The organism is Streptomyces sp. NPDC049837 (assembly GCF_040674455.1).
In the GTDB taxonomy this organism is placed as follows: domain Bacteria; phylum Actinomycetota; class Actinomycetes; order Streptomycetales; family Streptomycetaceae; genus Streptomyces.
In genome coordinates, this window is the sequence record NZ_JBFAMP010000002.1 from 1 (window position 1) to 110,249 (window position 110,249).

General features: G+C 72.2%; 112 protein-coding genes, 2 rRNA genes, 1 pseudogene and 1 riboswitch (1 of these 116 running past the window's edge). Of the genes and pseudogenes, 74 read left to right on the forward strand and 41 right to left on the reverse strand.

The features are described 5' to 3' along the window. The 12 genes from AB0J57_RS04530 to AB0J57_RS04585 form a co-directional block, all read left to right on the forward strand. Window positions 1–94 (forward strand): 23S ribosomal RNA (locus AB0J57_RS04530); the annotation flags it as partial. Window positions 95–179: 85 nt separating this feature from the next. Next, window positions 180–296: ribosomal RNA gene (gene rrf, locus AB0J57_RS04535) — 5S ribosomal RNA — on the forward strand. A gap of 149 nt (window positions 297–445) precedes the next feature. Next, window positions 446–1,054 carry a CDP-alcohol phosphatidyltransferase family protein gene (locus tag AB0J57_RS04540; protein WP_366126480.1) on the forward strand — a complete coding sequence of 203 codons (609 nt, stop codon included), beginning with the start codon at window positions 446–448 and terminating at the stop codon, window positions 1,052–1,054. 123 nt (window positions 1,055–1,177) lie between these two features. Beyond that, a complete protein-coding gene (locus AB0J57_RS04545) occupies window positions 1,178–3,673 on the forward strand; it encodes a mannose-1-phosphate guanyltransferase (RefSeq protein WP_366126481.1) in 2,496 nt (831 codons plus the stop codon). Window positions 3,674–3,788: 115 nt separating this feature from the next. After that, window positions 3,789–4,724: a DUF881 domain-containing protein gene (locus tag AB0J57_RS04550; RefSeq protein ID WP_366126482.1), complete on the forward strand. Its 936-nt coding sequence runs from the start codon at window positions 3,789–3,791 to the stop codon at window positions 4,722–4,724. After that, window positions 4,721–5,053 carry a small basic family protein gene (locus tag AB0J57_RS04555; protein ID WP_064068997.1) on the forward strand — a complete coding sequence of 111 codons (333 nt, stop codon included), beginning with the start codon at window positions 4,721–4,723 and terminating at the stop codon, window positions 5,051–5,053. The genes AB0J57_RS04550 and AB0J57_RS04555 overlap by 4 nt, the downstream gene beginning before the upstream one ends. A 5-nt stretch (window positions 5,054–5,058) precedes the next feature. Continuing rightward, window positions 5,059–5,874 (forward strand): DUF881 domain-containing protein, encoded by an 816-nt coding sequence (locus AB0J57_RS04560; RefSeq protein WP_366126483.1) that lies wholly within the window; start codon window positions 5,059–5,061, stop codon window positions 5,872–5,874. A 61-nt stretch (window positions 5,875–5,935) separates the two neighbouring features. Continuing rightward, entirely contained in the window at window positions 5,936–6,874 is a 939-nt protein-coding gene (locus AB0J57_RS04565; RefSeq protein WP_366127152.1) for an FHA domain-containing protein, read from the forward strand. Window positions 6,875–6,891: 17 nt separating this feature from the next. Further along, window positions 6,892–7,644, forward strand: coding sequence for a MerR family transcriptional regulator (locus AB0J57_RS04570; protein WP_366126484.1), 753 nt, complete (start codon window positions 6,892–6,894; stop codon window positions 7,642–7,644). Window positions 7,645–7,698: 54 nt separating this feature from the next. Then, on the forward strand, window positions 7,699–8,172 hold the full coding sequence (locus AB0J57_RS04575; protein ID WP_004002801.1) for a bifunctional nuclease family protein: 474 nt from the start codon (window positions 7,699–7,701) through the stop codon (window positions 8,170–8,172). Window positions 8,173–8,484: 312 nt separating this feature from the next. Beyond that, complete coding sequence (locus AB0J57_RS04580; RefSeq protein WP_366126485.1) at window positions 8,485–9,138, forward strand: MerR family transcriptional regulator; 654 nt, start codon at window positions 8,485–8,487, stop codon at window positions 9,136–9,138. A 58-nt stretch (window positions 9,139–9,196) separates the two neighbouring features. Further along, the gene (locus AB0J57_RS04585; RefSeq protein WP_366126486.1) at window positions 9,197–11,068 is read left to right on the forward strand and encodes a DNA polymerase IV; all 1,872 of its coding nucleotides are present in this window, start codon (window positions 9,197–9,199) and stop codon (window positions 11,066–11,068) included. On the opposite strand, the gene AB0J57_RS04590 is transcribed toward AB0J57_RS04585, so the two are convergent. After that, a complete protein-coding gene (locus AB0J57_RS04590) occupies window positions 10,987–11,361 on the reverse strand; it encodes a PRC-barrel domain-containing protein (RefSeq protein ID WP_366126487.1) in 375 nt (124 codons plus the stop codon). The genes AB0J57_RS04585 and AB0J57_RS04590 overlap by 82 nt on opposite strands. Window positions 11,362–11,475: 114 nt before the next feature. Beyond that, window positions 11,476–11,575, forward strand: a riboswitch (glycine riboswitch). Between the two features lie 182 nt (window positions 11,576–11,757). On the opposite strand from AB0J57_RS04590, the gene gcvP reads away from it, so the two are divergent. Continuing rightward, window positions 11,758–14,643 (forward strand): aminomethyl-transferring glycine dehydrogenase, encoded by a 2,886-nt coding sequence (gcvP, locus tag AB0J57_RS04595; RefSeq protein ID WP_366126488.1) that lies wholly within the window; start codon window positions 11,758–11,760, stop codon window positions 14,641–14,643. 64 nt (window positions 14,644–14,707) lie between these two features. On the opposite strand, the gene AB0J57_RS04600 is transcribed toward gcvP, so the two are convergent. Beyond that, window positions 14,708–14,914 carry a DUF5999 family protein gene (locus tag AB0J57_RS04600; protein ID WP_189551922.1) on the reverse strand — a complete coding sequence of 69 codons (207 nt, stop codon included), beginning with the start codon at window positions 14,912–14,914 and terminating at the stop codon, window positions 14,708–14,710. A 250-nt stretch (window positions 14,915–15,164) separates the two neighbouring features. Continuing rightward, the gene (locus tag AB0J57_RS04605) at window positions 15,165–15,758 is read right to left on the reverse strand and encodes a hypothetical protein (protein WP_366126489.1); all 594 of its coding nucleotides are present in this window, start codon (window positions 15,756–15,758) and stop codon (window positions 15,165–15,167) included. Window positions 15,759–16,281: 523 nt separating this feature from the next. Here AB0J57_RS04605 and AB0J57_RS04610 point away from each other — a divergent pair. Then, the gene (locus AB0J57_RS04610) at window positions 16,282–17,808 is read left to right on the forward strand and encodes a glutamate-cysteine ligase family protein (protein ID WP_366126490.1); all 1,527 of its coding nucleotides are present in this window, start codon (window positions 16,282–16,284) and stop codon (window positions 17,806–17,808) included. Between the two features lie 102 nt (window positions 17,809–17,910). Then, the gene (locus AB0J57_RS04615) at window positions 17,911–18,690 is read left to right on the forward strand and encodes a CPBP family intramembrane glutamic endopeptidase (RefSeq protein ID WP_366126491.1); all 780 of its coding nucleotides are present in this window, start codon (window positions 17,911–17,913) and stop codon (window positions 18,688–18,690) included. Window positions 18,691–18,774: 84 nt separating this feature from the next. Here the strand turns inward: AB0J57_RS04615 and AB0J57_RS04620 are convergent, their stop codons facing one another. After that, complete coding sequence (locus AB0J57_RS04620; protein ID WP_366126492.1) at window positions 18,775–19,584, reverse strand: PhzF family phenazine biosynthesis protein; 810 nt, start codon at window positions 19,582–19,584, stop codon at window positions 18,775–18,777. Between the two features lie 148 nt (window positions 19,585–19,732). On the opposite strand from AB0J57_RS04620, the gene AB0J57_RS04625 reads away from it, so the two are divergent. Beyond that, window positions 19,733–20,344 (forward strand): PadR family transcriptional regulator, encoded by a 612-nt coding sequence (locus AB0J57_RS04625; RefSeq protein ID WP_366126494.1) that lies wholly within the window; start codon window positions 19,733–19,735, stop codon window positions 20,342–20,344. A 45-nt stretch (window positions 20,345–20,389) separates the two neighbouring features. Here the strand turns inward: AB0J57_RS04625 and AB0J57_RS04630 are convergent, their stop codons facing one another. Continuing rightward, complete coding sequence (locus AB0J57_RS04630) at window positions 20,390–20,818, reverse strand: SRPBCC family protein (protein ID WP_366126495.1); 429 nt, start codon at window positions 20,816–20,818, stop codon at window positions 20,390–20,392. Between the two features lie 276 nt (window positions 20,819–21,094). Here AB0J57_RS04630 and AB0J57_RS04635 point away from each other — a divergent pair, with 276 nt between their 5' ends. The 3 genes from AB0J57_RS04635 to AB0J57_RS04645 all read left to right on the forward strand — a co-directional run bounded on the left by AB0J57_RS04635 (window position 21,095) and on the right by AB0J57_RS04645 (window position 23,719). Next, on the forward strand, window positions 21,095–21,547 hold the full coding sequence (locus AB0J57_RS04635; RefSeq protein ID WP_366127153.1) for a Clp protease N-terminal domain-containing protein: 453 nt from the start codon (window positions 21,095–21,097) through the stop codon (window positions 21,545–21,547). Between the two features lie 41 nt (window positions 21,548–21,588). Further along, window positions 21,589–22,572 carry an EamA family transporter gene (locus tag AB0J57_RS04640; protein ID WP_366126496.1) on the forward strand — a complete coding sequence of 328 codons (984 nt, stop codon included), beginning with the start codon at window positions 21,589–21,591 and terminating at the stop codon, window positions 22,570–22,572. A 211-nt stretch (window positions 22,573–22,783) separates the two neighbouring features. Next, complete coding sequence (locus AB0J57_RS04645) at window positions 22,784–23,719, forward strand: EamA family transporter (RefSeq protein ID WP_366126497.1); 936 nt, start codon at window positions 22,784–22,786, stop codon at window positions 23,717–23,719. 57 nt (window positions 23,720–23,776) lie between these two features. Here AB0J57_RS04645 and AB0J57_RS04650 read toward each other — a convergent pair whose 3' ends face one another. Then, a complete protein-coding gene (locus AB0J57_RS04650; protein ID WP_366127154.1) occupies window positions 23,777–24,460 on the reverse strand; it encodes a pyridoxamine 5'-phosphate oxidase family protein in 684 nt (227 codons plus the stop codon). A 50-nt stretch (window positions 24,461–24,510) separates the two neighbouring features. On the opposite strand from AB0J57_RS04650, the gene AB0J57_RS04655 reads away from it, so the two are divergent. Continuing rightward, window positions 24,511–25,845 carry an aminotransferase class I/II-fold pyridoxal phosphate-dependent enzyme gene (locus AB0J57_RS04655; RefSeq protein ID WP_366126498.1) on the forward strand — a complete coding sequence of 445 codons (1,335 nt, stop codon included), beginning with the start codon at window positions 24,511–24,513 and terminating at the stop codon, window positions 25,843–25,845. Here AB0J57_RS04655 and AB0J57_RS04660 read toward each other — a convergent pair. Beyond that, window positions 25,836–26,840, reverse strand: a complete 1,005-nt coding sequence (locus tag AB0J57_RS04660; protein WP_366126499.1) for a DMT family transporter — start codon at window positions 26,838–26,840, stop codon at window positions 25,836–25,838. The two genes, AB0J57_RS04655 and AB0J57_RS04660, sit on opposite strands and share 10 nt — an antisense overlap. A 38-nt stretch (window positions 26,841–26,878) precedes the next feature. Here AB0J57_RS04660 and AB0J57_RS04665 point away from each other — a divergent pair, with 38 nt between their 5' ends. Beyond that, window positions 26,879–27,790: a LysR family transcriptional regulator gene (locus AB0J57_RS04665; RefSeq protein WP_366126500.1), complete on the forward strand. Its 912-nt coding sequence runs from the start codon at window positions 26,879–26,881 to the stop codon at window positions 27,788–27,790. Between the two features lie 7 nt (window positions 27,791–27,797). Here the strand turns inward: AB0J57_RS04665 and AB0J57_RS04670 are convergent, their stop codons facing one another. Further along, window positions 27,798–28,280 (reverse strand): pyridoxamine 5'-phosphate oxidase family protein, encoded by a 483-nt coding sequence (locus AB0J57_RS04670; RefSeq protein ID WP_366126501.1) that lies wholly within the window; start codon window positions 28,278–28,280, stop codon window positions 27,798–27,800. 156 nt (window positions 28,281–28,436) lie between these two features. On the opposite strand from AB0J57_RS04670, the gene AB0J57_RS04675 reads away from it, so the two are divergent. Next, entirely contained in the window at window positions 28,437–29,099 is a 663-nt protein-coding gene (locus tag AB0J57_RS04675) for a cysteine hydrolase (protein ID WP_366126502.1), read from the forward strand. Here the strand turns inward: AB0J57_RS04675 and AB0J57_RS04680 are convergent. Further along, complete coding sequence (locus AB0J57_RS04680; RefSeq protein ID WP_366126503.1) at window positions 29,086–29,544, reverse strand: Rieske (2Fe-2S) protein; 459 nt, start codon at window positions 29,542–29,544, stop codon at window positions 29,086–29,088. The genes AB0J57_RS04675 and AB0J57_RS04680 overlap by 14 nt on opposite strands. 67 nt (window positions 29,545–29,611) lie before the next feature. Further along, window positions 29,612–31,756, reverse strand: a complete 2,145-nt coding sequence (locus AB0J57_RS04685) for a prolyl oligopeptidase family serine peptidase (RefSeq protein WP_366126504.1) — start codon at window positions 31,754–31,756, stop codon at window positions 29,612–29,614. Between the two features lie 34 nt (window positions 31,757–31,790). Here AB0J57_RS04685 and AB0J57_RS04690 point away from each other — a divergent pair, with 34 nt between their 5' ends. From AB0J57_RS04690 to AB0J57_RS04720, 7 genes are all read left to right on the forward strand, one after another. Then, a complete protein-coding gene (locus tag AB0J57_RS04690) occupies window positions 31,791–32,648 on the forward strand; it encodes a HipA family kinase (RefSeq protein ID WP_366126505.1) in 858 nt (285 codons plus the stop codon). Continuing rightward, on the forward strand, window positions 32,645–33,028 hold the full coding sequence (locus AB0J57_RS04695; RefSeq protein WP_366126506.1) for a DUF3037 domain-containing protein: 384 nt from the start codon (window positions 32,645–32,647) through the stop codon (window positions 33,026–33,028). The genes AB0J57_RS04690 and AB0J57_RS04695 overlap by 4 nt, the downstream gene beginning before the upstream one ends. Before the next feature lie 331 nt (window positions 33,029–33,359). Further along, window positions 33,360–34,121 (forward strand): 3-oxoacyl-ACP reductase FabG, encoded by a 762-nt coding sequence (fabG, locus tag AB0J57_RS04700; protein WP_366126507.1) that lies wholly within the window; start codon window positions 33,360–33,362, stop codon window positions 34,119–34,121. Window positions 34,122–34,147: 26 nt separating this feature from the next. Further along, a complete protein-coding gene (locus AB0J57_RS04705; protein ID WP_366126508.1) occupies window positions 34,148–34,915 on the forward strand; it encodes an SDR family oxidoreductase in 768 nt (255 codons plus the stop codon). Window positions 34,916–35,034: 119 nt separating this feature from the next. Further along, window positions 35,035–36,612, forward strand: a complete 1,578-nt coding sequence (locus AB0J57_RS04710; protein ID WP_366126509.1) for an ABC transporter substrate-binding protein — start codon at window positions 35,035–35,037, stop codon at window positions 36,610–36,612. 181 nt (window positions 36,613–36,793) lie between these two features. Then, window positions 36,794–37,477, forward strand: a complete 684-nt coding sequence (gene ung / locus AB0J57_RS04715) for a uracil-DNA glycosylase (protein ID WP_366126510.1) — start codon at window positions 36,794–36,796, stop codon at window positions 37,475–37,477. A gap of 212 nt (window positions 37,478–37,689) precedes the next feature. Beyond that, complete coding sequence (locus AB0J57_RS04720) at window positions 37,690–38,106, forward strand: hypothetical protein (RefSeq protein WP_366127155.1); 417 nt, start codon at window positions 37,690–37,692, stop codon at window positions 38,104–38,106. Between the two features lie 32 nt (window positions 38,107–38,138). Here the strand turns inward: AB0J57_RS04720 and AB0J57_RS04725 are convergent, their stop codons facing one another. Together AB0J57_RS04725 and AB0J57_RS04730 are read right to left on the reverse strand one after the other, a co-directional pair. Next, window positions 38,139–38,636, reverse strand: a complete 498-nt coding sequence (locus AB0J57_RS04725) for a hypothetical protein (protein ID WP_366126511.1) — start codon at window positions 38,634–38,636, stop codon at window positions 38,139–38,141. A gap of 88 nt (window positions 38,637–38,724) precedes the next feature. Then, entirely contained in the window at window positions 38,725–39,315 is a 591-nt protein-coding gene (locus AB0J57_RS04730) for a TetR/AcrR family transcriptional regulator (protein WP_366126512.1), read from the reverse strand. A gap of 82 nt (window positions 39,316–39,397) precedes the next feature. Between AB0J57_RS04730 and AB0J57_RS04735 the strand changes: the two genes are divergently transcribed. Together AB0J57_RS04735 and AB0J57_RS04740 are read left to right on the forward strand one after the other, a co-directional pair. Next, window positions 39,398–40,627 carry an FAD-dependent monooxygenase gene (locus AB0J57_RS04735; protein WP_366126513.1) on the forward strand — a complete coding sequence of 410 codons (1,230 nt, stop codon included), beginning with the start codon at window positions 39,398–39,400 and terminating at the stop codon, window positions 40,625–40,627. Window positions 40,628–40,637: 10 nt separating this feature from the next. After that, entirely contained in the window at window positions 40,638–41,546 is a 909-nt protein-coding gene (locus AB0J57_RS04740) for a Gfo/Idh/MocA family oxidoreductase (protein WP_366126514.1), read from the forward strand. Here AB0J57_RS04740 and lnt read toward each other — a convergent pair. The 6 genes from lnt to AB0J57_RS04770 form a co-directional block, all read right to left on the reverse strand. Further along, window positions 41,467–43,065 carry an apolipoprotein N-acyltransferase gene (lnt, locus tag AB0J57_RS04745; protein WP_366126515.1) on the reverse strand — a complete coding sequence of 533 codons (1,599 nt, stop codon included), beginning with the start codon at window positions 43,063–43,065 and terminating at the stop codon, window positions 41,467–41,469. The two genes, AB0J57_RS04740 and lnt, sit on opposite strands and share 80 nt — an antisense overlap. Before the next feature lie 54 nt (window positions 43,066–43,119). Continuing rightward, on the reverse strand, window positions 43,120–43,581 hold the full coding sequence (locus AB0J57_RS04750) for a nuclear transport factor 2 family protein (protein ID WP_366126516.1): 462 nt from the start codon (window positions 43,579–43,581) through the stop codon (window positions 43,120–43,122). 58 nt (window positions 43,582–43,639) lie between these two features. Continuing rightward, on the reverse strand, window positions 43,640–43,855 hold the full coding sequence (locus AB0J57_RS04755; protein WP_366126517.1) for a hypothetical protein: 216 nt from the start codon (window positions 43,853–43,855) through the stop codon (window positions 43,640–43,642). Between the two features lie 308 nt (window positions 43,856–44,163). Next, complete coding sequence (locus AB0J57_RS04760) at window positions 44,164–44,343, reverse strand: hypothetical protein (protein ID WP_366126518.1); 180 nt, start codon at window positions 44,341–44,343, stop codon at window positions 44,164–44,166. 132 nt (window positions 44,344–44,475) lie between these two features. Further along, the gene (locus AB0J57_RS04765; protein WP_366126519.1) at window positions 44,476–45,351 is read right to left on the reverse strand and encodes an undecaprenyl-diphosphate phosphatase; all 876 of its coding nucleotides are present in this window, start codon (window positions 45,349–45,351) and stop codon (window positions 44,476–44,478) included. A 104-nt stretch (window positions 45,352–45,455) separates the two neighbouring features. Beyond that, window positions 45,456–45,911: a helix-turn-helix domain-containing protein gene (locus AB0J57_RS04770; protein ID WP_366126520.1), complete on the reverse strand. Its 456-nt coding sequence runs from the start codon at window positions 45,909–45,911 to the stop codon at window positions 45,456–45,458. A 137-nt stretch (window positions 45,912–46,048) separates the two neighbouring features. Between AB0J57_RS04770 and AB0J57_RS04775 the strand changes: the two genes are divergently transcribed. Beyond that, window positions 46,049–47,221: a thiolase family protein gene (locus AB0J57_RS04775; RefSeq protein ID WP_366126521.1), complete on the forward strand. Its 1,173-nt coding sequence runs from the start codon at window positions 46,049–46,051 to the stop codon at window positions 47,219–47,221. A 1-nt stretch (window position 47,222) separates the two neighbouring features. On the opposite strand, the gene AB0J57_RS04780 is transcribed toward AB0J57_RS04775, so the two are convergent. Further along, on the reverse strand, window positions 47,223–47,927 hold the full coding sequence (locus tag AB0J57_RS04780) for a TVP38/TMEM64 family protein (protein ID WP_366126522.1): 705 nt from the start codon (window positions 47,925–47,927) through the stop codon (window positions 47,223–47,225). A 315-nt stretch (window positions 47,928–48,242) separates the two neighbouring features. On the opposite strand from AB0J57_RS04780, the gene tuf reads away from it, so the two are divergent. Together tuf and AB0J57_RS04790 are read left to right on the forward strand one after the other, a co-directional pair. Further along, window positions 48,243–49,412, forward strand: coding sequence for an elongation factor Tu (gene tuf / locus AB0J57_RS04785; RefSeq protein WP_366126523.1), 1,170 nt, complete (start codon window positions 48,243–48,245; stop codon window positions 49,410–49,412). 72 nt (window positions 49,413–49,484) lie between these two features. Beyond that, on the forward strand, window positions 49,485–50,336 hold the full coding sequence (locus tag AB0J57_RS04790; RefSeq protein ID WP_366126524.1) for a fused MFS/spermidine synthase: 852 nt from the start codon (window positions 49,485–49,487) through the stop codon (window positions 50,334–50,336). Here AB0J57_RS04790 and AB0J57_RS04795 read toward each other — a convergent pair. Both AB0J57_RS04795 and AB0J57_RS04800 read right to left on the reverse strand, forming a co-directional pair. Beyond that, window positions 50,298–51,611 carry an MFS transporter gene (locus AB0J57_RS04795; RefSeq protein ID WP_366126525.1) on the reverse strand — a complete coding sequence of 438 codons (1,314 nt, stop codon included), beginning with the start codon at window positions 51,609–51,611 and terminating at the stop codon, window positions 50,298–50,300. The genes AB0J57_RS04790 and AB0J57_RS04795 overlap by 39 nt on opposite strands. A gap of 60 nt (window positions 51,612–51,671) precedes the next feature. Continuing rightward, complete coding sequence (locus AB0J57_RS04800) at window positions 51,672–52,769, reverse strand: hypothetical protein (protein ID WP_366126527.1); 1,098 nt, start codon at window positions 52,767–52,769, stop codon at window positions 51,672–51,674. Window positions 52,770–52,874: 105 nt separating this feature from the next. On the opposite strand from AB0J57_RS04800, the gene AB0J57_RS04805 reads away from it, so the two are divergent. From AB0J57_RS04805 to AB0J57_RS04815, 3 genes are all read left to right on the forward strand, one after another. Further along, complete coding sequence (locus AB0J57_RS04805; protein ID WP_366126528.1) at window positions 52,875–53,327, forward strand: DUF4442 domain-containing protein; 453 nt, start codon at window positions 52,875–52,877, stop codon at window positions 53,325–53,327. Window positions 53,328–53,467: 140 nt separating this feature from the next. Beyond that, complete coding sequence (locus tag AB0J57_RS04810; RefSeq protein ID WP_366126529.1) at window positions 53,468–55,933, forward strand: beta-glucosidase; 2,466 nt, start codon at window positions 53,468–53,470, stop codon at window positions 55,931–55,933. A gap of 49 nt (window positions 55,934–55,982) precedes the next feature. Then, window positions 55,983–56,666: a DedA family protein gene (locus tag AB0J57_RS04815; protein WP_366126530.1), complete on the forward strand. Its 684-nt coding sequence runs from the start codon at window positions 55,983–55,985 to the stop codon at window positions 56,664–56,666. 407 nt (window positions 56,667–57,073) lie between these two features. On the opposite strand, the gene AB0J57_RS04820 is transcribed toward AB0J57_RS04815, so the two are convergent. Further along, on the reverse strand, window positions 57,074–57,604 hold the full coding sequence (locus AB0J57_RS04820; RefSeq protein ID WP_366126531.1) for a gamma carbonic anhydrase family protein: 531 nt from the start codon (window positions 57,602–57,604) through the stop codon (window positions 57,074–57,076). Between the two features lie 130 nt (window positions 57,605–57,734). On the opposite strand from AB0J57_RS04820, the gene AB0J57_RS04825 reads away from it, so the two are divergent. After that, the gene (locus AB0J57_RS04825) at window positions 57,735–58,472 is read left to right on the forward strand and encodes an acyltransferase (RefSeq protein ID WP_366126532.1); all 738 of its coding nucleotides are present in this window, start codon (window positions 57,735–57,737) and stop codon (window positions 58,470–58,472) included. Here AB0J57_RS04825 and AB0J57_RS04830 read toward each other — a convergent pair whose 3' ends face one another. After that, the gene (locus AB0J57_RS04830; RefSeq protein ID WP_366126533.1) at window positions 58,473–59,339 is read right to left on the reverse strand and encodes a DMT family transporter; all 867 of its coding nucleotides are present in this window, start codon (window positions 59,337–59,339) and stop codon (window positions 58,473–58,475) included. A 92-nt stretch (window positions 59,340–59,431) separates the two neighbouring features. On the opposite strand from AB0J57_RS04830, the gene AB0J57_RS04835 reads away from it, so the two are divergent. Further along, window positions 59,432–60,004: an XRE family transcriptional regulator gene (locus AB0J57_RS04835; RefSeq protein WP_366126534.1), complete on the forward strand. Its 573-nt coding sequence runs from the start codon at window positions 59,432–59,434 to the stop codon at window positions 60,002–60,004. A gap of 44 nt (window positions 60,005–60,048) precedes the next feature. Beyond that, on the forward strand, window positions 60,049–60,612 hold the full coding sequence (locus AB0J57_RS04840; RefSeq protein WP_366126535.1) for a YbaK/EbsC family protein: 564 nt from the start codon (window positions 60,049–60,051) through the stop codon (window positions 60,610–60,612). Here AB0J57_RS04840 and AB0J57_RS04845 read toward each other — a convergent pair. After that, window positions 60,599–61,012 (reverse strand): CoA-binding protein, encoded by a 414-nt coding sequence (locus AB0J57_RS04845; protein ID WP_366126536.1) that lies wholly within the window; start codon window positions 61,010–61,012, stop codon window positions 60,599–60,601. The genes AB0J57_RS04840 and AB0J57_RS04845 overlap by 14 nt on opposite strands. A gap of 93 nt (window positions 61,013–61,105) precedes the next feature. On the opposite strand from AB0J57_RS04845, the gene AB0J57_RS04850 reads away from it, so the two are divergent. The 6 genes from AB0J57_RS04850 to AB0J57_RS04875 all read left to right on the forward strand — a co-directional run bounded on the left by AB0J57_RS04850 (window position 61,106) and on the right by AB0J57_RS04875 (window position 69,146). Further along, complete coding sequence (locus AB0J57_RS04850) at window positions 61,106–61,732, forward strand: YigZ family protein (protein WP_366126537.1); 627 nt, start codon at window positions 61,106–61,108, stop codon at window positions 61,730–61,732. Between the two features lie 43 nt (window positions 61,733–61,775). Then, window positions 61,776–62,141, forward strand: a complete 366-nt coding sequence (locus tag AB0J57_RS04855) for a J domain-containing protein (RefSeq protein ID WP_366126538.1) — start codon at window positions 61,776–61,778, stop codon at window positions 62,139–62,141. 10 nt (window positions 62,142–62,151) lie between these two features. Further along, window positions 62,152–64,032: a molecular chaperone DnaK gene (dnaK, locus tag AB0J57_RS04860; protein ID WP_366126539.1), complete on the forward strand. Its 1,881-nt coding sequence runs from the start codon at window positions 62,152–62,154 to the stop codon at window positions 64,030–64,032. Continuing rightward, window positions 64,029–64,823, forward strand: a complete 795-nt coding sequence (gene grpE, locus AB0J57_RS04865) for a nucleotide exchange factor GrpE (protein ID WP_366126540.1) — start codon at window positions 64,029–64,031, stop codon at window positions 64,821–64,823. The genes dnaK and grpE overlap by 4 nt, the downstream gene beginning before the upstream one ends. A gap of 124 nt (window positions 64,824–64,947) precedes the next feature. Beyond that, window positions 64,948–66,114, forward strand: a complete 1,167-nt coding sequence (locus AB0J57_RS04870; RefSeq protein WP_366126541.1) for an exonuclease SbcCD subunit D — start codon at window positions 64,948–64,950, stop codon at window positions 66,112–66,114. Beyond that, window positions 66,111–69,146, forward strand: coding sequence for an SMC family ATPase (locus AB0J57_RS04875; RefSeq protein ID WP_366126542.1), 3,036 nt, complete (start codon window positions 66,111–66,113; stop codon window positions 69,144–69,146). The genes AB0J57_RS04870 and AB0J57_RS04875 overlap by 4 nt, the downstream gene beginning before the upstream one ends. On the opposite strand, the gene AB0J57_RS04880 is transcribed toward AB0J57_RS04875, so the two are convergent. After that, a complete protein-coding gene (locus AB0J57_RS04880; protein WP_366126543.1) occupies window positions 69,136–69,582 on the reverse strand; it encodes an Lrp/AsnC family transcriptional regulator in 447 nt (148 codons plus the stop codon). The genes AB0J57_RS04875 and AB0J57_RS04880 overlap by 11 nt on opposite strands. 95 nt (window positions 69,583–69,677) lie before the next feature. On the opposite strand from AB0J57_RS04880, the gene AB0J57_RS04885 reads away from it, so the two are divergent. After that, a complete protein-coding gene (locus AB0J57_RS04885) occupies window positions 69,678–70,175 on the forward strand; it encodes a rhodanese-like domain-containing protein (RefSeq protein ID WP_366126544.1) in 498 nt (165 codons plus the stop codon). 28 nt (window positions 70,176–70,203) lie between these two features. On the opposite strand, the gene AB0J57_RS04890 is transcribed toward AB0J57_RS04885, so the two are convergent. After that, entirely contained in the window at window positions 70,204–71,895 is a 1,692-nt protein-coding gene (locus AB0J57_RS04890; RefSeq protein WP_366126545.1) for a DUF885 domain-containing protein, read from the reverse strand. Window positions 71,896–71,933: 38 nt separating this feature from the next. After that, entirely contained in the window at window positions 71,934–72,440 is a 507-nt protein-coding gene (locus AB0J57_RS04895) for an Lrp/AsnC family transcriptional regulator (protein ID WP_366126546.1), read from the reverse strand. A gap of 60 nt (window positions 72,441–72,500) precedes the next feature. Between AB0J57_RS04895 and AB0J57_RS04900 the strand changes: the two genes are divergently transcribed. Then, a complete protein-coding gene (locus AB0J57_RS04900; protein WP_366126547.1) occupies window positions 72,501–73,724 on the forward strand; it encodes a PLP-dependent transferase in 1,224 nt (407 codons plus the stop codon). Here AB0J57_RS04900 and AB0J57_RS04905 read toward each other — a convergent pair. From AB0J57_RS04905 to AB0J57_RS04915, 3 genes are all read right to left on the reverse strand, one after another. Further along, entirely contained in the window at window positions 73,657–75,069 is a 1,413-nt protein-coding gene (locus AB0J57_RS04905; RefSeq protein WP_366126548.1) for a GNAT family N-acetyltransferase, read from the reverse strand. The genes AB0J57_RS04900 and AB0J57_RS04905 overlap by 68 nt on opposite strands. A 111-nt stretch (window positions 75,070–75,180) precedes the next feature. After that, window positions 75,181–76,749: an alkaline phosphatase D family protein gene (locus AB0J57_RS04910; protein WP_366126549.1), complete on the reverse strand. Its 1,569-nt coding sequence runs from the start codon at window positions 76,747–76,749 to the stop codon at window positions 75,181–75,183. Between the two features lie 90 nt (window positions 76,750–76,839). Continuing rightward, on the reverse strand, window positions 76,840–78,249 hold the full coding sequence (locus AB0J57_RS04915) for a PLP-dependent aminotransferase family protein (protein WP_366126550.1): 1,410 nt from the start codon (window positions 78,247–78,249) through the stop codon (window positions 76,840–76,842). A gap of 83 nt (window positions 78,250–78,332) precedes the next feature. On the opposite strand from AB0J57_RS04915, the pseudogene AB0J57_RS04920 reads away from it, so the two are divergent. Next, window positions 78,333–79,169: pseudogene (locus AB0J57_RS04920) on the forward strand (DMT family transporter); the annotation flags it as partial. Between the two features lie 36 nt (window positions 79,170–79,205). Here the strand turns inward: AB0J57_RS04920 and AB0J57_RS04925 are convergent. Then, entirely contained in the window at window positions 79,206–80,036 is an 831-nt protein-coding gene (locus tag AB0J57_RS04925; RefSeq protein ID WP_366126551.1) for an alpha/beta fold hydrolase, read from the reverse strand. A gap of 129 nt (window positions 80,037–80,165) precedes the next feature. On the opposite strand from AB0J57_RS04925, the gene AB0J57_RS04930 reads away from it, so the two are divergent. Both AB0J57_RS04930 and AB0J57_RS04935 read left to right on the forward strand, forming a co-directional pair. Further along, window positions 80,166–81,077: an RNA polymerase sigma-70 factor gene (locus AB0J57_RS04930; RefSeq protein WP_366126552.1), complete on the forward strand. Its 912-nt coding sequence runs from the start codon at window positions 80,166–80,168 to the stop codon at window positions 81,075–81,077. Window positions 81,078–81,326: 249 nt separating this feature from the next. Further along, window positions 81,327–82,073 carry a GntR family transcriptional regulator gene (locus AB0J57_RS04935; RefSeq protein WP_366126553.1) on the forward strand — a complete coding sequence of 249 codons (747 nt, stop codon included), beginning with the start codon at window positions 81,327–81,329 and terminating at the stop codon, window positions 82,071–82,073. A gap of 24 nt (window positions 82,074–82,097) precedes the next feature. Here the strand turns inward: AB0J57_RS04935 and AB0J57_RS04940 are convergent, their stop codons facing one another. From AB0J57_RS04940 to AB0J57_RS04950, 3 genes are all read right to left on the reverse strand, one after another. After that, a complete protein-coding gene (locus tag AB0J57_RS04940; RefSeq protein ID WP_366126554.1) occupies window positions 82,098–83,255 on the reverse strand; it encodes an ROK family transcriptional regulator in 1,158 nt (385 codons plus the stop codon). A gap of 113 nt (window positions 83,256–83,368) precedes the next feature. Further along, window positions 83,369–84,019, reverse strand: coding sequence for a response regulator transcription factor (locus AB0J57_RS04945; RefSeq protein WP_366126555.1), 651 nt, complete (start codon window positions 84,017–84,019; stop codon window positions 83,369–83,371). 9 nt (window positions 84,020–84,028) lie between these two features. Further along, window positions 84,029–85,162: a histidine kinase gene (locus AB0J57_RS04950; protein WP_366126556.1), complete on the reverse strand. Its 1,134-nt coding sequence runs from the start codon at window positions 85,160–85,162 to the stop codon at window positions 84,029–84,031. Between the two features lie 110 nt (window positions 85,163–85,272). On the opposite strand from AB0J57_RS04950, the gene AB0J57_RS04955 reads away from it, so the two are divergent. The 3 genes from AB0J57_RS04955 (at window position 85,273) to AB0J57_RS04965 (ending at window position 87,434) form a co-directional block, all read left to right on the forward strand. Then, entirely contained in the window at window positions 85,273–86,196 is a 924-nt protein-coding gene (locus AB0J57_RS04955) for an ATP-binding cassette domain-containing protein (protein WP_366126557.1), read from the forward strand. Between the two features lie 2 nt (window positions 86,197–86,198). Next, window positions 86,199–86,933, forward strand: coding sequence for an ABC transporter permease (locus tag AB0J57_RS04960; RefSeq protein WP_366126558.1), 735 nt, complete (start codon window positions 86,199–86,201; stop codon window positions 86,931–86,933). A gap of 63 nt (window positions 86,934–86,996) precedes the next feature. Further along, window positions 86,997–87,434 carry a hypothetical protein gene (locus AB0J57_RS04965; RefSeq protein ID WP_366126559.1) on the forward strand — a complete coding sequence of 146 codons (438 nt, stop codon included), beginning with the start codon at window positions 86,997–86,999 and terminating at the stop codon, window positions 87,432–87,434. Window positions 87,435–87,443: 9 nt separating this feature from the next. On the opposite strand, the gene mug is transcribed toward AB0J57_RS04965, so the two are convergent. The 3 genes from mug to AB0J57_RS04980 form a co-directional block, all read right to left on the reverse strand. Then, entirely contained in the window at window positions 87,444–87,983 is a 540-nt protein-coding gene (mug, locus tag AB0J57_RS04970) for a G/U mismatch-specific DNA glycosylase (RefSeq protein WP_366126560.1), read from the reverse strand. A gap of 19 nt (window positions 87,984–88,002) precedes the next feature. Next, complete coding sequence (gene purB / locus AB0J57_RS04975) at window positions 88,003–89,436, reverse strand: adenylosuccinate lyase (RefSeq protein WP_366126561.1); 1,434 nt, start codon at window positions 89,434–89,436, stop codon at window positions 88,003–88,005. Between the two features lie 187 nt (window positions 89,437–89,623). After that, entirely contained in the window at window positions 89,624–90,361 is a 738-nt protein-coding gene (locus AB0J57_RS04980) for a GntR family transcriptional regulator (protein ID WP_366126562.1), read from the reverse strand. A 187-nt stretch (window positions 90,362–90,548) separates the two neighbouring features. Between AB0J57_RS04980 and AB0J57_RS04985 the strand changes: the two genes are divergently transcribed. From AB0J57_RS04985 to AB0J57_RS05075, 19 genes are all read left to right on the forward strand, one after another. Then, complete coding sequence (locus AB0J57_RS04985) at window positions 90,549–90,794, forward strand: helix-turn-helix domain-containing protein (RefSeq protein WP_366126563.1); 246 nt, start codon at window positions 90,549–90,551, stop codon at window positions 90,792–90,794. After that, complete coding sequence (locus AB0J57_RS04990) at window positions 90,791–91,312, forward strand: hypothetical protein (protein ID WP_366126564.1); 522 nt, start codon at window positions 90,791–90,793, stop codon at window positions 91,310–91,312. Before AB0J57_RS04985 ends, AB0J57_RS04990 begins: the two co-directional genes overlap by 4 nt. Then, window positions 91,309–91,680 (forward strand): hypothetical protein, encoded by a 372-nt coding sequence (locus AB0J57_RS04995; protein WP_366126565.1) that lies wholly within the window; start codon window positions 91,309–91,311, stop codon window positions 91,678–91,680. The genes AB0J57_RS04990 and AB0J57_RS04995 overlap by 4 nt, the downstream gene beginning before the upstream one ends. A gap of 190 nt (window positions 91,681–91,870) precedes the next feature. After that, window positions 91,871–92,809 carry a DUF2637 domain-containing protein gene (locus AB0J57_RS05000; RefSeq protein ID WP_366126566.1) on the forward strand — a complete coding sequence of 313 codons (939 nt, stop codon included), beginning with the start codon at window positions 91,871–91,873 and terminating at the stop codon, window positions 92,807–92,809. Continuing rightward, entirely contained in the window at window positions 92,802–93,107 is a 306-nt protein-coding gene (locus tag AB0J57_RS05005) for a hypothetical protein (protein WP_366126567.1), read from the forward strand. The genes AB0J57_RS05000 and AB0J57_RS05005 overlap by 8 nt, the downstream gene beginning before the upstream one ends. A 75-nt stretch (window positions 93,108–93,182) precedes the next feature. Then, window positions 93,183–93,317: a hypothetical protein gene (locus AB0J57_RS05010; RefSeq protein ID WP_366126568.1), complete on the forward strand. Its 135-nt coding sequence runs from the start codon at window positions 93,183–93,185 to the stop codon at window positions 93,315–93,317. Further along, window positions 93,314–93,484 (forward strand): DUF6257 family protein, encoded by a 171-nt coding sequence (locus tag AB0J57_RS05015; RefSeq protein ID WP_366126569.1) that lies wholly within the window; start codon window positions 93,314–93,316, stop codon window positions 93,482–93,484. The genes AB0J57_RS05010 and AB0J57_RS05015 overlap by 4 nt, the downstream gene beginning before the upstream one ends. A 97-nt stretch (window positions 93,485–93,581) precedes the next feature. Next, on the forward strand, window positions 93,582–95,702 hold the full coding sequence (locus tag AB0J57_RS05020) for a cell division protein FtsK (protein WP_366126570.1): 2,121 nt from the start codon (window positions 93,582–93,584) through the stop codon (window positions 95,700–95,702). Window positions 95,703–96,207: 505 nt separating this feature from the next. Continuing rightward, window positions 96,208–96,429, forward strand: coding sequence for a helix-turn-helix transcriptional regulator (locus AB0J57_RS05025; RefSeq protein ID WP_366126571.1), 222 nt, complete (start codon window positions 96,208–96,210; stop codon window positions 96,427–96,429). Next, the gene (locus AB0J57_RS05030) at window positions 96,419–96,679 is read left to right on the forward strand and encodes a DNA-binding protein (protein WP_366126572.1); all 261 of its coding nucleotides are present in this window, start codon (window positions 96,419–96,421) and stop codon (window positions 96,677–96,679) included. Before AB0J57_RS05025 ends, AB0J57_RS05030 begins: the two co-directional genes overlap by 11 nt. A gap of 83 nt (window positions 96,680–96,762) precedes the next feature. After that, window positions 96,763–97,200 (forward strand): hypothetical protein, encoded by a 438-nt coding sequence (locus AB0J57_RS05035; protein ID WP_366126573.1) that lies wholly within the window; start codon window positions 96,763–96,765, stop codon window positions 97,198–97,200. A gap of 11 nt (window positions 97,201–97,211) precedes the next feature. Continuing rightward, on the forward strand, window positions 97,212–98,261 hold the full coding sequence (locus AB0J57_RS05040) for an AAA family ATPase (RefSeq protein ID WP_366126574.1): 1,050 nt from the start codon (window positions 97,212–97,214) through the stop codon (window positions 98,259–98,261). Window positions 98,262–98,534: 273 nt separating this feature from the next. Further along, window positions 98,535–98,864: a hypothetical protein gene (locus tag AB0J57_RS05045; RefSeq protein WP_366126575.1), complete on the forward strand. Its 330-nt coding sequence runs from the start codon at window positions 98,535–98,537 to the stop codon at window positions 98,862–98,864. After that, on the forward strand, window positions 98,861–99,085 hold the full coding sequence (locus AB0J57_RS05050) for a hypothetical protein (RefSeq protein WP_366126576.1): 225 nt from the start codon (window positions 98,861–98,863) through the stop codon (window positions 99,083–99,085). The genes AB0J57_RS05045 and AB0J57_RS05050 overlap by 4 nt, the downstream gene beginning before the upstream one ends. Before the next feature lie 2 nt (window positions 99,086–99,087). Further along, complete coding sequence (locus tag AB0J57_RS05055; protein WP_366126577.1) at window positions 99,088–102,849, forward strand: phage tail tape measure protein; 3,762 nt, start codon at window positions 99,088–99,090, stop codon at window positions 102,847–102,849. 15 nt (window positions 102,850–102,864) lie between these two features. Then, a complete protein-coding gene (locus AB0J57_RS05060) occupies window positions 102,865–103,005 on the forward strand; it encodes a hypothetical protein (RefSeq protein ID WP_366126578.1) in 141 nt (46 codons plus the stop codon). Continuing rightward, on the forward strand, window positions 103,002–103,784 hold the full coding sequence (locus AB0J57_RS05065) for a hypothetical protein (RefSeq protein ID WP_366126579.1): 783 nt from the start codon (window positions 103,002–103,004) through the stop codon (window positions 103,782–103,784). Before AB0J57_RS05060 ends, AB0J57_RS05065 begins: the two co-directional genes overlap by 4 nt. A gap of 300 nt (window positions 103,785–104,084) precedes the next feature. Further along, window positions 104,085–104,462: a hypothetical protein gene (locus AB0J57_RS05070; protein ID WP_366126580.1), complete on the forward strand. Its 378-nt coding sequence runs from the start codon at window positions 104,085–104,087 to the stop codon at window positions 104,460–104,462. Window positions 104,463–104,776: 314 nt separating this feature from the next. Beyond that, window positions 104,777–105,964 carry a site-specific integrase gene (locus AB0J57_RS05075; protein WP_366126581.1) on the forward strand — a complete coding sequence of 396 codons (1,188 nt, stop codon included), beginning with the start codon at window positions 104,777–104,779 and terminating at the stop codon, window positions 105,962–105,964. 136 nt (window positions 105,965–106,100) lie between these two features. Here AB0J57_RS05075 and AB0J57_RS05080 read toward each other — a convergent pair whose 3' ends face one another. The 4 genes from AB0J57_RS05080 to AB0J57_RS05095 form a co-directional block, all read right to left on the reverse strand. Continuing rightward, a complete protein-coding gene (locus AB0J57_RS05080) occupies window positions 106,101–106,904 on the reverse strand; it encodes an SGNH/GDSL hydrolase family protein (RefSeq protein WP_366126582.1) in 804 nt (267 codons plus the stop codon). Window positions 106,905–106,975: 71 nt separating this feature from the next. After that, a complete protein-coding gene (locus tag AB0J57_RS05085; protein ID WP_366126583.1) occupies window positions 106,976–107,992 on the reverse strand; it encodes a hemolysin family protein in 1,017 nt (338 codons plus the stop codon). Further along, window positions 107,989–109,353 carry a hemolysin family protein gene (locus AB0J57_RS05090; protein ID WP_366126584.1) on the reverse strand — a complete coding sequence of 455 codons (1,365 nt, stop codon included), beginning with the start codon at window positions 109,351–109,353 and terminating at the stop codon, window positions 107,989–107,991. The genes AB0J57_RS05085 and AB0J57_RS05090 overlap by 4 nt, the downstream gene beginning before the upstream one ends. A 150-nt stretch (window positions 109,354–109,503) precedes the next feature. Continuing rightward, a complete protein-coding gene (locus tag AB0J57_RS05095; RefSeq protein WP_366126585.1) occupies window positions 109,504–109,959 on the reverse strand; it encodes a GNAT family N-acetyltransferase in 456 nt (151 codons plus the stop codon). A 66-nt stretch (window positions 109,960–110,025) separates the two neighbouring features. On the opposite strand from AB0J57_RS05095, the gene AB0J57_RS05100 reads away from it, so the two are divergent. After that, on the forward strand, window positions 110,026–110,249 hold the 5' portion of the coding sequence (locus AB0J57_RS05100) for a toxin-antitoxin system HicB family antitoxin (RefSeq protein ID WP_366126586.1). 16 nt of this gene lie beyond the right edge of the window; 224 of the gene's 240 nt are visible here — the first part of the coding sequence; the start codon lies at window positions 110,026–110,028; the stop codon falls past the right edge of the window.

Below are 110,249 nucleotides of genomic sequence, written 5' to 3' on the forward strand. Positions count from 1 at the left end.
AGGCTCCCAGTAGACGACTGGGTTGATAGGCCGGATATGGAAGCCCAGTAATGGGTGGAGTTGACCGGTACTAATAGGCCGAGGGCTTGTCCTCAGTTGCTCGCGTCCACTGTGTTAGTTCTGAAGTAACGAACTCCCGCCCTTTGCCGGTTGGTTGTAGTTCGACATCTTCATAGTGTTTCGGTGGTCATAGCGTTAGGGAAACGCCCGGTTACATTCCGAACCCGGAAGCTAAGCCTTTCAGCGCCGATGGTACTGCAGGGGGGACCCTGTGGGAGAGTAGGACGCCGCCGAACAATTATTGGCCTCAGGCCCTGGACTTCGTGTCCGGGGTCTGAGGCTTTTTTGCGTTCCAAGGGCCGGGTCACCCCCTGTGCGCCGGCCCGAGTCGGCTGACGGTAAAGTCAGGGGGCATCGTTGGCACGTTTCCACAGGAGGCCCCCGGGTGGAGGTTCAGGAGACTCGCGTTCAGACGGACCGGGTCCTCACCATCCCCAACATCCTCAGCATGGCCCGCCTCGCAGGCGTGCCGCTGTTCCTGTGGCTGATCCTTCGCCCCGAGTTCGGCGGGCCGAAGAGTGACGGCTGGGCGTTGCTCGTACTCATGCTCAGTGGTGTCAGCGACTACCTCGACGGCAAGCTGGCCCGGCGCTGGAACCAGATCAGCAGGTTGGGGCGCCTCCTGGACCCGGCCGCCGACCGCCTGTACATCCTTTCCACCCTTGTCGGTCTGACATGGCGTGAGATCCTGCCGCTCTGGCTGACCGTGGCCCTTTTGGCTCGCGAGCTGATGCTGCTGGTGATGGTGGGAATCCTCCGCCGGCACGGGTATCCGCCTCCGCAGGTGAACTTCCTGGGCAAGGCGGCGACGTTCAACTTGATGTACGCCTTCCCGCTCCTGCTGCTCAGTGACGGGAGTGGTTGGCTTTCGTCACTCGCTGAAGTTTTCGGGTGGGCCTTCGCCGGATGGGGTACAACTCTGTATTGGTGGGCAGGGATCCTCTACGTGGTCCAGGTCCGCCGACTTGTCAAGGCGGATACCGCGGCCGATTGAGCCCGTCTGTCCGGTGCCGTGCAGTGATTGCCGGCGCCTGTGCCTGTTTGTCCTAAGACGGACGCTGTCCCGGACGGGTGAAGTCGGCTTGACCGTCGTCTCTGCAAGGAGGACGCTTCCGACATGAAGGCCGTCGTTATGGCCGGTGGCGAAGGAACTCGACTTCGCCCCATGACCTCGAGCATGCCCAAGCCGCTCCTGCCGGTTGCCAACCGGCCGATCATGGAGCATGTGCTGCGGCTGCTCAAGCGGCACGGGCTCAATGAGACCGTCGTGACCGTGCAGTTCCTCGCCTCACTCGTTAAGAACTACTTTGGTGACGGCGAAGAACTCGGCATGGAACTGACCTATGCCAACGAGGAGAAGCCACTCGGTACCGCGGGAAGTGTCAAGAACGCCGAGGAAGCACTGAAGGACGACGCCTTCCTCGTCATCTCCGGTGATGCGCTCACGGATTTTGATCTGACCGACCTCATCGCGTTCCACAAGGAAAAGGGCGCGATGGTCACGGTGTGTCTGACCCGGGTACCGAATCCGCTGGAATTCGGCATCACCATCGTGGACGAGGAAGGGAAGGTGGAGCGCTTCCTGGAGAAGCCCACCTGGGGGCAGGTCTTCTCCGACACGGTGAACACCGGCATCTACGTCATGGAGCCCGAGGTCTTCGACTACGTCGAAGCGGATGTTCCGGTGGACTGGTCCGGGGACGTCTTTCCGCAGCTCATGAAGGAAGGCAAGCCGATCTACGGCTATGTCGCCGAGGGCTACTGGGAGGACGTCGGCACCCACGAAAGCTACGTCAAGGCGCAGGCCGACGTGCTCGAGGGGAAGGTTGATGTCGAACTCGACGGGTTCGAGATCTCGCCGGGTGTGTGGGTCGCCGAGGGTGCCGAGGTGCATCCGGACGCGGTGCTGCGTGGGCCCCTCTACATCGGGGACTACGCCAAGGTCGAGGCGGGTGTGGAGATCCGCGAGCACACGGTCGTCGGCTCGAACGTGGTCGTGAAGAGCGGCGCTTTCCTGCACAAGGCGGTTGTTCACGACAACGTCTACATCGGGCAGCACAGCAATCTTCGCGGCTGTGTGATCGGCAAGAACACCGACATCATGCGGGCGGCCCGCATCGAGGACGGGGCCGTCATCGGCGACGAGTGCCTCGTCGGTGAAGAATCGATCGTCCAGGGCAACGTGCGGGTCTACCCCTTCAAGACCATCGAGGCCGGTGCCTTCGTCAACACCTCGGTGATCTGGGAGTCCCGTGGGCAGGCGCATCTCTTCGGGGCGCGTGGTGTCTCCGGGATCCTGAACGTCGAGATCACCCCGGAGCTGGCGGTACGGCTGGCGGGCGCGTACGCGACGACGCTCAAGAAGGGGGCGACGGTCACCACCGCCCGTGACCACTCCCGCGGCGCGCGGGCGCTCAAGCGGGCGGTGATCTCCGCGCTCCAGGCCAGCGCCATCGACGTACGCGACCTGGAGAACGTGCCCCTGCCCGTCGCGCGCCAGCAGACGGCTCGGGGAAGCGCCGGCGGCATCATGATCCGGACGACGCCCGGCGTGCCCGACTCGGTGGACATCATGTTCTTCGACGAGCGGGGCGCCGACCTGTCACAGGCGGGGCAGCGGAAGCTCGACCGGGTGTACGCGCGCCAGGAGTACCGGCGTGCGTTCCCGGGCGAGATCGGCGACCTGAGCTTCCCGTCCAGCGTCTTCGACTCGTACACCGGATCCCTGCTGCGGAACGTCGACACGACCGGCGTCTCGGAAGCGGGGCTGAAGGTCGTCGTGGACGCGTCCAACGGAAGTGCCGGGCTCGTTCTGCCCAGCCTCCTGGGGCGCCTCGGGGTGGACTCGCTGACGATCAACCCCGGTCTGGACGAGTCGCGGCCCACCGAGTCCGCCGAGTCGCGGCGGGCCGGGCTGGTGCGGCTCGGCGAGATAGTGGCGTCGGCGCGTGCGGCGTTCGGGGTGCGGTTCGACACGGTCGGTGAGCGGCTGTCGCTCGTCGACGAGCGGGGCCGGATCATCGAGGACGACCGGGCGCTTCTGGTGATGCTGGACCTGGTGGCCGCCGAGCGGCGCAGCGGGCGTGTGGCGCTGCCGGTGACGACGACGAGGATCGCCGAGCAGGTCGCGGCGTACCACGGTACGCAGGTGGACTGGACGACGACGTCTCCGGACGACCTGACCCGGGTCGGGCGTGAGGAGTCGACGATCTTCGGCGGGGACGGCCGCGGTGGTTTCATCGTTCCCGAGTTCAGCAGCGTCTTCGACGGTACGGCGGCGTTCGTGCGGCTGATCGGGCTCGTGGCGCGTACCCAGCTCACGCTCAGCCAGATCGACGCGCGCATTCCGCGTGCGCATGTGCTGAAGCGGGACCTGGCGACGCCGTGGGCGGTCAAGGGCCTGGTGATGCGCCGGGTCGTGGAAGCGGCCGGGGACCGGCACGTGGACACCACCGACGGTGTGCGGGTCGTCGAGGCCGACGGCCGGTGGGTGATGGTGCTGCCCGACCCGGCCGAGGCCGTCACGCACCTGTGGGCGGAGGGCCCGGACGACGCGTCCGCGCAGGCACTGCTGGACGAGTGGGCCGCCGTGGTGGACAGCGCGGGCCGCTGAGCCGCTGAGCACGGCGGCCGCAGAACGGTGTGCCGGGAGGCGTCCCTGGGCGCCTTCCGGCAACACCGGTGGGGCCATTCGGCGGTAGCCGCTCCGACGTGCGACGATGTGCGGCATGTCGCAGCAGCCCCCCGTTCGGAGCACCGGCTCCCCGCCTCCGCGTCCCGATGCGTCCATGTCGCTGCTGACCAATGTGATGGACCACGCGCTCGACGACGGGTACGCGGAGGCGTCCGCCCGCCGCGCCGCCGAGGGTGGCGGCCTGCCCCGCACACTGCGCGCCAAGCTGGGACTGGCGGCCGGACTGGTGCTGGCCGCCCTGGTGGTCACGCTCGGTGCCGCGCAGGCGCAGATATCGGCACCGGTGGTGGCGAAGGAGCGCGAGGAGCTCATCGACCGCATCGAGTCGGAGACCTCGGCGGCGGACGCTCTGGAGAAGCGGATCGAGGTGCTGCGTACCGAGGTGGGGGAGCGGCAGCGCAAGGCGCTGGAGCAGCACGGCGGGGATCAGGGGCAGCTCGTGGCGCTGCTGTCGGGGGCGACGCCGGTGCGGGGGCCGGGGGTCAAGCTCGTCGTCGATGACGCCAAGGACACCGACGAGGGCGGCGGCGGGCCACGGGAGAGCAGCGGGTTCGCCGATACGGGCCGGGTCCGGGACCGTGACATGCAGCGGGTGGTGAACGGGCTGTGGCAGGCCGGTGCGGAAGCCATCGCCATCAATGGACAGCGTCTGACCGCCCTGTCGGCGATCCGTGCGGCGGGCGACGCCATACTGGTCGACAACAAGCCGCTGGTGCCGCCGTACACGGTGCTGGCGGTAGGGGACGGAAAGAAGCTGAGCACGACGTTCCAGGACAGCGCCGACGGGCAGTACCTGCACGTGTTGCAGGAGAACTTCGGTATCCGCACCAGCATTTCGGATCAGGCCGAGGTGCGCCTGCCGGCCGCGCCGAGCCTGATCGTACGTACAGCACAGCCGAGCAACGCCGGCACCGGAACCGGAACGGGTGACGGGCAGGGCGCGGCCGACACAGGGAAGGGCACATCTTGATCGCCGTACTGGGCCTCGTCGTGGGAGTCGTGGTCGGACTGTTCATCCGGCCCGAGGTGCCGGCGGTGGTCGAGCCCTATCTGCCCATCGCCGTCGTGGCGGCCCTGGACGCGGTCTTCGGCGGCTTGCGGGCGATGCTCGACGGGATCTTCGTGGACAAGGTCTTCGTCGTCTCCTTCCTGTCGAACGTCGTCGTGGCCGCGTTGATCGTGTTCCTCGGCGACAAGCTGGGCGTCGGCGCGCAGCTCTCCACGGGTGTGGTGGTCGTGCTCGGCATCCGGATCTTCTCCAACGCCGCCGCGATCCGGCGGCATGTGTTCCGGGCGTGAGGCCGATGAGCAACGAAGAGACACCGAACCCGACCCCCGAGCCGGAGCAGGGGCGACAGCCCGAGCAGCGGCCTGAGCCGGAGCAGCGCGGGCCCGAGCAGCAGACCGGGCGGCAGCGGCTGATGGCCGGCCTGTGGCCGCCACGGGTCACGCGGGCGCAACTCATCGTGGCCGTGCTGTTGTTCGGGCTGGGCCTGGGCCTGGCGATCCAGGTCCGTTCGACCAGCGACACCGGTGCCCTGCGCGGCGCGCGCCAGGAGGACCTGGTGCGCATTCTCGACGAGCTGGACGACCGTACGCAGCGGCTGGAGGACGAGAAGGCCCGCCTGGAGGACCAGCGCACGGAGCTGGAGAACAGCTCCGACCAGGCGGAAGAGGCGCGGAAGCAGACGCTGGAAAAGGAGCGCCAGCTCGGCATCCTGGCCGGTACGGTGGCGGCGCAGGGGCCCGGCATCACGCTGACCATCGACGACGGCGCCGGCGCGGTCGAGTCCGACATGCTGCTCGACGCGATCCAGGAGCTGCGGGCGGCCGGTGCCGAGGCGATCCAGGTCAATGGCGTCCGGGTCGTCGCCGACTCGTACTTCTCCGGTGACGCCGGGGACATAGAGGTGGACGGCCGGAAGATCAAGGCCCCGTACCGCTTCAAGGTCATCGGCAAGCCGCAGGACCTCGAACCGGCGCTCAACATCCCGGGAGGCGTCGTACAGACGCTGGAGAAGGAGCAGGCCACCGCCACGGTGACCCGGTCGCAGAAGATCGTCGTGGACGCCTTGCGACCGGCGGAGCGGCCTGACTACGCTCGGTCGTCATCGCAGTGAGGCGGGGGTACATGGGGGTTGCGGGGGGTCGACGCATCAGACAGGTGGTGCGTGATGGAAACTGTCCGGAGGATACGGACGTTGTGATGATGTCCGGGTCGGCAGGTGTGGTCATTCAGGGTTCGTCCTGCCCCACGGGCGGGTCTGTTTCGTTCAAGGGGAATCGCCCGTGAAGTTGTTTGCGAAGTTGTTCGGCAAGAGCGCACGCGAGGACGGCGGCAACGCCAGGCACCGCGCGCCGCGCCATGGCCAGAGTGAGGAGCAGGGCGGCGAGCGCCCGCTCTTCCGTGATGAGGTCGCGGGTCCGGGCGGTGACATTCCGGGGGGCCAGGGCGCGTCTGTTGACCCTGCCGGTCCCGGCCGCATAGGTTTCGGGGAACCATCAACCTCGAGTACGGGTGGAGGGTTTACGCCCGACCCGTACGCGACGAGCGCCCACGCGGGCCAGCCGCGGCAGGAGGATTCGTCCATGCCGGTGTGTACGAGGTGCGGGCACCGCAACGCCGAGGCGAGCCGGTTCTGCTCCAACTGCGGTGCGCCGCTGCGGGCGGGCGTCCCCGCCGAGCGCGCGTCCGAGACGACGTCGACGATCTCCATCTCCGGCCTGGAGGCGTACGACTCCGAGGTCACCGGCCAGACGCAGTTGCCGTCGCTGTCTCCCGAGGCGCAGGCGGCCGTCGAGGCGCTGCCGCTCGGTTCGGCGCTCCTGGTGGTGCGGCGCGGTCCGAACTCGGGCAGCCGTTTCCTGCTGGACAGTGATCTGACCACGGCGGGCCGGCACCCGCAGAGCGACATCTTCCTCGACGACGTGACCGTGTCGCGCCGTCACGTGGAGTTCCGCAGGTCGCCCGACGGGTCGTTCACCGTCTCGGACGTCGGCAGCCTCAACGGCACCTACGTCAACCGTGAGCGGATCGACTCGGTTCCGCTGGCGAACGGCGACGAGGTGCAGATCGGCAAGTACCGGCTGGTCTTCTACGCGAGCCAGCGGGGCGTGTGACCCGGCAGGGGAGGCCCATGCTGCGAACCACGACGGGCGGTGCCGGCGACGGCACCGCCGGCGCGGGCGGTCGGCTGGTGAGCATCGGGACGGTGCTCAACCAACTGCGTGAAGAGTTTCCCGAAGTCACGATCTCCAAGATCAGGTTCCTGGAGGCGGAGGGGCTCGTCGAGCCGCAGCGGACGGCTTCCGGATACCGGAAGTTCAGCCCCGGGGATGTGGAGCGGCTGGCGCGCATCCTGCGGATGCAGCGGGATCACTATCTGCCGCTGAAGGTGATCCGCGAGCACCTGGACGCGGTCGAGCGCGGCGAGCAGGCGGAGCTGCCGCCCGCCCCGGGGCCGCAGCGCGACCCCCTGGACGGCGAGCCATGGGAGCCGGCCGGGCAGGACCGTCCTACGGCTGCCCGGGTCGGCAGGGCGGAGCTGCTCGCGGCCGCGGGGGCCGGCGAGGAGGAGCTCGCCGAGTGGGAGTCGTACGGGCTCGTCGTGCAGGGCGTGGACGGCGGGTACGACGCCGAGGCGGTGACGGTCGCGAAACTTGTCGCGGATCTGGGGAGATTCGGTCTGGAACCGCGACATCTGCGGGCGGTGAAGGCCGCCGCCGAGCGGGAGGCCGGACTGGTCGAGCAGGTGGTCGCGCCGCTGCGCAGGCACCGTAATCCGCAGACCAGGGCGCATGCCGAGGCGACCGCGAAGGAGCTGGCGGCACTGTCCGTACGGCTGCACGCCGCGCTGGTGCAGACGGCCCTCGGCGTCCGCTTGCACTGATCTTGACAAGGGCCCGACTATCCAAACCGGTCCGGCACGTCCTAGGGTTGCAATGTGAACGAGCTCGATGTTGTCGGTGTCCGGGTGGAAATGCCGTCCAACCAGCCGATCGTGCTCCTGCGTGAAGTGGGAGGCGACCGGTACCTCCCGATCTGGATCGGTCCGGGGGAGGCGACGGCGATCGCCTTCGCGCAGCAGGGCATGGCTCCCGCCCGGCCGCTCACTCATGACCTTTTCAAGGATGTGCTCGAGGCCGTGGGCCAGGAGCTGACCGAGGTCCGCATCACGGACCTGCGGGAAGGGGTCTTCTACGCGGAGCTGGTCTTCGCCAGCGGAGTCGAGGTGAGCGCCAGGCCCTCCGACGCCATAGCGCTGGCCTTGCGCACCGGGACCCCGATCTACGGGAGTGACGGGGTGCTCGACGACGCGGGAATCGCCATCCCCGACGAGCAGGAGGACGAGGTGGAGAAGTTCCGCGAGTTCCTCGACCAGATTTCGCCCGAGGACTTCGGCACCAGCAGCCAGTGAGGCCGGTGAGCCATCGCAACCGGCTGGGTGTGAGCCGGTTGGTGATGCTCGGCGGCCTTTCGCTGATGCGTGCCGGTGGGCCGCCGGGGCTTCGGGCCGGCGCGGCCGGCCGCCGGGGCGGCGGCGAGGGGCGTTGCCGAGAGGCGCGGCCGGGGGCTTTCGGCCCATTCGAGCACCCTTTCCCGGATTTGGGATACGGGAAACCACTCTCAGGGTGATTATCACTCGGCGTGCCGAGTGTGGCGATCGTTGACGCACCCCGGGTGACTGCCTACCGTCGAGATGGCAGGTCAAGGACGGAGGGTCGGCGTGATGAGCAGCGGCGACGGTGCGACTGGGGGCCTCCCCGGACGAAGTCTGGGGAAGAGCGGGCCGTATCCGCTTCACGGAAGTGCGGCCGACCCGGCTCACGCGGGTGCGACCGGCGCGGGTGTCGGCGCGGCGCAGGGGCAGCCGGTCGATCCGGTCGCCGAAACGATCGGCTATCGCGGGCCGACGGCGTGCGCGGCCGCCGGGATCACGTACCGGCAGCTCGACTACTGGGCCCGTACCGGGCTGGTCGAGCCGAGTGTGCGGCCCGCGTACGGGTCGGGAACGCAGCGGCTCTACAGCTTTCGCGATGTGGTCGTCCTCAAGATCGTCAAGCGCTTCCTGGACACGGGCGTCGCCCTCCAGAACATCCGCACGGCCGTCCAGCACCTGCGTGCGCGGGGCTTTCGCGACCTGGAGCGCATGACGCTCATGAGCGACGGTGCGACGGTGTACGAGTGCTCGTCGCCGGACGAGGTCGTCGATCTGCTCCAGGGCGGCCAGGGGGTCTTCGGGATCGCCGTGGGCGTGGTGTGGCGGGACGTCGAGGCGGCGTTGTCGCAACTGCACGGGGAGCGCATCGACACCGGGGAGACGCTGGTCGGGCAGAACCCGTCGGACGAGCTGGCGCGGCGGAGACGTGACAGGGCCGTCTGAATCGCGTTCCGTACGTGTGTGCGGGCGATTGTCAGTGGCGTAGGGCAGCATCGTTGGTGTGAGAGCCGCGCCGACGATCCTGCATCTGGACATGGATGCCTTCTTCGCCGCCGCCGAGCAGGCGGCGAAGCCGAGTCTGCGCGGAAAGCCGGTGGTTGTCGGCGGCCTGGGGCCGCGTGGGGTCGTCGCCACGGCGTCGTACGAGGCCAGGCGGTTCGGGGTGCATTCGGCGATGCCGATGGCACAGGCGCGGCGGCTGGCGCCGAACGCCGCGTATCTGGTGCCGCGGTTCTCCCTGTACCGCGCGGTCAGTGAGCAGGTCATGGAGTTGCTGCGCGGGCTGTCGCCGCTCGTCGAGCCGCTGAGCCTCGACGAGGCCTTCGTGGACCTGGAGGCCGGGGACGCGGCGCATGACGCGGCCACCGCGCGGGCGGCCGGGGAGCGGCTGCGCAGGGACATCCACGCGGTCACGGGGCTGACCGGGTCGGTGGGTCTGGCCGGCTCCAAGATGCTCGCGAAGATCGCCTCGGAGGAGGCCAAGCCCGACGGGCTGGTGCTGATCGAGCCCGGTACGGAGCGGGAGCTGCTGGGCCCGAAGTCGGTGCGGATCCTGCCGGGGGTGGGGCCGGCCACCGGGGAGCACCTGCGGCGGGCCGGTATGACCACGGTGGCGGACCTGGCGGCGGCGGGCGAGGACGAGCTCGTACGGCTGCTGGGCAAGGCGCACGGGGAGTCCCTGTACCGGATGGCCATGGGGTACGACGACCGGCCCGTGGTGGCGGAGCGGGACGCCAAGTCGGTGTCGGTGGAGGACACCTTCGACGTGGACCTGCACGACCGGGTGCGGGTGCGGATGGAGGTGGAACGGCTGGCCGAGCGGTGCGTGCAGCGGCTGCGGGGTGCGGGTCGGTCGGGGCGGACGGTGGTCCTGAAGGTACGGCGGTACGACTTCTCGACGCTGACCAGGTCCGAGACGCTGCGTGGGCCGACGGACGACCCCGTGGTGGTGCGGGAGGCCGCGGCCCGGCTGCTCGAAGGCGTGGACACCACGGGCGGGGTGCGGCTCCTCGGCGTGGGCGTCTCGGGGCTCGCGGACTACACGCAAGAGGACCTGTTCGCCCAGGCCGCCGCGGAGGGGGTGGCGGGCGTGGACGGTACGTCGGCCGGCTCGGCCGGAAGCGGCGTACCTGTGCGGGCGGAGCCGGGTGCCCTGCCAGACGTCGGCGGCCCCCGCCCGGCGACCGTGCCGTCCGGCCCGGCTCCCGCGTACGGGGAGGGGCACGTGGCCGGGGCAGGCGGACCTGCGGTGGGGCTGGGCGCCCATGCTCGCGTGGGAGACGCGGCCGGTGTGGCCGGGCCCGGGGTGGTGGGGTCCGGTGGTGGGGGCGTAGCCGGGGGCGGTGGCTCAGTGGGTGGTGCGGGCGTCCCTGGTGGCGGTGGCCCTGCCGGTGGTGCGGGCTCGGCCGGTGCTGCGGACGTTCCCCGGGGTGGTGGCCCAGCGTCGGGCGCAGGCGTACCCGGTGGCGTGGGCGCACCCGGCCGTGGTGGCACAGCCTCCGGTGGCGGTGGCCCCGCTGGGCGTGGTGACCCGGCCGGTGGTGCGGGCGTGGCCGGGGGCGCTGGCGGCGCCGCGCCCGGTGGGCCTGGTGGTGGGGGTGAGGGGCGGCGGTGGGTGGCTGGGCAGGATGTGCGGCATGTGGAGCATGGGGCCGGGTGGGTGCAGGGCAGTGGGGTGGGGAGGGTGACCGTGCGGTTCGAGGTGCCGGGGTCGGCGCCGGGGCGGGTGCGGACGTTCTGGGCGGACGACCCGGACCTGGAGCCGTCGGAGCCGTTGCCGCTCGTACCGGGTCAGTCGTCCTGGCCGGCGACCTTGCCGAAGTCGCGGTCAGGGGACTCCGGGGAAGGAGGTGGCGGGAGCGCGAGACCGTAGTGGTGGTAGAGCTGGAGCTCCTGCTCGGGGGAGAGGTGGCGGCCGACGCCGAAGTCGGGGGCGTCCTTGATCAGGGCACGGTCGTACGGGATGTGCAGGCCGTCGTCCGCGAGGTCGCTCGGCTCCAGGGGGACGAAGGCGTCGCGGCTGAACAGGCCCGTGCGGACGGCGGCCCACTCGGGGACGCCCGTCGCGTCGTCCAGGTACACCTCGTCGATGGTGCCGATCTTGTGGCCGTTGCGGTCGAAGGCCTTGCGGCCGATCAGGCTGCGCGGATCGATATCGGTCTGCACGGTCCCTCCAACTGGTCGCAACCGCTCTGTAAACACTACGAAAGTGCACATCGGTGACGTCGGCCACTCGAGGGATCGGGCGAGGACCGCGCTGGTAGGCTGGCAGACGGCCGCTGACCCCGTGCGGGAGAGTCCTCCGGAGAAACCTTTCGGAGGCGCCGAAGGAGCAAATCCTCCCCGGAATCTCTCAGGCACCCGGTACCGCACGGACGAGGTCACTCTGGAAAGCAGGGCGGGCGTTCGACGGCATCCGCTCTCACCGACGGTGAAAGCCGGCCCGCCCCGACCCGGGGAGGTCCGGTGAAGCTCTCAGGTTGAGATGACAGAGGGGGAGGCCGTCCGGGCACCCGCGCCGTGGTGCCCCTCGCAGGTCGTATCGACCAGGAGGCCTCCGCAATGACCGCCAACCGCATTCCGCTCTCCGTACTCGAACAGGGCATCCCGTTCGAGCAGCGGCACATCGGGCCCGACGACGAGGCCCGCGCCAAGATGCTCGCGCAGGTCGGCTACGGTTCGCTCGACGAGCTCACGGCTGCCGCGGTGCCGGATGTGATCAAGAGCGCCGAGGCGCTCGGGCTGCCCGACGCCCGCACCGAGGCCGAGGTCCTGGCCGAGCTGCGCTCGCTCGCCGACCGCAACCAGGTGCTCGCCCCGATGATCGGCCTCGGCTACTACGGCACGTTCACGCCGCCGGTCATCCTGCGGAACGTCATGGAGAACCCCGCCTGGTACACCGCGTACACGCCGTACCAGCCGGAGATCTCGCAGGGCCGCCTGGAGGCGCTGCTCAACTTCCAGACCATGGTCGCCGACCTGACCGGACTGCCCACGTCCGGCGCCTCGCTGCTCGACGAGGGCACCGCCGCCGCCGAGGCCATGTCGCTGGCCCGCCGCGTCGGCAAGGTCAAGGGCGGGGTCTTCCTGGTCGACGCCGACGCCCTGCCGCAGACCATCGCCGTCATCGAGACCCGCGCCGAGCCGACCGGTGTCGAGGTCGTCGTCGCCGACCTGAGCGACGGCATCCCGGCCGAGGTCGCCGAGCGCGGCGTGTTCGGCGTGCTGCTCCAGTACCCCGGCGCCTCCGGTGCCGTCCGGGACATCAAGCCGGTCATCGACCAGGCCCACGAGCTGGGTGCCATCGTCACCGTCGCCGCCGACCTGCTGGCGCTGACCCTGCTGACCTCGCCCGGCGAGCTGGGCGCCGACATCGCGGTCGGCACGACCCAGCGCTTCGGTGTGCCCATGGGCTTCGGCGGTCCGCACGCCGGCTACATGGCCGTGCGCGACAAGTTCGCCCGCTCCCTGCCGGGCCGGCTCGTCGGCGTCTCCGTCGACGCCGACGGCAACAAGGCGTACCGGCTCGCCCTCCAGACCCGCGAGCAGCACATCCGCCGCGAGAAGGCCACCAGCAACATCTGCACCGCGCAGGTGCTGCTCGCCGTGATGGCCGGCATGTACGCCGTCTACCACGGCCCCGAGGGGCTCAAGCAGATCGCCCAGCGCGTCCACCGGTACGCGGTCGTCCTCGCCGAGGGCCTGCGCGCCGGCGGCGCCGACGTCGTCCACGGCACCTTCTTCGACACCGTGACCGTCCGGGTGCCCGGCAAGGCCGCCGAGGCCGTCGCCGCCGCCCGCGAGAACGGCGTCAACCTCCGCCTCGTCGACGCCGACCACGTCTCGGCCGCCTGCGACGAGACCACGGGCCGCGCCCAGATCGTCGCCGTGTGGGACGCCTTCGGCGTGCGGGGCGACATCGAGGAGCTGGACGCCGCCACGGCCGACGTACTGCCCGACGCGATGCTGCGCTCCGACGCCTACCTCACCCACCCCGTCTTCCACGCGCACCGCTCCGAGACGTCGATGCTGCGCTACCTGCGCAAGCTCGCCGACCGCGACTACGCGCTGGACCGGGGCATGATCCCGCTCGGCTCCTGCACCATGAAGCTGAACGCGACGACCGAGATGGAGCCGGTGACCTGGCCCGAGTTCGGGCAGATCCACCCCTTCGCGCCGGTCGACCAGGCGCAGGGCTACCTCACCCTGATCCGTGAGCTGGAGGAGCGCCTCGCCGAGGTCACCGGCTACGACAAGGTCTCCATCCAGCCCAACGCCGGTTCGCAGGGCGAGCTGGCCGGTCTGCTCGCCGTCCGCGCGTACCACCGCGCCAACGGCGACACGCAGCGCACGGTCTGCCTGATCCCGTCTTCCGCGCACGGCACCAACGCCGCGAGCGCCGTGATGGCCGGGATGAAGGTCGTGGTCGTCAAGACCGCCGACGACGGCGAGATCGACGTCGAGGACCTGCGCGCCAAGATCGAGCAGTACCGTGACGAGCTGTCCGTCCTGATGATCACCTACCCGTCCACGCACGGCGTCTTCGAGGAGCACGTCGCGGACATCTGCGCCCAGGTGCACGAGGCGGGCGGCCAGGTGTACGTGGACGGTGCCAACCTCAACGCGCTGGTGGGCCTTGCGAAGCCGGGCGAGTTCGGCGGCGACGTCTCGCACCTGAACCTGCACAAGACCTTCTGCATCCCGCACGGTGGCGGCGGCCCCGGCGTCGGCCCGGTCGGCGTCCGGGCGCACCTCGCCCCGTACCTGCCCAACCACCCGCTCCAGCCGAGCGCCGGCCCCGACACGGGCGTGGGCCCGATCTCGGCCGCGCCGTGGGGTTCGGCCGGCATCCTGCCGATCTCCTGGGCGTACGTCCGCCTCATGGGCGGCGAGGGCCTCAAGCGCGCGACGCAGGTGGCCGTCCTCGCGGCCAACTACATCGCCAAGCGCCTGGAGCCGCACTACCCGGTGCTCTACACCGGCCCGGCCGGACTCGTCGCCCACGAGTGCATCGTGGACCTGCGCCCGATCTCCAAGGCGACCGGCGTCAGCGTCGACGACATCGCCAAGCGGCTGATCGACTACGGCTTCCACGCCCCGACCATGTCGTTCCCGGTGGCCGGCACGCTGATGATCGAGCCGACCGAGAGCGAGGACCTGACCGAACTCGACCGGTTCTGCGACACGATGATCGCGATCCGCGCCGAGATCGAGAAGGTCGCGTCGGGCGAGTGGCCCGCCGACGACAACCCGCTGCGCAACGCCCCGCACACGGCGGCCGCGCTGGGCGGCGAGTGGACGCACGCGTACAGCCGTGAGGAGGCGGTCTTCCCGGCCGGTGTCTCGGCCGCGGACAAGTACTGGCCGCCGGTTCGCCGCATCGACGGAGCGTTCGGCGACCGGAACCTGGTCTGCTCCTGCCCGCCGCTGGACGAGTACGACAACTGACGGTCATGACGAAGGAGGGCCGGTACGGGAAGACTCCCGTACCGGCCCTCCTTCGTGCCGTGCCTCAGGCGGCCGTCACGACCTTCGAGGCGCTCAGCGGCCGGTGCGGCGCGATGATCTGGCCGTCCGGCAGCAGCTCACCGGTGTCCTCGAAGAGCAGGACGCCGTTGCACAGCAGGCTCCAGCCCTGTTCCGGGTGGTGAGCCACCAGGCGGGCCGCCTCCCTGTCGGCGGAGTCGGCGGTCGGACAGGCTGGCTGGTGCTGGCACATGGGTCGGTTCTTTCGCTGCGGTGTGGTGTGTGTCCTGCGGCTCGATGCGGTGTTCATGGCCGCCCCCCGTTTGTCGGTCGGTCCGTTCCCAGTGTTGCCCCACGGGCGTCAATCCGCAGGGATTTCGCGGCAGCGCTTCCTACTGCTTAATGACGTGTCACCCGCGCGGATGGTTCAGCTCAACCGCACTGTCCCTTCGGGTGGTTCGTGGTGGCCGCACCGGGCTAGTCCGATCGGACCGGGGGAGTCATCACGCTGTTGACTCCAGCACCGGTGGCGGCACCAGTCGCAGCGTCAGCACCGGCAACAGCTCCGCGACCCGGTACGGCAGGTGCGAGGCGATTCCCGGCGGCGCGGGGGCCAGTGGGATCAGCAGGTCCGTGGGGGCCGGGGCGCCGGTGGCCGGGTCGGCCTCCGCGTCCCCGTGCAGCCACAGCGTCAGCATGTACAGGTCCGGTACGGACAGCAGGCGTGGCTGGTGGCGGGTGGCCATGGCGTCGGCCTGCCGCAGCGCGCGCTCCGTCGAGGCCAGGTAGGGGCCCTCGAAGAAGTGCGAGAACGCCCAGCCGTCCGGGGTGAGGATGGTGTCCGCGGCGGCGACCGGGCGGTCGCCGCCGCGGATCAGGAACCGCCAGCCGGCCAGTCGGGTACGCGGTGCACCGGCGGGCGGAACGACGTGGTCGCGGACGTCCAGCACGTGGACGGGGAGCGGGAGTTCAGGGCTCAGCGGTCCCTGGACGGACCGGAGAGCGGGCGTGTGTGCCTCGCGGACGGCGGGAGAACCGAGCGCCGCGAGGACACTGCGCAGGGCAGGCGCGGGGGCGGGGGAGACGTGGAGCGGCATGGTGGGTCGCCTCTCAGTCAAGAGACAGGGTGATGCGAGGGAAGGTGCGGACGGCAGTGTCAGCTTTGGGGTCAGAGGGGGCCGGAGGGGGCCGCTGGGCCGTGGCCGGGCGCGACTCTCTGCCTCGTTCGCGGAGTTTATACGACACGTGTTCACGTAATGTTTCCGCTAGCCGTCGGCGATATTACCGGCAAGGCCGAATCAGGTCTTTGGTTTGCGGAGTTTCTGTGGATTTCCCGCGCACGCGAGGCCGCTGCCTGCGGTGTTGTCCGGCGTGCGGTAGGCCGAATGCCGCCGCTGTTTCGACCGGCCCGCGACACGCCTGCCGCCCGGCTGTGCCGGGCACTGGCACCCGGTAACTGCCCGGTGTCCCATGCCTGCGGAATGTGCCGCGCAAACAACGTATCCAGCCTACCGTTCAAGCACTGTCCATGGGGGAGTTACAGATCAGCCCGACTGGGCATTATCGTCCGTGACGCGAGCGACGATGCCGCGCGCCACCCACTCGAGGAGGGACGCTTCGATGGGGGAGAAGATCGCGGCAGGCGGCTTCGACCTGTCCGATCGGCAGAGGTACCGCAGGAAACTCCAGCAGTGCCTGACGGGACTGGAGCGACTCCTTGCCGACAAGAGGTTCGACCGGCCACGCAATCTCGTGGGCCTGGAGATCGAGCTGAATCTCGCGGGTGCGGACGGCATGCCGCGGATGATGAATGCCGAGGTGCTGGAGCGCATCGCGAGCCGGGATTTCCAGACGGAACTCGGAATGTTCAACCTCGAAGTGAACATTGCCCCGCACCGGCTCGGCGGGCGCGTCTTCGACCAGCTCGCCGAGGAGTTGCGCATCGGGCTGGCGTACGCGCACCGCAAGGCCCAGGAGGTCGACGCCGGCATTGTGATGATCGGAATTCTGCCGACACTCTCGCAGGACGATCTGGTGTCCGGGAACCTCTCGGACGTCGATCGTTACATGCTGCTCAACGACCAGATCGTCGCGGCCCGGGGCGAGGACTTCACCCTCGACATCGACGGAGTGGAGCGGCTGAGCTGCACCGCGAGCTCCATAGCGCCCGAGGCGGCCTGCACCTCCGTACAACTGCACCTCCAGGTGACGCCCGAGCGCTTCGCGGACGTGTGGAACGCCGCCCAGGCCATCGCCGCCGTACAGATCGCGGTGGGCGCCAACGCGCCCTTCCTCTTCGGCCGCGAGCTGTGGCGCGAGTCCCGCCCGCCGCTGTTCACCCAGGCCACGGACACCCGCCCGCCCGAGCTCCAGGCGCAGGGCGTCCGGCCGCGCACCTGGTTCGGGGAGCGGTGGGTCTCCTCGGCGTACGAGCTCTTCGAGGAGAACGTCCGCTACTTCCCCGCCCTGCTGCCGATCTGCGACGAGCAGGAGCCGCTGCGGGTCCTCGACGAGGGCGGCGTACCGTCCCTCCAGGAACTCGTCCTGCACAACGGCACGATCTACCGCTGGAACCGGCCGGTGTACGGCGTCGTGGACGGCGTGCCCCACCTGCGGGTGGAGAACCGGGTGCTGCCGGCCGGGCCGACCGTCGACGACGTGCTCGCCAACGCCGCCTTCTACTACGGCCTGGTGCGCGCGCTCGCGGAGGAGGCCCGGCCCGTGTGGCGGCGGCTGCCGTTCGAGGACGCCGCCGCGAACTTCGACGCGGCCTGCCGGTACGGCATCGACGCCGAGCTGCGCTGGCCGCGGCCGGGGCGGGGCGGCGGGGTCACCACCGTGCCGGCGGTGAAGCTGGTACGGGACGAGCTGCTGCCGCTCGCCGCGGCGGGCCTGGACGCGTGGGGCGTGGAGCGCACCGACCGCGAGCGGTACCTGGGGATCATCGAGGAGCGGTGCAGGCGCCGGGTGAACGGCGCGTCCTGGCAGGTGGAAACGTTCCACCGGGCCCGGGAGGCGGGACTGGGGCGCGAGGCCGCGCTGGCCGCCACCACCCGCCAGTACTGCCGGCTGATGCGTCAGGGGCAGCCGGTGCACACCTGGCCGGTGGGCTTCCCGGGGCGACCGTCGGAGCAGCGGCGGGGGTGACGCCCGGGCGGCCGGTGCGGCGCCCCGGCTGGGTTCCTGGTGCGATCGTCGGGCAAGCTGTGACGTCCCAGGGCGGTCGAACCGAGGCAGGTGTGCGCGTACGTGGCTGGAACTCTTCCCGCGGAGGGCGTTGGGCGCGGGACCTTGCGGTCCGAGACGCTGCTCGTCCTGGCGCTGTCCCTGGGCGCGAGCGGCGTCTCCGCGCTGATCAGCTTCGTGGGCTCGCTGACCGAGCCGGGCGGGCTGAAGGACCAGGCGGCGACGCTCAACAGCTCGTACGCGCCGGGGCGGCCATGGCTCGACCTGGCCTGGCAACTGTTCGGGATCGCGACCGCGCTGGTGCCCGTCGCACTGGTGGCGCACCTGCTGATCCGGGAGGGCGCGGGGCTGCGGGCGATCGGCTTCGACCGCCGCCGGCCGTGGCCGGACCTGGGGCGCGGAGTGCTGGTCGCGGCCGGTATCGGCAGCGCGGGCCTCGCCTTCTACCTCGTGGCGCGGGCCGCCGGGGCCAACCTGACGGTGGTGCCCGAGGCGTTGCCCGAGGTGTGGTGGAAGTACCCGGTACTGATCCTGTCGGCGGTGCAGAACTCCGTGGTGGAGGAGGTCATCGTCGTCGGCTATCTGCTGCGCAGGCTGGACCAGTTGGGGTGGAGCCCGCTGGCGGCGCTGGCGACCAGCTCGGTGCTGCGCGGTTCGTACCACCTGTACCAGGGCATCGGCGGGTTCATCGGCAACATGGTCATGGGCGTGGTGTTCGTGCTGCTCTACCGGCGGTGGGGGCGGGTGGGGCCGCTGGTCGCGGCGCACGCGCTGCTCGACATCGTCGCGTTCGTCGGGTACGCGCTGCTCGCGGGCCGGGTGGGGTGGCTGCCCACGCCGTGAGGCGGTCGAGGTGAGGTCGGGGTGAAGTCGGGGTGAGGGGGCGTGCGGAGAGTTCCGTACGCCCCTTCGCCGTGCCTGCCGGCGTCACGCCAGCAGGTCGCCCTCGATGACCGTCACCGCGTGACCGGTCAGCAGCGTCCGCTCGCCGCGCAGGGCGGTACGCACCAGGCCGGTGCGGGCACCGCCTTGCAGGCCGGTCAGCTCGTCGCGGCCGAGGCGGGCCGACCAGAACGGTGCCAGGGCGGTGTGCGCGCTGCCCGTCACGGGGTCCTCGTCGATACCGAGGGCGGGGAAGAAGCAGCGGGAGACGAAGTCGTACCCGCGCCCGGGCTCCCCGGCGGCGGCCGTGGCGATGACGCCCCGGTCCGACATCGTCGCCAGGGCCGCGAAGTCCGGCGCGAGGGACCGTACCGCCTGCTCGTCCTCCAGCTCGACCAGCAGGTCACCGATGTGCGCGGCGGTGTCGTGCACGGAGACGACGTCGGCGCCGAGTGCCTTCGCGAGTCCGTCCGGCGCCGGGACGGGCGTCAGTGAGGAGGTCGGGAAGTCCAGCGTGATGGAGCCGTCCTCGGCAGCGGTGGCGGACAGGATGCCGCACCGCGCGGCGAAGCGGACCGTGCCCGTCGCGCGGCCCGTGGTGTGCAGGACGTGCGCGGTGGCGAGCGTGGCGTGGCCGCACATGTCGACCTCGGCGACCGGCGTGAGCCAGCGCAGCGCCCAGTCGGCCTCGCCGCCCGGGGGCAGCGGGTGGGCGAAGGCCGTCTCGGAGAGGTTGACCTCCGCGGCGACCTTCTGGAGCCAGTGGTCGTCCGGGAAGGCGTCCAGGAGCAGCACCCCCGCCGGGTTGCCGGAGAAGGGGCGGTCGGTGAAGGCGTCGACGATTCGAATCCGCATGGCACCGACCGTAGGCGCGGCGTCACGCCCCGGGCCAAGGCCAATTCGGTGCGTCTGGCCTGGGCCGGCGTCGGACGATTGCTCAGCGAGCGGTTCCGATATATCGTTGAAGCATCGCGACCGATCAACGATGGAAGGAGCGTGCGGAATGCGTGCGCATGGGAACTGCGGACCCGGCCATCGCGGCTGGGGCGGCGAGCGCCAGGGGGACTTCGAGGGGCGGCGAGGCGCCTTCGGCCCGTTCGGGCCGGGATTCGGCGGCGGACCGTTCGGGGGAGGCCCCTTCGGCGGTGGGCGCGGACGGGGCGGCGGCCGGGGACGTGCGCGGCGCGGTGACGTACGCGCCTCGATCCTCGCGCTGCTGAAGGACCGGCCGATGCACGGCTACGAGATGATCCAGGAGATCGCCGAGCGCAGTGGCGGGGCCTGGCGGCCCAGCCCCGGCTCGGTCTACCCGACCCTCCAGTTGCTGGAGGACGAGGGCCTGATCGCCAGCAGGAGCGAGGGCGGCAAGAAGCTGTTCACGCTCACCGACACCGGACGCGCCGAGGCCGACGCGGGACCGGACGCCCCGTGGGAAGAGGCGGGGCGCGGGGTCGACTGGGAGGCCATGAACGAGATCCGGCAGGCCGGCTTCGGGCTGCTGGAGGCCTTCGGGCAGGTGTGGAAGACCGGCGACGCCGACCAGCGGCAGAAGGCGCTGGCCGTCATCAACGACGCCCGCAAGAAGCTCTATCTGATCCTCGCCGACGAGCACTGAGCAGCGGCAGGAGCAGGAGCAGGGGCGGTGGCCGGTCCGGTGGCCTCACGTCACCAGGCCGGCCAGTCTGCGCAGCGACTCGTCCAGCGCCGTGGTCGCCGAGTCCCTGAGCCTGCCCGCCATCAGGGATACGGCCGCGCCGGTGAACTCGCCGTCGATGCGGACGGTCGTGGCGCCCCCGTCCGGCGTGAGCGTGTAGCGCATGCCGAGCGCCACACCCATCGGGCCCTTCCCCCGGGTGGCCAGCAGCCGCTCGGGCGCCAGCTCGTCAACGGTCCAGGTGACCTCGGCCGGGAACCCCATGAGCTTCATGTTCTCCTGGTATGCCGCGCCCACCGCGAGGGGCTCCGGGCCGCCGCCGGGGAAGCTCGTGTGGGTGGCGTTCCAGCGGCCGTACGACGTGAAGTCCGTCAACTGCGCCCAGACCTTTCCGGCCGGTGCCTCGATGCGTGCCTCCGCGCTGACCTCGGCCATGCGACCACCCCTTCTCGGCGGGTTACGGTGTCGCGGAACGTAGCCGCGAGGTCATGAACAAGCAATACTGACGGCCCGTCAGCTTTCGGTGTCCCTCTCATCCGTGAGGAGGAGGCGGCGGCCGCCCGTGCCCACCTTCCGTGGGATGCGCGAATGCTCCTGAGCGGGGATGTTCCGGCCTTTGGCGGCTGATGAGGTGGAAGGGTGCAAAGCCCCACCCCGCGAGCGCCCCGGCAGGCCGGCCGTCCGGACACCGAAGCCGGACTCACCGTCGAACTGGCCTCCGTCGTCGCGGGCGCGCGGCGCAGGGCGCTGCGGGACGGCGACCGGCAGATCGACACGGCCCACCTGCTGCACTCGCTGCTCGAATCCGATCCGGAGGTCCGGGCCGCCTTCGGCGGCGGCGAGCAGGTCGCGCGGGTGCTCGGCTACCTCGTACAGCGAAGCATCGGGTACGGGCTGCGCTGGCAGGGCTCCGTCGAGGACTCCGGCGCCATGCCCCTGCCGGCGCGGGCCGGCGTACCGGGGTGGTCGCCCGCCGCCGTGGCCGCGATGGAGGGCGCCCGCGAACGGGCCGGACGGCGCGGTGCCCCACGGGCGGGCGGGCTCGACCTGCTCGCCGGCCTTGCCGCCGACCGCGAGTGCCGCGCCGTCGAGGTGCTGACCCGCGCCGGGGTCGACGCCCCATCGCTGGCCGCGCGGATCGGCGAGCCGTCTCAACAGGTGTAACGGCTCTTACGCTCCTGACGCGCTGCTGTCATGATGTGCCGATGCACGCGTCTCAGGGGAGAAGCGCCGGCCTGGGACTCGCCCTGGCCTCGGCCTTCGCATTCGGTGGATCAGGCGTCGCGGCCAAGCCGCTGATCGAGGCGGGGCTCGACCCGCTGCACGTGGTGTGGCTACGGGTGACCGGCGCCGCACTCGTCATGCTGCCCGTCGCCTGGCGCCACCGCGACCTGCTGCGCCGCAAGCCCGCCCTGCTCGCCGGCTTCGGCCTGCTCGCCGTCGCGGGCGTCCAGGCCTGCTACTTCGCGGCCATCTCCCGCATCCCCGTCGGGGTCGCGCTGCTCATCGAGTACCTCGCCCCGGCGCTGGTCCTCGGCTGGGTGCGGTTCGTGCAGCGCAGGCCGGTGACGCGGGCCGCCGCGCTCGGGGTGGTGCTCGCGGTCGGCGGACTCGCGTGCGTCGTGGAGGTGTGGTCCGGGCTGAGCTTCGACCTCGTCGGACTGGTGCTCGCCCTGGGCGCCGCCTGCTGCCAGGTCGGCTACTTCGTCCTCTCCGACCAGGGCAGCGACGAGGCGCAGCCGGCCGATCCGCTCGGCGTCATCGCGTACGGCCTGCTCTTCGGCTCCGTGGTCCTCACCGTCGTCGCGCGCCCCTGGGGCATGGACTGGCAGGTGCTGGGCGGCAGCGCCGACCTGGGCGGGACGACGGCCCCGGCGTGGCTGCTGCTCGCGTGGGTGGTCCTGATCGCCACCGTCCTCGCGTACGTCACCGGTGTCATCTCCGTGCGCCGACTGTCCCCGCAGGTGGCCGGTGTGGTGGCCTGCCTGGAGGCGGTCATCGCGACCGTGCTGGCATGGGTGCTGCTGAAGGAGCACCTGTCCGGGCCGCAGATCCTGGGCGGCGCGGTGGTGCTCGTCGGGGCGTTCATCGCCCAGTCGTCGGCGCCCAAGGCGCCGTCGGGACCGGTGGCCGGGGCGGAACCGGTACTGCCGGAGGAGCGGTTGTCGTCCGGACAGGCCGCCACGTAAGGTGACGATCATGCATTCGACCGTACTTCCGCCGCCCGCCGCGTAACGCGGGCGGCACCCCAACTCCTGACGAAGACCGACCCGGGCAGTCCCCGGGCGGTTCGTCGCTGCCCGCGTGCGGAGCCGAGCGGCCAACCATCTGTCTGTCTTCGTGCGGAGAAGTCACGTGTCGAATTCCTCTGTTCCGTCCGCTGTGCCCGGTGTGTCCGGCGTGCCCATCGGGCGGAGCCTCTTCTATCTGATCGTCGCCGGGATCGCCTGGGGCACCGCCGGGGCGGCCGCCTCGCTGGTGTTCCTGGTCAGCGACCTCGGCCCACTGGCCCTGTCGTTCTGGCGCTGCGCCGGCGGCCTCGTGCTGCTGCTCGGCGCGCTGGCGCTGCGGCGCCGTCGCACCCCTCGGGCGGTCGAGCCCCGGCGGCGGCGGTTGCTGCGCATCCTCGGTACGGGCGTCGGGCTCACCGTCTTCCAGAGCGCCTACTTCGCCGCCGTCGAGCTGACCGGCCTCGCGGTCGGCACGGTCGTCACGCTGGGCGCCGGACCCGTGCTGATCGCGCTGGGCGCGCGGCTGACCATGGGGGAGCGGCTCGGGCGCGGCGGAGCCGTCGCGGTCGCGGGCGCGCTGGCCGGGCTCGCCGTGCTGGTGCTGGGCGGCGGGGGCGCGGCGGTGCACCCCGCCGGGGTGGCCCTCGCGGTGCTGTCCGCCGCCGCGTACGCCGCGCTCACCCTGCTGACGCGGTGGCTCGGCCGGGACGGTGGCGGCGCGGCCGCGCTGACCACGACCACGTGGGCCTTCGCGGTCGGCGCGGTGGGCCTGCTGCCGATGGCGGCGGCCGAGGGACTGGTCCCGCACACCGCCGAACTCGCCAAGGTGGCGGGGCTGATGCTGTACGTGGCGGCCGTCCCGACCGCGCTGGCGTACGCGCTGTACTTCGCGGGCGCGGCCGTCGTCCGGGCCGCGACCGTGTCCGTGATCATGCTCCTGGAGCCGGTGAGCGCGGCGGTCATCGCGGTCACGGTGCTCGGTGAGCGGCTGACCGGCGCGACGGTGGCCGGGACGCTGCTGCTGCTCGGCGCCGTCGCGGGGCTGGCCGCCGCGGAGGCGCGGGTCGCGGTGGGGCGGCGTCGGGCGGCGGCACCGGCCGCATGAGGGGTGGGGCGGGGATGCCCTCCCCGCCCCACCGTCCGCCCGGCGTCGGTCCTCGACTCAGAGCGTGGTGACGTAGTCGGGGACCGGGACGGTCGGGGCCAGGTCGGACGCCGGGACGGGAGTGCCGTAGGCGGTACGGACCGGGACGACGCCCGTCCAGTGGGGGAGCGCGAGGTCCTCAGGGTCGTCGTTGGGGCCGCCGGTGCGCATCTTGGCGGACACCTCGGCGAGGTCGAGGCGGAGAACGGCGGTCGCCGCGAGCTCCTTGGCGTTGGCCGGGCGCGAGTCGGCGGAGCGGCCCGGGACGACGTGGTCGACGAGGGCGTCGAGCGCGGTGCGCTTCTCCTCCGGGTCGGTGACCTGGTGGGCGATGCCGTGGACGACGACCGAGCGGTAGTTGATCGAGTGGTGGAAGGCCGAGCGGGCCAGGACCAGGCCGTCGACGTGCGTGACGGTGAGGCAGACGGCGAGGCCCGGGTCGGCCTGGCCCGCCATGCGCAGCGGGCGCGAGCCGGTGGAGCCGTGGACGTAGAGGCGGTCGCCGACCCGGCCGTACAGCGTGGGCAGGACCACGGGCGCTCCGTCGCGGACGAAACCGAGGTGGCATACGTACGCCTCGTCGAGTATCGCGTGCACCAGCTCGCGGTCGTAAGAGGCGCGTTCCCGGGAGCGGGTGGGGACGGTGCGCTCGGTCGGCTGGTACTCCGTGGCGGCCTGTGGCATTGCGTCCTGCGACGGCATTGCGTCCTGCGACACTGCGTACTCCATTGCACTAGTGCATAATCTGGTTTGTGCTAGGAGAGTATCGGATCGTCGGTCGGCGTGCATCGGAGATTGCCGCGAGTGTGGAGTGGGGCGTCGGCTCGGGGGAGCTGGAGCCGGGCCAACTGCTCCCGCCCATGCGCGAGTTGGCGTCCCATCTGGGCGTCAATCCCAATACGGTCGCGGCCGCCTACCGGACCTTGCGCGAGCGCGGGGTGATCGAGACGGCCGGTCGCCGGGGCAGCCGGGTGCGCCCCCGCCCGGCCACCACCGCGCGCGGGTCCCTCCGGATCGACGCGCCCGAAGGCGTACGGGACGTGGGGAACGGCAACCCGGACCCGGCCCTGCTGCCGCCGCTCGGCGAGGCGCTGGCGGCCGCGGCGCGCCGGGACGCCGAGGAGCGGGGGCTCTACGGGCAGGCCCCGGTGGACGAGGACTTCGCACGGCTCGCCCGGGCGGCGCTGGACGCCGACGGGGTGCCGGACGGGCCGGTCGCCGTCACGTCCGGTTCGCTGGACGCCATCGAACGCGTGCTGGCCGCCCACCTGCGCCCCGGCGACGCCGTGGCGGTCGAGGACCCCGGCTGGGGCGCCCTCCTCGATCTCGTACCGGCCCTGGGGCTGAAGCCCGTGCCGGTCGCCCTCGACGACGACGGGCCGCTGCCGGGCGAGGTGGAGCGGGCGCTCGGCGACATCGGGGCGCGGGCGCTGATCGTGACCGACCGGGCGCAGAACCCGACCGGGGCGGTGGTGGGCGCCGCGCGGGCGGCGGAGCTGCGGCGGGTGCTGGCCGCGCACCCGGGCGTGCTGCTGATCGAGGACGACCACGGAAACGGGTTCGTGGACGAGCCGCTGCACCCGCTCGCGGGCGTGACGGACCACTGGGTGCTGATCCGGTCGGTCGCCAAGGCGTACGGGCCCGACTTCCGGGTCGCGGCGCTGACCGGCGACCCGGTCACCGTCGACCGGGTGCTGGGCCGGCAGCGACTCGGGCCCGGCTGGGTGAGCCGCCTGTTGCAGCGTGCCGTCGTGCACCTGTGGCGGACCGGCGCGGTGGATACGCGGGCGGTCGCGGCCGCGTACGCCGAGCGACGCGACGTGCTGGTGGCGGCCCTGGCGCGGCGGGGCGTCGAGGCGCACGGGCGCAGCGGCCTGAACGTGTGGGTGCCGGTGGCCGACGAGACCGGGGCGGTGGCGCGGCTGCTGCACGCGGGGTGGGCGGTGGCGCCCGGAGCCCGGTTCCGGATGGCGACCGGACCGGGCGTGCGGATCACCATCTCCGGCTTGTCCGTGGCGGACCTGGAGCCGCTCGCCGACGCGGTCGCCGCGGCGGCCGGCCCCCTGGAGGCGCGCAGCTACGGCTGACGTGCGGTGCTCCTGGGGCGGCTCTGGGTCAGGGCCGCGCCGGCCAGCACGATCAGCGCTCCGACCGGAGTGTTCCAGGTCAGCGCCTCGCCCAGGAGCGTGACGCCCGCGGCGGTGGCGATGACCGGGATGAAGTAGGTGACCATCTGGCCTGTCGTCGGGCCGACCTCGGCGACGATCCCGTACTGGATCAGGACCGCGAGCCCCGTGCCCAGCGCGCCGAGCGCGACCACCGCGAGCACCGGCACGACCGGGAAGGCGACCGGCCACGTGGTGAACAGCGGGGTGACCACGGCGAGTTGCAGCGTGGCGAGGAAGAGCTGCGCACCGGTGAGGGAGAGGTGCGACTCGCCGCGGCCCGCGAGCGTACGGCGGACGTAGATCCAGCCGATGGGATAGCTGAGCGAGGCCAGCAGCGCCATCGCGGTGCCCGTGACGTCCAGCCCGGAGAACCCCTGCCAGGCCCCGAGCACGGTCAGCACGCCGATGAAGCCGATGCCGAGGCCCGCCACCCGGCGGCGCGTCGGACGGTCCTCCGACAGGGCGACCAGGGACAGGGCCATGCCCCACAGCGGGGACGTGGCGTTGCAGATGCCGGCGAGCGTCGAGGGGATCGTCAGCTCGGCGTACGCGAAGAGCGAGAACGGCAGGGCGTTGAGGAGGAACGCCGCCACCGCCAGGTGGCCCCACGTCCGGAGGCCGCGCGGAGGCTTCGCGCGCTTGACCGCCATGGCGACGGCGAGCACCGCGGTGCCGAACAGCAGGCGGCCGAAGGTGACCTGGAAGGGGGCGAAGGCGTGGGTGCCCACCTTGATGAGCAGGAAGCTGAAGCCCCAGACGAGGGAGAGCAGCGCGAAGCGGACGCGCCAGTCGAGGGCGCGGCGAGGGGCGGGCGGTGCCGTGGACGTGGTGGGCGACGTGGGCAGCGAGCGGCGGGAGGTCGGGGTTGCGGTGCTCATGAAGGACACGATGGCTGACGTGACCTCGTAGGACAAGCGAGAATTCGTGGGCCGATTCGCTTAGCATTGCTTACATGTTGAACCTGGAGCGCCTGCGTACCCTCGACGCCCTCGCCCGCCACGGCTCGGTCAGCGGCGCGGCGGACGGGCTGCACGTGACGACCTCGGCGGTCTCACAGCAACTGGCCAAGCTGGAACGGGAGGTCGGGCAGCAGCTCGTCGCCAAGAACGGGCGCGGCGTGCGGCTGACCGACGCGGGCCTGCTGCTGGCCGATCACGCGGCGCGCATCCTGTCCCAGGTGGAGCTGGCCCAGGCGGACATCGAGGCGCAGCGCGGCCAGGTGGTGGGCGAGGTGCGGCTGGCCGGGTTCCCCACGGCGGCGCGCGGGCTGTTCCCGGCGGCGATCTCCGCGCTGCGGCGGGACCACCCCGACCTGGTCGTACGCACCAGCGAACTGGAGCCCGAGCACGGCATACGCCATGTGATGCGCGGCGACATGGACCTGGCCGTGGTGCTCGACTGGAGCAACAAGCGGCTGCCCGTCCCCGCGGGGCTGGCCAGGGCACAGTTGCTGGACGACGCCGCCGACGTGGCGCTTCCGGCCGGTCATCCGCTCGCCGGGCGGGCCGAGCTGGACCTGGAGGAGCTCGCGGACGAGGACTGGGTGTCCTGGCCGGAGGGCGAATTCTGCTACGAGTGGCTGATGTTCACGCTGCGCGCCAAGGGCGTCGAACCCCGTATCGCCCACCTGGCCGGGGAGCACCACACGCAGCTCGCGCTCATCCAGGCGGGTCTCGGCGTGTGCGTCACGCCCCGCCTGGGGCGCGGGTCCGTGCCGGAGGGCGTCGTCCTCGTGCCCGTACGCCACCGGATGCTGCGGCACATCTACGCGGTGTGGCGCTCGGACGCGGACCGGCGGCCCTCGATCAGGGCGGCGGTGGAGGCGCTGCGCGAGGTGGGGCGCGCGGTGAGCAGCGGTAATTAGCCGACGGTCAGGGGCTGTCGCTCCGCTCGTGGCTCAGCTTGCGGAAGTCCCAGGACGCGACGGCGTCCGGGGTCAGCCGCAGCCAGGCGTGCCGGCCGTCGTGGGGCATCGCGTCCAGGCCGAAGTTCTTGGCGGCGAACAGCCGCTCGGCCGCCTCCAGTTCCGGGCACGGCTCTCCCGTGCGCGGCGCCTCGCCGACGAAGGCCGCCGTGCCGGACAGCTCCACGCCCCGCAGCTCGCCGTACGCCTCGCCGTCGTCGACCACGACGGCGATCCGTGGATCGCGGCGCAGGTCCGCCCAGCGCCGGCTGCGGGTGAGGGAGTACAGCCACAGCGACGTCCCGTCCCAGGCGAACCACAGGGCGCCGACGTGCGGCCGGCCGTCGGGCGAGACGGTCGCCACCCGGCAGGTGCGCTGCTCGGTGAGGTACGCGTCGAGCTCGGACTCCGACATCATGATGCGCCGGCCCCGGCGCTGGGTGACCGCCATGGCGCTCGCCTCGCTTTCTGATGGAGTGTCAGAAAGCATGGGGTGTCTTCCCCGTCCGCGCAATGGGTCTCTTCCGCCCCCGGGCAACGGGTCTCTTCCGTCCCCGCGCAATGGGTCTCTTCCGTCCCCGCCGGATGGGGGCTACCCTCCCGCCGCATGCCGACGTTCGAACAGCTCCGCGAGCAGCTCGACCCCGCCCGTACGGTCCTGCTCACCGTCGAGTGCCAGCGCGGCGTCGTGGGCCCCGGCAGCGCCCTGCCCGAACTCGCCGCCGAAGCCCGCTCTTCGGGCACCCTGCACCGGGTGGCCCGGCTGGTCGCAGCCGCGCACGAGGCCTCCGTACAGGTGCTGCACGCGGTGGCGGAGCGGCGCCCCGACGGGCGGGGAGCGAGCCGCAACGCCCGGCTCTTCCGGGCGGCCGAACGGCTCCCCGTACAGCAGCACACCGGGTCCACCGCCGTCCGGATCGCCGAACCCATCGAGGTGGCCGACGAGGACATCGTCGTACGCCGGCTGCACGGACTGTCCCCGATCGCGGGCACGGACGTCGACGCGCTGCTGCGCAACCTGGACTGCCGGACCCTGGTCGTCACCGGCGTCTCGGCGAACGTCGCGATACCGAACGCCGTCTTCGACGCCGTGAACCTCGGCTACACGGCGGTGGTTCCGGCGGACGCCATCGCGGGGCTCCCCTCCGACTACACCCCCGCGATGGTCCGCCACACGCTCGCGCTGGTGGCCACGGTCACCACCACCGACGAGGTGCTCGCCTGCTGGAAGCGGCCCAGGCGCGGTGCTACCGGGGTCACGCGAGCTTGATCGAGTCGCCCTCGACCGTGATCGACGCGGCCGCCAGCGGAGTGGTCGCCGGGCCCGCCTTGACGCTGCCGTCCGTCGCGTCGAACTTGCTGCCGTGGCACGGGCAGTTGATGATCCCGTCGGCCACGTCCTTGACCGCGCATCCCGCGTGCGTGCACTTCGACGAGAACGCCTTGAACTCGCCCGCCTTCGGCTGGGTCACCACCACGTCGCCGACGACCTTGCCGCCGCCCTCGGGGATGTCCGCCGTCTTGGCGATCACCCGGCCTCCGGCCCCGCCCCCGCTGCCGCCGGTGCTCCCGCCCGCCGGGGCATCGCCGGCGGACCCGGCCGGGCTGTCCGATCCCCCGCACGCGGTGAGCACGGCGGCCAGTCCGGCCCCGCTCGCCGCCGCGACGACGGTACGGCGCGCCACTGCCCTGCTGGTCCCCTGCGATCCGGTCATTCCGGCATCCCTTCCGTGGTGGTCGTCACAGCCTCGTCGGGGAGTACGGGAGGGCGGCGCGGGGTGTTCAGTCGCCCAAGGACCTTTTCAGGAAGTCCACTTCCGCCACCAACTGGCTGCTCGCCACATCCTCCCGGGTCACCCTGTGTGTCGCGCCCGGCAGGGGCAGCACGCTGTGGGGCCGCCCGGCGGCCAGCAGCGCGGCCGAGAACCGCAGGGTGTGGGCCACCACCACATTGTCGTCGGCGAACCCGTGCATCAGCAGCAGCGGCCGGGTCAGCAGGTGCGCGTACGGCAGGTGGGAGGACCGTTCGTAGTTCTCCGGCCGGACGTCCGGGTGGCCGAGGAAGCGTTCCTCCCAGTGCGTGTCGTAGAGCCGCCGGTCGGTCGGCGCGGCGCCCGCGACGGCCGCGTGGAACACGTCGGGGCGGTGCAGTACGGCCCCGATGGCGAGGTAACCGCCGTACGACCAGCCCCGGATGCCGACCCGGTCCGTATCCAGGTCCGGATACCGCTCGGCCGCCGCGTGCAGCGCGTCCACCTGGTCCTGAAGGGGCGCGGTCAGCCGGTCGCCGTGGATCGCCGTCTCCCAGGCCCGGCCGCGCCCCGGAGTGCCGCGCCCGTCGGTGACCAGCACCGCGAAGCCCTGCTCGGCGAACCACTGGGCCACCGCGCCGTACCAGCCGGCCGCCCGCACGGCGAGCTGTATGCCGTGGCCCGCGTACGGGCTGAGCAGCACGGGCAGCCGGCCGGAGCCCGGTTCGTACCAGGACGGCAGGTGGAGGTGGCTGCGCAGTTTCCGGGCGCCCAGCGACAGATGGGCGGGCCGTGGTGTGACGAGGGGCGTCTCGGCGAGTACGGCGATGCTCCCGGCGGGCTTCCCGCCGCGCAGGACGGTCACGGTCCGCCCGTCGGGTGTCCGGCTGTCCAGGACGACCGTGTCGCCGCCGATCGCGGCCGTGTGGACGCCCGGCTCCCGGCTCACGCGACGGAATCCGTCCGCCGGGTCGTACACCCACACGTGGACCTCGGTGGGGTCCTCGCTCGCGGTGAAGTACACCCGCTCGCCGGCCGTGCCGAGGACGGCACGGACCTGGAGGCCGGGCGGGGTCGCCACGTGCCCGACGCGCAGGCCGCGTACGTCGTCGCGTACGAGGGTCACGACCGGCGTCCCGCCGGCGGTACGGGCCGGGACGCCCGGGGTGAGCTCCACCCAGGCCCGGTCGCGCCGGTGGGCCAGCGGGCGGGTGGCGCCGGTGTCCGGGTCGACGGCCAGCAGCTCGGCCGAGCGCTGGTCACGCGTCTGGACCTCGACGAAGGGCCCGGACCCGTCCCAGCCGGCGGCGGTGACGTACTCGAACCGGGTGTCGGTCCACTCGCCCGACGGATGTGCGTCCGGATCGGTCCGCGCCGGTATCCGGACCGGTATCCGCGCCGGCTTCGGCTTTCCGTCCAGGCGCAGGAGGTGAAGCGACACCTCCGCGTTGGCCGTACCGGCCGCCGGGTAGCGCACCGGGCGCGGCGGCTTCGCCGGATCGGCCGGGTCGGCGAGGTACCACCGCCCCACGCGCGCGTGGTCCGTGCGCGCCACCAGCAGGGCGTCCCCGTCAGGCGACCACCAGTGGCCGCGAAGCCGCCCGATCGACTCGGCCGACACGTGGTCCGACAGCCCGTAGGTGACGTCCGGCCCCTCCGGCGCGGCCAGCAGCCGGTCCTCGGTCCCGTCCTCGGTGCGTACGACCCGGAGGGCGCCCTCCGTCACGTACGCGACGAGCGAGCCGTCCGGCGACGGCCTCGGGTCCACGGCCGGTCCCGCCGTCGGGATGCGCCACGGGGCGCCGCCGCCGGTCCGTACCGCCCACACCGCACCGCCCAGCGCGAACACCGCCACGCGTGCGTGCCGGTCGGTGGCGTAACCGACCACCCCGGTCGCCGTCGCCCGGTCGCGCTCCCGGCGCACCCGCTCCGCCTCCGGAACGTCCTCCTCCCCGTCACCGCCCAGCCCGGACGGATCGGCCAGGAGCCGCTCCTTACCGTCCTCGTACAGCCACAGCCGCGCGACCGTGTCGGAGCCCGAACCGGTCCGGACGAACAGCACCCGGTCGCCGTCCGGGGAGACGGTGAACCCGCCCGGAACACCGAGTGAGAAGCGGCGCGTACGGGCGAACTGGCGGGGAAAACCGGGCACATGGAGGCGGACGTGGATATTCATGGGGCAGATCATGACAGGCACGTAATGTGGGGGGATGCTCCCCGAAGTCACAGCGACCCGCTACGTCACGCCCTTGCGTGAGGGCGGCTCCCTCCCCGGCATCGTCGAGGCCGACGATCTCGGTACGTACGTCATGAAGTTCACCGGCGCCGGGCAGGGCCGCAAGACCCTCGTCGCAGAGGTCATCTGCGGACAGCTCGGCCGCCGGCTCGGCCTGCGCGTCCCCGAGCTGGTCACCATCCAGCTCGATCCCGTCATCGGACTGGGCGAGCCCGACCAGGAGGTGCAGGAACTGCTCAAGGCGAGCGGGGGGCTGAACCTCGGCATGGACTACCTCCCCGGTTCGATCGGGTTCGACCCGCTCGCCTACGCGATGGACCCGGAGGAGGCTGGGCGGGTCGTCTGGTTCGACGCGCTCATCAACAACGTCGACCGTTCCTGGCGCAACCCCAACATGCTCGTCTGGCACGGCGAGCCGTGGCTGATCGACCACGGCGCCACCATGATCTGGCACCACAACTGGCCGGGCGCCCAGGCCTCCGCCGCCAAGCCCTACGACGCCTCCGACCACGTCCTCGCCACCTTCGGGCCCGACATCGCGGCCGCGGCGGCCGAACTGGCCCCGCTGGTCACCGAGGAGCTCCTGACCGAGGTGGCCGCCGACGTGCCCGACGAGTGGCTGGTCGACGAGCCGGGCTTCGACACGTCCGACGCGCTGCGCCGCGCCTACGTGGACGCCCTGCTGTCGCGCGCCGCGACCGTCCACGAGCGGATCACGCTGGGGGAGCGTACGGGGGACAAGCCGTCCCGGGCCCCCGGGTGGCTGACCGACCACCTGGCACCCTGGCCGCACCCCACCAAGCACGACCGCACGAAGGACAGCAGCGAGTGACCGACCGGGACGTCTTCGAGTACGCGCTGCTGCGCGTCGTACCGCGTGTCGAGCGCGGCGAGTGCTTCAACGCGGGCGTGGTGGTCTACTGCCGCGCCAAGGCCTTCGTGTGCGCCCGTACGCACCTGGACGAGGCGAAGCTGCTGGCACTGGACCCGGAGGCCGACGTGACCGGCGTACGGGCCGCGCTGCGCGCCGTGGAGGGCGTGTGCGAGGGCGGCGAGCACGCGGGCCAGGCGGCCCGTGACGACGCCGGGCGCCGCTTCCGGTGGCTGATCGCGCCACGCTCCACGGTCGTCCAGCCAGGGCCCGTGCACACCGGGCTGACCGCCGATCCGGAGGGCGAGGCGGAGCGGCTGCTCGACCTGCTGGTGCGCTAGGGAGTGTCCGGCGGATCATGGTGGCATCGGAGCTGGGTGCGCTTTCCCGGTGGTGAGCGGGGTCTGGTGCGTGCAGATGCAAGGCGGAGGAGGGAGCCACTGCGGAGCATTGGCGACTGACGACAACGCCGCAGATGTGCGTGCCAGGGCACGCGGCCCAAGCATGAGCCGCCGGACACGACCTAAGTGACCTGGTGCACCCGGTGGGCCGTTGACACCGGGTGCCAGGGTCTCTAGCGTCTCGTCTGCTGAAGGTACTAAGCGGTCGCTCACCGGCATGGACGTGTCGGCCGAGCCGCTTATCCGGGATCCAAGGGCGAGGAGAACCAGCATGTCCACCACCGAGCAGCGCGTCGCCGTCGTGACCGGGGCCGCGCGGGGCATTGGCGCCGCCACCGCGGTCCGGCTCGCGGCCGAGGGCCGCGCCGTCGCCGTACTCGACCTCGACGAGGCGGCCTGCAAGGACACCGTCGAGAAGATCACCGCGGCGGGAGGCAAGGCCATCGCCGTCGGCTGCGACGTCTCCGACAGCGCCCAGGTGGAGGCCGCCGTCGCGCGCGTCGCCACCGAACTCGGCGCGCCGACGATCCTCGTCAACAACGCGGGCGTGCTGCGCGACAACCTGCTCTTCAAGATGAGCGAGTCCGACTGGGACATGGTCATGAACGTGCACCTCAAGGGCGCGTTCCTGATGGCCAAGGCCTGCCAGAAGCACATGGTCGACGCGGGCTTCGGCCGGATCGTCAGCCTCTCCTCCTCGTCGGCGCTCGGCAACCGCGGCCAGGCCAACTACTCCGCCGTGAAGGCCGGGCTCCAGGGCTTCACCAAGACCCTCGCCAAGGAGCTCGGCAAGTTCGGCATCACGGCCAACGCCGTGGCGCCCGGCTTCATCGTCACCGAGATGACCGCGCAGACCGCCGCGCGCGTGGGCATGGGCTTCGAGGAGTTCCAGGCCGCCGCCGCCACCCAGATCCCCGTCCAGCGCGTGGGCCGGCCGGAGGACGTCGCCAACGCCATCGCCTTCTTCACGGGCGACGACGCCGGGTTCATCTCCGGCCAGGTCATGTACGTGGCCGGCGGCCCGCTCAACTGAGGACCGAGGCGAGAGGAACGACGGACATGACCACAGAGGAACTTCCCCCGCTGTCCGGCAAGGTCGCCCTCGTCACGGGCGGCAGCCGGGGCATCGGCTACGGCGTCGCGGAGGCGCTCGTGGCCCGCGGCGACCGGGTGTGCATCACCGGCCGCGGCGAGGACGCGCTCAAGGAGGCCGTGGAGCAGTTGGGCGCCGACCGCGTGATCGCCGTGGCCGGCAAGGCACACGACGAGGCGCACCAGGCGCTCGCCGTGGAGCGCACCATGGAGGCGTTCGGCCGCGTCGACTTCCTGATCAACAACGCGGGCACGAACCCGGTCTTCGGCCCGATGGCCGACATGGACCTGAACGTCGCGCGCAAGGTCTTCGAGACCAACGTCATCTCGGCGCTCGGCTTCGCCCAGCTCACCTGGAAGGCGTGGCAGAAGGAGAACGGCGGTGCGATCGTGAACATCGCGTCGGTCGCCGCCCTCGCCCCCTCGCCCTTCATCGGCGCCTACGGCATGAGCAAGGCCGCCATGGTCAATCTGACCCTCCAGCTCGCCCATGAATTCGCCCCGGTGGTGCGGGTCAACGCCATCGCGCCGGCCGTCGTGAAGACGAAATTCGCCCAGGCCCTCTACGAGGGCCGGGAAGCGGAGGCCGCGGCCGCGTATCCGCTGGGCAGGCTCGGCGTCCCCGAGGACATCGGCGGAGCCGCCGCATTTCTCACCTCCGACCAGTCGGACTGGATCACGGGGCAGACCTTGGTCGTCGACGGCGGAATTTTCCTCAATGCCGGAGTCGGCTGATCCCGATTTTCCCGATTGACCGCTGAATGCCGCAAGCGCCCCGCCCGGCCACCACATTGACCTGGCGGGGCGCTGCGGTATGGTCGGCCGACCCATGGCTGAACGAGGAGCGTGCGCACGTGTTCAACCGGACCAGTCTGCAGGCGGCTGCAGCCCTTGCGTCCATATCCCTGCTGGCGGGATGCAGCCTCTTTTCGGGGGATGACGCCGATGGGGAGAACAAGATCGTAGTCGGCACGACGAGCGCACCCAGCACGCTCGACCCCGCCGCCGCCTGGGACGGCTCCTGGGAGCTGTACCGGAATGTCTTCCAGACCCTTCTGAGCTTTCCGACCGGGAGCGCGGCGCCTCAGCCGGACGCGGCCGAGTGCAAATTCACGGACACCGTGAGCAAAGTATTCGAATGCCGGCTCAAGGAAGGGCTGGCCTTCTCCGACGGCGGGAAGCTCGACGCGCGGGCCGTGAAGCACTCGGTCGACCGGATCCGGACGATCAACGCCAAGGGTGGCCCCGCCCCGCTGCTCGGGTCCCTCGACAAGATCGTGACCAGCGGCGACAGGGTCGTCACGTTCCACCTGAAGGAACCGGACGCCACCTTCCCGTTCATCCTGGCCACGCCCGCCATGTCCATCGTCCCGCCCGAGAAGTACCCGGCGGACGCGCTGCGCGAGGACGGCAAGCTCACCGGCTCCGGCCCGTACGTGCTCAGCTCGTACGAGGAGGGCGCCAAGGCCGAGCTCACCAGGAACCCCACCTACAAGGGCTTCGCCAACCGCAAGAACGACGGCGTCACCATCCGGTACTTCCAGGACTCCGAGGCGATGGTCGGCGCGCTGCGGGAGAAGGAGATCGACGCCACGTACCGCGGTCTGACCGCGGAGGAAGTCGTCCAGCTCCGCGAGAAGAAGCCGGAGAACGAGGGGCTCCAGCTCGTCGACTCGACCGGCGCGGACATCCGCTACCTGGTGTTCAACGCCCAGGACCCGTCCGTGAGCAAGCTCGCGGTGCGGCAGGCGGTCGCCCAGGTCGTCGACCGCGAGGCGCTGGTCGCCAAGGTGTACCAGGGCACGGCCGAGCCGCTGTACTCGATGGTCCCGAAGGGCATCGCCGGGCACACCACCGCGTTCTTCGACCGGTACGGCGAGCCGGACGTCGACAAGGCCAGGAAGCTGCTGAGCGAGGCGGGCGTCGACAGCCCGGTGGCGCTGACGCTGTGGTTCACCACCGACCGCTACGGCTCCTCCACCGAGGCCGAGTTCAAGGAGCTCAAGCGGCAGCTCGACGCGTCGGGGCTGTTCAAGGTCACGCTGAACGGCAAGCCCTGGAAGGAGTTCCAGGCGGGCTACCAGAAGGGCCAGTACCCGGTCTTCGGGCGAGGCTGGTTCCCCGACTTCCCGGACCCCGACAACTTCATCGCCCCGTTCGTCGGCAAGGAGAACGTGCTCTCCACGCCGTACGTGCGGCCGGAGATCACCGACCAGCTCCTGCCCAAGTCCCGCAAGGTCAGCGACCGCGGGGCGGTCACGGAGGAGTTCGAGCGGGCGCAGGAGATCCTCGTGGACGACGTGCGGCTGCTGCCCCTGTGGCAGGGCAAGCTCTACGTCGCGGCGAGTGAGGAGATCGCCGGCGGTGAGCGTGCGCTGGACCCGCAGACGGTCATGCAGATGTGGGAGTTGCAGCGCAAGACCAGTTGGTGAGGACGGGCCGGTCCTCACCGGACCGGCCGGTGAGGGCCGGCCGTTCTTCACCGGACCGGCCGGTCGTCATCGGACCGGCCGGTGAAGATCGGTGGGAAGATCGGTTGGTAGATCCGGTTGTCAGTGGTCACCGGTAAGTTCTGGGAACAGAAAAGGCGATCACCCACCGGAGGTTGTTCACGTGACCGACACCGACATGCTGCCCGAGTCCTGGCGCGGCGTCCTCGGCGACGAGCTGCAGAAGCCGTACTTCAAGCTGCTCACCGAGTTCGTCGAGGAGGAGCGGGCCAAGGGGCCGGTCTACCCGCCGCGCGAGGAGGTGTTCGCCGCCCTCGACGCCACTCCGTACGACAAGGTCAAGGTCCTCATCCTGGGCCAGGACCCGTACCACGGGGAGGGCCAGGGGCACGGCCTGTGCTTCTCGGTGCGGCCGGGCGTCAAGACCCCGCCCTCGCTGCGCAACATCTACAAGGAGATGCAGGAGGAGCTTGGGCACCCGGTGCCGGACAACGGCTACCTGATGCCGTGGGCGCAGCAGGGTGTCCTGCTCCTCAACGCGGTGCTGACGGTCCGGGCCGGTGAGCCGAACTCGCACAAGGGCAAGGGCTGGGAGAAGTTCACGGACGCGGTGATCAGCGCGGTGGCCTCCCGGCCGGACCCGGCCGTCTTCGTGCTGTGGGGCAACTACGCGCAGAAGAAGCTGCCGCTGATCGACGAGACGCGGCATGTGGTGGTCAAGGGCACTCACCCCTCGCCGCTCTCCGCGAAGAAGTTCTTCGGCTCCCGCCCCTTCACGCAGATCGACAAGGCCGTCGCCGACCAGGGCCACGCCCCCATCGACTGGCGCATCCCGAACCTGGGCTGACGTCGGGCTTGGCGGGGTCGCGGGCCAGGCCTGGGGGCGGGCTCCCGAGCCCGGGCCTGCCGCGCCATCGAGCCTGACCGGGAATGCCGGTGAGTGCGGCTAGCGTCGGAGCACCGGCCCGGGGACCTCGCCGGTCCCGGGGCCGGGACGCCGACGGACGAGTGGAGGCCGCAGTGTGGGAGCACCAGCAGGACGTGTCCGGGGACGCCGTGATGACCAGGATCGGGCAGACGCGGATGCTCCTCCACGGAGGGGACCGGGAGGAGGCCCGCAACCGGTTCGGTGAGCTGTGGGAGCGGCTCGGGGCGGACGGCGACCCGCTCCACCGCTGCACACTGGCGCACTACATGGCCGATGCCCAGGACGACCCCTACGACGAGCTCGCCTGGGACCTGCGGGCCCTGACCGCCGCGGAAGGGGCGGACGGCCGCCACGCGGCGCTGCGCGCCCTGTACCCGTCCCTCCACCTGAACCTCGCCGCCGACTACGTCAAGCTCCGGCGCCCGGACGCCGCGCGGATGCACCTGGACCGCGCCCGCGCCGCCTCGGACGCCCTGGACGACGACGGATACGGAAACGGCGTCCGCGCGGCCATCGCCCACCTGACCGAGCGCCTCGGCGCGGAGTGACGCCGGGGCGCCCGGCCCGGGCCCGCCCACGGTCAGTGGCCGTAGGCCTCCCGGCAGATCCTGGCCTGGCGGCTGTCGGGGGCCCAGTCGCCGTAGCTGCGGCCGAGCGTGCACACGTCGGGGACGGTGTCCGGGACGGACGGCACGGCCGGGCGCTCGATACGGGGGAGCCGCTCGCGGATCCGCTCCGATGACGGCAGCCGCACCGGCTGGTCCGCGAGCGGCGCGGTGCGCGGGGCGGCGGGCGGCGCGGCGGCCGGAGCGCGCCGGGCGTCGTCGCCCGGGACCGGCGACGACGGGGACGCGGACGGGGGCCGTGGCGCGGGCGCCGTGGTGGGCGGCAGCGCGGCCTCCAGGGCCTCCCGCGCGGGGCCCTCGAGGATCTGCGGTACGACGTCCTGGCCGGCCGGGTGGCTCGCCTCCGGGGCGGCCGGTACGGGAGCGGGACCCGGATCCACCGACACGCAGCCGGAGACGGCCGCCACCGCCACGGTGGCCAGGACCTTCGCTGTGATTCTCGTTCGATGCACCCCGTAACTCTGGTCGCTGACCGGCCCCTTGGGGATCGCTACCCGCGGTTATTGGTCCGCACGGGTGATGGGTGTGACCGGCCGATGATCACTCCGCGGCCGAGGGGCGCGTGCCGAGCATCCCGCTCAGCAACTCCCCGAACCCCGCGCGCAGTTCCTCACGGCTCGGTACGGCGGAGTGGAACGCCCCCACCGCACAGGAGAACATCAGCCCCTCGCACCAGGCCACCAGGGACAGGGTGTGCCACTCCGGCCGCGCCGAACCGGCCCCTCTCATCAGCGCCGTCAGCGGCTCCCGGAACCGCCGCCCCGCCTCGTCGTAGAACGTGCGCAGCTCGGGGCGCCGGGTGGCCTCCAGTCCCAGTTCGTACCGCGCGACGAGCAGGTCGCGGTGGCTGGTCAGGTAGCGGTGCAGCGCCAGGGACAGGGCGTCCACCAGCGCGTCGAGGTCATCACCCGGAGCCGGCATCTCCTCCATGGCCAGCACCTGCGCCTCCCGGTCCGCGAGCCGCCGCACCGCCGTCTCCAGCAGGGCCTGCCGGGTGCGGGCGTAGTTGGACGTCGAGCCCTGGGGGAGCCCGGCGGCCTCGTCCACCGCGCGGTGGGTCAGTCCTCGCATCCCCCGCTCGACGAGCAGGGTCAGCGCGGCGTCGGCGATCAGGTCGGCGCGTGCGGTCATGGGGACCAACCTACCGGTCCCACTACATCCGTAGTACGGTGAAGAAGTCACTACAGATGTAGTTCGGCTTCCCGGAGGAGTCATGGACAACCGCACCACCGCGCCCCGAGCCGTCGTCATCGGGAGCGGAATCGGCGGACTGACAGCCGCCGTCGCCCTGCACCGGCGCGGCTGGCACGTCACCGTCCTGGAACGCGCCCCGTCGCTCCGGCCCGTCGGCGCCGGCATCGGCCTCGCCCCCAACTCGCTGCGGGCCCTCGACGTCATCGGCCTGGGCGACGAGATCCGTGCCCTCGCGACCTGGCAGGGCGACGGGGGCATGCGCACGCCGGGCGGCCGCTGGCTGTCCCGTACGGACGCGCAGGCCGTCGCCGACCGGTTCGGCGACCCGCTCGTCCCCGTCCACCGGGCCACCCTCATCGACGCCCTCGCCGCCCGGCTCCCGGACGGAGCCGTCCGCACCGGCTCACCCGCTACGCTCGCCGACCCGGGATCCCCCACAGGAGACCGCCGCGCCGTGGTCACCACCCCGGACGGCGACATCGAGGCCGACCTCGTCATCGGCGCCGACGGCATCAACTCCGCCGTCCGCCGCGCCCTGTTCCCCCGGCACCCGGAGCCCGAGTACGCCGGTTTCACCACCTGGCGCGTACTCATCCCGGCCCCGGAACAGCCCATCCAGCCCCACGAGACCTGGGGCCGGGGCGCCCTGTGGGGCACGCAGCCGCTCAAGGACGGCCGCGTCTACGCCTACGCCGCGGCCGCCGCCCCGCCCGGAGGCCGCGCCGCCGACGACGAACGCGCCGAAATCCTGCGCCGCTTCGGGACCTGGCACGACCCCATCCCCACGATCATCGCCGCCGTCGCCCCCGACCAGGTCCTCCGGCACGACGTCCGCCACCTGACCACCCCGCTGCCCGCGTTCCACCGCGGCCGGACCGTCCTGCTGGGCGACGCCGCCCACCCCATGGCCCCCAACCTCGGGCAGGGCGGCAACCAGGCCATCGAGGACGGCATCGTCCTCGCCCACCACGTGCCGCCGCACAACGACCTGGGCGCCGGCCTCGCCGCGTACTCCGCCGCCCGCCTGCCGCGCACCACCGGCATCGTCCGCAAGTCCGCGCGCGTGGCCCGGCTGCTGACCCTCACCGGCGCACCCGCCGTCGCCGTCCGCGACACCCTGATGGCCCTCTCCCGCTTCGGCCCCGGCCTCGCGCTGCGCACCTTCGACGGAATCGCCGACTGGCGGCCGCCCCAGCACACGTATTCTGACCGGGCGCACCAGCACGACGAGGGTGGCGTACGGCGATAGGGAGAGCGTTGTGAAGATCGGCTGCATCGGACTCGGCGACATCGCGCAGAAGGCGTACCTGCCGGTGCTCGCCACCATCCCGGGCGCCGAACTGCACCTCCAGACCCGGACCCCGGCGACCCTCAGCCGGGTCGCCGCGACCTACCACGTGCCCGCCGGCCGGTGCCACACCGACCTGGACGCGCTGCTCGCCACGGGCCTCGACGCCGCGTTCGTGCACGCCCCGACGTCCGTGCACGCCGAGATCGCCGGCCAACTGCTGGAGGCGGGCGTGCCGACGTACGTCGACAAGCCCCTCGCGTACGAACTCGACGACTCCCGCCGCCTCGTGGAGCTCGCCGAACAGCGCGGCGTCAGCCTCGCCGTCGGCTTCAACCGCCGCCTCGCGCCCGGCTACGCCCAGTGCCTGGACCACCCGCGCGACCTGATCCTGATGCAGAAGAACCGGATCGGCCTGCCCGAGGACCCGCGCACCCTCGTGCTGGACGACTTCATCCACGTCGTCGACACCCTGCGCTTCCTCCTCCCCGGGCAGGTCGAGCACACCGACGTACGCGCCCGGGTCCAAGGCGGCCTCCTGCACCACGTCGTGCTCCAGCTCTCCGGCGACGGCTTCACCGCCATCGGCATGATGAACCGGATGAACGGCTCCACCGAGGAGATCCTCGAAGTGTCCGGGCAGGACACCAAGCGCCAGGTCCTCAACCTCGCCGACGTCATCGACCACAAGGGCCAGCCCAGCATCCGGCGGCGCGGCGACTGGGTGCCGGTCGCCCGCCAGCGCGGCATCGAACAGACCGTGCACGCCTTCCTCGACGCCGTACGGGCCGGGAAGACGCTCAGCGCCCGGGACGCACTCGCGACCCACGAGCTGTGTGAGCGGGTGGTACGGGAGTGCCTGGAGCAGACCGCCGCCTGACCGCCCGTACGCCCTCGAGGGCACCCAGCGCGGCCAGCACCGCCAAGGCCCCGTACACCGGCCAGTCACCGAACCGGACGTACGGGGTCGTCCCGCCGGCCAGCGGAACCTCGTACACGGCGGCCGTACTCGCCTCCGTACCGAGCGGGGAACCGACGCGGCCGCCGTCCGGGCCATAGACCGCGCTCACGCCGGTCAGCGTCGCGTGCACCATGGGCCGCCCCGTCTCGGCCGCCCGCAGCGCCGCCAGCGACGCGTGCTGCCCCGGCGCCCAACTGTCCTGGAACGTCGACGTCGCCGACTGCGCCACCAGCACCTGCGCCCCCTCCCCGGCCAGGTGCCGGCTCATGTCGGGGAACGCCGACTCGAAGCAGACCAGCGGGCCCAGCCGCAGACCCCGCTCCCCGACGGTCATCACCACCGGGCCGTCGCCGCGCCGGCGGTCCTCCGCCGCCGCCTTGCCGACCGAGGTGGCCCAGCCCAGCACCGACCGGAACGGGATGTACTCGCCGAACGGCACCAGCCGCATCTTGTCGTAACGGTCACCCGTCGTGCCCTCGGGGCCGACCAGCACGCTGCTCTTGTGGATGCCCGGCCGGTCCGAGCGGCGCGCGTCCACGTTGACCAGCACCTCGGCGCCGACGTCCCGGGACAGCGCTGCCAGCCGCCGCGTGTACTCGGGCCGCGCCGTCAGGTCCGCCCCGACGCTGCTCTCGCCCCACACCACCAGGTCCACGTCCTCCCGGCCGGCCAGCTCCCGGGTCAGCTCCACGCCCCGCGCGAACCGCCGTTCCGCCCCGCCCACCCCGTTGATGACCCCCGGCTGGACGACGGCCACACGGACGTGCCCGGTCGGCTGTGGGGCCTGCGCCCACCACGCCGCCGCCCCGATGGCGACCGCGCACACCGCGAGGCCGGCCACCGCCGTCGTACGCAGGGAGCGCACCGACACCAGCAGGGTCACCGCCGTGTTGACCGCCACCACGAGCAGCGTCACCAGCCACACGCCGCCGAGCGACGCCACCCGCAGCGCGGGCGACACCTGCCACTGGCTGGCCCCCAACAGGCCCCATGGCCCGCCCAACCCCTCCCAGGACCGGACCAGTTCGACCATCAGCCAGCCCGACGGTACGACGACGAGAGCGCCCGCGGCACGCGCGCGTGACGGTGTCCCCGCCAGCATCCGCCGCACCAGCGGCCCCCACGGCGCCCACAGCAGCCCCAGCAACGCGGCCAGGAGCAGGATGAACACATGGAGGCTCGGCATCAGCCAGTGGTGGACGGCGAGCATGAACCCGAGACCGCCCAGCCAGCCGTCCAGCACCGCCCGGCGGCCCGTCGGGGCCGTACGGATCAGCAGCATCCACGGCACCAGCGCGACGTACGCCCACCACCACAGGGACGGCGCCGGAAAGGCGAGCGCGGGCAGCGCCCCGGCCGCGACCGCGGCGGCGCCCCGCCACCACGGGGACGTCAGCAGGGGCCTCCCGTCGCCCCGCCGGCCGACCGGAATCCGCATACCGCGCCTCCTCGCACTGGGGCCCTCGTGACGCCTCCAGTGTGCTGGAGCAGGTCATTCCGCCGACAGTATGCCGCCCGGAGCGCGCCGCCACTTCTCGTGCACCACCACCGTGCGCAGCCGCCAGCCGCCGTCCATGCGCGACAGCGTGAACGCGTACCGCCCGCCCGAGACGAAGTCGTCCCCCGCCGCCATCCGCATCGGGTTCACGTAGTCGGCCAGCGCCTCCGCGCTGTCGCCCGGATACCCGCCCAGGTCCTCGATCCGGACCCGCCGGTTGACGATCAGGTGCTGACGCACGGGAAACAGCTTCATCGTCTCCGCCAGCCAGTCGGCGACCTCGCCCGCCGCGCCGGCGACACCGCCCGCGCCCCGGTAGTCGGCCTGCCCGTCCGCCGTGAACAGCTCGCGGTACGCGGCCCAGTCCGCGTCGTCCACCGCCACCGCGTACCGGGTGATCAGCTCGTCGATGGCCAGCCGGTCCATCACGGTCGCGAGGTCCACGCGCTGCGTCATCGCATCAGTGTCGGGCAGCGGGAGCCGCGGGCCAAGAGCCCTGCACGCGCGCCGTGGCTCATGCCGCTTCCCACTGGTGCGCCCGGCCGCCCCGCCACTCCACGAGGTGCGGGTCGTCCAGCGAGATGTCGGCCTCGTCCAGCCCGGCGCGCCGCAGGAACTCGACGAGGTCCGCGTCGTTGTGGGCGAGCCCCGCGATCCGCCCGCGTATGGTCACGCGCCGCCCGCCGCCGGGGGAGGGGCGGTGCACGACGATGGGTGCCTGCCAAGCCATGGGACCAGGGTGCGCCGCCGGGCGCGTGATCGCAGCCGGGCGTCTCCGCGGGGAGCCGGTTCACACGGGGTGTGAACGGAATGCGTGCATATATGCGCCGCGCACCCTCGCGCCCGGCCGCCCGGCGCGGGAGGCTCTCAGTGCGTGTTCGGGACGGAGGACCCGGGCATCGGGCCGCCGGTCACCCCCCCTGCCGGCGGCCCCCGCCCATGCCCGGAGGCCCCTACGACGCTCGCCGTCCGGCTCCTGCCGCGCACGGTCGCACTCGACCGGGCGTGGACCGACCAGGAAAGGCCCGCCCCGAGGGCTTACGCGGCCCGCTCGACGTCGCCCTGCTGCGACGTGCGGGCCCACTGGAGAACCAGGGCGCTGTAGATCCGCTGCTCGTCCGCCGAGAGCTGCCCGCCGGAGCGCACCCACAATTCACGGATCGCCGCGTTGAGAGCGTCGGCGTCCGGGGTGGGCAGCTCGGCAGAGGGTCTGGTCATGGCAACCAGCGTAGGCGGACGGGTCGACGATCCGGCTACTCATCGGGCCGTTTTGTGACGAAGCTCCCTGGGTCCGGGCGCCGCGTCCGGGGCCCTTCAGCCCCTGGGGCACCGGGCCGGGAACGCGGGCGGTCAGCCGCCCGATTCGCCGGCGTGGGGGCTGAGGACACCCATCCCGACCAGGGCGAACAGCACCAGGCCGAGCAGGATCCGGTAGATCACGAACGGCATGAAGCTCTTCGTGGTGATGAACTTCATGAACCACGCGATCACCGCGTAGCCCACGCCGAAGGCGATGATCGTCGCGAAGATCGTCGGGCCCCACGACACATGCCCGCCCTCACTCGCGTCCTTCAGTTCGAAGAGGCCGGAGGCCAGCACCGCCGGAATGGCCAGCAGGAAGGAGTACCGGGCCGCAGCCTCGCGGGTGTAGCTCATCAGCAGGCCGCCGCTGATGGTCGCGCCCGACCGGGACACGCCCGGGATCAGCGCCATCGCCTGGCACATGCCGAAGATCAGGCCGTCCCTGACGCCCAGGTCCTTGAGCGTCTTGCGCTCCGGGGCGGCGCGGTGCCGGCCGCCCTCCTCGACGCGGGCCGCCAGCCGGTCGGCGATGCCGAGGACGATGCCCATCACGATCAGGGTCGTCGCGATCAGGCGCAGATCACGGAAGGGTCCCTCGATGTGGTCCTTGAGCGTCACACCCAGCACACCGATGGGGATCGAGCCCACGATGACCAGCCAGCCCATCTGGGCGTCGTGGTCGCTGCGCATCGCCTTGTTCGTCAGCGAGCGGAACCAGGCCGAGACGATCCGTGAGATGTCCTTGCGGAAGTAGATGAGTACGGCCGTCTCCGTACCGATCTGGGTGATCGCGGTGAACGCCGCGCCCGGGTCGTGCCAGCCCGCGAAGGCCGCGGTGAGACGCAGGTGGGCGCTGGAGGAGATGGGGAGGAACTCCGTCAGCCCCTGGACGAGTCCGAGGATGAGCGATTCGAACCAATTCATGGGGCTAGGGCCGTCCCGAATGTGCTCGTGCGGTCAATGGGGGCGGCCGTTGATCGACGGCCGGTCGGTGCGCAGCGTACAGCCCTTAGATGAATGGACCGGCCTCAGCCCTCGACCGGGCCCGCCGTCGTCCAGCCGGGAGCCCGTACGTGCGGGGTCAGGCTGTCGCCCCGGGCCTCCTCGCCGCAGCACCCGCACACCACGACCGGGGTGAGCGGGGCGCCGCAGGAGTGCTCGACCACGGTCGGCGGCTCGTCGTTCAGGTGCCGGTCGCCCCAGGCCATGAGGGTGAGCAGGACGGGGTGGAGCTCGCGCCCGGCGTCGGTGGGGTGGTACTCGAAGCGGCGCGGGCGCTCGCTGTACGGGACCTGCTCCAGGATGCCCGCGTCGACGAGGCGGCGGAGTCGGGCGGTGAGGATGTCGCGGGGGGCGCCGGTGTTGCGGGCGATCCGGTCGAAGCGGCGTACGCCCAGGAACACCTCGCGCAGCACCAGCAGCGAGTACTTCTCGCCGACCAGCGCCAGGGTGTCCGCGATCGAACAGGGCCGGGGGTCCTTCATGCCGGTCACCTTAGGGGAGAGGGTTGGATTTCCCAACTCGCTGAGTTATGTTACCGACGAGTGTTAGTCCACTTTTCCAACTCAGCACGTCGCCCGCTCGCCAGCTCACCCCCTCCCATGAACGAGGAGCCGTACCCATGCGCGACGCCGTCATCGTCGAGGCCGTCCGGACCCCCATCGGCAAGGGCAAGCCGAACGGAGCCCTGGCCGGAACCCACCCCGTCGAGCTGCTCTCCCACACCCTCCGCGCCCTCGTCGAGCGCAGCGGCATCGACCCCGCCCTCGTCGACGACGTCATCGGCGGCTGCGTCGACCAGGTCGGAGAGCAGGCCATGAACACCACGCGGTACGCCTGGCTCGGCGCCGGGCTGCCCGAGCACGTGCCCGCCACCACCGTCGACCGGCAGTGCGGCTCCTCCCAGCAGGCCGTCCACTTCGCCGCGCAGGGCGTGCTGTCCGGCGCGTACGACATCGTCGTCGCGTGCGGCGTCGAGTCGATGAGCCGGGTCCCGATGTGGTCCAACGTGCCGCCCGGCGCCGACCCCTTCGGCCCCGGCGTCGCCGCCCGCTACCCCGAGGGCCTGGTGCCCCAGGGCATCAGCGCCGAGCTGATCGCCGCCAAGTGGTCCATCGGGCGCACGGCGATGGACGAGTACGCGGTGATGTCGCACCAGCGCGCCGCCCGGAGCTGGGCGGACGGGCTGTTCGACGCCGAGGTCGCGCCCCTCGCGGACCTGCGGCGCGACGAGTGCGTCCGGCCCGGCACGACCACCGGGATACTCGCCGGGCTCCGGCCCGCCTACCACGACCCGGCCTTCGCCGAACGGTTCCCGCAGATCGACTGGTCCGTCACCGCCGGGAACGCCAGCCCCATCAACGACGGCGCCTCGGCCGTGCTCATCATGGCCGGCGAAACCGCCCGCGAGCTCGGCCTCCGCCCGCTCGCCCGGCTGCACAGCTTCGCCGTCACCGGCTCCGACCCGCTGCTGATGCTGACCGGCGTGATCCCCGCCACCGAGAAGGTGCTGCGCAAGGCCGGGCTCCGGCTCGACGACATCGACCTCTTCGAGGTCAACGAGGCGTTCGCCGCCGTCGTCCTCGCCTGGCAGCAGGAGACCGGCGCCGACCTCGCCCGGGTCAACGTCCACGGCGGCGCCATCGCGCTCGGCCACCCGCTGGGCGCCAGCGGCACCCGGCTGACGACCACCCTCGTCCACGCCATGCGCGAGCGAGGCGCGCGTTACGGCCTCCAGACGATGTGCGAGGCGGGCGGCCTGGCCAACGCCCTGATCCTGGAAGCGGTCCAGTAACTCACCGGCTGCGCAGGCGGTGCCGCTTGCACCAGGCGACCACCGCCGCGCCCAGCCCGCTGAGCACGATGAACCCCATCGCGAACAGGAAGGCGGGCGAGGTCGGCGACGCCGCCTCGCTCCCCGCCACCACGTACGCCGCCGTGTTGGGAATGGACCCGAGCCCGGTGGCCAGCAGGAACGGCAGATACCCCATCCGCGACACGGCCGCGCAGTAGTTGGCGGCGGCGAACGGCACGCCCGGGAACAGCCGGATGGCCAGCATCGAACGGAACCCGTGCCGGCTCAACTGCCCGTCCGCCGCCTTCAGCCACCGCCCCCGCACCAGCGGCCGCAGCGCGTCCTGCCCCAGCACCCGCCCGAGCGTGAACGCGATCCCCGCACCCAGCACCGTCCCGGCGATCGCCGCGGCGAGCCCCGCCTGTGAGCCGAACAGCGCGCCCGCCGCCAGGTTCAGGATCGGCCTCGGCACGAAGGCCGCGGTGCACAGCCCGTAGGCCAGCGCGAACAGCACCACGGAGGCCGCCCCGTTCACCTGCGGCGGCCAGCCCGCCGACAGCAGCCGCTGGGGCTCGTAGAGCACCACCGTCACCGCCGCGGACGCGAGGACCACGAGGAGCAGCGACAGCCGCGACCAGGGCGACAGGAGGGCCCGGGAGCAGCGGACGGCGAGACCGGCCTGGGGCCTGGTGACGGGGTCGAGCATCCGGGGAGACTAACCGACGGCGCCCGGTGATCGCCGTAACGTCCACCTCACCCGGTCTGCCCGCACCGGAAATTCGGTCGACGCGCCCGCCCGCGCCGCGCCATGATCAAGGCATGTTCCGGTACGCCTTCCACGCAGCGCCGTCCGCAGTCGCGGACGCGCCGAAGGCTGCCGCATTCGCCTTCCCCGCCGTTCTCGACGGCGCCCGAAGCTGACCCTTCCCGGCTCGTCCGGCGGACCCCACAGGGGGAGGGTCGGCAAGGCCCAGGGGTCCCCATTCCACGCTTCGAGTTCCGGGAAGGAACCGCCACAGCCATGCCCAAGACGGCATACGTGCGCACCAAGCCGCACCTCAACATCGGCACCATGGGCCACGTCGACCACGGCAAGACCACCCTGACCGCCGCGATCACCAAGGTCCTCAGCGAGCGCGGGACCGGCACGTTCGTGCCGTTCGACCGGATCGACCGCGCCCCCGAGGAGGCCCAGCGCGGCATCACCATCAACATCGCGCACGTCGAGTACGAGACCGACACCCGCCACTACGCGCACGTCGACATGCCCGGCCACGCCGACTACGTCAAGAACATGGTCACCGGAGCCGCGCAGCTCGACGGGGCGATCCTCGTCGTCTCCGCGCTCGACGGGATCATGCCGCAGACCGCCGAGCACGTCCTGCTCGCCCGCCAGGTCGGCGTCGACCACATCGTCGTCGCTCTCAACAAGGCCGACGCGGGCGACGACGAGCTCACCGACCTCGTCGAGCTGGAGGTGCGGGAGCTCCTCACCGCCCACGGGTACGGCGGCGACGCGGTCCCCGTCGTACGGGTGTCGGGGCTGAAGGCCCTGGAGGGCGACCCGCGCTGGACCGGCGCCATCGAGGCGCTGCTGGACGCCGTGGACACCTACGTGCCCATGCCGGTGCGGTACGTGGACGCGCCGTTCCTCCTGCCGGTCGAGAACGTGCTCACGATCACCGGCCGGGGAACGGTCGTCACCGGCGCCGTCGAGCGGGGCACGGTGCGGGTCGGCGACCGGGTGGAGGTGCTCGGGGCGGAGACGGAGACGGTCGTCACCGGCCTGGAGACCTTCGGCAAGCCGATGGACTCCGCGCAGGCCGGCGACAACGTGGCGCTGCTGCTGCGCGGTGTGCCACGGGACGCGGTGCGCCGCGGCCATGTCGTGGCGGCGCCCGGCAGCGTCGTGCCGCGCCGCCGCTTCACCGCCCAGGTGTACGTCCTGTCGGCGCGCGAGGGCGGCCGCACCACGCCCGTCACGACCGGGTACCGGCCGCAGTTCTACATCCGCACCGCGGACGTCGTCGGCGACGTCGACCTCGGCGAGGCGGCCGTCGCGCGCCCCGGCGACACGGTGACCATGACCGTCGAACTGGGCCGTGACGTCCCGCTGGAGCCGGGCCTCGGCTTCGCGATCCGCGAGGGCGGCCGCACCGTCGGCGCCGGAACGGTGACCGAGGTCCTCTGACGGACGCCGCCCGCCCCCGCCGGGGTCAACACCCGGCGGGGGCCGTCGGCGCCGTACCGGCACAATGAAGCGGTGACCGAGCCCCTGCCCGTACTCCGTGAGGTCGACCACGGCACCGCGAAGCTCATGCCCGACGTCGACCGCGACCGGGCCTGGCTGCTGACGATCGACGGCGCGCCCCAGTCGTACGTCGACCTCGACGACCCGACGCACCTGGAGTTCGAGTACGCGCGCCGGCTCGCCCACGCCGTGGACTGCGCTGCGCCGGCGCCCGAGGGGGAGCCGCTCGACGTCCTGCACCTGGGCGGCGGGGCGCTCACCCTGCCCCGCCGGCTGGCCGTCACCCGGCCCGGCTCCCGGCAGGACGTCGTCGAGGCCGACCGGGGGCTCATCGCGCTCGTGGCGGAGCACCTGCCGCTGCCGCCCGGCTGCGGGATCACCGTGCACGGCGCGGACGCGCGGGCCTGGCTGGAGGCGGCGCCCGAACGGTCGGCGGACGTGCTCATCGCGGACGTCTTCGGCGGGTCGCGCGTCCCCGCGCACCTGACGTCCCTGGCGTACGCGCGGGCGGCGGAGCGGGTGCTGCGGCAGGACGGGGTCTACGTGGCGAACCTGGCGGACGGCGCGCCCTTCGCGTTCCTCCGCTCCCAGCTCGCCACCTTCGCCGCCGTGTTCGAGCACCTCGCCCTGATCGCCGAGCCCGCCGTGCTGCGCGGCCGGCGGTTCGGCAACGCCGTGCTCGTCGCCGCGCACCGGGAGATCCACACCGCGCGGCTGGCCCGGCGGACCGCCGCCGACGCCTTCCCCGCGCGCGTGGAGCACGGTCCGTCGCTGGCCCGGTTCATGGGCGACGCGCGGGTGGTGCGGGACGAGGACGCCGTGGCGTCACCCGAGCCGCCCGACGGGGCCTTCGGCATCGGCTGACCCCCGGGCCGCCGGCTGCGCGGTGACCTCCTTCGTACGCCGCGTCAGATTCCGTACGTCGGGCACCAGCAGCACCAGCGCCGTCATCAGCACCACCAGCGCCGCGCACCCCCACAGGGCCTGGGACCGCCCGAACGCGCTCTCCACCGGGCCCGCCAGCGCCGTCGACAGCGGCAGCATCGCGGTCGAACCGAACCAGTCGTACGCCGAGACCCGCGACAGCTTGTCCTCCGGGATCTCCTGGTGCAGCGCGGTCATCCACGCGACGCCGAACACCTCCAGCGCGACGCCGCAGACGAACATGGCCCCGATCAGCCCGCCCACCGGGAGCGGCACGGCCAGCGCGGCGGACGGCAGCGCCAGCGGGAAGACGCACAGTGTGCCGACGAAGAGCATCCGGCGCGGCTTCCAGCGCATCGACAGCAGCGCGCCGCACACGGTCCCCGCGCCGAACGCCGCGAGCGCCAGCCCCCAGGGCCGCGCGCCGCCCAGCTCCTCCTCGGCGACCAGCGGCCCGTACACGGACTCGGTCGCGCCGACCACCGCCACCACGACGGAGAACTGCGCCACGATCGACCACAGCCAGGGGCGCCCCGTGAACTCCTTCCAGCCGTCCCGCAGATCGGCCAGCAGCCCGCCCCCGGCCTCCCGCTCCGCGATGTGGCTGACGTCCAGGAAGGCCCGCAGCGCGCCCGCCACGGCGAACGCCACCGCGTCGACGGCGAGCACCCAGCCCGGCCCGAAAGCCGCGATCATCGCACCGCCGAGCGCCGCGCCGCCGATGCTCGCGCCGTTCATGGCCATCCGGAACAGCGCGAAGGCGCGGCTGGCCTGTTCGCCGCTCACGCTGGACATCAGCATGCCTTCGGCGGCCGGATTGAAGAACGCCTGCCCGGTACCGCACAGGGCGGTGAGCAGCATCATCTGCCACAACCGCGGTTCGCCCGCCAGGACCAGGACGGCGAAGACCGCCTGCGAGACGCAGTTGAGCGCGTTGGCGGCCACCATGACCCGGTGGCGGGGCAGCCGGTCGGCGATCGCCCCGCCGATGAGCAGGAACAGCACGAGGGGGAGGGTCCGGGCCGCGGCGACCAGGCCCACGTCGCCGCCGTCACCGCCGGCCTCCAGGACGGCGAACGCCGCCGCGATCAGCGCACCGTGGGTGCCCAGGTTGGTCACGACCGCGGCGGCGGTCAGCAGCGTGTAATTGCGCCCGGCCCACTCGGGGCGCCGGGGACGGAGGCGCCGGCGGGGCGCGGCGGCGGGAGTACTCACTCCCGGACTATCCCCGCCGACGCACCCCCGTGCCAAACAAATTACGGTCGGGACGGTCCGTCACGAACCTTCTTCGGCCAGCCGTACCGTGGCCAGGATCTTCTGGATGGTGGCGTCGTCCACCTCGTCCGGGATGCCGGTGTTGGCGTACAGCACCCAGCTCACGAAGTCACCCTTGGCGTTCTTGAAGGAGAAGGCGATGGACTTGCCGTCCGTGTCGCACTTGCCCTCCTTCTTGGTGTTCAGGGCGGTCGCCGTGGCGACGTGGCCGGTCAGCCCGGAGGTGGTCGTGTACGGCTTGGCCTTGGTCACCTTGACCGTGCCCTTGGGCTCCGTCTGGGCGTAGCCCGCCCACACCCAGTTGCCCGCCTCGTTGTAGGCCGCCTCGGCGGTGTCCTTGGCGCCCTGGCCGCCCTTGGTGCCGACCACGGCCAGGCCGTGCTCCTCCTGGCGGCCGTCCTTGTTGGTGTCCTCGGTGCACCACTTGCTCTTGTACTCGGCGGGCGCGGACATCATGACGACGGAGCTGCCGTCGCCCTTCTTCTCGTCCTCGAAGCCGACGCTGGTCCCGGCGCCGACGACCTCCCAGTCGGCGGGCACGTCGAACTGCGCGCTGCGCTTGGGGTTGAAGACGACCTTCCAGCCCGGGATGGTCGGCTTGGCCTCGCCCGCCGCGTCGCGCGGGTTGTCGGCCGGCGACGGGGAGGTCTCGGCGGACTTCGAGGCGCTCTGGGAGGGCTTGGAGTCCCCGCCCGCCGTCGTCTTCTCGTCATCGTCCTTGCCCAGCACCAGGAACCCGGTGACACCGGCGGCGACGACGACGGCGGTCGCCGCGGCGATGGCGACGATGGTCGTCTTGCGCTTGTCGTCGGCGTTCCGCGGCGGCGGCACCGGCGCGCCGGGCTGGCCGGGCACCGCGTACTGCGGCACGGTCGGCTGCTGGTACGGGTTCGGCTGCGCGTAGCCCGGCTGCGGCACCGGCTGGCCCGGCTGCTGGCCGGAATGCGGCGGGTAGCCCGGCTGCTGCGGCGGAGCGCTCGGCGGCGGCGGAGTGCCGGGCTGCTGGTACGGGTTGGGCTGTGCGTACCCCGGCTGCTGGTACGGGTTCTGGTCCTGCGGGTTCTGCTCGCCCCCGGGCGGCTGCTGTCCTGGCCACATGGCGAGTAACCATAGAGGGGCGCCGTGACGGGTGCCACGCCCGCCCCCATGACCAGGGGCCCGCCAAGACTTCCCGCGCTTGCTACTGCCTGGTAACTTCGGGGCATGTCCGAGACCCTGCCGAACATCGGCGACATGCTGCTGGCCACCGTCCCCATGGCCAAGACCCTGAACCTGGAGGTCGTCGAGGCGACCGCCGAGCGTGCCGTGCTCCGTCTCCCCGACCAGGGCGCCTTCCACAACCACGTCGGCGGCCCGCACGCGGGCGCGATGTTCACGCTGGGCGAGTCCGCCAGCGGTGCCATCGTCATCGGCGCGTTCGGCGACCAGATGAACCGCGCCGTGCCCCTCGCCGTCAAGGCCGAGATCGGCTACAAGAAGCTCGCGATGGGCCCCGTCACCGCCACCGCGACGCTCGGCCGCACCAAGGCGGAGGTCGTCGCCGAACTGGACGCCGGACAGCGCCCCGAGTTCCCCGTGAACATCGAGATCACGCGCGAGGACGGCGCGGTGACGGGCGAGATGACCATCATCTGGACCCTGCGTCCCAACGCCTGACGAGTACGTCGGCACAAGCCACGCGCGCGTGGTCGGACGCGCGTGTGACGGCCGCCCCCGCACCCCTCTTCGGGTGTGGGGGCGGCCCCGTCTGACGGCATGTCACGCACAATGGCGCGTTCGGTGCGCATAGTGCGCGTATGTCAGAACTGTCGGAAAACGTCTCACGCCGGACCACGCTCCGCCTGCTCACCGGAGCCGCCGCCGCGGCGGCGGCCGCCACCGGACCGGCCCCCGCCCACGCCCACGCCGCCGCCCCGCCCGGCACCGGCGGCCGCGTCGACGACCTGCTCGCCCGGCTCACCCTCGACGAGAAGCTCACCCTCCTCCACGGCGCCAAGGACCCCCGCGGCCTTGGCCAGGCCGGCTGGATCCCCGGCGTACCCAGGCTCGGCATCCCGCCCCTCCGGCTCGCCGACGGCCCCGCCGGCGTACGCGTCCGCGCCCACGCCACCGCCCTGCCCGCCCCCGTGATGCTGGCGAGCGCCTTCGACCCCGCCCTCGCCCGCGAGTACGGCCGGGTCATCGGCCACGAGGGCCGGGCGCTCGGACAGGACGTCCTGCTGTCACCCATGGTCAACCTCATCCGCACCCCCTACGCCGGACGGAACTTCGAGACCTTCAGCGAAGACCCGCTCCTCACCTCCGACCTCGTCGCCCAGGAGATCCGCGGCATCCAGGACGAGGGCCTCATCGCGACCGTCAAGCACTTCGCCCTCAACAATCAGGAGAAGGACCGCACCACCGTCGACGTACGCATCGGCGAACAGGCCCTGCACGAGACCGAACTGCGCGGCTTCGAGGCCGCCGTCGCCGCCGGCACCGGAGCGGTGATGGGCGCCTACAACAAGGTCGACGGCGTCCACGCGTGCGAGAACCGGGCGCTGCTCACCGGCATCCTGCGCGAGACGTGGGGCTTCGACGGCTGGGTGATGAGCGACTGGGACGCCACCCACAGCACCGTCCCGTCCCTCACCGCCGGCCTCGACATGGAGATGCCCGCCGGCCGCTGGTACGGCGACGCCCTCCGGCGCGCCGTGCGGGACGGCACCGTCCCCGAGGCCGCCGTCGACCGCTCCGTACGCCGGATCCTCCACATCATGGGCCGCTTCGGTCTCCTCGACGGCACCGCCCCCGCCCGCCCCACCACCCGCGACCGGGAGGCCGGGGCACGCGTCGCGTACCGGGTCGCCGTCGCGGGCGCCACCCTGCTGCGCAACGAACACGCCACGCTGCCCCTCACCGGGCCCGCCGCCCGCTCCCTCGCCGTCATCGGCCCCACCGCCACCGTCCCGTTCGTCAGCGGCGGCGGCAGTGCCCACGTCGTCCCCGACCGGGCCGACAGCCCGCTCGACACCATCACCGCCCGCGCCGGTGACGGCGCCCGGGTCGCCCACGCCCTCGGCGAGGACCTCTACGGCAAGCCCCTTCCCGTCCGCGGCGCGTCCCTCGACGGACAGCGCGTACGCCCCGGCAGGACGTACACCTACGAGGGGGCCCTCGACGTCGACGACCCCGACGACTGGACCTTCGTCGTCCACTACAGCGGCGAACGCCCCAAGGTCTCCGTGGACGGCACCGAACTCTTCGCCCGCCAGGACCGCGAGGCCGAACTCTTCGCCGGCTTCGGCCTCGTCTCCACCGCCCCCGACGGCCTCAAGGTCCGCCGCCGCACCCTCGCCCTCACCGCCGGACGCCACACCCTGCGCGTCACCGCCACCGGCGAGCAGATCTTCCGGCTGCGCCACATCACCACCGCCACCCGCGCGGCGGACCTCGCCGAAGCGGTACGCGTCGCCCGCGCCGCGCACAGCGTGGTGCTGTTCGCGTACGAGGACGCCGCCGAGGGCCGCGACCGCACCACGCTCGCGCTGCCGGGCCACCAGGAGGCGCTCATCGACGCCGTGACCGCCGCCAACCCCCGCACCACCGTCGTCCTCAACACCTCGTCCGCCGTCACCATGCCGTGGCTGGACCGCACGGGAGCCGTGCTCCAGATGTACTACCCGGGCCAGGAAGGCGCCGCCGCGACCGCCGCCGTGCTCTTCGGCGACACCGACCCCGGCGGCCGCCTCACCCAGACCTTCCCGGTCTCCGACACCCGCCACCCCATGGCCGGCGACCCGCGCCGCTACCCCGGCACCGGCGGCGTCCAGGAGTACTCCGAGGGCGTCCGCACCGGGTACCGCTGGTACGACGCGGAGGACGTCGAGCCGCTGTTCCCCTTCGGGCACGGCCTGTCGTACACCACCTTCGCGTACGCCGGGCTCGCCGTGACGCCCGCGCCCGGCGGCGGCCTCACGGCGCGGTTCACCGTCCGCAACACCGGACGGCGCACCGGCGTCACCGTCCCCCAGCTCTACGTCGGACCGTCGCCGGACCTGACGCTGGACCAGCCGGCCCGGGTGCTGGCCGGCTACCGGCGCGTCGAGCTGCGGCCCGGCCAGGTCCGCCACGTCACCGTGCCCATCGCCGCCCGGACCCTGTCCTCCTGGGACCCGGCCCGCCACGCCTGGGTCCTCGGGACGGGCACCCGCACCGTCCGGCTGGGCACCTCCGCGCGCGATGTGCGGCTCACCGCTCGGGCGAAGGTCCTCCCACTCTGACCAGGTAGGCTGCCCCGGCGGTACGGAAACGATCGACGGAGGAACCGCTTTGCACGTCCAGGAGTGGCTCGAGACCGTTCCTGCGGTCAGCATCTACATCCTGGTGGGGGTGGTGATCGGGCTGGAGAGCCTCGGCATCCCGCTGCCGGGCGAGATCGTCCTCGTCAGCTCCGCGCTCCTGGCGTCCCAGCACGGTGACATCAACCCATGGGTACTGGGCGCGTGCGCCACGGCGGGCGCGATCGTCGGTGACTCGATGGGCTACGCGATCGGCCGCAAGGGCGGCCGGCCGCTGCTGGCCTGGCTGGGGCAGAAATTCCCCAAGCACTTCAGCGAGGCCAACATCGCGATGGCGGAGCGGTCCTTCGAGAAGTGGGGCATGTGGGCCGTCTTCTTCGGCCGGTTCGTTGCGCTGCTGCGGATCTTCGCCGGGCCGCTGGCGGGTGTGCTGCGCATGCCGTACTGGAAGTTCGCCATCGCCAACGTCTTCGGCGGCATCCTCTGGGCGGGCGGCACCACGGCCGTCATCTACTCGGTGGGCGTCGTGGCCGAGGCGTGGCTGAAGCGCTTCTCCTGGCTGGGCCTCGTGCTGGCGGTCCTGGTGGGCCTGACGTCGATGCTGATCCTCAAGAACCGCGCGAAGAAGGCAGCGGCCAAGGCCGAGACCCGGGCGGCCGCCGAAGCCGCGACCCCCGGCCCGATCGCCGAACCGGTCGGCGCCACCGCGGACTGACCCCCCACGAGCCCGGCCCCGCCGACCGGCACCCGCCCACGGCGGAAGGGGCCGTGCAGGGTCGCCCCCGCAGAGGTTGGCGGCAAGGGGTGGGCTCCCTTGCCCGTACCCAGGGCCGCCGGCCTCGAGGAGGTGAGCCCGGAGGGGCCCCGCCCCACCCACCGGCGTTCCGCACCACCCCGGGGGCATCCGTTAAGGGCACCGCCCCGAGGCGCACCGGTCAAAGGCACCGCCCAGTCCCGTTGTGCCCACCCGTCCCTCCCCCAAGGACTTCGTCCAGGGGGGACCCCCAAGCGGGACGTCTGCCCACAACGGGGGGCGACCCGACGGGACGTCTGCCCACAACGGGGAGGGCCCCAGCGGGGCGAATGCCCACAACGGGGAGGCGCCCACGCCCGCGCTGCCCGTCAGGGCTTGTGCGCCTCGCCGTGGGCACGTGCCAGTTCCAGGTACATCGCGGCGTTCAGCTTGATGCCCTCCCGTTCCTCGTCCGTCAGCTCCCGCTTGACCTTGGCGGGTACGCCCGCGACCAGGGAGCCCGGCGGGACGCGCATGCCCTGCGGGACGAGCGCCTGGGCGGCGATCAGCGAGCCGGCGCCGATGTGGGCGCCGTTGAGGACCGTGGCGCCCATGCCGACCAGGACGTCGTCCTCGACGGTGCACCCGTGCAGGACGGCGTTGTGGCCGACCGAGACGCGTTCGCCGACCGTGACGGGAAAGCCCGGGTCGACGTGCACGGTGCAGTTGTCCTGGACATTGGAGCCGGCGCCCAGGACGATCGGCCCGCAGTCGGCGCGCAGCACCGCGTGGTACCAGACGCTCGCCCCCGCCGCCATCGTCACCTCGCCGACCACCACGGATGTCGGCGCGGCGAACGCCTCCGGGTGTACGTCGGGCTCCTTGCCGCCCACCCCGGTGATCAACGCCCGCTCTGTCATCGCCTGCTCCTCACGTTCACACGTCGCGCCAGGGGAACGTTAAGCGACGGCCGCCCGGGCGGCGACGGTGGGGCGAACATCACAGGGCGCGGCGCCGGTCGGTCATGACCAGGACGATTACCGTGTCCGGGTGCCGAAGAACAGAAACACGTTCTCATCCCTGGCCGCGTGGCGCCGCCGGGTCCTCAGCCGGGCCGTGCACGGCGGCTGGCGCTGGGTGCAGGAGACCGGCGCCGTCACCGCCGAGCGCCCCGGGCGGCTGCGGTTCCGCCGGCTCGGCCCCGGCACGCGGCTGGCGTTCCCGCAGGGCACCGTCTTCGGCGAGGAGTGGATCGAGCTGGGCGACCACTGCATCATCGCCGAGCAGGTGACGCTGACCGCCGGGATGATGCCCGGGCTCGACCTGGGCCCGGAGCCGATCCTGACCCTCGGCAACGGCGTCGTCCTCGGGCGGGGCAGCCATGTCATCGCCGACGCGGCGGTGACCATCGGCGCGGACACCTTCTGCGGCCCGTACGTCTACATCACCTCGACCAACCACAGTTACGACGACCCCCACGAGCCGGTCGGCCGGCAGTGGCCGCGCTCCGAACCGGTGGAGATAGGCCCCGGCTGCTGGCTCGGCACCGGCGCGGTGATCCTGCCCGGCGCCCGCCTGGGGCGGAACGTGGTGGTCGCCGCGGGCGCCGTCGTGCGCGGTGAGGTCCCCGACCACGCGGTGGTGGCCGGGGCGCCGGCCCGGGTCGTACGCCGCTGGGACGCCGAGCGCGGCTGGCAGCCGCCGCTGCGTACGCCCGCCCCCGTACCCGTACCGGAAGGCGTGACGCCTCAGCAGCTCATCGCGCTGGGCGAACTGGACAACGCCTGATCAGCCCGCCGCCAACAGCACCGTCCCGACGAGCGCCAGCCCCGCGCCGGCGGCCTGCACCGCCCGCAGCCGCTCCTTGAGCACGCCCCGCGCGGCGAGCGCCGTCACCACCGGGTAGAGGCTGGCGAGCACGGCGGCCACGGTGACCGGGCCGTTCTGCGCGGCGATCGAGTACGTGCCGTTGGCGGCGACGTCCGCGAGGCCGACGAACGCCAGCGCGGGCAGGGACGCCCATACGGCCCGCGGCCCGCCGTCCGACGGCAGGGCCCGCCCGCCGCGCTTGACCGAGACCCACAGCGCCGCGCCGCCCACCGCGACGTTGGTGACGCGCTGGACGAACAGCGCGAGGAACAGTCCGGTCAGGGTGGAGGACGCCTCGGAGATCAGGGCCATCACCGAGCCGAACCCGAACGCCGCGACCAGCGTGAGCAGCACCGCCTGCCGCTGCACGGGCGCGCCGCGCAGTTCGGGACCGCCCGCCAGCACCACGCCCACGATCGCCACCCCGATCCCCGCGAACTGGACCACCCCTGGCCGGTCGCCGACCAGCAGGCCGACCGACACGGGAACGACCACGCCGAGCGAGCCGAGCGGCGAGACGACGCCCATCGGGCCGAGGGCGAGCGCCTTGTAGAAGGCGAGCATGGCCGCCGGTCCGACGACCCCGGCCGCCACCGCGTACCAGAGCTCCGGTCCTGCCTCGCTCCAGCCGCCGGTCGCGATGACGACGGCGCCGAGCACGAGGACCGCGAGCATCTGGGACACCACGACGACCGTCAGTGCGGGCATGCGCCGGGTGAGCAGCCCGCCGCCGAAGTCGGCCAGCCCCCACAGGAGGCTGGTGGCCAGGGCGAACAGTGCTGTCATGGCATCCTCGCAGTACAGTGTGGTGAACATATGGGTGCACCACACCGTAGTGCAGTCCATTGAACTCTGTCATCCAGAATATTGGACGGAATGTGACGGACCTCGACCAGCTCACGCAGTCCCTCGCCCGCAACCTCAAGCGCTGGCGCGGCGAACGCGGCTTCACGCTCGACGCGCTCGCCGCCCGTGCGGGCGTCAGCCGCGGCATGATCATCCAGATCGAGCAGGCCCGTACGAACCCCAGCGTCGGCACGACCGTCAAGCTCGCCGACGCGCTGGGCATCTCCATCACCACGCTGCTCGACTACGAGCAGGGCCCCCACGTGCGGCTGGTGCCCGAGGAGCAGGCGGTACGGATGTGGTCCACCGACAAGGGCAGCCACACCACCCTGCTGGTCGGCGCCGAGGCGCGCGGCCCTCTGGAGCTGTGGTCCTGGACGCTGATGCCGGGCGACGCCAGCACCTCCGACCCGCACCCCGACGGCACCACCGAGCTGCTCCACGTCACGGCCGGAGAGCTGACCCTGGTCGTCGACGGCGTCAACCACCAGGTGCCGGCCGGAACCTCCGCCGTCTTCGAGTCCAACGTCCCGCACGCCTACCGCAACGACGGCGAGGAGCCGGTCGAGATGACCATGGCGGTCTCCGTCCCGCCCGTACGCTGAGACGGCCAACCGGCCGTGCGGGCAGCGCTGTTAGCGTGACACGCATGCGCGCACCCATCGGAGACTTCGACCACGCCCGCCCCGTCCCCGACTGCCTCGACCAGCTCACCGCACCCGTCGCCGACGCCGTGCGGGCATGGCGGGGGGCCGTGCCGGCCGACCAACTGCTGTACGTCGACACCGACCCCGCCATCGCCGACACCGCCGTCTTCGTCGAGCACCACGGCCGCGACCTGCTGGGCGCCTCCGCCAACTGCGTCGTCGTGGCGGGCAAGCGCGGCGGCGAGACGACGCTCGCGGCGTGCCTGGTCCTGTCCAGCACCCGAGTCGACGTCAACGGCGCCGTGCGCAGGCAACTCGGCGCCCGCAAGGCGTCCTTCGCGCCCATGGACACGGCGACCGGCGAGACCGGCATGGAGTACGGAGGCATCACCCCGATCGGGCTGCCCGCCGACTGGCCGCTGCTCGTCGACTCCGCCGTCGTCGACACCGAATGGGTCCTGATCGGCAGCGGCCGGCGCCGGGGCAAGCTGATCGTGCCCGGCAAGACCTTCGCGGAGCTGCCGGGCGCGGTCGTCCTCGACGGCCTCGGCGTCAGCGCGGGCTGAGCAGCGGGATCTCGATCGCCGGGCAGCGGTCCATCACCATGTCCAGCCCGGCCGCCCGGGTCCGCTCGTACGCCGCCTCGTCGATCACGCCGAGCTGGAACCACACCGCCTTGGCGCCCTTCGCCACCGCCTCGTCGGCGATGGCACCCGCCAAGTGGCTGTTGACGAACACGTCCACGACGTCCACGGGGAAGGGGATGTCCGCGAGGGTGGCGTACCCCTGCTCCCCGTGGACCGTCTCGGCCTTGGGGTGCACGGGTACGACCCGCTTGCCGAAGCGCTGGAGGACGGCGGCCACACCGTAGGCGGCACGGGCCCGGTTGCTGGACAGCCCCACCACCGCCCACGTGTCCCCGGACTCGGTCAGGATCTTGCGGATGGTCTCCGTCTCGCTGGGCACGCCTGCCTCCTGTGCGTAAGGTCGTCGTCTCCCTGCGCCAACGGCCACCCTCCGCCGGAGATTCCCCCGCCACCGTACGCATAGGGTGGCGGGATGCAGGAGCAGTACCGGACGGTCGCCCGCGAGGGCGTGCACGAGACCGAGATCAACCGATCGCGCTTCATCTGCGCCCTCGCGCCCGCCGCGACCGAGCAGGAGGCGCAGGACTTCGTCGCACGCGTCCGCAAGGAGCACCCGACCGCCACCCACAACTGCTTCGCGTACGTGATCGGCGCCGACGCCGCCGTACAGAAGGCCGGCGACGACGGGGAACCGGGCGGCACGGCGGGCGTGCCCATGCTCCAGATGCTGATGCGCCGCGAGGTCCGGCACGTGGCCGCCGTCGTCACCCGCTACTACGGCGGCGTGAAACTCGGCGCGGGCGGGCTCATCCGGGCCTACGGCGGCGCGGTGGGGGAGGCGCTCGACGCGCTCGGCACCCTCACCCGGCAGCGGTTCCGGCTCGCCACCGTCACCGTCGACCACCAGCGGGCCGGAAAGCTGGAGAACGACCTGCGGGCGACCGGCCGGACCGTGCGGGACGTCCGGTACGCCGAGGCCGTCACCATCGAGGTCGGTCTGCCCGGCGCCGACGTCGACGCCTTCCGCGCCTGGCTCGCCGACGCGACGGCCGGGACCGCCCGGCTGGAGCTGGGCGGCGAGGCGTACGGCGACGCATAATTTTCTGAGGACGTTCAGTGAGGACGTCAGTGAGGTGAGAACCGTGGCGGGCCCGCGTGACCACTACGCGGTACTCGGGGTGGAGCCGATGGCTTCGGCCGAACAGATCGCCTCCGCCTACCGGGGGCTCGTTCGTGCCCTGCACCCCGACGCCCACCCCGAGCTGGACGACGCGGAGCGGTCGGCTGCCCGCGAGCGGCTCGACGACGTGGTGGCGGCCTACGGCACCCTGCGTGACCCGGCCCGGCGCGCCGCCTACGACGACGCCCGGCGGGCGAGCCGACGTCCCGCACGGCGCGTCCCGGTCGACGGGCTGCTGCGGGCCGGGCCGACCCGCGTGGAACCCGCGGGGCCATGCGCGGGCGGCCGCACGGTCCTGGACCTCCTGTGGGAGTGGACGGTGAGCTGAGGAGACGGCGATGGCACGCGCGGTGGGTATCGACCTCGGTACGACGAACTCGGTGGTCAGCGTTCTGGAGGGCGGCGAGCCGACGGTGATCACCAACACGGAGGGCGCCCGCACCACCCCCTCCGTGGTCGGCTTCGCGAAGAACGGGGACGTCCTGGTCGGTGAGGTCGCCAAGCGGCAGGCCGTGACCAACGTCGACCGCACGGTGCGGTCCGTGAAGCGGCACATGGGCGAGGCGGACTGGCGCTTCCCCGAGCAGGGCGACATCGACGGCAAGCGGTACACGGCCCAGGAGATCTCCGCCCGGGTGCTCCAGAAGCTCAAGCGGGACGCGGAGGGCTACCTCGGGGAGGACGTGAAGGACGCCGTGATCACCGTGCCGGCGTACTTCAACGACTCCCAGCGGACGGCCACCAAGGAGGCCGGCGAGATCGCGGGCCTCAACGTCCTGCGCATCATCAACGAGCCGACCGCCGCCGCGCTCGCGTACGGCCTCGACAAGGAGAACGACCAGACGATCCTCGTCTTCGACCTCGGCGGCGGCACCTTCGACGTCTCGCTGCTGGAGATCGGCGAGGGCGTCGTCGAAGTCAAGGCGACCAACGGCGACACGCACCTGGGCGGCGACGACTGGGACCAGCGGGTCGTCGACCACCTGGCGCAGCGGTTCAAGAGCGCCTACGGCATCGACCTGTCCAAGGACAAGATGGCCACGCAGCGCCTCCGGGAGGCCGCCGAGAAGGCGAAGATCGAACTGTCGGCGACCACGGAGACCACCATCAGCCTGCCGTACCTGAGCGCCTCGGCCGATGGCCCGCTGCACCTGGACGAGAAGCTCACCCGCGCCCAGTTCCAGCAGATGACCGCCGACCTGCTGGAGCGGTGCAAGAAGCCGTTCCACAACGCGGTCAAGGACGCCGGGATCAAGGTGTCCGACATCAACCACGTCATCCTGGTCGGCGGCTCCACCCGGATGCCGGCGGTCACGGAGCTGGTGCGGGAACTGACCGGCAAGGACCCGCACAAGGGCGTCAACCCGGACGAGGTCGTCGCCATCGGCGCCTCGCTCCAGGCCGGTGTCCTCAAGGGCGAGGTCAAGGACGTCCTGCTCCTCGATGTCACCCCGCTGTCCCTCGGTATCGAGACCAAGGGCGGCATCATGACCAAGCTGATCGAGCGCAACACCACGATCCCGACCAAGCGCTCGGAGATCTTCACGACGGCGGAGGACAACCAGCCGTCGGTGCAGATCCAGGTCTATCAGGGCGAGCGCGAGATCGCGGCGTACAACAAGAAGCTCGGCATGTTCGAACTGACCGGCCTTCCGCCGGCCCCGCGTGGCATTCCGCAGATCGAGGTCTCCTTCGACATCGACGCCAACGGCATCATGCACGTGACCGCCAAGGACCTGGGCACCGGCCGGGAGCAGAAGATGACCGTCACCGGCGGCTCCGCCCTGCCGAAGGACGACATCGACCGCATGGTCCGGGACGCCGAACGCCACGCGGAGGAGGACCGGCGCCGGCGCGAGGCCGCCGAAACCCGCAACCAGGGCGAGCAGCTCGCCTACCAGACGGAGAAGTTCCTCAAGGACAACGAGGACAAGGTCCCGGGCGACGTCAAGACCGAGGTCGAGGGCGCGCTCGCCGAACTGAAGGAGAAGCTGAAGGGCGAGGACACCGCACAGATCCGCACGGCCACGGAGAAGGTCGCGTCCGTCTCGCAGAAGCTCGGCCAGGCCATGTACGCGCAGGCGCAGGCCGACCAGGGCACGGCCGGCGGTGCCGGTGCGGCCGCCGGAGAGGGCCCGAAGGGCGCCGACGCCGACGAGGACGTCGTCGACGCCGAGATCGTCGACGACGACCGGCAGCAGCAGGGAGGCGGGGGATGAGGCCGGGCACGCGCCGCGGGCTGACCACGGTGACCGGCCGCCCCGACCCGCCGCCGATGATCGCCCCGCCCGCCCCCGCCGGCCACCGCCCCGAGCCGGCCGGGCCCGGGGACACCGCGCCGCGCCCCGACGAGCGCCCCGGCCCCGCCGGCCCCACCCAGCGGGCCGACCGGGCCGAGGGCCAGGAGCGGGCCGAGCGCAACGAGCGGGCCGGGAGCCACGAGCGGGCCGAGCGCCACGCCCCGGCGGAGGGCCCCGAACTTGCCGAGGGCCAGGAGCTTGCCGCGCGGCCCGACGCGGCCGGTCCCGGGCGGTGGGACCCGAAGGCGGCACGGGTGTCGCCACCGCCGCCACCCGGCGCGGCCGCGCTGGCCGTTGCGCTGGCCGAGCGGACCGCCGACCTCCAGCGGCTGAAGGCCGAGTACGACAACTACCGCAGCCGGGTCCACCGCGACCGCCTCGCGGTGCGTGAGGCGGCCGTGGCGAACGTGCTGCGCCGGTTCATGCCCGTGCTGGACGCCATCGGGGAGGCGGCCGGGCAGGGCGAGCTCACCGGCGGCTTCCAGCGCGTCGCCCTGGCCCTGGACAGCGAGCTCGCGGCCCTGGGCCTCGGGACCTTCGGAGCGGTGGGCGACCCGTTCGACCCGCGCGTCCACCAGGCCGTCACGTACCGCCGCTCCTTCCTGGTCGAGCGGCCGGTGTGCAGCGAGATCCTGCGCCCCGGCTACCGGGTCGGCGACCACCTCCTCCGTCCCGCAGACGTCAGGGTCACCGGTCCCGCCCACCGGTGAGAAGAGAGGTCCGTGACGTAGCGGGTGCCGCGCACCGTTAGCGTGTACGGGGTTCACAACGGTGCGGAGGAGCGGTACACATGCGGCCATCGCGGGTCGGAGCGGCGTCGTGCGGAGCGGCGTCGTGAGGATGCTGCACACATCGGACTGGCACCTGGGGCGGTCGTTCCACCGTGTGAACCTGCTCGACGCCCAGGCCGCGTTCCTCGACCACCTCCTGGCGACGGTGCGCGAGCACGACGTGGACGTGGTGCTGGTGTCCGGCGACATCTACGACCGCGCGGTACCGCCGCTGCCCGCCGTGGAGCTGTTCGACACCGCCCTGCACCGGCTCGCCGAGGCCGGCGTACCCACCGTGATGATCTCCGGCAACCACGACTCCGGCCGCAGGCTCGGCGTCGGCGCCGGGCTCATCGAGCGGGCCGGGATCCACCTGCGGACCGACCCCACGGGCGTCGGCACCCCCGTCCTGCTCGCCGACACCCACGGCGACGTGGCGTTCTACGGGCTGCCGTACCTCGAACCCGCCCTCGTACGCGACCAGTTCGGTGCCACGAAGACCGGGCACGAGGCCGTCCTGACCGCCGCCATGGACCGGGTCCGCGCCGACCTCGCCGGCCGCGCTCCCGGCACCCGCTCCGTCGTCCTCGCCCACGCCTTCGTCGCGGGCGGCGAACCCAGCGACAGCGAACGCGACATCACCGTCGGCGGCGTGGCCGCCGTCCCGGCAGGGGTCTTCGACGGCGTCGACTACGTCGCCCTCGGGCACCTGCACGGCAGCCAGGCCCTCACCGAGCGGGTCCGCTACTCCGGCTCGCCGCTCGCGTACTCCTTCTCCGAGGCCGCCCACCGCAAGACGATGTGGCTCGTCGACCTGGACGGCGACGGGACGGTCCGCGCCCAGCGGGTCGACTGCCCGGTGCCGCGCCCGCTGGCCCGCGTCCGGGGCCGCCTCGACGACCTGCTCGCCGACCCCGTGCTCGCCCGCCACGAGGACTCCTGGGTCGAGGCCACCCTCACCGACCCCGTGCGGCCCGCCGAGCCCATGGCCCGCCTCGCCGAACGCTTCCCCCACGTCCTCAGCCTGCTCTTCGACCCCGAGCGGCCCGACGACGACCACCTCGCCTCGTACGGGCAGCGCCTGCGCGACCGCGACGACCAGCAGATCGCCGAGGACTTCGTCGCCCACGTGCGCGGCGGGACCGGCCCCGACGACCGGGAGCGCGCGGCGCTCCTGAGCGCCTTCGACGACGTACGGGTGGACATGGCACAGCGCGAGGTGGCCGGGTGAGGCTCCACCGGCTCGACATCACCGGCTTCGGCCCGTTCGGCACCACGCAGACCGTCGACTTCGACACGCTGTCCCAGGCGGGCCTGTTCCTGCTCCACGGGCCGACCGGCGCGGGCAAGACCTCCGTCCTCGACGCCGTCTGCTACGCCCTGTACGGGGCGGTGCCCGGCGCCCGGCAGAGCCCCGGGACGTCGCTGCGCAGCGACCACGCCCCGGTGGGCACGTACACCGAGGTCGTGCTCGACCTCACCGTGACCGGCCGGCGGCTGGAGATCACCCGGCGGCCCGCCCAGCCGCGCCCCAAGAAGCGGGGAGGCGGCTTCACGACCGAGAAGGCCCAGTCGTGGCTGCGGGAGTACGACGCGGAGAGCGGCGAGTGGAAGGCGCTGAGCCGCTCCCACCAGGAGATCGGTGAGGAGATCACCCAGCTCCTCGGCATGAGCCGCGAGCAGTTCTGCCAGGTGGTGCTGTTGCCGCAGGGCGACTTCGCGCGGTTCCTGCGCGCCGACGCGGAGGCACGTGGCCGGCTCCTCGGCCGGCTCTTCGACACCCGGCGCTTCGCCGCCGTCGAGGAGCGCCTCGCCGAGCTGCGGCGCACCGCCGAGCAGCAGGTGAAGGACGGCGACGAACGGCTCCTCGCGCTCGCCCACCGGATGGCCCAGGCGGCGGGCGGCGCGGCCGCCGGCTGGCCCGCCCCGGAGGGCAGGCCGGGCGACCCGGGCCTCGCCGCAGACGTCCTGTCGTGGGCGGCCGTGGCCAGGTCGGGCGCCCGGGAGGCGCTGGACGTCGCCGAATCGGCGCTCGCCGCCGCCGAGAGCCGGCAGGCCGCCGCCCGCCGCGCCCTCGACGAGGAGCGTGAGCTGGCCGCGCGGCAGCAGCGGTACGAGGACGCCCGGCGGCGCGCCGCCGAACTGGACGCCCGGCGGGCCGAGCGCGACGGCTGGCAGGCCCTGCTGGACCGGGCCCGCAAGGCCGAGCGGGTGGCCGGCCCGCTGAGCCTGCGCGACGACGCCGAGCGGGAGCACCGCACGGCGCGCGCCGCCCAGGAGCGGGCCGTCGCCGGTCTGCCGCCGGACCTCGCCGACGCGGGCGCCGAGCGGCTGGCCGCGCTGGCGGGGCGGTTGAGGGAGGAGCTCGGCGGCCTGGAGACCGCCCGCCGGGCCGAGCGGCGCGGTGCGGAGCTCACCCGCGAGCGCGACGAGCTGGACCGCCAGGCCCGCGCCGACGAGGAGACCCTCCAGGAGGCCGCCGCGTGGCTGGCCGACTGGGAGGCCACCCGCCGCGCCCTCCAGGACCGGGTCGACGCCGCCCAGGAGGCCGCGACCCGGGCCGAACACCTCGCGGGCCGCCTGGAACCCGCCCGCCGGCGGCTGGCCGCCGCCCGCCGCCGCGACGCGCTGGTACGGGACGTGGCGGCCGCCTCGGCGCGCCTCGCGGAGACGCGGGAGCGCGCCAACTCCGCCCACGAGACGTGGCTGGACCTGCGCGAGCGCCGCCTGCGCGGCATCGCCGCCGAGCTCGCGGCGGGCCTCGCCGACGGCGAACCGTGCGCCGTCTGCGGCTCCGCCGACCACCCGGCCCCCGCCCGCGCCGACGCCGACCACATCGACCGTACGACGGAGGACGCGGCCTACGCCGCCCACAAGCGCGCCGAGGACGCCCGCTCGGCCGCCGAACGCGAACTGGCGGTCACGGAGGAAGCGCTGACGGCCGCCCGCGCGGAGGTCGCCGCCGGCACGGACGTCGCCGGTGCCGGCGACCAGCCGTCGGTCGCCGAACTCGCGGACCAGGTCGCGTCGTTGGAGCGTGCCTACGACGGTGCCCGGGCCGTGGCCGGCGGGGTGCACGCGGCGCGGGAGGCGCTCGGCCGGGCGGAGCGGGAGCAGCAGCGGCGGCTCGACGTGCGGCAGCAGGTGGAGCGGCGGGCCGCCGCGCGGACGTCGCAGCGCGAGGCGCTCGACCGGGAACAGGCGGCCGTGGACGCCGAGCTGGCCCGGGTGCCGGGCGGCGCCGTGGCCGAGCACGCCGCGTTGCTGGAGCACCGGATCGCCCGCCTCGTCGAGGCCGCCGAGGCCGTGCGTACCGTCGAGGACACCGCCCGCCGCCTCAAGGAGGCCGACGACCGGCTCGCCGACGCCGCGTTCCGGGCCGGGTTCGACACCCCGCGCGCCGCGGCCGCCGCGCTGCTCGACGACGTACAACACCGTGACCTCCAGCGGCGGCTGGACGCCTGGCAGGCCGAGGCCGCCGCGGTCGCCGACCGGCTCGCCGAGCCGGAGACGCGCGCCGCCGCCGAGCGCCCGCCCGCCGACCCGGACGGCGCCCGGGCCGCCCACGCCGCCGCCGACCGGGCCGCCCGCGACGCGGACTCCGCCCTGGCCGCCCAGCGGGAGCGGTGCGCCGAGCTGGCCCGGCTGTCCCGGCAGGCCGCCGCCGAGGTGCGCCGCCTGGGGCCGCTGCGCGAGGAGTACGAGCGGGTGGCACGGCTGGCCGGGCTGACCGCCGGCACGTCCGCGGACAACGAGCGCAAGATGCGGCTGGAGTCCTACGTGCTCGCGGCCCGGCTCGAACAGGTGGCGGCCGCCGCGACGGTGCGCCTCCAGCGGATGTCGTCCGGCCGGTACACGCTCGTGCACTCCGACGCCCGCGCCGGCGGCAAACGGGCGGGCCTCGGCCTGCACGTCCTGGACGCCTGGACGGGCAGCGAGCGCGACACGGCCACGCTCTCCGGCGGGGAGACGTTCTTCGCGTCGCTGGCCCTGGCGCTGGGACTCGCCGACGTCGTCACCGACGAGGCCGGCGGCGTACGCCTCGACACGCTCTTCATCGACGAGGGCTTCGGCAGCCTCGACGACCAGACCCTCGACGAGGTGCTGGACGTCCTGGACTCGCTGCGCGAACGGGACCGCAGCGTCGGCATCGTCAGCCACGTCGCCGACCTGCGCCGCCGTATCCCCACCCAACTGGAGGTCGTCAAGGAGCGCGGCGGTTCGGCGGTGCGGCTGCGCGCCGGGGGAGCGCTCAGCGGCTGATCGCGCGGCGCGGCAGCGGCGACGAGTAGACGACGCTCGTGGTCACCGAGCCCAGCACGGCGACCTTCCCGGAGATCTCCTCCAGGTGCTGCATCGAACGGGCGGCGACCTTCAGGACGAAGCAGTCGTCGCCCGTCACGTGGTGCGCCTCCAGGATCTCCGGAGTCGTCTCCAGCATGTCGTGGAAGGGCTTGTAGTTGCCGTTGGGGTAGCGGAGCCGTACGAAGGCGAGGATGGGCAGCCCGAGCCGTTCCTGGTCGACGACCGCGGTGTACCCGGCGATCACGCCGGCCTCCTCCAGCCTGCGCACCCGCTCGGTGACGGCGCTCGCCGACATGGAGACGGTACGGGCCAGTTCGGCGAAGGTGGCCCGGCCCTGGTCCTGGAGGGCCGCGAGGATGCGCCAGTCGGTGGCGTCCGGTGAATATCCGGTCATGGACGAGGAATAGCAGGGGAATCCCCGGCCGGACAAGGCGATCTCCGGGGATTGTCACTTCACCGAGATGATCAACGAACCGTAGATTTCTGGGCATGACGACGACACCGATCACCAGCGCCCCTGCCGCCGCCAACCCCGTCCTGCGCGTCCCGCCGGCCTCTCCGGCCGCCGCCGCCGTGTACTTCTCGGCGAGCCTCGCCTTCCACGCGGACGTCTCCGACGTCGCCTCCGCGCTCGCCGCCGGAGGTGACCCGGGGTTCGTCGTCCTCGACTCCCGGTCGACGGAGTCCTGGGACCAGGGCCACATCCCGGGCGCGGTCCACCTGCCGACGGCGCTCATCCCCGAGCAGGCGGAGCAGCTCCTGGACAAGTCCGTGCCGGTCGTCACGTACTGCTGGGGCCCCGGCTGCAACGGTGCCACCCGCGCGGCCCTCGCCCTCGCCGAACTCGGCTACCAGGTCAAGGAGATGCTCGGCGGCTTCGAGTACTGGGCCCGCGAGGGCTTTCCGTACGAGACCTGGGAGGGGCAGCGGAAGCGTGACGCCGACCCGCTGACCGCCCCCATCGACGCGGCCGACTGCGGCTGCTGACGCCCGCCCCGGAGGCGCCCCGGCACCGTCACAACCGCGCCAGTTCGTCCACCAGGTCGTCCAGTCCCAGGGGGCCCTGGGACAGCGCGGCCATGTGCCACTTCTTCGCGTCGAAGGCGTCGCCGTGCGCCCGCCGGGCCTTCTCCCGGCCCAGCAGCCAGGCGCGCTCCCCCAGCTTGTAGCCGATGGCCTGGCCGGGCATCGACAGGTAGCGGGTCAGCTCGCTCTCGACGAACGCCGGCGGGCGGCTGGTGTGCCGCTGGAAGAACTCCTGCGCCAGCTCCGGAGTCCACCGCTCACCCGGGTGGAACGGCGAGTCCGCCGGGATCTCCAGGCCCAGGTGCATGCCGATGTCCACGATCACCCGGCAGGCCCGCATCATCTGGCAGTCCAGGTACCCCAGGCGCCGCTCCGGGTCCGGCAGGAAGCCCAGCTCGTCCATGAGCCGCTCCGCGTACAGCGCCCAGCCCTCCGCGTTGGCGCTGACCCCGCCGATGGTCGCCTGGTAACGGGACAGTTGGTCGGCGACGTGCACCCACTGCGCGATCTGGAGGTGGTGGCCGGGCACGCCCTCGTGGTACCAGGTCGACACCAGGTCGTACACCGGGAACCGGGTCTCGCCGTCGACCGGCAGCCAGGTGCGGCCCGGGCGCGAGAAGTCCTCGGACGGGCCGGTGTAGTACGGCGCCGCCGCCCCGCCCGGCGGGGCGATCCGCGACTCCACCTTCCGTACCCGCTCCGCGAGTTCGAAGTGCGTGCCGTCCAGCGCCTCGATCGCCTCGTCCATCAGGGCCTGGAGCCAGACCCGTACCTCCTCGACCCCCTCGATGTGGGTGCCGTGCTCGTCGAGGTGGGCGAGCGCCTCCCACGGCCCGGCACCCGGCAGGATCTTCTCCGCCTCGGCCTTCATCTCGGCCAGGAGCCGGTGGTATTCGCCCCAGCCGTACGCGTACGCCTCGTCCAGGTCGCAGTCGCTGCCGTTGAAGTACCGCGACCAGCGCGCGTACCGCTCCCGGCCCACCGTGTCGGGCGCCCCCTTCACGGCCGGGGCGTACACGTCCCGCATCCAGTCCCGCAGCCTCGCCAGCGCCCGGGTGGCCCCGCCCGCCGCCGCGTCCAGCTCCGGGCGCAGCCCGGCCGGGGCGGCCGCCACGAACTCCTCGAACCAGCCGCGGCCCGCCCCGTCGTTGCCCGTCCACTCGGTGAGCTGCCCGATGAACGTGGCCGTTGCGCGCGGGCCGCCTGGCAGGCCACGTGCCAGGCCCAGTTCGAGGGATTCGCGGTAGCCGTCCAGCGCGGCAGGCACCGCCCGCAGCCGCTCGGCGACCGCCGCCCAGTCGTCGTCGGTCTCGGTGGGCATCACGGTGAAGACGATGCGGACGCTGTGCGCGGGTGAGCGCATGTTGCTGACCGTACGCAGTCCCTCGCCGGCGTCGTGCACGGCCAGTTCGGCGGTGAGGCGCTCGCGCAGGAGCCGTCCGCAGCGCCGCTCGGCGTCACCGCGGGCGCCGGGCAGGCGCTCGGCCTCGTCGAGCCTGGCGAGGGTCTCACGGGCCAGGGCGGCGATCTCTTCCTGACCGGCGGGCGAGAAGTCCGGAAGGAGCCCGGCGCTCTTCTGGACACCCAGGTAGGTACCGGTGATCGGGTCGAGTTCGATGAGCGCGTCGACATAGGCGTCGGCGACCACGCGGGGGAGCGCGCTGCTGGAGGTCTCTGGCATGAGGCCATCCTGGTATGCCACCGGCGCCGTCGTCATCCTCATCCGTCTCGGTCGGCTGACAAATGAGCGGGCGCGCCGGGCGGCAGGAGCGGCCCGCACTCCCACTGCTGGAAGATCAGCCGGGTCTCCACGCGGGCGACCTCGCGCTGCGAGGTGAACTCGTCCAGCACGAGTCGTTGCAGGTCGGAGGGGTCCGACACGGCCACGTGCACCAGGTAGTCATCAGGACCGGTCAGATGGAACAGGGCCCGGGACTCCGGGAGGGCCCGGATCCGGTCGACGAACGGGCCGATCAGCTCCCGGCGGTGCGGGCGTACCTGGACCAGGAGCAGCGCCTCCAGACCGCGGCCGATTTTGGCCGGATCGAGTCGCAGCCGGTTGCCCAGGATGATCCCTGTCCGGCGCAGCCGTGCCACCCGGTCCAGGCAGGTGGAGGGGGCCACCCCGACCTCGGCGGCCAGTTCCCGGTAGGTGGTCCGGGCGTCGTTCTGCAAAAGGCGAAGTATGTGCAGATCGACCGTGTCGAGGACGACAGAATCGTTCATTCGCCGAACGTAACACGGCGATTTTAGGCTACTCCCGGGTATCCGTTCAGAGTGCCGTCCATGGATGCCCTGTCCCACGACGCCACCGCCCCCCTCCCCACCCCGGGAGCCCCGAGGGCACTGGCCACCGAAGCCGTGCACGCCGGGCGCGACGACCTCGCCGCCCTGGGCCTGCACGCCGTGCCGATCGACCTCTCCACCACGTACCCGTCCCATGACGCGCGGGCCGAGGCGGAGCGGATCGACGCGTTCGCCACCACCGGCGCCCGCCCGGACGGGCCGCCCGTCTACTCGCGGCTCGACAACCCCACCACCGCCCGTTTCGAGACCGCGCTCGCCCGGCTGGAGGGCACCCAGAGCGCCGTCGCGTTCGCCAGCGGCATGGCCGCGCTCACCGCCGTCCTGCTGGTCCGCGCGAGCATGGGCCTCCGCCACGTGGTGGCGGTCCGGCCCCTGTACGGGTGCAGCGACCACCTCCTCACCGCAGGGCTGCTCGGTACGGAGGTGACCTGGACCGACGTGGCGGGCATCGCCGACGCCATCCGGCCGGACACCGGCCTGGTGATGGTCGAGACCCCCGCCAACCCGACCCTCGCCGAGGTCGACATCCGGGCCGTCGCGCAACGCTGCGGCTCGGTGCCGCTCCTCGTCGACTCCACCTTCGCCACCCCCGTGCTCCAGCGCCCCGTGGAGCACGGCGCGCGGATCGTCCTGCACAGCGCCACCAAGTACCTGGGCGGGCACGGCGACGTGCTGGCGGGCGTGGTGGCGTGCGACGAGGAGTTCGCGGGCAAGCTGCGCCAGGTGCGGTTCGCCACCGGCGGCGTCCTGCACCCGCTGGCGAGCTACCTGCTGCTGCGCGGGCTGTCCACGCTGCCGGTGCGGATGCGGGCCGCCTCCACGTCCGCCGCCGAGCTGGCGCGCCGGCTGGCGGTCGACCCGCGCGTCGCCCGGGTGCACTACCCGGAGATCGGCGGCGCGATGGTCTCCTTCGAGGTGTACGGGGACCCGCACGACGTGATCGCCGCGGTACGGCTGATCACGCCGGCGGTGAGCCTCGGCAGCGTCGACACCCTGATCCAGCACCCGGCCTCCATCAGCCACCGCATCGTGGACCAGGACGACCGGCGCTCGGCGGGCGTCAGCGACCGGCTGCTGCGCATGTCGGTCGGCCTGGAGGACGTCGAGGACCTGTGGCGGGATCTGACGGAGGCGCTCAGTGCCGGCCCCGGCCGGCCCGCTGCTGGGGGCGGGGCACGGGAACCCCGTTCAGTCGCGCGGTGATCACCAGGGTGCCCTCCTCGATCTGGTAGTCCAGCGGCAGGTTCAGCCCCCGCATCGCCGCGACCATGCCCGTGTTGGACGACTGCGTCACGGCGTACACGCTCTCGCAGCCGGCCTCGCGGGCCAGCGACACCAGACGGCGCAGCAGCTCCGTGCCGATGCCGCGGCGCTGCCAGTCGTCCTCGACGATCAGGGCCACCTCGGTCTCGTCGCCGTCCCACAGCAGGTGGCCGAGGGCGACGAGCCGGCCGGACGCCGTCTCGACGGCGAGCGTCCGGCCGAACCGGGGGCTCAGGAGGTGGTTCAGGTAGCGCCCGGCGTCACCGACCGGGCCGTGGTAGCGCAGCCCCAGGGTGCGGTCGGAGCACCGCTCGTGCATGGCCCGGGCGGCGCCGACGTCGCCCTGGTCGGCGCGGCGGACCGTGATCTCGTTGCCCTCCGGGAGGGTCAGCACGTCCTGGCTGCGCGGGATGCGCGGGCCGAGGCGGGCGTCCAGCTCCACCAGGGCCCGGGCGCGGGCGAACTCGGTGGGCGTGAACGGCAGGTAGGGCCGCTCGACGGTGATGGCGCCCCCGTTCGGGTCACGCAGCCGCATCACGGTCTCCCCGTCCTCCAGGACGCCCTCGACCGGGGCCGTCGCACCGGTCGGGCGGCCGGTCGGCGAGACGGCGGGCAGCGAGTGGATGGTGCACCGGCCGAGCAACTGGCGCAGCGCGAGCGGCAGTTCGGCGGCGTCCAGCGCGGTCCGGGTGGCCAGGCCCAGCATCCGGGTCGGGGTGTCCACCAGGTCGTGCGCGTCGGCCCGCTCGGTCCAGGTTCCGGTGCCGCCCGCCGCGGCGACCTCCCGGGTCAGCGCCGCCGCCTGGAGCGAGGCGGGCGCCCGCAGCAGGAACTCGTCGACCGTGCCGTCGGCCAGCGGATGGGTCTGGAGGGTCAGGATGTCGACGCGCAGGTGCGCGAGCGCCGTGCACAGCGCGGCCAGGCTGCCCGGCTCGTCGCGCACGGTGGTCCGCATGCGCCACAGCACCGTCTCGCCCGCCGCCTCCCCGCCGGTGGAGCCCGTCGCCTCCCGGCCGCCGCCGGCATCGGCGCCGGTATGGGAGGCGGTGGGCGGGGCATGGCTGTGGCGGCGCGCCCACCAGGTGTGGAACGCCGCCGTCGCGATGAGGACCACCGCCGACACGGCGAGGAGGTAGGGGCCGTCCGGACCGTGCACAACGGTGTTCGCCACCGCGTCCGCGACGGCCACGGCGGTGAACAGGGCTGCCAGTTCGACGAGATCCCGCCGCCAGTGGTGTCGGTGGTGGCGGCGGTGGGTGCTCTTCGCGGAAGTCGCATCAGTCATGGCATCACTGTGACCGCGTGGTGTTGCGTGATCACGAACGCTTTGTGACTGATGGGTTAAGTGTGCGTCTGGCATGATAGGTCCGGTTTTCAATAGTTTGGTCTTGGGGCCTCATTGGCCGACCCGCCCCGGCCGGAGCGTCCTGGAGAAGAGCACCGCCCCACCGGTCGCCCGCAGCCGTACGGTCAGTTCGCCGCTGTCGCCGTCGATGTCCACCTCGCCGAAGTGCTGCGGCGACTCCATCGGCGAGACGTTCGCCCGCTCCGGCGCCCGGACGAACACCCGGTCCGGGCCGAACGTACCGTCCAGGGCGTTCGCCGGGAACCCGCCCGCCGCGAGCGGTCCCGAGACGAACTCCCAGAATGGCGCGAAATCCTTGAACACCGCCCGCTCCGGCGCGTAGTGCTGGGCCGAGGTGTAGTGCACGTCCGCCGTGAGCCACACCGTGCCGGTGATCCGCCGGTGCTTGACGAACCGGAGCAGTTCGGCGATCTGGAGCTCACGGCCCAGCGGCGCGCCCGGGTCGCCCTGCGCGACCGCCTCGATGTCCGTTGCGCCGTCCGGGACCACCAGCCCGAGCGGCATGTCGGCGGCGAGCACCTTCCACACCGCCCGGGAGCGGCTCAGCTCCCGCTTCAGCCAGGCGAGTTGCTCCGCGCCCAGGATGCCGGTGGTGTCGTCGGTCTGGCGGCCGGGCGAGTTGGCGTTGCGGTACGTCCGCATGTCGAGGACGAACACGTCCAGGAGGGGCCCGTACCGCACCACCCGGTGCATCCGCCCCGCGTGGAGGGTGGACACCGGGAAGTACTCGCCGAACGCCCGCAGCGAGCGGGCGGCCAGGACGTCGACGTCCTTCTCGGTGTAGCGCGGGTCGTCCAGGATCTGGCCCGGGTACCAGTTGTTGCGCACCTCGTGGTCGTCCCACTGCACGATGGAGGGCACCTGGGCGTTGAAGGCCCGGACGCCCGGGTCCAGCAGGTTGTACCGGAAATTGCCCCGGTACTCGGCGAGCGTCTCGGCGACCTTCGCCTTCTCCTCCGTCATGACGTTGCGCCAGACCCGCCCGTCCGGCAGCGTCACGCTCTCCCGGAGCGGCCCGTCGGCGTAGACGGTGTCGCCGCTGCACAGGAAGAAGTCCGGGTCCAGGCGGCGCATCTCGTCGTACGCGAAGAACCCGCCGATGTCCGGGTTGATGCCCCAGCCCTGCCCGGCGATGTCGCCCGACCACAGGAACCGCACCCCGTCCCGGCGCCGCGCGGGCGCGGTGCGGAAGGTGCCGAGGACCGGCTCGCCGGCGCGCCGGGGGTCGTCGGGGTCGGTGAGCGTGACCCGGTAGTGCACCTGCTCGCCCGGCGGCAGGCCGCGCAGCGCGGTGGTGCCGGTGAAGTCCGTGTCCGGGCCGAGCAGCGGACCGACGTGGCGGCGGACGTGCCGGAACGACTCGGTGGCCGAGGTCTCCACGACCATGCGGGCCGGGCGGTCCGACCGTACCCACACCAGGCCGGACGACGCCGTGACGTCACCCGTCTGCACGCCCCACGCGGCACGCGGCCGCCCGGACCGGGCGAACGCGGGCGCGGCGGCACCCAGGGACAGGGCCGCCGAGGCGGCCAGCGAACCGCGCAGCACGGTACGGCGGGCGGGGGACGGGCTCGGACGGTGCGACGGAGTGTGCGACATCGATACGCCTCCAAGAGACAGGGCGGGGAGTCGCCCCATGCCTAACGCCCGGTGGCGGCGCGCACGCGAACCCCGCGTGAACAACCGCCTTCAGGCCCCCGCCAGCAGCCCTACCCCGCGTGCGATGTCGGACGGCGTCAGATGGGCGTACCCCAGGACCAGCCGTACGTCCCCGTCGTCCGGACCGGTCGCCGTCGCCGTCCCGTAGTCGGCGAGCGGACGGAGGGTCACCCCGGCGGCGGCCGCCCGCTTCACGAGGACGCCCCCCGCCGCGTAACGCCCCGGCACGCGCGCGATGACGTGGAGCCCGGCCGCGATGCCGCTGACCTCCGTGCCGGGGAAGTGCTCCTCCAGGGCGTCGATGAGCGCGTCCCGCCGCTCCCGGTAGGCGCGGCCGCAGCGGCGCAACTGGCGGTCGTAGCCGCCGCTCGTGACGAAGTGGGCGAGCACGGCCTGGTCGAGCGACGGGTTGCCCAGGTCCATGGTGCGCTTGCGCTCGACGACCTCGCCGGCGAGCGACTCCGGGACGAGCATCCAGCCGAGCCGCAGCCCGGGCGCGAGGGACTTGCTGACCGAGCCGGTGTACACCACGCGCTCCGGGTCCAGGCCCTGGAGGGCGCCCACGGGGGAGCGGTCGTAGCGGAAGTCGCCGTCGTAGTCGTCCTCGATCAGGTAGCCGTCCACCGCGCGGGCCCAGCCGAGCAGTTCGGCGCGGCGCCGCGCGGAGTAGGCGATCCCCGAGGGGAACTGGTGGGCGGGCGTGGTGACCACGACCCGCAGACCGGACGCGGTGAGGGGCCCGACGGCGAGACCCTCCGCGTCGAGCGGCAGGGGCACGGTCCGCAGCCCGGCCGACGCGAAGAGGGCCGTGGGCTCCGGAGCGCCCGGGTCCTCGACGCCCAGGGCACGCAGCCCCCGCGCCCCCAGGACGAAACCGAGCAGCGTCATCGCCTGCGCCACCCCGGAGCACACCACCAGCCGCTCGGGGTCGGCGACCACGCCCCGCCGCCGCGTCAGCAGCGCGGCCAGGGCCGTACGCAGCTCGGGCAGCCCGCGCGGGTCGGGGTAGCCGAGCGCCAGGTGCGGCAACCGGGACAGGACCGCCTTGTGCGCGGCCGCCCAGGCGGTACGGGGGAAGAGCGACAGGTCCGGCGAGCCGGGGCGGAAGTCCACCCCGGCGCCCACGGCACGCGGGGCCAGGTCCCGCGTCGCGGGCGTGGCCTGCCGCACCGCGTCGCCCACCCACGTCCCGGCGCCCCGGCCGCTGCGCAGGTACCCCTCGGCCGTGAGCTGCTCGTACGCCTCCGTCACCAGCCCCCGCGACACCCCGAGGTCGGCCGCCAGCTCCCGGCTGGACGGCAGCCGCGTCCCGGCCGCGAGCCGGCCGGACCTGACCGCGTCACGCAGCGCCGACTGGAGCATCCGGCCGCGTCGCCGGGGCGGCGCGGCGACCGCCGGCAGCAGCAACTCCCAGGTGCCCCCACCCCGTTCGCCCGTCATGCTCCCGACCCTACAAGTGGTCCACGAACCACGGGCGGAAGTGGCCCTGCGACCGGACCGCCGCCCCGCCTAGCGTCGTCGCCATGAACGTGAACCGGGCGCGGGGCGCCCTGCTCGCCGCCTTCGCCTGCGTCCTCGTCGGCGCCTCCTTCACCGCCAACAGCGTCCTCGGCGACTACCCGTACGCGGGCGGGCAGGCCCTCCGCTACGGCCTGGCCTTCCTGTTGCTCCTCCCGCTGGTGGGGCGGGGCGCGGCCACCGCCCTACGCGGGCTGACGGCACGCCAGTGGGCGCGGGTGGCGGTGCTGGCGGCGGTGGGGATGGTCGGGTTCAACCTGGCCGTGCTGGCCGCCGAGCGCACCGCGGAACCAGCGGTGCCGGGCGTGTTCGTCGGCTGCGCGCCGGTGGTGGTCGCCGTGCTCGTGCCCGCCCTGGACGGGCGCCGGCCCGCGCGGCCGGTGCTGTACGGGGCGCTGCTCGTCGCGGCCGGGGCGTTCACCGTGCAGGGGTGGGGGCGTACGGACGCGGCCGGGATCGCGTGGTCGGTGGGGGCCCTGGTGGGCGAGGTGGGGTTCGCGGTGCTGGCCGTGCCCGTACTGAAGCCGCTCGGCCCGAGGCTGCTGTCGGCCACCGTGTGCGGCGTCGCCGCGCTCGAATCGGCGCTCGCGGGGCTGCTGATGGACGGTACGGCCATGCTGCGCGCACCGACCGGGCAGGAGGCGGTGGCGCTGCTGTGGCAGGCCGCCGTCGTCACGGTCGTCGGGTTCGTCTGCTGGTACGTGGGCGTGCAGCGGATCGGGGCCGAGCGCGCCACCCTGTTCTCCGGGCTCATCCCGGTGTCCGCGGCGATGACCGCGCCGCTGGTCGCCACCGGTTCCTACGGTGTCGCCCAGGGCGCCGGCAGCGCGCTGGTCGGCGCGGGCGTCGCGCTCGGCTCGGGTGTCCTGGGCCGCCGGTCAGCGGCTGCCGTCCAGGAGCACGCGCGCGACGAGGGCGGGGTCGTCGTTCATCGGCACGTGTCCGCATCCGGGCAGCCGTACCAGCCGTGCCCCGGGGACCGCCCGCTTGGCGCGGACGCCCTGGCGGCGCAGCAGCAGCCGGTCGCGGGTGCCCCACGCGACGGTGACGGGCAGCCCGGGGACGTCGTCCGTGAACAGCACCCGGCGCCCGGCGACCAGCGTCTGGCGGAAGCCGGTCGCCCCGCGCAGCGCGAGCGTCTCGGCGACCACGGCCTCCGGTGAACGCCGCCCGGGCCGGGCGTAGATGGTGCTGGTGAGCGCGGCCCGCCCGGCGGGCGACCGGGACAGCCACTCGATCATCGGCAGCGGCAGCGACTCGGCCCCCTGGCGCATGGCGAGCAGCGTCCCGAAGGCGTACCGGCGCTCGCTCTCCGTCCAGAAGCCGGCGGGCGACAGCGCGGTCACCGACCGTACGAGCTTGTCGCGGCCGAGCGCGAGGGCCAGCAGCCCGCCCAGCGAGTTGCCCGCCACGTGCGGACGGTCGAGGTCCAGGGCCTCGCACAGCGCGCCGAGCACCGGCACGACCGTGGCCAGGTCGTACGCGAACCCGTCGGGCAGCGCGGGGGAGGCGCCGAAGCCGGGCAGGTCGACGGCGACCACCTCGCGCTCGGCGGCCAGGATCTCCAGCACCGGCTGCCAGGCCTGCCAGTGGTGCCCTATGCCGTGGAGCAGCAGCAGCGGCTCCCCGTCGCCCATCCGCTCGTACTCCACCGTCACCGTGCCGGACCCGCGCGGGGACTCGACCGGGAAGGACACCTGTGCGGCCATGCTGCTGCTCCTGTCCCTGACTGGGCACGCCCTGTCTTAGACGCTTCGTCAGCAACAATTACCGCCCGGTAGGGCCGAGTTCAAGGGGCCGGGCCGTCCCGTGTCCGCCGCGTACCGCATGATGGGACGGTGGCAACCGACACAGACACAGAAGCCGGCCCGGACGCCGACGACACCACCCGTGTCTTCGAGGCGCACCGGTCCGTCCTGACGGGAGTGGCCTACCGGATGCTCGGCCGGGTCGCCGACGCCGAGGACGTGGTCCAGGAGGCCTGGCTGCGCTGGTCCGCCGCGGACCGCTCCGAGATCCGCGAGCCTCGCGCCTATCTCGTCCGGGTCACCACCCGGCTCGCCATCGACCGGCTCCGCCAGGTGCAGGCGCGCCGCGAGGCGTACGTCGGCCCCTGGCTGCCCGAACCGGTCCTCACCGACTTCGGCCCGACCGTCCCCGACACCGCCGAACACGCGGTGCTCGCCGACTCCGTGTCGCTCGCCGTCCTGGTCGTCCTCGAATCCCTCTCGCCGCTGGAACGGGCGGTGTTCGTCCTGCGCGAGGCGTTCGGCTTCCCGTACGCGGAGATCGCGGCCACCCTCGACCGGTCGGAGGCGGCCGTGCGGCAGCTCGCGGGCCGGGCCCGCCGCCATGTCGACGAGGGCAGGCCCCGGTACGACGTCGACCCCGACGAACGCCGCGACCTCACCGAGCGGTTCCTCGCCGCGGCCGCCGGGGGTGACCTGGACGGACTGCTCGCCCTGCTCGCGCCCGACGTGCGGCTCATCGGCGACAGCGGCGGCAAGGCCCAGGCGCCCCGGCGCGTCATGGAGACCGCCGACAAGATCGGCCGGTTCCTGTGCGCGGTCGCCGGCGATCCGGCCGCGTACGCCGAGCTCCGGGCCGTCGAGGTCAACGGCGGGCCGGCGCTGCTCGTACTCGCCGGCGGGAAGCCCGACTCGCTGATTCAGGTGGATGTGGTGGACGGCCGCATCCAGTGCATCTATATCGTGAGAAATCCGGATAAGCTAGCCGCATTGGTGTCGTAACCGGCACCCATGGGCGCCACCAGGCCCCGCGTCCCCTCTCCCGGGCGCGGGGCCTTCGTCGTCACCCCGCGGTGTACGCGAACAGCCTGTGAACGCTCTGCGACAAGGCTCGACCCCGCTCCGTAACCGGCCGACGATTGGTCTTGACCAAGGGTGGGTGCCGCCTTATGGTCGCAGGGATAGTGCAGGAACCTTTAATAAACAAGGCACGGAAAGCCGCCGGGAGTCCGGCGATTGCGGAGGATCAGGGTGGGGACCACGCAACTGGAATCGGTGCCGGAGCCCAAGTACTGGCACTTGAAGACCGTGATCGGCGAAGCACTGGACACCGAATTCTCGGTGGGGGAGATCCTGCCCAACGAACGTGAACTGGCCGCCCGTTTCGGCGTCGCCCGTGCCACGCTCCGTCAGGCGCTCGAACAGCTCGAACTGGAGGGCCGCCTCCAGCGCCGCCGCGGTGTCGGCACCACCGTCGCACCGCCCCGCATGGGAGTGGACGTCTCCACCGCTCAGGCGCAGTGGCCCGGCGCCGGCGAGGAGACCTGGCAGCCCGTCGACTGCGCCCTCGCCGCCCCGCCCGCCGCCGTGGCCCGCCTCCTCGACCTGGACCAGGGCGCCGACGAGCCGGTGCACACCGTGCGCCGCCTCCGTATGACGCACGGTCAGGCCGTCGCCGCCGAGCAGCTCTACGTCCCCGCCGCCTCCGTACCGGAACTCACCGGCATCGACGCCCCCTCCGGCCCGGCCCGCGCCCGCGCCGTCCTGCGCGAACTCCAGCGGCTCGCCCTGGAGGGCCAGGACCGCGCCGTGGAGCTCGGCTCCGCCCGCGCGGACGACGCCAAGGAGCTCGACCGGCTGCCCGGCGCCCCCGTCCTCGTCGTCACCACCCGCTACCTGTCCGACGGGCGCACCGCCGCCGTCTCCGTCGCCACCTACCGCGCCGACACCTGCCGGCTCACCTTCGGCGACGCGGGAGACTTCGGCATCGCGTCCTGAACCACGCCTGTCACGGCCCGTCGCTCAGCGGCGGGCCGTCACCGTTCCCTCCACCGCGAACAACTGCTCCTCCACATGGTCGAGCGCCAGCCGCAGCGCACCCGTCGCCACCGCCGCCTCACCCAGCAGCGACAGCGCCACCCGGGGCGGCCGCAGACAGAACCGTGCCAGCTCCTCCCGCAGCGGCTGGAGTACGCCGTCGAGGCCGGCCGCCCAGCCGCCGACCACCACCAGCTCCGGATCGAGCGCCAGCACCAGCGCCGCCACGTCGTGCACCAGCCGCTGGATGAACCGGTCCACCGCGGCCCGGGCCCGCGCGTCGCCCTCCCGGGCCAGCGCGAACACCTCCGCCACCGCCTGCTCGTCCAGCGGGTGCAGCGGCTCGTCCGTGGTCGACAGCAGCGTCTCCGGCGTCGCCCCCTGCCCCAGCAGGTGCAGCGCGCCGATCTCCCCGGCCGCCCCGCCGAACCCCCGGTGCAGCCGCCCGCCGATCAGCGACCCGGCGCCCGGACTCAGCCCGGCCAGAACGAAGACGATGTCGTCCGAATCGGTCGCCGCGCCCTTCCACTGCTCGGCCACGGCCGCCGCGTTCGCGTCGTTCTCGACCAGCACCGGACACCGGAACGACCGCCGCAGCCGCTCGCCCAGCGCCAGACCCGTCCAGCCCGGCAGCGCCGTACCCAGCCGGATCGTGCCGTCCGCCTCCACGATCCCGGGCGTCCCGACACCCACCGCCCGCAGACTGCCGCGCGCCACACCGGTGCGCCGCAGCACGTCGGCGACCACCGCCCGCACCCGCTCCAGGCGCTCGTCCGCCGACGCCGTCTCCGACACCTCCCGGGACCCGGCGCCGATGATCCGCCCGTCCAGCCCCGACAGCAGCGCGGCCACCCGGTGCGGCCCGATCTCGACACCCAGCAGGTGCCCCGCCTCCGCCCGGAACCGGAACCGCCGCGCCGGCCGCCCCTGGCGCCGCGCCTCGCCCTCCTCGGGCGCCGCCTCGACCACCAGGCCGTTGCCGATGAGCCCCTCGACCACACCCTCGACGGTCGGCCGGGACAGCCCCGTGATCCGGGTCAGGTCGGTGAGCGTGCGCGCGTCGGCGTCCCGCAGCGCATGGAGTACCACCGCGGAATTGATCCGCCGCAGCAGCGACGGATCCCCGCCGGTCAGCCGGCCCACCGTGTGTCCTCCCAGCTAGAACGCAATGTCTGCCGGATGGTACTCAATGACCCGGCCGAGCCGTCAGGCCCCTCGCCGGGGGCGCCCGCCGCGCACTCCCCGGGACCGGGCGCTCACCCGGGCGCGACGAACCCCGACTCGTACGCCGCGATCACCGCCTGCGTACGGTCACGGGCCCCCAGCTTCGCCAGCACGGCGCTGACGTGGGACTTGACCGTCTCGGTGCCGACGACCAGCTCGGCGGCGATCTCCGCGTTCGACATGCCCCGCGCCATCAGCCGCAGCACCGCCGACTCCCGCTCCGTCAGCGCCGCCCGCTCCAGCGCGGCCCGCGCGGTGCGGTTGCCGTACGTCGCCGCCAGCGACCGCACCCCCGAGGGGAAAAGCAGCGACTCGCCCTCCGCCACCAGCCGTACCGCGTGGACGATCTCCGTCGGCCGGGCCCGCTTCAGCAGGAACCCGTCCGCACCCGCGCGCAGCGCCCCGTACACGTACTCGTCGTTCTCGAAGGTCGTCACCACCAGGATCTTCGGCGGCTCGGGCACCGCACGCAGCACCAGCCGCGTCGCCTCGATGCCGTCGAGCAGCGGCATCCGCACATCCATCGCCACCACGTCCGGCCGCAGTTGACGCACCAGCGGAAGGACGGCCGCCCCGTCGGCGGCCTCCCCGACCACCTCGATGTCGGGCTGCGCCCCCAGGACGGCGCGCAGACCCTCGCGCACCAGAGGCTCGTCGTCGACCAGCAGAACCGTGATGGGCATCGGACCAGCCTAGGCCGCCGCCCCGTCCGGGCCGTCCGGCGGGAGGCTCACGCACACCCGCCACTCGCCCTCGAACGGTCCCGTGAACGCCTTCCCGCCCAGCAGCGCCGCCCGCTCCCGGATCCCGCGCAGACCGCTGCCGCCCTCCCAACGGGCGGAGCCCGCGACCGGATTGGTCACTTCGATGTCGAGCCACCCCTCCGACACCGCGATCCGCACCCTCACCGGCACCCTTCCCGCGTGCCGCAGCACATTGGTCAGCGCCTCCTGGAGAATGCGGTAGCCCTCCCGGGACACCGGTCCCGGCACCTGCTCCACCGGGCCCGACACCTCCGCCATGACGTCCGCGCCCGAGGCGCGCGCCGACTCCAGAAGCCGTTCCGCCTCCACCAGCGACGGGCGCGTGCCCGGGGCGTGCCCGGGCTCGCGCAGCGCCTTCAGGACCCGCTCCAGGTCCTCCAGCGCGCCGCGGCCCGTCTCCTCCACCACCGCCAGCGCCCGCTGCGTGAACTCCGGGTCCCGCGCCGCCCGTGCCGCGCCCGCCTGCACGACGGCCACCGTCAGCGCGTGCCCGATCGAGTCGTGCAGCTCACGCGCGATGCGGTTGCCCTCCAGCAGCCGCTCGGTGCGCTCCTCCAGAGCGGCCAGCCGCTCCGCCGCCGACGGCCCCAGCAACCGCCCCGCCACCCTGGTGATCAGCTCGCCCAGGCCGACGACCACTGCCAGAAGGGCGACCAGGGGCAGCACGGCGAGCGGTCCGTACACCCAGTCGCCCGGAGCACCGCCGCCCGCCGCGGCCAGCAGGTCGTAGGTCAGCATCAGCAGCCGGACCGTGGCCACCATCGTCACGACGGCGGCGACCAGCCGCACCCCCAGCCACAGGACCGTGCGCCCCCGCTGCTCCCAGGTGTCGGACGGCGCGGCCGTCACTCGCGCGTCCGGCCCCAGCAGCAACTGCGCCTGCACACCCTCCGCCAGCCGCACCCACGCGACCAGCCCCGCCGGCAGCACCAGCAGCACCGGCACCCACGGCGAGTCGACGCTGATGTACATCCACACCGCGTAGACCAGGGACGGCAGGCACAGGTGCAACCAGCGCGTATAGGTGACCCGTCGGGTCAAGAGGCGGAGGACTCGGCGCATGACGGCCATCGTGCCAGTGCCCCCGGGGCGGGCGGCTCCCCCGTGCGGGGGAGACGAGAGCCCCCCGAGGGGGAGGTCACGCCCCCGGTACGACGGCCAGGCTCGAGGGCATGACCAGCATCGACGTCCACGCACTCACCAAGCACTACGGCGGCCGCCGCGCCGTCGACGGCCTCACCTTCAGCGTCCTGCCCGGCCGCGTCACCGGCTTCCTCGGCCCCAACGGCGCCGGCAAGTCCACCACTCTGCGCCTCGTGCTGGGCCTGGCCCGCCCCACGTCCGGCACCGCCCTGGTCGGCGGCCGCCCCTACCGCACCCTCGCCGAGCCGCTGCGCCGGGTCGGCGCCCTGCTCGACCCGCAGGCCGCCCACGGCTCCCGCACCGCCCGGGGCCACCTGCGGGTGATCGCCGCCGGCAACCGCATCCCGGCGCGCCGGGCCGACGAGGTCCTGGAGGAGGCGGGTCTCGGCGCGGTCGCCGGCCGCCGCATCGCGACGTACTCGCTCGGCATGCGCCAGCGCCTCGGCATCGCCACCGCCCTTCTGGGCGATCCGGACGTGCTGATCCTCGACGAGCCGTCCAACGGCCTCGACCCGGAAGGCATCGTCTGGGTCCGCGAGACGATGTGCCGCCTCGCCCGCGAGGGCCGCACGGTCCTGGTCTCCAGCCACCTCATGAACGAGACCGCCACCTTCGCCGACCACCTCGTCGTGCTGGGGCGCGGCAGGCTGCTCGCGGACACTCCCATGAAGGACTTCCTCGACGAACGCAGCAGGCCGCGCGCCCGCGTGCGCACCCCCGAACCGGACCGCCTGCGCACCGCCCTCGCCGCTGCCGGGCTCGGTGCCGCGACCCCTTCGGACGACGGCCGGCTGACCGTCGACGGCGCGAAGGCCGAGGACATCGGGGCCCTCGCCGCCCGCGAGGGCATCCCCGTCCAGGAGCTGTCCGACGAACGCGTCTCGCTGGAACAGGCGTACCTCGAGCTGACCGCCACCGAGGCCGACTTCACGACCACCCGCCAGGAGGCCTGACCATGCGTACCGCTGCCGTCCTCCACTCCGAGTGGCTCAAGATCCGCACCATGCGCTCGCTCATGGCGGCCCTGATCGCCGTGTTCGCGGTCACCGCCGGGATCACCGTCCTCGTCAACGCCCTCACGGGGGCCGACGAAGCGGGACAGACCGGTGACGACCCGCTCTTCGCCGCCTTCTTCGGCCTCAACTTCGGCCAGGTCGCCGCCATCGCCTTCGGCACGCTGGCGGTCTCCTCCGAGTACGTGAACGGTGCCCTGCGGGTCTCCCTCGCCGCCGTCCCCGACCGGACACGCTTCTACGCCGCCAAGGCGGCCGTCGTCGGCTCCCTGGTCCTGCTGGTGGGTGTGGTGACCGGCTTCGTCACCTTCCTGGGCGGGCAGGCGTTCGTGGGGGAGCGGGCCCTCGGGCTCGGCGACCCCGGCGCGGTGCGCGCCTGCGTCGGCAGCGGCCTCTACCTGGCGCTGATGGCCCTGTTCGCGGCGGGCCTGGCGGCCGTGCTGCGCAGCGGCACCGCCGTCCTGAGCGTTCTGGTCCCGTTCGTCCTGATCGTGTCGTTCGTGGTCGGGGACGTCGCCTCTGGCGTGGCGGACTACCTGCCGGACCAGGCGGGGCAGTTGGTGGTCCACCAGGACACGCCTGGCATCGGCCCCTGGACGGGGCTCGCGGTGACGGCGGGCTGGGCGGCGGCCGCGCTGCTGGCGGGCTGGTTCGCCGTACGCCGCAGGGACGCGTGAAGGCATGCGGGCCGGGGGCCTGACGGAACGCCAATTGTCAGTGGTGGCCGCTTTACTGGAGCCATGACCACCGCACGGCATCTGGCGACCATCGATCGGCTGCGCTCCCGCCCCTTCCCCGGGGAGTTCGGCAGAACGGACGTGGGCTACAGCGGCGTCGGTTACCACATCGCCGAGCTGGCGACGAGCGAGGACTTCTGGGAGGACGACGGCACACGGCGCGAGATCGTCGAGGACCAGTACGACGCGGAGCGCGACGCGCTCGCGATGCTGCTCACCGCCCGCTGGGGCGAACCGCAGGTGTTCAGCCTCTGGTCGGTGTTCGACCGGGGCATGGCGGGCGAGGAGATACCCGACCCCTGGGACGCCCTCAGCCAGTCCGTCCCCGACGTCCACCTCTGGCGGGCGGACGGGCGGTGGATAGCCCTGGGCGTCTCGCACTGGGACAAGGAGCTGCCGTTCCAGCTCGTCACCGCCGTCACGGAGATAGACCCGCCCTAGGTCCCGCTCCTACGACTCCTCGGCGGCGGCGCGCAGCCGGGCGAATTCCTCCGCCATCGTCTCCAGCGTCCAGTGCGCGTTCAGGCCGCTGGGGTTGGGAAGCGCCCAGATCCGGGTGTCGCCGATCATCCGCTCCTGTGGGCCTATCCGCGCCTTGGGGTCGTGGAAGGCCGTGCGGTACGCGGTGACACCCGCCACCGCCAGCCAGCGCGGCCGCAGCCGCGCCACCTTGAGGGCGAGCAGCCGGCCGCCCTCGCGGAACTCCTCGGCGCTCAGCTCGTCGGCGCGCGCACTGGCCCGCGCGACGACATTGGTGATGCCGAGCCCGTACGTCAGCAGCTCGTCCTGCTCGGACGGCTTCAACTGCCGCGGGGTGAAACCGGACCGGTGCAGCACGGGCCAGAAGCGGTTGCCGGGCCGGGCGAAGTGGTGGCCCGTCGCGGCCGACATCAGGCCCGGGTTGATGCCGCAGAACAGCACGGACAGACCGCCCGCGATCACATCGGGCACGATGCGGTCGCGAGCGGCCTGGAGTTCCTGGGGAGTCATACGGGTCGTGTGCCCCGCGTCAGAGGATCGCACCGGGGACGTAACCGGCGGCCTCCGGGTGCTGCTTGGCGATCTCCTCGATCCGGGCGACCACCACACCGACCTGGTCGGCGGCGGCACCCGTGAACGAGAGCTTGTCCGCCATCGCCGCGTCCAACTGCTCGCGGTCCAGCGGGATACGGTCGTCGGCGGCGAGCTTGTCGAGGAGCTCGTTGCGCTCGGCGCCCTGCTCGCGCATGGCCAGCGCCGACGCCACCGCGTTCTCCTTGATGGCCTCGTGCGCGACCTCGCGGCCCACCCCGGCGCGCACCGACGCCATCAGCACCTTGGTGGTCGCCAGGAACGGCAGGTAGCGGTCCAGCTCGCGGGCGACGACCGCCGGGAACGCGCCGAACTCGTCGAGCACCGTCAGGAACGTCTCCAGCAGCCCGTCGAGCGCGAAGAACGCGTCGGGCAGCGCCACCCGGCGGACCACGGAGCAGGACACGTCGCCCTCGTTCCACTGGTCGCCCGCCAGCTCGCCGGTCATCGACGCGTAGCCGCGCAGGATGACCATCAGGCCGTTGACGCGCTCGCAGGAGCGGGTGTTCATCTTGTGCGGCATCGCCGAGGAGCCGACCTGGCCGGGCTTGAAGCCCTCGGTGACCAGCTCGTGCCCGGCCATCAGCCGGACCGTCTTGGCCAGCGACGACGGCGCGGCGGCGAGCTGCACCAGCGCGGTGACGACCTCGTAGTCGAGGGAGCGCGGGTAGACCTGGCCGACCGAGGTGAAGGCGTGCGCGAAGCCCAGGTGCGCGGCGATCCGCTGCTCCAGCTCCGCGAGCTTCGCCGCGTCCCCGCCCAGCAGGTCCAGCATGTCCTGCGCCGTGCCGACCGGGCCCTTGATGCCGCGCAGCGGGTAGCGGCCCAGCAGCTCCTCCAGCCGCGCGTACGCCACCAGCAGCTCGTCCGCCGCGGTCGCGAACCGCTTGCCGAGCGTCGTGGCCTGGGCGGCGACATTGTGCGAGCGCCCCGCCATCACCAGCTCGCCGTACTCGCCCGCCAGCTTGCCCAGCCGGGCCAGCACCGCCACCGTGCGGTCGCGCATCAGCTCCAGGGAGAGCCGGATCTGGAGCTGCTCGACGTTCTCGGTGAGGTCGCGGGACGTCATGCCCTTGTGGACCTGCTCGTGGCCCGCGAGCGCGTTGAACTCCTCGATCCGCGCCTTCACGTCATGGCGCGTGACCTTCTCGCGCTCGGCGATCGACGCCAGGTCGACCTGGTCGAGCACCCGCTCGTAGTCGGCGAGCGCGGCGTCCGGCACCTCGATCCCGAGGTCCTTCTGGGCGCGCAGCACGGCGAGCCACAGCCGGCGCTCCAGCTTCACCTTCTGCTCGGGGGACCAGAGGACGGCGAGCTCCGCGGAGGCGTAGCGGCCGGCCAGGACATTGGGGATGCGGGGCTTGGCAGTCACGTGACCAGAGTTTACCCGGCGCACATAGAGGATCTGTCACGCACGTGGCGTGCGGAAAACTGCTGGTCATCCTGCCCTTGGGTGACCCTCTGAGCGCTGTTCTGTGAGATAGGCGTGAGACGTCCGTCGTAGCAACAAACGAAGGCCCCGCCGGACATCCGGCGGGGCCTCTTGCTGTGCTCTCACCTCAGTCGAGGTCGTACTCGGACGACAGCTCACGGCCGGCACCGAGGTAGTCGACGGCGTATTCGGTCGGCTCGCCGTTCTGGTCCCAGTAGTGATTGATCACGACGACGGTCGGTGTGCCCGCCTCGACTTCCAGCAGTCCGGCGACGTCCTCGGGCACCTCTCGGAGCGCCACCGTGTCCCGGCGGCGAGTCACCCGCCGCCCGGTGCGCTCCTCAATCAGCCCGAACGTCATCCTGGGGAGAGGCGCGACCTCAAGGAACTCCGGCGCCTGGTCGGCAATCGCGCCGGACACCCACGTCGTGGACACCGTGACGACGCCCGCGCTGTCGAGGTACCGTCGCCGGCGCCGTGCAACCTCGGCGCCGGCCTCCAGGCCGAGGGCGTCGGCGACTTCCTGGGACGCCTCTTGCCTCACGGCGTCGAGGATCTCAACACGCTCATCGTCTCCGAGCGTGGCCCCGCCCGCCTGCAGCTTGGCGAGACGGTCGGCACCCGCGGTGAGCGTCTTGCGTTCGATCACGATCGTGCCGACGCCCGGCACTGATTCCGCGTAGCCCTCGGCACGGAGGACGGCAGCGACACGAGCGGCAGTCGCCGTGCTCACCCCCTCCGTCTGCATGATCTTGCTCACGGACGGGACGTGGTCGCCAGGACGGAGTTCCCCACTGTCGATCTGCGCCATGATCTGGGCAGCGATGCGCTGATAGGGAGCCATCGGCCGCCGATTCGAGGACATCTAAAACTCTCCTGTTCTTGAGTACTTTAGAAGAGTCCTTGACTTCGGGGGGACTCTAGAACAGTCTAGAGGTACGCAGTTCCCGCGACTACGCAGGAACAAGACGTGAGCCCCGGCGGGGTGATCACGACGTTGCAGCGCCGTGTCCGCCAGGGCTCCGCATCCTTCGAGATCTGGAGTCTCACAGATGCACGTTGAGCTTATCTCGCATGCCCAGACGGAGACGCCTCCGGGCAGTCCGCTCCGCGTCAAGGACATCGCCATCGCGCTCCGGGTGGACCCCTCCACGGTCTACGCCGAGATCAAGTCGGGGCGGCTGCCGTCGTATCGCGTTGGCCAGGGCCGCGGCACCATCCGTGTCTCCCGCGCCGCCTTCACGCAGTACCTCGCCGACCGCGGCATCCCCGCCGCAGAGCTGGCGGTGACGCTGTGAGCACCACCGTACCCAAGAACGTCAAGCCCTCTGGAGGGCTGGTCGAGCCGTTCCTGGCGGGTATCCCCACGCAGCCGGCGGCCGCGTCGGTCGAGACGCTGAAGCCCCGCTCCTGGTCGTTCGTCGACCGCGCCACCGGCAAGCGCCAGACCGTGACGTGCATGCCGGGCTGTGTCGCCGACCACAGCGGCGACATGGCGTCGCCCACCTTCCGCGACGACATCTGGTGCTACCAGGAGCCCGAGAGCCTGACGCTGCCGATCAACGTCAACGGCGAGCCAGAGGAGTTCCGGGTTCTCGGGGTGATGGTTAACGTCAACCCGTTCGACCGGCAGGTGTCCCAGCGTCTCCCGCACGCGGACGTCGAGGTGGTCGACGACCACTGGATCGAGGGCCTCGACCCGGACGGCCTGGAGACGGTCATCAACTCCCTCGCCCAGCGGCTGGACAGGCTCCGTGGGGTACAGGCCGAGCTGGTCGCCCTCCGCGCCGAGTACCGCAAGCAGGCCCAGGCGTGAGCGCCCGCACCGTGACCATCCCGACGATGGACCACGGCGACGTGACGATCCCCTGCCCGGCCTGGTGCACGCAGCAGTACCACCAGGATGGCGGGGCCCGGGTCGACATCACGCACACCGGCAAGGATGTGCCGCTGTACGTGCCGACGCCTGAGGGCAAGTCGCCTCTGCTGTCGCTGATGCTGGAGCAGCGGCCGTTCACGAACATGGACCCCGGCCGGGACGTGTTCGTGTCGGTGGAGCTGCTGGCGGGCCCTCACCCCATGGGCTCGGCGGCGCTGGACGCCCTGGCCGCAGCCCTCGTGGAGAACGCCTCCCAGGTCCGCGCGATGGCCCGCCGCCTCGCCGTCCTGGAAGCCACCCGGTGAGCTCCCGATGGCCTGTACGCCGCCCGACCGAGCACGCCGCCATCCGTGCGGCGGGCCGGTCGGCCCGGCCCCTGCCTTCTATTCCTGCCCTGATGGCCGCGCTCCTCGAGGCGAGTGAGCGCCGGGACCGTGAGGGCGTCTGCCTGGCCGCGCACCTGGTGGTGCGTGTCGCCGAAGGAGTTGACGAGTGATGAAGGACTTCAACCCCACCAGGGCCCTGGCCATCGGGGCCGGTGCTGTCATCATCGCGCTGACGGGCGCCGCGTTCTGGCTGTCCTACGCGCATCTCGCGGAGGTGGCCTTGGGCCACGGGCTCGGCCAGGCCCCGGCGCGTGCATGGGCGTGGCCGGCCACCCTGGACCTGTTCATCGTCGCGGGTGAACTGCTGATGCTTCGGGCCGCGCTGGCGCGGCGGGTCGACCCGTGGGCGATCGGGTTGACGGCCGCCGGGTCGGTCGGCTCGATCGTCCTGAACGTGGCCGGGGTGACCGGCACCCGCGACCCGGGCGCCGTGCCGCTGCTGGATTACGTGGTAGCTGCCGTGCCGCCCACGGCCGCCCTGCTGGCGTTCGGCGCGCTGATGCGGCAGATCCACCAGGCCCTCGCTGGGCAGGAGAGCGTTGATCACGTTCGCGCTGCTGCGGAAGTGACCGTGGAACGGGCCGACGAGGTGACCATTGATCGCTCTGCGGATGACCGCAAGGCGATCACCGCGATGGTCACCCCGCCGGTCATCTGCTCGGGACCCTCAGGGCTGATGCCGTTGCCGCTGCCCGTGAACAAGAGGGCCAGCATCGAGCCGCGCAAGGTGGTCGTCCCGGAGGTCACCGCGGTCGACCCGTGGGCGGACAAGTTCCCCTTCCAGACGACCATCGGGAATCCGCCCGCCAAGGCGCCTGCGGTACCAGCGGCGGAGGCCCGGCAGGTGGTCACCGCGCCGATCGTCCTCACGCCGACTGAGCTGCGGCAACGCGCTCGGCGGCTGCACCGGAGGCTGGTCAAGTCGGGGGAGCGGGGCGTGACCATCGACAGGCTGCGCGAGGAGTTCGGACTGTCCCGTCGCGAGGCGACGGACCTGCGCCGTGACGTGCTCCTCGCCGAGATGATGACGGGTGGTCAGAGTGAGTGACCTGGAGAAGGCCGCCCGGGAAGCGGTCGAGGCAGCCGACAACACGGCGATGGTGCAGCAGATCGCCGCGATCCTCGCCGCGCAGCAGCTCCTCGCCCAGCAGCAGGCCGCGCCGGTGCCGGCGCCCCGGCAGGACTTCGATGCCCGCAAGTGGCTGGTGATCGGCGGCGTGGTCGTCTCCGTCGGCATGGTCAGCGCCCTGTTCGCCGTGGCCGTGGCCATCGGCGCCGTGTGCGCCACGGCCTGCCTGCTGGTTCTGCGCGGCATGTGGACGGACTACCAGAAGGGCAAGGGCTGACGGTCCCTCCGTCCCCCGCAGCACACCTGTGGGGGAGCGGTGGGGCCGGACAGTCCAGCCCCTGGAGAGGAACCCATGGACCCGAACTACCAGGACCGCCAGTTCATGGCGAGCGAAGCCGTCTACGCCCAGATCGAGCAGGGCCAGGTCCAGGACGTGCAGGCCGCCCTCATGGACGCCCACCTCCAGGCGTCGGGTGACGACGAGTGAGCGGCGAGCCGAAGCTGACCAGCAGCGAGAAGGCGAAAGTCGCCTGGTACGTGGCCCGCATGTGCAAGCGCGGGCTGGCTGGTGACGACGTCGACCAGCGTGACCTGCAACGGAAGATCGACCGCGTCATCGAGGGCGCGGAGAAGCGAGGACGGAAGCACAGCTAGCTACGCCACGGGGCGGCCGTCTCCCGGCCAAGGATCGCCGGCCGCCCCGTGCCCGGTCCCGTAACGAAATGCGTAACGAAAACCAGGAGGAACCATCATGACGGAAGTCCTGGACCGGCCCGTCAACGGGCATCCGGTCGTCAAGGTGAACCTGCTCAAGCCGACTAACCCGACCCCGGCCGTCGAGGAGCCGCAGCCGGTCGACGTCGTCGAGGCCGTCGACCGCGACGACAACCCGCTCGCCGACTGGCTGACCGTGCCGGACGCGCCCGTACTGCCCGCCTGGGCCCGCACCCCGGCCCGGATCAAGGCCAACGCCAAGGCCCTGGGACGCCTGTGCTGGTGGAACACCCGCTACCACGGCATCCGGGTCCCCAAGTACGCCGTCAAGACGGTGTGGCTGGCCTCCCGCGGCTTCTTCCGCGCTTGCCGCGGCCTGTGGCCGGTGCTGTCCTGCCAGGACCACACCCGCACGGTGAAGGCCCTGGCCGCCCAAGTGAAGGCCAAGCCCGAGGACGCCGAGCTCGCGCTGCGGCACCAGATGGCGCACCGGGCTCGTACCGAGTCGCGCCGCTGGCGCTGGGGCGCTGCCGCCGGCGCGGTCGCCGCCGCAGCCCTGGGCGCCTACCTCGCCCCGCCGATGCTCCAGTTGGGTGCCGCCGCAGCCACCGCGCTTCCCCTTGCCCACCTGGGACGCGGCAAGGAAGCCACCCTGCTCGACCACGCCGCACCGCCCATCCGGGTCGACATGAACGCCCAGCAGCTCAACGACGCGCTGCGCGCCTCCGGCCTCCTGAAAAGCGGCAAGGGAGACGACGACGGACCGAAGGTCTCCTGTGTCATGGGCCCGGTCCGCGACGGCCACGGCTGGGCGGTCATCTTCGATCTGCCGAAGGGCGGCGGCAAGACTGCTGTCGACGTCCTGGCGAAGCGCACCACCATCGCCGCCGAACTCGGCGTAGACGAGATCCAGGTCGTCATGTCACGCGTCCGCGCTGCTCAGGGCGGCAACGCGTCGCGGGTGTCGATGTGGGTCGCGGACGACGATCCCTACCTGGCCGACCCTGTGCCGTCCCCGCTGGCGAAGATGGAGCGGTTCTCCATCTGGGACCCGATCCCGTTCGGGCAGGACGCGCGCGGCAACCGCGTCGCGGTGCCCGTGGTGTGGCAGTCGATGTTCTTCGGGGGGCTGCCCCGGCGCGGTAAGACGTTCACCCAGCGGCTGCTCACGGCGGCCGGCCTGCTCGACCCTTACGTGCGGCACTACGTCGCCGACTTCAAGGGCGGCCAGGACTGGATGCAGATGCGGCAGGTCGCGCACCGCCTGGTCGTCGGCGCCGAGGACGACGCCATCGAGGCGTTCAAGGCGATGCTGCAAGAGCTCCTCACGGAGATGGAACGCCGCTTCGCGATCCTCCGTGAGCTGCCGACCAGCATCTGCCCGGAGGGCAAGCTGACCCCGGCGATCGTCGAGAAGTACAACATGCCGTTCATCTTCTTCACCGTCGATGAGCTGCAGGAAGCGTTCATCGCGATCGGCGACGAGAAGGAGCGCAAGGCCGTCATTGACGACATGGCGCGCATCGCCCGCCGCGGCCCGGCCGCCGGGTTCATCTCCAACTACGCCTCCCAGCGACCGGACGCCGAGTCGGTGCCGACGAAGCTGCGGGAGATCATCACCATCCGGGCGTGTACGCAGGTCACCGACCAGACGTCGTCCGACATGGTGCTCGGAAAGGGAAAGGCGTCCATGGGCGCTGACGCGTCGGTTCTGTCCGAGGACCACAAGGGCGTCGTCGTCCTGGTCACCGGCCCCGCCTCGTTCGCCACGGTCAAGAACGACCTGCTCACCACCGCCGAGTTCAACGCGCTGTGCGCCAAGGGCCGCGCCATGCGCAAGGCGGTTGGGCAGCTCACGGGGGATGCAGCCGGCGACGTCGTCGCGGAGGCAGCCGAGCACGGGCACCGCATCCCGGCCGTCATCTCCGACGTGCTGGAGTGCATGCAGCACTCCCCGCGCATGTTCACCCGCGACCTGCTGCAGCGGCTCGTCAACCTTGATGAGGACACCTACGGCGACTGGGACGCGGAGAAGTTGGCCAAGGAACTCGAGGGTGCGGGCGTCAACCGCACCAGCAAGCAAGTGAAGATCAACGGAGAGAACGGCGCCGGGTACCAGCGTCGCGACATCGAGGGGGCGATCCCCTTCACCGGGTAGAGGGGAACCCCGCTACCAAGTCGCTGGCAAGCGAAGCTTGTTGACCCCTTCGGGGTGATCGCTAGAAGCCAGCGAAGTAGCGGGGGCCCTTTACCCCGGTAGCAGGGGCGGTAAGGCCCGCTGACCTGCAAGGTAAGGCAGGTAGAGGGGTGCATCCGAAGCCTTCCGGCCCACTTACGGGCGGGGATCTGAGCACCGCCCGGCACCTGACCGGCCCGCCTGTGGAGCGGGCGCGCACCCATCCGTCAGCCGAACACCCCTACCGGTATCGGCTTCCCTGTAGTAGGGTTATCCGCCAAATAGAACACCGAGTTCTAGCCCCCAGGGGTGCAGCCAGGCCGCAACGGCCTGGCAGCCGAACGGCGATGCACAGGCAAGGGCGAACGGCGGAAACTGGCTAGACCGCAACGGCAGCCAGGGACCCCCGCAACGGGAAGCCGAGACGACTGAGACCGAAGACCGGTCAGTCGTGCTCGGCGTTCGTGTTTTCAGGAGACACATCCCGATGGCTCGGTACTTCTCCGGCCGCCGCCTCCGCGAATCCCGCAAGGCCGCAGGCATCTCCATCGAACGACTCGCCATCAGCATCGATCGGTCCGCCTACTCCATCCAGGAGTACGAGCGAGGCCGCGTAACCCCTCCCACCACCGTCCTCGCAGCCATCGCTGACGCCCTCGGCCGACAGGTGGACGACCTTCTCGTGGAGGAGGAAGTCCATGCCGCTTAAGAAGCAGGCATCCATGGGCCAGCCGACGCTCTCCGAGATTCGCAAGTGGCCGGCCACTGTGCCGGTTCCTCAGGCCGCAACTGCGATTGGCTGCAGCCCCAGCTACCTCCGCGAGCGCATCAAGCGTGGCGAGTCGCCCGTCAAGACGATCCCCCTCGGAACCCGGCACGTCGTCATCACAGCCGACCTTGTCCGGCTTCTCTCCGGGGAGCCCAGCGGCGTCGACGAGAACGACCCGGAGGCGGCATGAGCCCCAAAGCCAGCGGCCCCCAGGTGCAGCAATCACCTGGGGACCGAGAAGACTCCGCGGCGGGCGGTTCGTCTGCGTCCACTGTGTCACACGACGGGCCGCACATCGACCCCGGCGACGTCGTCCAGCTCTGGGCCGACGCCCGCGGCCTGTTCTTCGCTGGCGTCTTCCCCCCATACGCCAGCCCGGCATGGCTCGACCTCGAGCCCGACGACCCCAAGCGGCTCGCCGCCGCCCTCGACGCTGCGGAGAAGTGGCGCAAGTACGGCGACGAAGAAGCACTCATCCAGTGGTTCACCGACTGCATGCGAGCACGGCCGCCGCTCGCCGAAGCCGTCGAAACGGCCCGGCGCGCTGCCGCCTACGTGCCGCCTCCGCCGCATCGGTTGCAGGCCACCACTGGCTGGCCGCCCATCCGCGTACCCGGCACCGACAAGTGGCGCCACCTCATCGACGGCCGCCAGATCGACCTTCCCCACAACCGCACCCGCACCTACCGCGAAGGGGGGGCCGCTGCGTGACCCTTCCCGACATGTGGCCAGAGGACTGGGCCCGCGGTCCAGCCCTCGCGCTCGCGCCGAGCCCCGTGAAGGAGCCGGTGCAGGAAGCCGTCGCCCCCGTGTTCAAGCAGGGTGGTTCGTACTTCCAGGACGTGCCCGCCACTCCGCCGGCAGTCTGGGGGCAAGGCAGCGAAGTCCTGTGGGCGGAGGGGGAGGCCCTTCTCCTCGCCGCTCCCCAGGGCGTCGGCAAGACGACCCTCGCCCACCAGATCATCAGAGCGCGCATCGGCTTGCAGGACACGGTCCTTGGTTACCCGGTGGCAACCGGGAAGCGCGTTCTTCTGCTGGCGATGGACCGGCCGTCACAGACGCGGCGGGCGGGTCACCGCATCTTCGCCTACGACGACCCGGCCATCCTGAACGACCGGCTGGTCGTCTGGGAGGGCCCTCCACCGTTCGACCTGGCCCAGCAGCCCAGCGTCTTGGCCGCCATGTGCGACAAGGCGGGCGCTGACACGGTCGTCATCGACTCGCTGAAGGATGCGGCCGTAGGTCTCTCCGACGACCAAGTCGGCGCCGGGTACAACCGGGCCCGGCAGATGGCAATCCGGCAGGGCGTCCAGGTGCTGGAGCTGCACCACCTGGTCAAGCGGGGCCCGAACGGTGCCGCGCCGAACACGATGGCGGACATCTACGGCTCCGTGTGGATCACCTCGGGCGCCGGGTCCATCGTCCTGCTGTGGGGCGAGGCCGGCGACCCGGTCGTGAACCTCCGGCACCTGAAGCAGCCGATGGACGAGATCGGGCCGCTACATCTGACCCACGACCACGCGGCCGGGGTAACCAGCGTCACGCAGACGGCCGACCTGACCGAGATGGCCCGGGTAGCCGGACCGGAAGGGCTGACCGCCCTGAAGGCCGCCGAGGCGCTGTTCGAGACGAAGAACCCCACCAGGGCACAGAAAGAGAAGGCGCGGCGGAAGCTCGAACGGCACGTCACCCTCGGCGAGATGACTCGAGTCGAACCCGGGTTCCCGGGTGGTTCCGCGTCCTACTTTCCGATGACTCAGGGGCTCACGTGAGGTGCACGGGAGGGTGCACGCACCGATTTGGGCGTGCACCCCGCACGGTCTACACGAGGGGTGCACGCTCGCCGTAAAACCCCTGATCACAGGTGCACGCACAGGTGCACGCGGGTGCACGCCGCCTAGGTGCACGTTTCCACCCCCCTCTTTAAGGGGGTGGAACGTGCGCCCCTGGCACACAGACACCAACTGAAGCCCCCACTCACCCCTTCTGCTGCTGCCTTTCGCAGCAACCACAGACCAGGAGCACCACACCGATAGGAGCCACCCATGACCTCCCATGTCGAGCAGGTGATAGCCGCACGGATAGCGGCAGCGAAGGCCAAGGCGGCAGCGGACAAGCTGCGCCGCGAGGAGCTCGCCGAGAACCGCCGGCACGGCCTGAAAGCCCGCTACAGGGCCAAGGGTCGGCGCACGGGGAAGCGGCTCGGGTTCTGCGCCTCATGCGCCCGCCCCCTCACCCGCGGCACCTACCTCCTGTGCTCCAAGGGGTGCGGCGCCCGCCTCTGCCGCGGACACCCCCGCTGCGCCCAGCAGCACAACCCCCAGTGCGCGAACGCTCCAAGGGCGTTCACCGACAGCCCCCAGGAGGCATCGTGAGCCACGAACCCAGCAGCTACGACCTGCTGAACATCGCCGACGCCATCAAGCGCGTAGACGCCGACGCGCTCATCGAGGACGCGTTCGCCGACCCCGACCCGTGCGACGAGCAGATCGCCGTACAGATGCACCTGGCGTCCACCAGCGGCGACCCGGTCAAGGCCCGTACCGCGCAGATGCTGTTCAACAGCTACCGGCTGCACCTGAAGGCGGGTGACTGACCGTGGCTGTTCGTACCGTGTCCGTCCTGCTGACGGCGGACATCGCCGCGTTCCGGGCGCGGATGGCTCAGGCGTCGCAGAGCGCCAACCGCACGTCGAACGACATCCGCACCAGCATGCGCAACGCGGGGCGCTCCATGGAGGAGATGGGCCGGAACCAGCAGCGGTCGTTGAAGGCTGTGCAGATGGGCAGCCTGGGCCTGGTCGCCGCGTTCGGCCTGGCCGTGGCAGCCGCGGCCCGGTTCGAGAAGGCCATGAGCAACGTCAAGGCTGTCAGCCAGGCGTCGGCCAGCGAGATGGCGCGGCTGCGGACTGCGGCTTTGGAGGCCGGGCGCACGACCAAGTTCAGTGCCGTCGAAGCCGCGGAGGCTCAGCACGAGCTGGCCAAGGCAGGCGTGTCAGTGTCCGATATCGCGGGCGGCGCGTTGACGGGCGCCCTGAACCTGGCGGCTGCTGCTGAGATCAACGTGGCTGAGGGCGCGGAGATCGCCGCGAACGCGATGACCGTGTTCGGTCTCAAGGGCAAGGACGTCGGGCACATTGCCGACCTGCTGGCGGCTGCTGCCAACAAGAGCACGACTGACGTGCACCAGATGGGCCTGTCGCTGCGCATGGCCGGTCAGGTGGCCTCACAGACCGGGTTGAGTCTGGAAGACACGGTCGGCGCGCTGACCTTGTTCGCGGCTGAGGGTCTGAAGGGCTCCGACGCCGGTACCTCGTTCAAGGTCATGCTGCAGCGCCTCACGCCGAACTCCAAGGAGGCCCAGGCGACCCTGGACGGGCTGGGGCTGAGCGCCTATGACGCTCAGGGCAACTTCATCGGCCTTCAGGCGTTCGCCGGCAAGATGCAGCAGGCATTCTCGAAGTTGACCCCTGAAGCTCGTAACGCGGCCATGGGCGTGATCTTCGGCTCCGACGCCGTGCGCGCGGCGAACATCATCTACAAGCACGGCGAGGCCGGTGTCCGCACTTACACGAACGCGGTCAACGACCATGGCTACGCGGCAGCCGTGGCTGCTGTCCGTATGGACAACCTGGCTGGCGACGCCCAGAAGCTGAAGGGCGCACTGGAAACAGCCCTCATCCAGACGGGCACAGCCGCCAATGCGGCCCTCCGCGACATGGTCCAGTGGGTCACCCGGGCGATCAACGCGTACAACGGGCTCCCCCCCGGTCTCCAGCAGGCCGCGGGCATGCTGACAGGCATCATCGGCGTCATCGGCCTGGCAGGCGCCTCCATGCTGCTCTTCCTGCCGCGCATCATTCTGGTGCGGAACGAACTCCGCGCGATGGGCATCACGGCCGCCACCGTGCGGGCCCAGATGCTGACCCTCGGCAAGCTCGGCCTGGTCCTCGGCGCCCTGGCCGCCGTCGCCTACGGGGTACGGGAGGTCACCTCCCGATTCGACGAGGCGCCGGCCAACGTGTCCAAGCTGAAGGACGCCCTCGTCGACTTCGCCCAGAAGGGCAAGGTCAGCGGCGAAGTGGCCCGGGTCTTCGGCAAGGACCTGGAGGGCTTCGGCGAGGCGGTCAACCGCATAGCCCACCCCGGCGTCCTCGACCGGGTAGAGGACTTCTTCTCGACGTTCGACCCGTGGGCAGAAGGCGGCGCGAAGCTGGAGAAGGCCCGCGACGACCTGAAGGCCGTCGACCAGGCCCTCGCCGCGCTCGTCCAGTCCGGCGCCAGCAAGGAAGCATCCGAGAACTTCGCCGCCCTCGCGGCCAAGGCGGAAGCGTCGGGTACGTCCACGGAGAAGCTCCGCACGCTGCTGCCGAACTACACGAACGCGGTGGTGGAGGCCGGGACGCAGTCCAAGCTCACCGCGGGGTCTCAGGGCGAACTCGGCGACGAATCCCTGATCACGGCCGACGCCATGGCCGACCAGCGCAGCGAAGCCGAGAAGCTCTCAGACGCGCTAAAGGCGTTGAACGGCGTGGCGATCGACGCGGCTCAGAAGGAGATCGCGTTCCGCGACTCGCTGTCCAGCCTGTCCGAGGCCGTGAAGGAGAACGGCAAGTCGCTCGACGTCACCACGGAGAAGGGGCGGGCCGTGAAGGGCGCGTTCCTGGACGCAGCCGATGCCGCGATGGCGCACGCCCAGTCAGTAGCCGAGCAGCAGGGCTCGGTGGAGGCGGGTAACGCCGTTCTCGCCGCGAACGTCGCAGCTCTTCGGTCGGCGATGGGCGCAGCCGGCTTCACCGAGAAGCAGATAAATGCCCTGACAGGGGCCTACGCGCAGCTCCCGGCCACGGCCGTGACGAACGTGACGGCACCCGGCGCCGTGGCGGCAACGCGCGAGATCAACGCCCTATACATGCAGATCGCCGGCCTTCAGCCGGGGAAGACCGTCACCATCAAGGCCCCGACCGCGGCTGCCATCAAGGAGCTGCGGGCGGCGGGCTACGCGGTGACGGCGATCCCCAACAGCAAGAACGTCAAGGTCACGGCGCCAACCGGCTCCGCCGTGTCGAACGCCCAGGCCTTGAAGCGGGCCATCGACAACCTGCAGAGCAAGACCGTCAACGTGACCACGGTCTACACGACGTACAAGTCGGGGGCTGTTCCGCGCGCACTACGCCCGGAGCTGACCCGCGCCAGCGGCGGACCGGTGGACGGTCCTGGCAGCAGCACCTCCGACAGCATCCCAGCGATGCTGTCGAACGGTGAGTACGTCATCAGGGCGGCCGCGGTCAGCAAGTACGGGTCGCACCTGTTCGACTCGCTCAATGCGATGCGGCTGGCCTCCGGTGGGCCGGTCGGCTACGCCAAGGGTGGCAAGGTCAAGACGCCTCAGTCGGTTATCAACGCGCGCCGCGAGCTCCCCGCGGACTTCGGCTCGTTCTCCCGGGCACTGTTCAAGTCGGCATCCGACATCAGGTCGGCGTCGAACACCCTGATCGCTGACCTGAAAAAGCTGGGTAACGCCGGCTGGCGGCTCGCCGGGCAGGTCGACCGCACCAGCCGGCGGCTCCAGGACATGGCCACGCGCCGTGACCAGATCCGGGCGCAGATCGCTGAGGCCAAGCAGTTCGCCAACTCTCAGCGCGACTCGATCAAGGAGTTCATGGCTCTCAGTCAAGGGCGCGACGTCGAGACGGTAATCCACGACCTGAAGGCCCGGCAGCAGACGGCGGCCGAGTTCCAGCGTGACATTCGCATCCTGGAGCGGCGGGGCCTGCACAAGGACCTGCTTCGGCAGGTCGTCGAGGAGGGACCCGGCAGCGCCCTGGCGCGCAAGCTGGTCGGTGCGACCAGTACCGAGCTGCAGACCCTCAATCGCCTGGCGAAGCAGGGCGCCAAGCTCGCGACGACCATCGGCTCGACCACGGCTGACGCTCTCTTCGACGCCGGGAAGAACGCCTCCAAGGGCTTCCTCGCGGGCCTTCAGTCTCAGGAGCAGGCTCTGCAGAAGGAGATGAACAAGCTAGGGGCCTCCATGGTGGCTGCCATCAAGAAGGCCCTGAAGATCAAGAGCCCGTCTCAGGTGATGAGGGACCAGGTCGGCAAGCAGCTCGGCGCTGGCCTTGTTCAGGGCATGGACCGAAGCCTCGTCGATGTCGAGGCCGCCGCCGGCCGGATGTCGGCCGCCACGATCGCCGGCTGGAGCCCGCCCGTCATGTCCATCGTGGAGCCCGGCGGGGTCGACGTACACGTCCACTTCGACGACCCGGCCCTGAGGAACCTCATCAACGTCACCTTCGAGCCTCGCCTCCGCGAGGAGATGAACCGGCAGGCGTTCCGCGCCCGCGTCGGCCGCCGCTAACCGTAGGAGAACGCCATGTCCGACGAGCCCAAGCCCGAGACCACCGGCCAGCAGATGAGCCGCCTCATCCGCGCCACCCCGCCCAAGCGCAACCGGCAACTGATGCGCGACGCCATCGCCCGCTCCACCGCCCGCAAGAACGGAGAGAACAAGTGAGCCAGGCCCTCCCCTTCACCGCCCTGTTCGACGGCTACGACGCCGGGTACTACAGCCTGCCGGCCGAGGTCATCAAGGCCCGCGACACCCACGCCGCCATCGTCGCCCAGCCCTACCCCGAACCGCCCGAGTCCGTCGTCGCCGTTATCGAGCGCCTCGCCGTCGAGACCGTCGACGCGGTACACGCGGGCACCGAGCTCCCCGACGTCGCGCAGATCGGCGCCGCACGGGCCGCAGAGCTTCAGCACCAGGACGTCAGCGTCATGCTGGGCTACTGCAAGGACATCGCCGTCAAGCGCGTCCAGTCCGCCGTCCACGCGCACGGGCTGGCCGCCATCACCGACCACCTCAAGCCCGCCCACGACGAGACCTGGCAGAGCTTCCGGCGGGCCTGGCAGACACTGCTGGAGCACGGGCAGACCGAACCCCGCCACCTGCTCGCCGCCCCGGCCAAGGTCCGCAAGGCATCCGACACCTGTGACCAACTCGCCGAACGGTACGTCGCCATCCACACCGCCCGCGGAGCCCTGGCCCGCGCCGGGTTCACCTGCCCCGACGACCCGAACGGGAAGTACGTGGCCATCCGCAACTACCACCAGCTCTCGCCCAGCCGGATGGCCATGGCCCGCCCGCCGTGGTTCGGCCTCAACACCCGCCAGTTCCTCGGCTGGCACGCAACCAACGGCGGACAGCTCTGGCTCCCGGCCCCCGACGAGCAGAAGCAAGCCGTCTGGGACGAAGTGGCAGACAACCCGGTCAAGCGGGCCGCGGGCTTCTAAGACTGGCGTCAAGGTCACCCGCAGCAGGTCTGTAGGCCTACCTGTGAGCGGGAGCCATGGCCGGTGAGCGAGCACTCTTTCTCTCGCAGAGACCCGGCCAGCGCCACAGCCGGCCCGCACGGCTCCACCAGGGACCGTCGCGGGCCGGCTTGCCACCACCCAGAGTCACGACCCCCACCCGAGGGCCTCCCTTCTGGATCTTCTGCCGGACCGCCGGGGAGGAGCGCCAGGCCACGAGCATTGCCCCTTTGATCGTTTTTGGGAACCAAGATCGCCACGTGTGGCGGAGAGTGAGGAGCCATGGAGGCAGTCGAGGAGCCGTTCGGGCTCGGCGAGGCGGGCGCCGACTTGTGGCGCCGGGTGGTCGACGAGTACGAGCTGGCCGCTGATGAGCTGGCGCTGCTGGCCCAGGCGTGCCGGACGGTCGACGAGCTCGAGGCCATGCATGAGGCGATCGCGGCCGGGCCGGTGACGGTGAAGGGCAGCACCGGGCAGCCGCGGGTGTCGGGCCTGTTCGCGGAGGCTCGCGCTCACCGCCTGGCGCTGGGCAAGCTGCTGGATCAACTGGCGCTGCCTGCCGAGGGTGAGGACGTGGGCCGCAGCCCGGCTCAGGAGCGGGCGTCGAAGGCCGCGAACGTCCGCTGGGATCTGGAGAGGAGGCGCCGTGGCACGGCGTAGACGGCCGGAACCGGAGCCGGTGGCCATGGAGCCCCCCGAGTGGCTGTGGGGCGAGCCTATGGGCCGTACAGCGCGCCGGGTTCAGAAGGGGGACGGGGTCTGGATCGACGAGGTGATTCGGGCTCGTCGCCAGTGGCGTGAGGCTCGGGACTGCTGGCTGAAGGAACGCGGTCTCGTCATGTTGGGCATGCGCGGCCTCAGCTCCCAGGAGTTCAAGCGAATCGAGCGCGAGGAGCCGCACCGGGTACTGCGCCGCCCAGAGCCGTCTCTTCGTCCTGGCAGGGCCGTTGAGACCGAGAAGGAAGGATCAGGGAATGGCTGAACCGAAGCGCGTCGTCCTGCAGAGCGGGAAGGTGCGCTATCGCACGGTGGTCGACGCCGGTACGGACGAGAACGGCAAGCGGATTCAGCTCACGATCACCCGTGACACGAAGACGGAGGCCAAGGCGGAGCGGGACCGCATCCTGCACCAGCGTTCAGCAGGCACCTTCATCGCCCCCAGCAAGATCACGCTGGGGGAGTGGCTCGACAAGTGGCTCGAGTACAAGCGGCGCGACGTCGAGGAGACGACGATCCGCACGTACCGGCTGGCGCTCGTGCACGTCATCGACCGCCTGGGGCACGTCCGCCTGCAAGAGCTGACCGAGGAGCAACTGCAGGACTTCGTCGATGAGGTGGTGGCGACCGGCCGGCGACGCGGCGGAGAGCCCGGGACGCGCCTGGCCGTGTCCACCGTCGAGGGCATCCTGACGCGCATCAAGGAAGCCCTTGGGCGGGCCGTGGTCCGCAAGCTGATCGCGGTGAACCCCGCCCAGTACGTGCGCGTCTCGCTCGTCGACAAGAAGACCGACAAGCGGGAGCGCACCAGGGCCGAACCGTGGACAGTGGCGGAGGTACAGACGTTCGTGCGCGGCATCGCCGAAGACCGCCTGTTCGCGCCGCTGCTGCTGTCCCTGATGGGGCTGCGGCCGGCGGAGGTCTGCGGCCAGCGATGGACGGACATCGACCTCGAGAACGGTCTGCTGTCCATCACGGTCACCCGGACCATGGTCGGCAATCACCTGGTGCTCGAGAAGGACACCAAGACGGCATCCGGCGAACGGTCACTGCCCCTGCCGCGGGCGCCGTGGGAGGCCCTCCGCCGGTTCCGCGCCCAGCAGGCCGCGGAGAAGTTGGCTGCGGGCGAGGGGTACACCGACTCTGGCTACGTCCTCGTCGACGAGCTGGGCATGCCGATGAACACCCGACAGCTACGGGAGCACGCCTACGAGCTGATGGAGTCGCTGGCGCTGCGACGGGTGCGGCTGTACGACGCCCGCCACGCGGTGCTCAAGGCTCTGGCTCTGGCCGGCGTGCCCGACGTGATCCTCGCGGCGTGGGCGGGCCACACGAACGCGGCTTTCACCAAGCGGAAGTACGTGTCCATCGAGGCGGAGGACATGAGGGCGGCGGCGGAGGCGCTCGACGCGTTCCACGGAGGGGGCCAAAAGGCCCTCATGTGAGAGATTGTGAGAAATGATCTCTCACAATCCTGCTGAGACCTGGTCTGACCAGCCAAGATGGGTTTGCCCGTAGAACAGTGACCAGATTCTACTGGCGGTTTCTGCAGGTCGGCGCCGCGGTCCGGATTGTGGGTTGCTACGAGCGCGGCCCGGCGGCCGGGGCGTCGTCGCCGAGGAGGTACGGCAGCAGCTCCGGCCGCTTGGCCGGCCGCCCGTCGCCGGAGGACCGGCCGGTCAGCCGCCGCCCGATCCACGGCCCCAGGTGCTGCCGGGCGAAGCGTACGTCGCCGATCCGCCGCGCCAGCCACGCGGGCGGCACCGTGGGCGGCAGCGGCGCCCGCCAGTCCTCCTCCGGCGCCAGGCCGAGCGCCTGCCACACGGCCTCGGCCACCCGCCGGTGCCCCTCCGTGGTCAGGTGCAGCCGGTCCAGGTCCCACAGCCGCGGGTCGCCCAGCACCTCGGCGCCGTACAGGTCGACCACCAGGGCACCGTGCCGGGCGGCCAGTTCGTCGACGTACCCGAACAGCTCCTCCATGCGCGGCCGGAACCGCTCCATGACGGGGCCTCTGCGGCCGGGGCTGCGCATCAGCACCAACTGCCCGCACGACGGGGCCAGCCGCTCCACCGCCTCCTCCAGCAGCCCGCGCACCCGGCCCATGTCGCACTTCGGGCGCAAGGTGTCGTTGAGCCCGCCGACCAGGGTGACGACGTCCGCCTTCATGGCCGCCGCGAGGTCCACCTGTTCGCCGACGATCTGGCCGATCAGCTTGCCGCGCACCGCGAGGTTCGCGTACCGGAACCCCGGGGTGCGGGCGGCGAGGCGGGCCGCCAGCAGATCGGCCCAGCCCCGGTAGGAGCCGTCGGGCAGCAGGTCCGACATGCCCTCTGTGAAGCTGTCGCCCACCGCGACGAAACTGTTGTAGGTGGCATTCATCTCCATGGCGGAGTGATCGTACCGCCCGGTACGAGATCAGCACGAGACCGGTACGAGCCCCGGTACCGGTCCCGGTGCTAGACCGCCGGGCGGCCCACCAGCTTCCGCAGGACGTCCTCCATCGTGACCATGCCGGCCAGTTTGCCGTCGTCGTCCAGCACGGCCGCCAGGTGCGTACGGCTACGGCGCATCGCCGTCAGGACGTCGTCCAGCGGCGTGGCCGCCCGCACCCGGGCGATCGGCCGCATCGCCGACACCGGGAACGGCAGGTCGCGCGGCGTCACGTCCAGGGCGTCCTTCACATGCAGGTAGCCGAGGATGCGGCGGGACGGGTCGACCACCGGGAAGCGGGAGAACCCGGACTCGGCGGCCAGCGCCTCCAGCTCCTCCGGCGTGGTGCCCACCCGGGCGTACACCACCCGCTCCACCGGCATCACCACGTCACGCACCGGACGGCGCCCCAGCTCCAGGGCGTCGTGCAGCCGCTCGGCCGCCCGGTCGTCCAGGAGGCCCGCGTCACCGGCGTCCTTCACCATCCGCGCCAGCTCGTCGTCCGAGAACGTCGCCGCCACCTCGTCCCGCGTCTGGACCCGCAGCAGTTTCAGCAGGGCGTTGGCGAACGCGTTGATCGTGAAGATCACCGGCTTCAGCGCCCGCGCCAGCGCCACCAGCGGCGGGCCCAGCAGCAGCGCGGTGCGGGTCGGCTCGGCCAGGGCGATGTTCTTCGGCACCATCTCGCCGAGCAGCATGTGCAGGTACGTGGCCAGCGACAGCGCGATCACGAACGAGATCGGGTGCACCAGCCCGTGCGGCACGCCGAGGGCGTCGAACACCGGCTCCAGCAGGTGGGCGATGGCCGGCTCGGCGACGACACCGAGCACCAGGGTGGACAGCGTGATACCGAGCTGCGCCGCCGCGAGCAGCGCCGAGACGTGCTCCAGGCCCCAGATGACGCTGCGCGCCCGCCGGTTCCCGGCCTCCGCCTCCGGCTCGATCTGACTGCGGCGCACGGAGATCATGGCGAACTCGGCGCCGACGAAGAAGGCGTTCACCACCAGCGTCAGGAAACCGATCAGCAGTTGGATCGCGGTCATCGGCCCGCCTCCCCGCCCTCATGGGCCCCCGGCTCCCCGGACCCGCCGTCCGGCCCGCCCACCGGGGCGTGCAGCAGGACGCGCGCGGCGCGGCGCCCGGAGGCGTCCACCACGTCGAGCAGCCAACCGCCCAGGGTGACGCTGTCGCCGACGGCCGGGATGCGGCCCAGCTCGGTGGCGACCAGCCCGGCGAGGGTCTCGTACGGGCCGTCCGGCACGCGCAGGCCGATCGTCTCCAGTTGGTCGGTGCGGGCGGCGCCGTCGGCGGACCACAGGGGCCGCCCGTCGGCGTCCTCGCCCGCCGGTGCCAGGTCCGGCGTCTCGTGCGGGTCGTGCTCGTCGCGCACCTCGCCGACGACCTCCTCGACGATGTCCTCCAGCGTCACGACTCCGGCCGTGCCGCCGTACTCGTCTATGACGACGGCCATCGTGGTCTTCCCGGACAGCCGGTCCAGCAGCCGGTCCACGGTCAGCGACTCCGGGACGAGCAGCGGCTCGCGGAGGATCTCCGTCACCGGCTTGCGGTGCCGCTGCCCGGCCGGAACGGTCAGGACGTCCTTGATGTGCGCGATGCCGATGACCGAGTCCAGGCCGCCCCGGTAGACGGGGAAGCGGGACAGGCCGGTCGCGCGGGTCGCGTTGGCGACGTCCTCGGCGGTGGCCGCCGCCTCCAGGGCGGTGACCTGGACGCGCGGGGTCATGACGTTCTCGGCGGTCAGCCCGGCCAGGTTCAGGGTGCGGACGAACAGCTCGGCGGTGTCCGCCTCCAGGGCGCCCTCACGTGCGGAGTGGCGGGCCAGGGCGACCAGCTCCTGCGGGCTGCGCGCGGAGGCCAGCTCCTCGGCCGGCTCCATGCCGAGCCGGCGCACGATGTGGTTGGCCGTGTTGTTGAGGTGGCTGATCAGGGGACCGAACGCGGCGGTGAAGACCCGCTGCGGGGTGGCGACCACCTTGGCGACGCCCAGCGGGGACGAGATGGCCCAGTTCTTCGGGACGAGCTCGCCGACGACCATCAGGACGACCGTCGACAGGGCCGTACCGATGACCAGCGCCACCGAGGACGCCACGGACGCCGACAGGCCGGTGTCCTGGATCGGGCCACGGATGAGCTTGGCGATGGACGGCTCGGCCAGCATGCCCACGACCAGGTTGGTGACGGTGATGCCGAGCTGGGCGCCGGAGAGCTGGAAGGTGAGGGAACGTACGGCCTTCAGGGCGCTGGGAGCCCCGCGCTCGCCCCGCTCGACGGCCCGTTCGAGGTCCCCGCGCTCGACGGTCGTCAGGGAGAACTCGGCCGCGACGAACGCGCCGCAGGCCAGCGAGAGCAGCAGCGCCACGAGGAGCAGCAGCACTTCGGTCATCGGTTCACCTCCGTCCCATGGTCGGCCACGGAGGGGAGGGATGCGCGATGTCGGTGACGGGTGCTACTGGGAGGCTCGCCCATGGGCGGACGCTCACACCTTTCGATCGATGGTGACTGGTCCACCCATGGTAAAGGATCAGCAAAACGATCAGCTTTCGAGGGGCTTGACCCACCGGCTCCACTCGGGCTGCGGCGCGTAGCCCGCCGCCCGCCAGGTGTGGTGCGCCAGGTCGTTGCGGTCCAGGACCATGGCGTCGGCGCGCCGCCCGCCGAGCCGTACGAAGCGTTCCTCGGCGGCCGTGAGCAGCGCCGCGCCCACGCCCCGGCGCCGGTGGTCCGGGTGGACCGCGAGCCGGTAGAGGTGACAGCGCCACCCGTCGAACCCGGCGATCACCGTCCCGGCCAGCTCACCGCCCCTCTCCGCCAGGATCAGCGCCTCCGGGTCGCGGGCGACCAGCCGCTCGACGCCGTCCCGGTCGTCGCTGATGCTCGTGCCCTCGGCGGCGACCTTCCAGAAGGCGAGGACGGCGTCGAGGTCGGCCGGCGCGGCGGTGCGTATACGAAGATCGTTCATGGCCCCATCATCCGTGAGCCGGTCCCTCATCCGCCCCGGAATTCCGGGCCCGGCCCACTCTTGTCGATGCTAGCGGTTTCGCGCTAGCTTGATGGTGTGGCGAAGACCCAGTTGAACGTACGCGTCGACGAGACCACCGCCGAGGCCGCCCGCCGCAGGGCGCAGCAGCGGGGCGTCAGTGTGAACCGGTACATCGAGGAGCTCGTCCAGCGGGACGCGGGCGAGGCGGGCCGCACCTTCGTGGAGGCCGCGGCCGACTTCATGAAGCAGTACGAGTCGGTCTTCGCGCAGGAGTTCGGCGCCCCCGAGCGCCGTACGCC

Bases quoted from the DNA above. Each gene is read 5' to 3' on its own strand.
- AB0J57_RS04545 (WP_366126481.1), top strand. From the start codon at position 1,178: ATGAAGGCCGTCGTTATGGCCGGTGGCGAAGGAACTCGACTTCGCCCC.
- AB0J57_RS04550 (WP_366126482.1), top strand. From the start codon at position 3,789: ATGTCGCAGCAGCCCCCCGTTCGGAGCACCGGCTCCCCGCCTCCGCGT.
- AB0J57_RS04560 (WP_366126483.1), top strand. From the start codon at position 5,059: ATGAGCAACGAAGAGACACCGAACCCGACCCCCGAGCCGGAGCAGGGG.
- AB0J57_RS04570 (WP_366126484.1), top strand. From the start codon at position 6,892: ATGCTGCGAACCACGACGGGCGGTGCCGGCGACGGCACCGCCGGCGCG.
- AB0J57_RS04580 (WP_366126485.1), top strand. From the start codon at position 8,485: ATGAGCAGCGGCGACGGTGCGACTGGGGGCCTCCCCGGACGAAGTCTG.
- gcvP (WP_366126488.1), top strand. From the start codon at position 11,758: ATGACCGCCAACCGCATTCCGCTCTCCGTACTCGAACAGGGCATCCCG.
- AB0J57_RS04600 (WP_189551922.1), bottom strand. From the start codon at position 14,914: ATGTGCCAGCACCAGCCAGCCTGTCCGACCGCCGACTCCGCCGACAGG.
- AB0J57_RS04605 (WP_366126489.1), bottom strand. From the start codon at position 15,758: ATGCCGCTCCACGTCTCCCCCGCCCCCGCGCCTGCCCTGCGCAGTGTC.
- AB0J57_RS04610 (WP_366126490.1), top strand. From the start codon at position 16,282: ATGGGGGAGAAGATCGCGGCAGGCGGCTTCGACCTGTCCGATCGGCAG.
- AB0J57_RS04620 (WP_366126492.1), bottom strand. From the start codon at position 19,584: ATGCGGATTCGAATCGTCGACGCCTTCACCGACCGCCCCTTCTCCGGC.
- AB0J57_RS04625 (WP_366126494.1), top strand. From the start codon at position 19,733: ATGCGTGCGCATGGGAACTGCGGACCCGGCCATCGCGGCTGGGGCGGC.
- AB0J57_RS04630 (WP_366126495.1), bottom strand. From the start codon at position 20,818: ATGGCCGAGGTCAGCGCGGAGGCACGCATCGAGGCACCGGCCGGAAAG.
- AB0J57_RS04640 (WP_366126496.1), top strand. From the start codon at position 21,589: ATGCACGCGTCTCAGGGGAGAAGCGCCGGCCTGGGACTCGCCCTGGCC.
- AB0J57_RS04650 (WP_366127154.1), bottom strand. From the start codon at position 24,460: ATGCCGTCGCAGGACGCAATGCCACAGGCCGCCACGGAGTACCAGCCG.
- AB0J57_RS04665 (WP_366126500.1), top strand. From the start codon at position 26,879: ATGTTGAACCTGGAGCGCCTGCGTACCCTCGACGCCCTCGCCCGCCAC.
- AB0J57_RS04670 (WP_366126501.1), bottom strand. From the start codon at position 28,280: ATGGCGGTCACCCAGCGCCGGGGCCGGCGCATCATGATGTCGGAGTCC.
- AB0J57_RS04675 (WP_366126502.1), top strand. From the start codon at position 28,437: ATGCCGACGTTCGAACAGCTCCGCGAGCAGCTCGACCCCGCCCGTACG.
- AB0J57_RS04680 (WP_366126503.1), bottom strand. From the start codon at position 29,544: ATGACCGGATCGCAGGGGACCAGCAGGGCAGTGGCGCGCCGTACCGTC.
- AB0J57_RS04685 (WP_366126504.1), bottom strand. From the start codon at position 31,756: ATGAATATCCACGTCCGCCTCCATGTGCCCGGTTTTCCCCGCCAGTTC.
- AB0J57_RS04690 (WP_366126505.1), top strand. From the start codon at position 31,791: ATGCTCCCCGAAGTCACAGCGACCCGCTACGTCACGCCCTTGCGTGAG.
- fabG (WP_366126507.1), top strand. From the start codon at position 33,360: ATGTCCACCACCGAGCAGCGCGTCGCCGTCGTGACCGGGGCCGCGCGG.
- AB0J57_RS04705 (WP_366126508.1), top strand. From the start codon at position 34,148: ATGACCACAGAGGAACTTCCCCCGCTGTCCGGCAAGGTCGCCCTCGTC.
- AB0J57_RS04720 (WP_366127155.1), top strand. From the start codon at position 37,690: ATGACCAGGATCGGGCAGACGCGGATGCTCCTCCACGGAGGGGACCGG.
- AB0J57_RS04730 (WP_366126512.1), bottom strand. From the start codon at position 39,315: ATGACCGCACGCGCCGACCTGATCGCCGACGCCGCGCTGACCCTGCTC.
- AB0J57_RS04735 (WP_366126513.1), top strand. From the start codon at position 39,398: ATGGACAACCGCACCACCGCGCCCCGAGCCGTCGTCATCGGGAGCGGA.
- lnt (WP_366126515.1), bottom strand. From the start codon at position 43,065: ATGCGGATTCCGGTCGGCCGGCGGGGCGACGGGAGGCCCCTGCTGACG.
- AB0J57_RS04750 (WP_366126516.1), bottom strand. From the start codon at position 43,581: ATGACGCAGCGCGTGGACCTCGCGACCGTGATGGACCGGCTGGCCATC.
- AB0J57_RS04755 (WP_366126517.1), bottom strand. From the start codon at position 43,855: ATGGCTTGGCAGGCACCCATCGTCGTGCACCGCCCCTCCCCCGGCGGC.
- AB0J57_RS04760 (WP_366126518.1), bottom strand. From the start codon at position 44,343: ATGACCAGACCCTCTGCCGAGCTGCCCACCCCGGACGCCGACGCTCTC.
- AB0J57_RS04765 (WP_366126519.1), bottom strand. From the start codon at position 45,351: ATGAATTGGTTCGAATCGCTCATCCTCGGACTCGTCCAGGGGCTGACG.
- AB0J57_RS04770 (WP_366126520.1), bottom strand. From the start codon at position 45,911: ATGAAGGACCCCCGGCCCTGTTCGATCGCGGACACCCTGGCGCTGGTC.
- AB0J57_RS04775 (WP_366126521.1), top strand. From the start codon at position 46,049: ATGCGCGACGCCGTCATCGTCGAGGCCGTCCGGACCCCCATCGGCAAG.
- AB0J57_RS04780 (WP_366126522.1), bottom strand. From the start codon at position 47,927: ATGCTCGACCCCGTCACCAGGCCCCAGGCCGGTCTCGCCGTCCGCTGC.
- tuf (WP_366126523.1), top strand. From the start codon at position 48,243: ATGCCCAAGACGGCATACGTGCGCACCAAGCCGCACCTCAACATCGGC.
- AB0J57_RS04800 (WP_366126527.1), bottom strand. From the start codon at position 52,769: ATGTGGCCAGGACAGCAGCCGCCCGGGGGCGAGCAGAACCCGCAGGAC.
- AB0J57_RS04805 (WP_366126528.1), top strand. From the start codon at position 52,875: ATGTCCGAGACCCTGCCGAACATCGGCGACATGCTGCTGGCCACCGTC.
- AB0J57_RS04810 (WP_366126529.1), top strand. From the start codon at position 53,468: ATGTCAGAACTGTCGGAAAACGTCTCACGCCGGACCACGCTCCGCCTG.
- AB0J57_RS04820 (WP_366126531.1), bottom strand. From the start codon at position 57,604: ATGACAGAGCGGGCGTTGATCACCGGGGTGGGCGGCAAGGAGCCCGAC.
- AB0J57_RS04830 (WP_366126533.1), bottom strand. From the start codon at position 59,339: ATGACAGCACTGTTCGCCCTGGCCACCAGCCTCCTGTGGGGGCTGGCC.
- AB0J57_RS04840 (WP_366126535.1), top strand. From the start codon at position 60,049: ATGCGCGCACCCATCGGAGACTTCGACCACGCCCGCCCCGTCCCCGAC.
- AB0J57_RS04850 (WP_366126537.1), top strand. From the start codon at position 61,106: ATGCAGGAGCAGTACCGGACGGTCGCCCGCGAGGGCGTGCACGAGACC.
- dnaK (WP_366126539.1), top strand. From the start codon at position 62,152: ATGGCACGCGCGGTGGGTATCGACCTCGGTACGACGAACTCGGTGGTC.
- grpE (WP_366126540.1), top strand. From the start codon at position 64,029: ATGAGGCCGGGCACGCGCCGCGGGCTGACCACGGTGACCGGCCGCCCC.
- AB0J57_RS04880 (WP_366126543.1), bottom strand. From the start codon at position 69,582: ATGACCGGATATTCACCGGACGCCACCGACTGGCGCATCCTCGCGGCC.
- AB0J57_RS04885 (WP_366126544.1), top strand. From the start codon at position 69,678: ATGACGACGACACCGATCACCAGCGCCCCTGCCGCCGCCAACCCCGTC.
- AB0J57_RS04890 (WP_366126545.1), bottom strand. From the start codon at position 71,895: ATGCCAGAGACCTCCAGCAGCGCGCTCCCCCGCGTGGTCGCCGACGCC.
- AB0J57_RS04895 (WP_366126546.1), bottom strand. From the start codon at position 72,440: ATGAACGATTCTGTCGTCCTCGACACGGTCGATCTGCACATACTTCGC.
- AB0J57_RS04900 (WP_366126547.1), top strand. From the start codon at position 72,501: ATGGATGCCCTGTCCCACGACGCCACCGCCCCCCTCCCCACCCCGGGA.
- AB0J57_RS04905 (WP_366126548.1), bottom strand. From the start codon at position 75,069: ATGACTGATGCGACTTCCGCGAAGAGCACCCACCGCCGCCACCACCGA.
- AB0J57_RS04910 (WP_366126549.1), bottom strand. From the start codon at position 76,749: ATGTCGCACACTCCGTCGCACCGTCCGAGCCCGTCCCCCGCCCGCCGT.
- AB0J57_RS04915 (WP_366126550.1), bottom strand. From the start codon at position 78,249: ATGACGGGCGAACGGGGTGGGGGCACCTGGGAGTTGCTGCTGCCGGCG.
- AB0J57_RS04925 (WP_366126551.1), bottom strand. From the start codon at position 80,036: ATGGCCGCACAGGTGTCCTTCCCGGTCGAGTCCCCGCGCGGGTCCGGC.
- AB0J57_RS04945 (WP_366126555.1), bottom strand. From the start codon at position 84,019: ATGCCCATCACGGTTCTGCTGGTCGACGACGAGCCTCTGGTGCGCGAG.
- AB0J57_RS04950 (WP_366126556.1), bottom strand. From the start codon at position 85,162: ATGCGCCGAGTCCTCCGCCTCTTGACCCGACGGGTCACCTATACGCGC.
- AB0J57_RS04955 (WP_366126557.1), top strand. From the start codon at position 85,273: ATGACCAGCATCGACGTCCACGCACTCACCAAGCACTACGGCGGCCGC.
- AB0J57_RS04960 (WP_366126558.1), top strand. From the start codon at position 86,199: ATGCGTACCGCTGCCGTCCTCCACTCCGAGTGGCTCAAGATCCGCACC.
- AB0J57_RS04965 (WP_366126559.1), top strand. From the start codon at position 86,997: ATGACCACCGCACGGCATCTGGCGACCATCGATCGGCTGCGCTCCCGC.
- mug (WP_366126560.1), bottom strand. From the start codon at position 87,983: ATGACTCCCCAGGAACTCCAGGCCGCTCGCGACCGCATCGTGCCCGAT.
- AB0J57_RS04980 (WP_366126562.1), bottom strand. From the start codon at position 90,361: ATGTCCTCGAATCGGCGGCCGATGGCTCCCTATCAGCGCATCGCTGCC.
- AB0J57_RS04985 (WP_366126563.1), top strand. From the start codon at position 90,549: ATGCACGTTGAGCTTATCTCGCATGCCCAGACGGAGACGCCTCCGGGC.
- AB0J57_RS05000 (WP_366126566.1), top strand. From the start codon at position 91,871: ATGAAGGACTTCAACCCCACCAGGGCCCTGGCCATCGGGGCCGGTGCT.
- AB0J57_RS05010 (WP_366126568.1), top strand. From the start codon at position 93,183: ATGGACCCGAACTACCAGGACCGCCAGTTCATGGCGAGCGAAGCCGTC.
- AB0J57_RS05020 (WP_366126570.1), top strand. From the start codon at position 93,582: ATGACGGAAGTCCTGGACCGGCCCGTCAACGGGCATCCGGTCGTCAAG.
- AB0J57_RS05025 (WP_366126571.1), top strand. From the start codon at position 96,208: ATGGCTCGGTACTTCTCCGGCCGCCGCCTCCGCGAATCCCGCAAGGCC.
- AB0J57_RS05030 (WP_366126572.1), top strand. From the start codon at position 96,419: ATGCCGCTTAAGAAGCAGGCATCCATGGGCCAGCCGACGCTCTCCGAG.
- AB0J57_RS05040 (WP_366126574.1), top strand. From the start codon at position 97,212: ATGTGGCCAGAGGACTGGGCCCGCGGTCCAGCCCTCGCGCTCGCGCCG.
- AB0J57_RS05045 (WP_366126575.1), top strand. From the start codon at position 98,535: ATGACCTCCCATGTCGAGCAGGTGATAGCCGCACGGATAGCGGCAGCG.
- AB0J57_RS05060 (WP_366126578.1), top strand. From the start codon at position 102,865: ATGTCCGACGAGCCCAAGCCCGAGACCACCGGCCAGCAGATGAGCCGC.
- AB0J57_RS05070 (WP_366126580.1), top strand. From the start codon at position 104,085: ATGGAGGCAGTCGAGGAGCCGTTCGGGCTCGGCGAGGCGGGCGCCGAC.
- AB0J57_RS05075 (WP_366126581.1), top strand. From the start codon at position 104,777: ATGGCTGAACCGAAGCGCGTCGTCCTGCAGAGCGGGAAGGTGCGCTAT.
- AB0J57_RS05080 (WP_366126582.1), bottom strand. From the start codon at position 106,904: ATGGAGATGAATGCCACCTACAACAGTTTCGTCGCGGTGGGCGACAGC.
- AB0J57_RS05085 (WP_366126583.1), bottom strand. From the start codon at position 107,992: ATGACCGCGATCCAACTGCTGATCGGTTTCCTGACGCTGGTGGTGAAC.
- AB0J57_RS05090 (WP_366126584.1), bottom strand. From the start codon at position 109,353: ATGACCGAAGTGCTGCTGCTCCTCGTGGCGCTGCTGCTCTCGCTGGCC.
- AB0J57_RS05095 (WP_366126585.1), bottom strand. From the start codon at position 109,959: ATGAGGGACCGGCTCACGGATGATGGGGCCATGAACGATCTTCGTATA.